This is a genomic window from Jatrophihabitans sp., from assembly GCA_036399055.1.
GTDB lineage: Bacteria > Actinomycetota > Actinomycetes > Mycobacteriales > Jatrophihabitantaceae > Jatrophihabitans_A.
The window spans coordinates 115,344-230,686 of record DASWNX010000029.1 but is presented as its reverse complement, the minus strand read 5'-3'; the positions used below and the strand labels follow the sequence as shown (position 1 = coordinate 230,686).

Sequence of the window (115,343 nt, the reverse complement as noted above, 5' to 3'; positions counted from 1 at the left end):
ATCCCGCCGCGGGCGAGGACCTCGCGGGTTACGTAGAAAACGCTGTTCAGGTTGGTGTTGATGACCTGATGCCACAGCTCATCGGTCAACTGAGCCGTCACGCCGCCGCCGTTGCGGCCGGCGTTGTTCACGAGCACCCCGATGGGCCCGTGGGCCTCGGTGGCGGCTTGGACAAGGTGACGCACGCTGCTTGTGTCGGTCACGTCCGCGGTGACCGTGGTGACGGCCAGTCCCTCATCGGCCAGTTGCTTGGCAGCCTGGCGGAGGGAGTCTTCGTTGCGGCCGCAGATGACCGTCGGATAGCCTGCGCCGGCGAGCGCTCGGGCCGTGGCCAGACCGATGCCGCTGGAGCCGCCGGTCACCAGAGCCGTGAGCTTGGTCTCCTCCGGGGTCGTCATCGCAGTCACACCATTGCCAGGGCTCGGTTGATGGCACTGACCAACTCCTGGGGACGCTCCACGTCGGCGAGGTCGTCGTCGGCGATCTCGACGCCATGTTCGCGGCCTAGCCGCAGACCGGTCTCGAGTATGGCGAGTGAGTCGTAGCCGAGTTCCTCAAAGGTCATCGTCTCGACTTTGAGGTCGAGGTCGATGGACTCATCGACGCCCGAACCCTCCCGCAGCGCTCGTTTCAGGTCTTCCATACTGATCTGCGTGGGCATGCTGATGCTCCTAACCGTGGGGGATTCACTCGGATGTGTTGGGTGAGCGGGTGACGACGAGCGCCGCGTTGAACCCGCCGTAGCCGCGGGCGAGGATCAGGGCGCTACGGACCGTCGCCTCCCTGGGTTCTGTGACGAGGTCGATGCGCAGGCTCTCGTCGGGGGAACTGTTGATCGTCGGGGGGATCACCCCGTCACGCATGGCGAGCAGCGCGGTGGCGACGTCGAGCGCGCCGGCGGCGCTGTACAACCGGCCGGTCGCCGCTTTGGGCACCGTGACCGGCACGCCCGCGGGGCCGAAGACCGACTCGATGGCGGCTGCCTCGGCTTGGTCGGCCGCGCGGGTTCCGGCTCCGTCAGCGAAAACGACGTCGACCTCGCCGCCGGCGATCCCGGCGTCCTGCAGCGCTAGGCCGATGGCCCGCCCCATGCCGCCACCCGGCGTCTCGCCGGCGCCGTCCATCGTGGACGCGTGGCCGGCCAGATAGCCGTACACGTCCTTTCCTGGGCGGGGCTCGGCCTCCAGCACGAGGATCGCTCCGCCTTCGCCACCGACGTGGCCCCCGGCACGGGCGTCAAAGGGCAGGTAGGCCTGGGCCGGATCGTCCTCAGTGGACATCCATCCCGGGGCCATCTGCGCCACCCAGCCCCACGGGCACAGCGAGCTGTCCACCGCACCGGTGAGCATGAGCGTGTTCCCCCGAGCGATGCGCCGCCGCGCTGCCCCCAGACTGTCCAACCCGCCGGCGCCGTCGCTGACGACGACCCCGCTGTGTCCCTTGAGGCCATGGCGGATGGACAGCTGCCCGGTGTTGACCGCGTAGAACCAGGCGTAGGACTGATAGGCGCTGACATACTTGCTGCCCCGCGACCACAGGTTCTGCAGCTCGCGCTGACCGAACTCATAGCCCCCGGCTGATGCCGCAGTCAGTGTTCCTCGGCGCTCCTCGGGCACCGTCTCGAGGTCGATGCCAGCGTCCTCGAGGGCGCGGTCGGAGGCCACCATGGCCAGCTGTGTCATGCGATCGGTACTGGGCAGCAGCCGCATGGACAGGTGATCGGCTGGGTTGAATCCCTTGATCTCTCCGCTCAGCCTGGAGGGGTAGGAATCGGCGTCGAAGAGCGTCGCGACTCCGATGCCGTTCTCTCCGGCCAAGGTCGCCGTCCAATAAGCCTCTGTCGTTGTGCCGGTCGGCGCCACCACTCCAAGGCCGGTGATGGCGGGCCTCGTCGCGGTCACCCCCGACCTCCCAGGGCCTGCAGGACCATGGCGCTCTGAAAGCCACCGAACCCGCTCCCGGTCGTGAGCACCGTGTCGACGCGTTGACTTCGCGCCGTCAGCGGCACGTAGTCCAGGTCCAACTCCGGGTCGTTGTTGTGCAGATTCGCTGTCGGTGGGACCACGTTGTCGCGGATCGCCAGCGCGCAAGCTGCGATCTCCAGAGATCCGATGGCGCCCAGGGAATGCCCGATCATCGACTTGATGGAGCTGATAGGCACGCGGTACGCGTGCTCGCCCAGGCTGCGCTTGAGCGCTGCGGTCTCGTGCCGGTCGTTCTGCTTGGTCCCCGAGCCGTGCGCGTTCACATAATCGATGTCGACGGCGTTGACCCTGCCTTCGTCGAGCGCGGTCGTCACCGCACTCGCGAGCTCGGCGCCATCCGGTCGCAGCCCCGTCATGTGGTAGCCGTTGCAGCGACTGCCGTAGCCCTTGATCTCGGCGTAGATCGGGGCGTGTCGACGGCGGGCAGACTCCAGCTCCTCGAGGATGAGGACCGCCGCGCCCTCTCCTAGGACGAACCCGCCACGCGTGGCGTCGAACGGGCGGGAGGCGCTCTCTGGTGTGTCGTTGTAGGTCGAGGTGGCTTTGATGGTGTCGAAGCAGGCCACCGTGATCGGAGAGATCGGCGCGTCCGAGGCTCCGGTGATCATGATGTCGGCCCTGCCGTCGTGGATGAGCTCCGCGGCGTTGCCCACGGAGTCGATGCCGGAGGTGCAACCCGTGGAGATGAGCGCCCCGGGTCCCTGCGCATTGGCGAGCGCCGCGATCTCGGCTACGAAGGAGCTGGGCACAAAGTAGTCATAGAGTGCCGGCGGCGCGTCGGACTTCACGGTCCACAGCTGCCCCTCGTTGCTCATCTGTCGGTAGACCCGCTCCAGGGCAGTGGTGGCTCCGACCGCGGATCCTAAAGAGACACCCATGCGTCGAGGGTCGTATGAATCCCCGAGCTGTGCGTCATCCAGGGCTTCCCGGGCGGCGGTCAAGGCGAACTGTGAGGCGCGGTCGAGGTTATGGGCCTGCTCCTCGCTGAGTCCGGCCGCCAGGGGATCGAAATCGACTTCGGCCGCGACCTTCGAGCGGAACGGCGCCGGGTCGCACAGGGTCAGCCCGCGCGTCGACGTACGGCCGGCCGTGAGGTTCCCCCAGTACTTCTCGCGGCCGACTGCGCCCGGGGCGACGACGCCGATGCCGGTCACGACGACACGCCGGGTCACAACGGCCCTCCCTGCCACGAGTAGAAGCGGGTGGCCATGGCGTCCTTGGGCGACTTCCACCCCGGGTCATAGGGGTCTATGAACGGGCGCAGATCCTGGCTGATCTTCGCGAAGGCCGGATCCTCTTTCACCGCTTCTATGCGCTCCCCGCCGTTCGGGGCGGCGAAGTCCTGAATGTGGAAGTACAACCCGTGAAAATGGAAGAGCTGACGGCGTACTGTGCCCATCCGGTGCGGCATGTCCGTCGCGTCGAATTCCGCGAAGAGTGCCTCTACGTGGCAGATATCACGTGGTGACAACCGAGCGACGATCAGGGTGCTGTCCATCAGATTGCTCCTTACGCATAGGGGTGTTCGGGTCACCGAACCATCGGCGAAGTGCTGATTCGAGGGTGCCTGCGCCCGGGGACGCCCAGGCGACATAGCCGTCCGGTCGCACGAGCAGGGCGTCGACCCCGGAGAGGTCCGGGTCGTCGGTCGGTTCCGGTACGACCGGCAGGACGCTTACGCGGTCACTCCAGGCAACGACGGCCTCCTGAGCGTGGGCCACAGTCGCCGCGGACGCGAGGAGTACGCCGTGCGCCTTCTGCAGAGACGACAGGACACCGGACGTCTGGCCTTTCAACTGCATCCCCGCCGGCGGCAATCGACGCCCGACTATGGAGGGTGCGTCAGGGATGCCCATGTCATATCGGACGTCCAGTCCGCTCACCGAACGCCCGAGTATGCGAGCGACCTCTGGGATTTGGATCAGCCCCGCGAGAATCTTGCGGAGTGGGTCTACCTCCGGTCCGCGGAGGAACAGTTGTCCCTGAGCCTGGGTGTTCTCCAGGAGGGCTTGACCGACGCGCCGGCGCTCACGGTCGTATGTGTCAAGCAGCTCGGTGGGCGCGTGGCCGTGGACGGCTGCAGCCAGCTTCCACCCGAGGTTGACCGCATCCTGGATGGCCACATTCATGCCCTGGCCGCCTGCCGGCAGATGTGTCCGCGCGCTGTCGCCGACCAGGAAGACCCGGCCGTGTCGATAGCTATCGACGATCGAGCCTGCATCGGTGAAGGAGCTGGCCCAAAGGCATTCGCCATCTCCTAACGGCGTGCCCACTACGGCTTGGTAGGCGCGCTGGACATCGGCGAACTCAACCTGTCGACCGCTCTCGAGCAATGGCGCGCCACGCTCGCAGACGATGATCCGGTCGACGCCGTTGCCCAGTGGAGCAGACATCACCATCCCGGCTTCGTGTTTGACGCCGAACGGGTTATCCGGGAGCCCGCAGTCGCGCACGTCGGCCAGCAACATCTGAACCGAGGGCGGGGTTGTCGCGGTCTGCGCACCGACACAGGAGCGCACGGTGCTGCGGGCGCCGTCGCACCCCACGACATAGCGGGCCCGCACGGACTCCGACCTGCCGTCTGCCGACTGCACTTGCACCGTCGCCGCGTCGTGGTCCTGGACCAGAGTTGTGGCCGTCCTGCCACGCAGAATCTCGACCCCCAGCGACAGCGCCCAGTCGGTGAGCACCGCTTCGGTCTTGGACTGAGGAAACTGGCTGACCGGCGTATGGGTGCTGCCCAAGACACTGGCGGGGATGGTCAGGCCGGCGAAGTGGACCGCCTCCTGGGTCCGCAGGTCTCCAAAGCGGTCGAGGATCCCCCGCTGCTCGAAGACCTCTAGCGTGCGGACGGTGAATCCCAGAGCCCGCGACTGGCCTGTCGGCTGCAAACGAGAGTCGATCAGCGTCGGAACAACGCCGGCGAGGGCGAGTTCGCAAGCGAGCATCAGGCCGGTGGGTCCGGCGCCGATAATGAGTACCGGGGTTTCCCTCGGCAGCGAATCAGGCATGCGTGTCCGCCTTCTGTAGAGGGAGCGGAAGAGCCGATGTGACTATCACTCTGGTGATGAGCCGGCCCTTTGTGTAGTGGATGTCTTGGCGATGCATCCGGGACAAATGCAGGAACGTGTTGGGAAGCCCGGGGAAGAGGTGGCCTTTCAACCAAGAGGCCTCGTATATTCATCACATGCAGAAGGGCTTCGCATGAAGATTTGTGTTCTGGGCGCCACCGGACGCACCGGGAAGTTGGTGGTCGGCCAGGCGCACGAGCGCGGCATCGATGTCACCGCCCTGGTGCGTGACCCGGCTCGACTCGGCCCGACCCGTGAACTGGTCAACGACGTCACGCCCATCGACGCTGACGACGCCGTGCTCACGGCCGCTCTGGCAGGCAGCGTCGCGCTCGTCTCAGCGCTCGGCCCGCTGCGCGAGACACCTAGGGGCGAGCTCGCCGGTCTCCTCACTCGGATCCTCGAGTCGGCCGACCGCGCTGGGGTATCGCGGGTGGTCTCAATCAGCGCGGCGCCGATCAGCCCGCCGCCCGCCGGCGAGTCCGCCGCGTATAGGCGCGTAGTGCTTCCGGCGATTCGGCGGGTGTTTCGACTTCAGTACCAGGAACTAGCGCTTATGGACGCAGCCCTTATGGCGCGTCCTGGATTGGATTGGACGATCCTGCGGCCCCCGCGGCTCACCAACAGCGCTGCAGCGCAGTCATACCGCGCCGAGATCGGCGGGCCTGCCGTCGGCGGCCGCACTGTGACCAGAGCGGGTCTGGCCAAGGCTGTGCTCGACAGCCTTGCAAGACCGGACTGGAGTCGACAGATCGTCGGCCTCGCCGCCGGATAGACGGTGCTGATATCCCCATTCGGCTTTGGGTTTGCCCCCGTCGACGTCTACCTGGCGCAGCACTGAGTCAGGCATCGGCAGCGGCTGGCCTGCACTTCTCCGAGGGCGCCGACCCCGTCGCGATGGGCGCGAGGATCGAGGGCGCCGCATCGCATTCACCCACCGGCCCGCACGGTCGCAGTCCGAGGAACTGAGTGACGCCTTCGATCAAGTAGCCCAGCATCCTCGGCCCGGCGAACTGGGGTCGAAGGGGTGGACGAGTCCTTGGGCCATCGTTACACGCCGCCAACCTTTCCCGGAACAGGTGGAGGACGCCTTCTCCTTGGCTGCGAGCAGCATTCTGGCCGGCCTCTTCGTCAATGGCAACGTCTGTACACTTTTGCCTACTTGTGGTTATATACCAACCGTGGCTTTTATACAACTTGTCGCTTATTACCATTTGGCTGGTCACCTGCCGGCTGCCTACTCGGTGTGAGCCTCGTGCCGGTCGCACCAGGCGAACAAGCCACGCCGTCGACGCAGGCGCGCCGGTCACGATGACCAGCTCGGGAGGGCCATGACACAGGTTCGCTTCAATGTGCTGGGGCCTATCGAGCTGCGCATTGACGGCAAGATCGCTCGGCTCCGGGGAGTCAAGAACAGGGTGGTCCTTTCCTGCCTGGCGCTGCGCCCCGAGACGGTGGTCTCGATGGACGACCTGGTGCGTGCCGCCTGGCCGGACGAGAGGCCGCCCAGCGCTGAGCATCAGGTGCGCAAGATCATTTCGCAGCTCCGTTTGTCCATTCCGCGACGGTGGGACGTCCTTGCCACCGTCGGGGGCGGCTACCTGCTGTGCGCGGGCCCTGAACGGTCCGACGTTCAGGAGTTCCGCGCCCTGCTCACTCGTGTTCACGACCCCCACGGGGTCGAGGAAGCCGAGTTGCCCAAGCTGCTGGGGGGCCTGCAGCTGTGGAGGGGGGCTCCCGCCAAGGGACTGACGCCCAGCGGGTTCGAGAAAGATGTCCAGGTGCTTGAAGAGGAGTACCGGGTCTTCCTGCAGCGATGCGTCGACATCTTTGCCCGCTATGGCCGCGCGGCCGAGTTGGCGCCCCACCTGAGGTCGATGGCTTATGAGTTCCCCGGAGATAGGACCATCGCCGACCACCTCGCCGTCGCTCTGGGCGGCCATCACGAACGGACGAGCGCAAGCGAGCAGACCACTCGTCAGGAGATCCTCGGGAGGTTGCCCGAGCCTCGAGGTCATGCCAATGCCAACGGGCATAAGGCGATCATCTCGATGCTCCCGCGCGACCTGCCTGAGTACCAGGGACGGGAGGCTGAGGTGGAGGCGGTGACGCGAGCCCTGCGCGTAGCCGAGCCCGACCACCTCCGGCTGGTCACGATCACCGGCATGGCGGGGATCGGAAAGACCGAGCTTGCGCTTCATGTCGCACACGCCTTGAAACACCAGTTCTCCCACGGGGCTTTCTTCGTAGACCTTCATGGCTTCACCCCCGGTCGCGCCCCACTGCAGGCACACGACGCAGTCGCAGCGCTCCTGCATCAAGTCGGAATCGCTGAGCATGAGATGCCGTCCACCTTCGACGGCCGCGTAGCGCTTTGGCGGTTGCTCACCCATGACCAGCGAGTCCTCCTCGTCGCCGATAACGTCGCCACTCTCGATCAGGTCCGACCGCTGCTTCCGAACTCCTCCCACAGTTGCGTGATCGTCACCGGGCGACTCACCTTGACCGGTATCGACGGGGCCTCGCACATCCATCTGGAACTCCCCTCCGAGCGCGAATGCGTGAGGCTTCTTGGCTCATTCATCGGCGATCACCGAGTGGCGGAGGAACCCGACAGCGCGGCCGAACTGGTGCGTCAGTGCGGCCGCCTGCCGCTGGCGATACGCCTAGCGGCCGCGCGTGTGGTGGCTGAAAGCTCTTCGGGGCTTGGTGAGATAGTTCAGCGCTTCAGGGAAGCCGACAGTCCGTTGGCTGAGCTGGAAGTGCCCGGGCGCAGCCTCCGGGGATATCTGAACGTATCGATCGACGCCCTCTCAGACAGCGACGCGGAGGTGTTTGTGTTGTTGGCCCGGCACCCCGTCGGCGATTTCAACGCGCATTCGGTGGCTACTCTCGCCGAGATCGAATTGGCTTCCGCGCAGGCGAGCTGCCGACGCCTCGCGGATGCGAACCTGCTAATCCCGCAGCGCCCAGGATGGTTTGGGATTCACGATCTGTTGAGGGAGGCCGGCCGCTCGCGAGCCACCGCGGAGATGGCCGCCGAGCGAGGCAAGGGTGCGACTAGTCGACTTGAGCTACTGGGCGCCGGTAAACGGCAGTGGGTCCGCAACCCGGGGTCGGCTTAGCGACCCAACCGATCCGGTCCCTCCCGGTCAGAGCGGCTTGGCAGAACAGTCCGGCGAGCTCGGTGCTGGTGTGCGTGCCGGCGCGCCAGAGCTCGACGAGGTGCGCCTCCTGCGCGGTTCGAGCTTGGGCTGCTTGCCTCCCGGCCGACCCTTGGCCGGAGGCGGGCTTCATGCCTTTCTCGTCCGCGCCCGGTTCATCCACATGTCGGGGAGCGGTCCACCGCCGGCGGGCCGCGTGAGGCAAACTGACCGTATGAGGTTATTGCCCGACTTGCTGGACCTGGTGCTGCCGGCCAAGTGCGTGTGCTGCGGGCGTGCCGGGCTGGTGTGGTGTCCCGGTTGCCAGCCGACGTCCACGCCTGAGCCGGTCGCGCTGGCGTGCCCGGCGCCGGTCTTCGCCGCCGGTGAGTACGGCGGCGCCCTTCGCAGCGCGCTGCTGGCCTTCAAGGAACGCGGCCAACGGGCGCTGGCCGGGCCTCTGGCGGCCTACCTCAGCGACGCCGTCGATGTGGGCTGTCGCAGGCTGAGCGGGCCGGCGGACCGCCTCGTGCTGGTGCCGATCCCCTCCAGCAGGGCCGCGGCCCGCCAGCGCGGCGGTGATCATCTGCTGCGGCTGGTCGCCGAGGTCGCCCCGCAGAACGGCCTGGAGGTGTCGCCGGCCTTACGGCTGCACGGCCGGGGCCGTGACTCGGCCGGCCTGTCGCCGGCCCAACGAGCGGCGAACCTGGCCAACCGGATGCGCGCGGTTCCGGTCGCCGGCCGACCGTCGGCGCTGATCGTCGATGACATCGTCACCACCGGAGCGACGCTTGCCGAGGCGTGCCGGGCATTGCAGGCGGCGGGCTGGCAGGTGCGCGGCGCTGCGGTGATCGCGGCCACCAAGCTGCGCCAGCCCGAGCAACGCCTCCTGGACTCGGCTGCCTGGGGTGTCTCCGGTGACGCGCCGGCCCCTTGCGTGTCATCTCGCCGGGCGGCCAAGGTGGTCGCAGAGGATGGCACGCCGGGTGGCCGGCCATCGGCACGCCGCCGATCTGGCCGGCAGGCCGCCAGCGACACGATTCAACTGGGCAGATCCACTACGAAGGTCTAGCGTTCACAGGACCTACCGAAATAGGCGCCAGCGAGCAGGAGCTTGGCGGGCCAGTCCGGGGGAAGCCGGCCCACTGGGCACTGCTCGCGCCGTCTCGAGCAGCCAGGAGGTCGCGTGGATATTGTCGTGAGGGGCCGTAACGTTGAGGTTCCCGATCATTACCGACAGCATGTCGCAGAGAAGCTGGCCAGAGTTGAGCGGTATGACAACCGGATAATCCGGGCTGACGTCGAACTCCTCCACGAGAAGAACCCCAGGCAGTCAGAGATCTGCCAGCGGGTAGAGATAACCTGCCGGGTCCGCGGACCGGTGGTCCGCGTCGAGGCCGCCGCGGCAGACTTTTACAAGGCTCTTGACCTCGCCGTCGAGCGGCTGGCTCGAAAGTTCCGGCAGGCCGCCGATCGTCGCCGGGTGCACCACGGCCGGCACACGCCCACCTCGGTCGCCGCCGCGACCGGCGCGCTCATCGAGCCCGAGCCCGCCCAGGCCGCGCCTGATGAGTCCGCAGCCGACGACGAGCCGCTTGACGGTCCCGGGCGGGTGGTCCGCGAGAAGGAGCACCCGGCCAAGCCGATGACCATCGACCAGGCGCTGTTCGAGATGGAGCTCGTGGGCCACGACTTCTACCTTTTCGCCGATGCTGACGGCGGGCATCCCAGCGTCGTCTACCGGCGAAAGGGCTATGACTACGGGGTAATCAGGCTCGTCGAGTGAGCCGGCTTGAGCCGGCGTCGGGCCAAGCGGTAAGCGAGGTCACGATGGCCCGGTATTCTGGGCCATCGTGACCGCTACCGACACCGCCATTGAGCTTGCCCGCATCGCCGGGCACGCTGCCGCGGACAAGCTCGCCACCGACATCGTGCTGATCGACGTCAGCGACCGACTGGCCATCACGGACGTCTTCGTGATCGTCACCGGAAGCAACGAGCGCCAAGTCGAGGCGATCGTCGACGAGGTCGAGGACAAGCTCCGCCTGGCCGGCACCAAGCCGCTGCGCCGCGAGGGCAAGCGGGACGGCCGGTGGGTGCTGCTGGACTACGCCGAGATCGTGGTGCACGTCCAGCATGCCGAGGAGCGGGTCTTCTACTCACTCGAACGGCTCTGGAAGGACTGCCCGCAGATCGAGTTCGACGAGGGCCGGCCCCAGGCCGCTGGCGCCGGGCAGGCCGCCGGCGTCGGACAGGCCGCCGGCGTCGGACAGGCCGCTGGGGCGGGGCAGGCCGCTGGGGCGGCACAGGCGGACGAGGCCTAGTGCTGCGCCGGCTGGTCATCCTGAGGCACGGCCGGACCGCCTGGAACGCCGAGCGCCGGTACCAGGGCCAAGAGGACCCACCGCTGGACAAGGTCGGCCAGGCGCAGGCACTGGAGTCCGCGGCCCTGGTCGCGGCGATGAGCCCGGACCTGGTGATCTCCTCGGACCTGCAGCGGGCCGAGCAGACCGCCCGCAAGATCGTCGCGCTGACCGGCCAGCAGCTGGTGATTGACACGCGGTTGCGCGAGCGTCACCTCGGCCACTGGCAGGGGCTGACCCGGGACGAGGTGCAGGCCCGCTATCCCGAGGAGTTCGCCGACTGGCTGGCCGGGCGCGACGTGACCCGCCGGGGTGGTGAGAGCCGGCAAGAGGTCGCCACCCGGGCGCTGAAGGCGCTCGATGAGTTGCCAGAGGTCGAGCTCACGGTGCTTGTCAGCCACGGCGCGACCTCGATGTGCCTGGCCGCGGCGCTGCTCGGGCTGCCCCAGACCCCGTCCATCCTCGGCCCGCTGGCCAACTGCCACTGGACCGAGCTGCGCGACAGCGGTGACGGCTGGACGTTGCGAGCTCACAACGCCGGCCCGCCCGGGCCGGTCATCCCGTCGCTGGCGCCGGAGGACGACCACTCCGACGCCGACGCCTAAGCGCTGGGCACGGGTGGGCCGAACATGGCTGAGCAGCCGACCGCGCCTGCGCCGAGCACCGGCGAGCCCGGTGAGCGAGCCGGACGCGCCGTGACCGAGATCCTGCTGCTCACCGACTCGCTGGCCTTTCACGGCCCTGGGATGGGGGAGCTGACCACCGAGCCGAGGTTGTGGCCGAACGTGCTGGCCGCGGCCCTGAGCACCCCGGAGCAGCCGTGCCGGGCGACCATCTTCGGCCGCCGGGGCTGGACCGCCCGCGACGCCTGGTTCGCCCTCACCCGCGATCCGCACGTGTACTCGGTGCTGCTGCCCCGAGCCGATGTCGTGGTGCTCGCGGTCGGCGGAATGGACTACCTGCCCACGATCCTGCCCACTCACCTGCGGGAGGGGATTCGGCTGCTGCGGCCCCGACCGCTGCGCGTGGCCGCGACGACGCTGTTCCGGCGCGCCCAGCCGCTGGGCTCGCGGCTGCTGGCGGGGAAGTGGCGGACCCTGCCGCAGTCGCTCACCGACCACTACCTGAGCCGATGCGTGGCGGGCATCCGTCACTTCCACCCCGGCACCCCGGTGCTGGGCGTGGTTCCGCCGCCGCACGACGCGCTGGGTTACGGCCGGGTCCGGGCCGGTCATCCACCGGCCGTCCAAGCCGCCCTGGACTGGGGCCGGCAGGCCGAGGTCGAGCTGCTGCGCCTGGACGAGTGGGTGCAGCCGTTCCTCGGCACGCCCGGCATGAACGTCGACGGCATCCACTGGGGCTGGGACTGCCACCGGGCAGTCGGGGAGCAGGCGGCCGAGCAGGTGCGCGCGATCCTCACCGTGCCCGCCGGTGAGCCGGCCGGGTAGTATCGCCCTTATGGGCATGCACCTGCTTCTTACCGAGCCGCGCTGAGTCTCCGACGACCCAGTGCGGCTTGAGCCTCTGCAATTTCGGCAGGGGCTCTTCGTCTGTCCGGGGCCCCGTTGAGGCCGGCCCAGCACACCAATGACGCACCTGATCGGGAGAGTCCCACCATGACCGCGAGCACCGCGCAGCCCAGCGACACCGCGCAGCCCAGCGACACCGCGCAGCCTGGCGACACCGCCGGCGATTCCCCGCCGTTTCGCTACACCGCCGCGCTGGCCAACCAGATCGAGACGCGCTGGCAGCAGGAATGGGCCGACCGCGGCACCTTCAACGCCCCCAACCCCAGCGGTGAGTTGAGCGAGGGCTTCCAGCGGCTGGCCGGCAAGCCGCACACCTACATCCTGGACATGTTTCCCTACCCTTCCGGCGCCGGGCTGCACGTCGGGCACCCGCTGGGTTACCTCGGCACCGACGTCTACGCCCGCTACCGGCGGATGTGCGGTGAGAACGTCCTGCACACCATGGGGTTCGACGCCTTCGGCCTGCCGGCCGAGCAGTACGCGCTGCAGACGGGTCAGCATCCGGCGAGGACCACCGACGACAACATCGTCACCTTCCGCCGCCAGTTGCGGGCGCTGGGCCTGGGCCACGACCAGCGCCGCGTGGTCGCCACCACCGACCCCGAGTTCTACCGCTGGACGCAGTGGATCTTCCTGCAGATCTTCAACTCTTTCTACGACCACGAGGCCGACGGCGGCGTGGGCCGGGCGCGCCCGATCTCCGAGCTGATCACCGAGTTCGACGCCGGCGCCCGGGAGCCCGAAGCCGGCAGCAACGACTTCGGCAAGCCCTGGTCCGAGCTGGACGACGTCCAGCGCCGCAGCGTCATCGACCGGCACCGGCTGGCCTATGTCGCCAACCTGCCGGTCAACTGGTGCCCCGGCCTGGGCACCGTGCTGGCGAATGAGGAGGTGACCGCGGACGGGCGCTCCGAGCGCGGCAACTTTCCGGTGTTCCGCAAGCCGCTGGCGCAGTGGATGCTGCGGATCACCGCCTACGCCGACCGCCTGCTGGCCGACCTGGACCACATCGACTGGCCTGAGAAGGTCCGCACGATGCAGAAGAACTGGATCGGCCGGTCGGTCGGCGCGCACATCTCGTTTCCCACGCCGGCAGCCGAGCTGACGGTGTTCACCACGCGTCCGGACACGCTGTTCGGCGCCACCTACCTGGTGCTGGCGCCGGAGCACCCGCTGGTCGCAGAGCTGATCCCGCCGGCCTGGCCCGAGGGCGTCTCGCCGCAGTGGACCGGCGGCTACGCCACACCGGCCGAGGCGGTCACCGCCTACCAGGCGCAAGCCGCGGCCAAGACCGACATCGACCGGCAGGGCGCTGACGCCAAGGTCAAGTCAGGCGTGTTCACCGGGGCGTTCTCGACCAACCCGGTGACGGGCGCCGATCTGCCGGTCTTCATAGCCGACTACGTCCTGATGGGCTACGGCACCGGGGCGATCATGGCGGTGCCCGGCCAGGACGAGCGGGACTGGGACTTCGCGGAGTCCTTCGGCCTGCCGATCGTGCGCACCGTCCAGCCCAGCGAGGGCTTCGACGGCAAAGCCTTCACCGGCGACGGCCCGGCGATCAACTCGGCCAACGCCGAGCTGGACCTCAACGGCCTGGGCGTCACCGAGGCCAAGGCGGCCACCATCGCCTACCTGGAGCGCACCGGCGCCGGACGCGGCGCCACCACCTACCGGTTGCGTGACTGGCTGTTCAGCCGGCAGCGCTACTGGGGCGAGCCGTTCCCGATCGTCTACGACTCCAACGACCAGCCGGTCGCCCTGCCGGCCGAGATGCTGCCGTTGCTGCTGCCCGAGACCAACGACTTCACCCCGAAGTCCTATCCGGCCGATGACGCCGCCTCAGACCCCGAGCCGCCGCTGGGCAGGCTGAGCGACTGGGTCACCGTCGAGCTGGACCTGGGCGAGGGCCTGAAGACCTACCGCCGTGAGACCAACACCATGCCCAACTGGGCGGGGTCGTGCTGGTACGAGCTGCGCTACCTGGACCCGGCCAACTCCTCGGCGCCGGTGGACCGGGAGGTGGAGGAGTACTGGATGGGCCCCTCGCCGCAGCGCCCGCTCGGCGGTGTGGACCTCTACGTCGGCGGTGTCGAGCACGCCGTGCTGCACCTGCTGTACGCGCGGTTCTGGCACAAGGTGCTCTTCGACCTGGGCCACGTCTCCAGCCGCGAGCCCTTCCACCGGCTGGTCAACCAGGGGATGCTGCAGCTGCCGGCCTACACCAACGCCGACGGCTTCTACGTCGAGGCGGCCGAGGTGACCGAGCGCGACGGCGGCTTCTACTACCAAGGCGAGCCGGTCAACCGGGAGTTCGGCAAGATCGGCAAGAGCCTGAAGAACGTGATCACCCCGGACGAGTTCGTGGCCGCCTTCGGCACCGACACCTTCCGGCTGTTCGAGATGTTCTCAGGCCCGCTGGACCAGTCACGGCCCTGGGACGCCAAGGCCATCGTCGGGCCGTACCGGCTGCTGCAGCGAATCTGGCGGGTGGTGCTGGACGAGCAGACCGGCCAGCCGCACGTGGCCGACGTCGAGGTGCCGCTGGAGCTCAACCGGCTGCTGCACCGGACCATCGCCGCCGTGCGAGAGGGCTATGAGACGCTGCGGTTCAACACCTCGATCGCCCGGATCACCGAGCTGAACAACGCCGTCACGCAGGCCTACCCCGACGGCGGCGCCCCGCGGGCGGTGGCCGAGGCGCTGGCGCTGATGCTGGCGCCGCTGGCGCCGCACGCCGCCGAGGAGCTGTGGGCCAAGCTCGGCCACCAGCAGTCACTGGCCTGGGCGGAGTTCCCGCCGGTCGACGAGGCGATGCTGGTGGATGACGCCATCGAGGTGCCGGTGCAGGTCAACGGCAAGGTCCGCTCGGTCATCTCCGTCGCCGCCGCCGCCGATCCGGCCGCCATGGAGGCCGCCGCCCGGGCCGATGAGAAGGTCCTCGCGGCCCTGCAGGGCAAGCCCACCAGGCGAGTCATCACGGTCCCGGGCAGGTTGATCAACTTCGTCGTCTAACGTTCGGCAGATGGCGGCTCAGCAGCAGGTCACGGTGGTCACCGACTCGACCTCCTACCTGCCCGCCGGGTTGGCCGACGAGCTGAACGTAAAGGTCGTGCCGCTGCAGGTGCAGCTGGGCGGGCGGACCGGGCTGGAGGGCCAGGACGTCACCCCGGCCGACGTGACCGCTGCGTTGCGGGTCCGGACGGCGGTGACCACCTCACGCCCGACGCCGGCGGAGTTCGTCGAGGTCTACCGCTCGGCGCTGGACGCCGGCGCCAGCACGGTGGTCTCGCTGCACCTGTCCGCGGAGCTGTCGGGCACCTGTGACTCGGCCCGGCTGGCCGCGGGCGAGTTCGAGCCGGACGTGATCCGGGTGATCGACTCGCGCTCGACGGCGATGGCGCTGGGGTTCGCGGTGCTGGCCGCCGCCCGGGCCGCTGCCACCGGCGCCGGGCCGCAGGACGTGGAGCAGGCCGCCCGCACCACCCTGGGCCGGACGTCGGCGCTGTTCTACGTCGACTCGCTGGAGTGGCTGCACCGCGGCGGCCGGATCGGCTCGGCGGCGGCGAGGTTCGGCACCGCGCTGGCGGTCAAGCCGCTGCTGCACCTGTCCGACGGGCGGATCATGCCGCTGGAGAAGGTGCGCACCGCGTCCAAGGCGATCGCCCGGCTGGTCCAGCTGACCGTGCAGAGAGCAGGCTCAGACCCGGTGGACGTCGCGGTGCAGCACCTGGCAGCCCCCGGCCGGGCCGCCGAGGTCGCCGGCCTGCTCAAGCAGGGGCTGCCCAACCTGGGCCAGCTGTACGAGTCCGAGGTGGGGGCGGTGGTCGGCGCGCACGTCGGGCCGGGGCTGCTCGGGGTCGTCGTCAGCAGGCGCTGATCATGGGACTCGCGGAGGTCCCGGGTCTAGTCAGCGCACCCGGCTGCAGTTCAATGAACGCCGGTGATGCTCGACTCGTCCCCGGCGCCGACCTGGTCAGTGACCACAGGCCGGCTGTCAGGCCCGCTGGCGGCATTAGCGATCTTGCTGATGGCAGGCGGCACCGGTTTGCCGTTAGCGGTATTGCGCTCGACGATCATCTTGGCGGCAGCCTGCTGGGCCTTGGTGACATACACGCGCTTAGCCATGGTCGCCGGTCCCCTCGTCGGTGTCGTCCTCTGATGGTAATGACGACTCGTCGTCTAGGGGGTGCGCGGCACTTCGGGCTGGGCCGGCAGCTCGGACCACTGCCACTGGCTCGTCGGTCCCCTCGGCTTCCTTGATCTCATCGACCACGTTCTTCACCACAGCGTCCAGGGCAGCGTCAACGAAGGCTTGCACGTCCTTGTCGTTGAGGTTGGATGCTGCCAGCGCTTGAAGTTGGCTCAGTCCGAGCCGGAATGCGGCCTCGTCCTCGCTGATTGCCATCTCAGCAGCCCACTCAAGGGTCCTCATGACCTGCTCACGTCGAGAACGCTTCTCCAACTCCTTGGCATCACGACGAGTCAGAAGCTGGCCGAGGAGAACACCTGCTAGGGCGGTGCCCGGCGTGCCAAAGCTGATGGCATAGACCGCCCAGGTCGGTAGCTCGGTAGTAGCACTCACGACGAGCGAGCCTATGGACCGTGGTCGCACCCGTAGCGATGGCTTACTGATCTGTGCACAGTCGGCGAATTGATCCACACCGATGGTTGAGGCGGTGCGGGTCATCATCTGACCGGCGAGGGCGACTTCCTCCGTCAGCCCTTCGGACTGATTTTCTCGTCAGCCCTTCGGGCAGTGCCCGGTGCCGATGGGGAACCGCGAGTTGAACGTGTAGTTGCCGCCGCGTCCGGTGTTCAGCGTGACGTACAGGCCTTCTTGAGAGATGCAGGCCCGCTTGTCCTGGCTCTCCATGCCCAGCCAGCGGTACCAGCGCAGCCGCACCCTGATCGAGCTGTTCGCCGGCACCGCCACCACGATCGCGTCCGGTTGCTGGCTGATCACCCGGGCCGGCGGGTCGACCAGCGGTGAGAAGCCCAGCACCTCATACAGCGTCCAGTGCTCGTTGCGCCAGACCGGGTCGAGGTAGGGCAGGTCCGTCGAGATCAGCGCCAACTCGTTCTTGCCGAACCGGGTCAGCTCGGCGTCAGGCACGGCGACGTACTGCACCGCGTTGTCGGTGAGGAACGTGCGGTAGGACTCCTCGGTCGGCTTCTGCTTGTAGAACACCGCGTCGTTGAGCCGGACGTCGGTCTGGCGCAGCCAGCCCCGGGCCAGCGGCACGCCGCGGGCCAGGTAGACCGAGTCCCAGTGGCCGGCGAGCTCGGGCACCTCCACCCGTCCGGTGAGCGGGCCGCGGGACCTGATGCCCTCGATCAGGGCGTTGTAGTAGGCGCTGTAGCCGCTGACCCGGCCGGTGCTGGCGATCGCGCCCGGGTTGACCGGCAGCTGCACCGCCAGGATGACCGCCAGCGCCAGCGCGGTCAGCGTCCGGTTTCGCCAGTGCACGAATGACGCCGCGATCGGCAGCGCGAACAGCAGGCTGAGCCTGGTCGAGTTCGAGCCGACCGGGGTGGGCAGCGCGAAGGCCGCGATGAGCATGACGATCCCGATCCCGGCGCCGAGCCGGATCGGGTGGCAGCGGCGGGGCACGGTGGCCAGCACGATCGCCAGCGCGGTCAGCGACTTCAGGAAGTCCAGGAAGCTGAACGGCTGATGGCCGCCGTCGCCGAAGATCACCGAGATGACCGTCATGGACAGCCCGGCCGGCACGATCAGCACCGCCGCCGCGACCGGCCGCCGCAGTAGCAACGCCACCCCGCCGGCCACGCAGAGCAGCAGGCCCGCCACCGGGCTGGCGCCACCGCACAGCAGGCTGAACAGCGCCGCCAACGGAACCGCCAGCCAGCGGGGCATCCGGTTGGTGGTGAACAGGGTGACCGCGATCAACCCGCAGGTCAGGCCGCAGGCGAAGGTGATCCGGCCCTCGACCACGTTGGCCACCTGGGTCACCGCCGCGGCCAGGCCGCCCAGGATCGGGCGGGCCGGGCGCAGCCGGTGCAGCAGCCGGGTCGTGTACCAGGTGCCGATCACCGCGGCCAGCGCGCCGGTGACCTTGGTGCCTATGTAGGCCATCAGCGTCGAGGCCCACAGCGTGTAGCCGTACTCGACGGTGCCGCCGAACCACCGGAAGTCGATGATCGAGACGGGGTACTCGGCGGCGAAGTCGGCCCGGGCAAGCTGGGCGGCCAGGTCGGTGTTCATCGGCGGCAGCAGCAGAAAGCCCCAGGCCAGCAGAGCAGCGAACGCGGTGGCGATCAGGGCCGGTCGGTAGCCGGAGTTCCACAGACGCCTGAGGAAGGGGACCGGACGCCACGACGTGCCGGCCGCCGCGGCGGCCGAAGCGGTGGGCACGGACACAGGCACACTGGGCAGTCTCCCATCCATGACTAGGTGCTTTTCCCGGCGCGGTGCTTTCCCGGCGCGCCCACCAGAGCGAGGAGGGCTCTGTCGGGTGGGGTGGCGGTTCGCTCGCTTGGCATCGAATAATGGTGTGAGCGCGTCGTCCACAGAGTTCGACGTCCTCCACAGTCGGCCTGCGAGCCGGCATCTCGGAGAGCCGGCTCCCTAACGTCGTCCAGGTGCAACGGGGCTACGAGCGGCGCGGAGTGACGGCCGGGCTGGCTGGCGCGGTCAGCCTGGTCAGCGGATTGATCGGCCGGCTGCTGGGCAGCCCGGTCGCGGCCCGGCTGGGCGCGCTGGAACCCGGCGGCCCGTCGCTGAGCGACGCCCGGTGCAACCCCGGCGGCCGGGGAGTGCTGGCGATGGCCGTGGTCACCGCGGTGACGGTGCTGGTGGCCGGCGGCTGGGTGCTGGCGGCGCGCCCGCGCCCGATGCTGGCCGCCGACTCGGCGCCGGTGGGCTCGTTGGCCAGCAGCGCCGCCTCGTCGGCGCCGGCGCCGGGCGGCTCGTTGACGTCCCCGCGGGCCGGCCGGAGCGGCCCGGCGGCGCCCGTGACCGGCTCGCCGCAGGTCGTGGTGGACGTGGCAGGCAAGGTGCGCAAGCCCGGCGTCTACCGGTTGCCGGCCGGCTCTCGGGTGAATGACGCGGTGCGAGCGGCGGGCGGGCTGCTGAGCGGGGTGGACCCGGCACTGGTGAACCAGGCCCGCAAGCTGGCCGACGGCGAGCAACTGCTGATCGGACTGGCCACGCCGGCAGACGGCGACACCGGCGCCGCGTCGGCCGGTGGCGGCGCGCCGGCCGGTGGCGGTCCGGGCATCGGCGGTCCGGCAGCGGGTGGGCCGGCAGCGGGTGACGGCCCGCTCGACCTCAACTCGGCCACCCTCGCCCAGCTCGACAGCCTGCCCGGCGTCGGGCCGGTGCTGGCTCAGCGCATCGTGGACTGGCGCACCGAGCACGGCCGGTTCGACTCCGTCGAGCAGTTGAACAGCGTCTCCGGGATCGGCGACAGCAAGTTCGCCGACCTCAAGCCGCTGGTGGTCCTCAGATGAGCGAGCCGATCGACCTGCGGCTGGGGCTCGGCGCCCTGGCCGGCTGGGCGGCGGTGCTCTGGGCGCTGGGGCACGGCGCCGGCGCGGTCGCCCTGGCGGCCCTGGCAGCGGCGCTGGCCGCGGCGCTGCTGGCCTTCGCCGCCCGTTGGCGGCCGGTGCTGCTCATCGGGGCGTTCGCCGCCTGCTGCTCCAGCGCGCTGCTCGCACCGCTGGCCGCCCGGCTGCATGCCGCCCATGACGGTGAGCTGGCCAGGCTGGCCCGTGCCGCAGTGGAGGTCAGCGCCGAGCTCGAGGTGCGCGGCGATCCACGGCCGTTGGGTTCCGTCGGCGCCGCCGGCTCGCCGCGGATGGCCGTCGACGCCCGGCTGCGGGCGATCACGGTCGACGGCCGGCGCGCCACGCTGTCGGGCTCGGTGCTGGTGCTGGGGCCCTCCGACGCCTGGCGGGGAGTGCTGCCCGGTCAACGGGTCCGGTTGAGCGGCCGGTTGAGCCCGCCGTTGTCGGACAACCTGCTGACGGCCACCGTCCTGGCGCGTTCGGAGCCTGAGCTGCTCGGCCGCCCGCCCTGGTGGCAACGCGGCGCCGGTGAAGTGCGCTCGGGCCTGCGACAGGCGGCGGCCGGGCTGCCGCCGCTGCCCCGTGGGCTGCTGCCCGGCCTAGTCGAGGGTGACACCAGCGAACTCGATCCGGTGCTGGAAGAGCGGTTCCGGGTGGCCGGGCTCTCGCACCTGACCGCGGTCAGCGGAACCAACCTGTCGCTGACGATCGGCGCGGTGGCGTTGCTGCTGAGGCGGCTGCGGGCCTCGCCGACGATGATCGCGCTGGTCAGCATGGTGGTGCTCATCGGCTTCGTGGTGCTCGCGCGGCCCTCGCCGAGCGTGCTCCGGGCGGCGGTGATGGCGGGCATCGCCCTTCTCGCGCTGGCCACCGGGCGCCAGCGCGCGGCCTTGCCGGTGCTGGGCGCGACAGTCTTCGGGCTGCTGCTGTGGCAGCCGGGCCTGGCGGTCGACTTCGGCTTCGCGCTCTCGGTCGTCGCGACGGCGGCGTTGCTGCTGCTGGCACCGGGCTGGACCCAGGCGTTGCGCCGTCGGCGGGTGCCGGCCGGGCTGGCTGAAGCGCTGGCGGTCGCCGCCGCGGCCCACCTGGCCACGGTGCCGATCGTCGCCGGCATCAGCGGCCGGGTAAGCCTGGTGGCCATCCCGGCGAACGTGCTCGCCGAGCCGGTGGTCGCGGCCGCGACCCTCCTCGGATTGCTGGCGGCGCTCAGCTCGGTGGTGTGGATGCCGCTGGCGGCGCTGCTCGCGCAGCTGGCCGGCTGGCCGTGCCGGTGGCTGGTCTGGGTGGCGGAGTGCTTCGGGTCGCTGTCGGGCGCCTCGCTGCCCTGGCCGGCCGGCGTCCGCGGCGGGTTGCTGCTCGCCGCGCTGAGCGCCGTGGTGGTGCTGCTCTGCCGCCGGCCGGCCGCCAGGGTGCTGGTGGGAATCGCGACCGTGCTCGGGGTGCTGATCCAGATCCCGGGCCGGGCGGTGCTGGTGGGCTGGCCACCGCCCGGCTGGGTCGTGGTCGCCTGCGACGTGGGTCAGGGCGACGCGCTGGTGCTCAACGCGGGACCGGGCAGCGGGGTGGTCATCGACGCCGGTCCCGACCCGGTGGCGGTGGACCGCTGCCTGCGCGAGTTGGGGGTGAACCGGATTCCGGTGCTGGTGCTCAGCCATGACCATCTCGACCACGTCGGCGGCCTGTCAGGGGTGCTGCACCAGCGTCAGGTCGGCCGGGTGCTCAGCTCACCGCTGCCCGAGCCGGACGGCGGTCACCGGCTGGTGCTGTCGGCGCTGGCCGGCCACCGGTTACGGCTCGAGCCCGCCGTCGCCGGCCAGCGCGTCGACGCCGGTCAGAGCCGCCTCGACGTGCTCGGCCCGAGCCACGTGTTCCTCGGCTCGCGCTCGGACCCGAACAACTCCTCGGTGGTGCTGCGGGCGACGGTGGCGGGCGTGCGGATCCTGCTGCCCGGCGACGCCGAGATCGAGGCTCAGGACGAACTGCTCAGCGCCGGCGTGGACCTGCGCGCCGACATCCTCAAAGCGCCGCACCACGGCAGCGCGTACTCCGACCCGGCGTTCCTGCAGGCGGCCCACGCCCGCCTGGCGTTGATCTCGGCCGGGGTCGACAACGGCTACGGTCACCCGTCCCCGCTGCTGCTGGCCGAGCTGGCCCGCCTCGGGGTGCCGGTGGCCCGCACCGACCAGCAGGGCGACATCGCGGTGGTCAATCAGGATGGCCGGCTGGTTCCGGTCGTCCGTGCCGCCAGGTCGGCCGGTTGAACAGCGCTTGACCTTGCCGCGACGTCAACCTCTACCGTCGCTGGTGAGCTGCTCGTCAGCGGGCTCATGATCAGCCCACGAGCAGCTGACGGCACGAGTGCGATGAGAAGAGGGGGCGGCGGCGTGTCCTGGTCGATCGTCGAGGTGGCCCGGATGTCGGGGGTCAGCTCGCGGGCGCTGCGGCATTACGACGAGATCGGCCTGCTGCCGCCGTCGCATATCGGCGCCAACGGCTACCGCCACTACGAGCAGGCCGAGCTGCTGCGGCTGCAGCAGATCCTGCTGCTGCGCGAGCTGGGCCTGGGGCTGGCCGAGATCGCCGGCATTCTCGACAGCCAGCTCGACCAGGTGCAGGCGCTCCGCGAGCACCACCAGCGGTTGCTGCGCGAGCGGGACCGGCTCGGGGTGCTCGCCCGCACCGTCGCCCGGACCATTGACCAACTGGATGCGCAGGCAAGTGCCGATGCGCAGGCAAGAACCGATGCGCACGCAAGTGCCGATGCCCAAGCGAGAACCGATGTGGAGGCAAGAACCGCGATGACCGAGATCAACCGGCCGGAGAACCTGTTCGAGGGATTCGACCCGTCGGCTTATGAGCAGGAGGCACGCCAGCGCTGGCCACAGGAATGGGAGCAGTCGGCCAGGTTCACCGCGACCCTGACACCGCAGGACATCGAGCGGATGCAGCGTGAGATGACGGCGGCCATGATCCGGATGGCGGAGCTGATGGCCGCCGGCACGCCGGTCGAGGACGCCGACGTGCAGGCCGAGGTCGACGCCGCCTACCAGGCTGTCTGCCGGTTCTGGACTCCGGACGCCGCCGCGTTCACGAACCTGGGCCGGATGTACGTCGAGGACGAGCGCTTCAAAGCCACCTACGACCGGATCGCCGACGGGCTGGCCGAGTTCTACCGTGACGCGATGGCCTGCTACGCCGACACCACGCTCAGTTGACCGGCCCACGAGTCCCTCGCGAGCCGAGGACGCGGCAGCAGGGGCGCACCACGAACCTCAGGCAAGACGAGCCTCAGCGCGACGCGACCCGTCGGCGAGATGAGCCTCAGCGCGACGCGGCCCGCAGGGCGAGTTGTTCAATCCGGCCCACTCGGACATCGAGCGTGACCGACCAACCGGCCCGGTTCAGCGCCCGCACCTGGCCGGCGCCGTTGGTCACGAACAGCCAGCGGCTGTCCGGTGACCAGACGAAGGCGCGGCCTCCCAGGGTCTGATTCGAGTTGGTCGTCACGCCGGTCACCCGGTCGGCGTCGTTGGCCAGGTCGATCAGATGAACGTTGCTGCCGCCCACGCCGTTGGGTTGCAGCAACGCGGCCATCCTGCCGTCCGGTGAGACGGCGCCGGCGGTCTGCTCGTAAGAGTCCAGCGGGGTCCTCAGAGCGCGTCGCGTGCCGCTGGCGCGGTCGATCACCACGCCGGCGCAGTGGTAGCGCTCATCGCATTCCCGCGCGAGCCAGTGGGTGGGGCCGACCGCCAGCAGCGTTCCGCTGGTGATCCGGTGCATGCCGTCCGGCCGGGCGTCGTACATGCCGCCGATCCCGAACATCAGGACGTTGCCCGCCCGGTCTGAGGCCTGGACGGTCGCGTCCTGAGGTATGGGAATCTGGACGCCGGCCGGGCGGCCGTCCAGGGTGAGCAGCGTCAACGCCGATCCGGTGCCGGCCCGGGTCTCTGCCCACAGGTGCCGCTGATCCGGCCCGGGCAGCATTGCGACGGCCTGGTTGAGAGCCGGAGGCGGTCGAGTGGCCGGCTTTCCGTCGTGCACGACATAACCGGGGACCCAGTCCATCGGATGGACGATCGCCCGGTCCTGCCCGACCACGAAGAAGATCGGGCTGGCACTGCCCAACAGCGGAACCTTGGTGCGGGTGATCCGGCCGGCCGCAAGCTCCATCCGCACCACGACGCCCGGACCTTGCCCGAACAGCTCCCAGTCAGCGGGGACGGCGAGCAACGGCCGGCCCAGTTCGGTGACCGCCACCGTGCTCGCATCCACGGTTGCCGGCCCCGCCGTGGAATCGGCCGTTGCCGCGCCCGGCTGCGGCGCCCCCAGTGGACCTGTGCTTCCGGAGGGCGACGCCGGCGACGGCCCGGCGGGCGAGGCGGAATGCGAGATGGCCGGAGCGACGATGGCCGCCCCGGCCGACGGCCGGTCGGCGCCGGTCAGCAGCTGGGCGCCATCCTGGGTCCGGATCAGCAGCAGCGCCGCCACCATCGCGACGGCCAGCGCGCCCCACCACCGCCAGCGTCGAGGGCGACGACGGCCGCTGTTCGGGTCTAGATCGCTCCCCAGGTCGAGCCAATGCACCGTGTCCGACTCGGCGTCGCGTTCGTCCACCCTTGCATCATCCTCCGGCCACCCCGGTTCTCCCACCTGCCTGCCGGATTCCAGGCAGCGGGCCAAGCCCAGCGGCGGCACTTCACTTCTACTCCATGACAAGGTAATTCGGATAGATTCGGCCAGCTCCTTGCCACTCACCCTCCGGGGCGTGCCCCCAAACCGACCGACCCGCGCGCAAACCCACCCCAATGTGCAACAGTTCCGTTTCAGCGCACGTTAGAAGGGCATGACGACACAGATCGCCGCTTCTCCGGCGATGCGGTTGCGGCGCGGCCGGCTCTCAGCCGCCCGCTCGACGTCCAGGGCGGAGGCGGCGGTGCCCGACATCGGCTTCGAGACCGCAAGAGGTCAGAGCCTGGGCGACTTCGCGCGCCGGCATGGCTTGGGCCTGACCCGGTTCGCCTACCTCGTCAGCGGCGACCGCGACCGGGCCGATGACCTCGTCCAGGACGTGATGCTGGCCATGCATCGGCGCTTCGGCGACCGGCTGGAGATCGAGCAGCCCGTGGCCTACGCCCGGCGGGCGATCGTCAACGCCAACATCAGCTGGTCGCGGCGCCGGTCCAGCACCGAACTGCTCACCGCCACCGATGTGGACCGTCCGGTCCACGACCTGGACCCGGGGTCCGGCGACGAGCTGTGGCAGCTGCTGGCCGGGTTGCCGCACCGACAACGGGTGGTGCTGGTGATGCGCTACTACCTCGGTTACGACGACGCTGAGATCGCCGGGACGCTCGGCTGCCGGCGGGGGACCGTCCGCAGCCTGGCCTCGCGGGCGCTGGCCGACCTGCGGACCTCGGGCACCGTCTTCCTGCTGAGCCCCTCCGACGACGGGACGAGCCGATGAACGCCCCTCACGGCGATGACCTGGAGCGCCGGCTGACCGAGCTCTTTCAGCAACGGGCGGCCACCGTCACCCATGCCCGGCGGGTCGACCTGGACTCCCATCACAGCGACCGGACCGCGGTAGCTCCGAAGTCGGCCAGGTTCGGCACGCTACGTGAGAACCTCGGACTGCTGGCGGCGGCAGTGGTGGTGTTCGCCGCGATCGTCGGCACTGTCGTGGGAATTCAAGCAGGCCTGTCCGGCGGGGGACAAGGCTCAAACAGCGGGGCTGGGATTAGCAGCGGGGCTGGGATTAGCAGCGGAGATAGCGCCGCGGGAAATAGGGCGAACCCGTCGTGCGTGGTCGCGGCGCCGCCCAGCTGGCGGCAGGCGATCGACGCCGGGGCGTATCCGGTGGACAAGAGCCTCAACGCGGTGGTCAGCGCCAATGGCGGCACCGGCGACTACCTCGCCATCCAGGGCAATGAGCCGGCGGACCGGACCTCGCAGATCTACTCCGACCTCGTGCTCGCGCTGTTCCACGGCAGCACCGGTAAAGACATCTACACCCCGGCGAGCAGCAGCGACTTCCCCCAGGCGGATCCGACCGGTGCGATCACGGCCGACTGGGTCGCCTTCGCCGTCGCGCGTCCGCAGAACCTCAGCTACAGCTACAAGGTGATGCTCTACGAACGCGGCACCGGCGTCACCCGCACCCTGGCCGAGAACGCAGAACAGCAGGGCAAGGTCGTCATGGGAGCGCCGGTCATCGCGGCAGGCAAGGTGTACTGGCTGGCCACGGTCTCCAACAAGCCCAAGATCACCACGCTGGAGTCCTGGGATCTCGCTCGGCGCTCGGCTGCCGGTTCGGTTCGAGCCGTGGACGCCACCGGACTGATCTCCTACGGCAGTGGTGTGGCGCTGATTTACGAACAGAGCACAGACGCCACTCGCACCCTCGGCAACGGCGCCGGCGCGCCGCTGACCAAGGCTCAGTTGGACGCCGCCAGAGGCGGTGGCAACTTCGGCTTCGACGGCGTCAGCAAACTGTCGTGGTTGCGCTATGAGGACAGATCGATCGGCTATTCCAACCTGGTCGTGGGCGGCGCCGGAGTGAACCACGAGCCGTTGATCCGACAGACCGGTGATTTCACTGCTCCAGCGATCTACACAGCCGGCATCCGTCCCGCGGTCTACCCGTTCACCGACGCCGTGGTGAACGGTGCGGCGGGCCTGCTGGACCTGCGTACCGGCACGCCTGTCGCACTGCCCGCGGGCCAGGTGTTGCAGGCGGTGGTGGGGGACCAGGTCGTCTTCGGAACCGGCTCTCATGAGGCGGGCGCGGCGTCGGGCGCGAGCGGGCTGAGCATCGTCTCGGTGAGCGATCTGCCTCCGGTGAGCTGCTGAATCTCTCAACCGGCCGGTTTGAAGGCCTGAACCAGCACCCGCTGGGAGTGCGAGACGAACGGCCCGGTTCGCTGGATCTGCTCGTGCAGCTCGGCGAGCCGGTCACGGTAACGCGACACCGAGAAGTCCGGGACGGTCCAGATCACCTTGCGCAGGAACACCACCACGGCGGCGATGTCGTCGAAGCGGACCTCCAGCGACTCGTGCCGGACGTTCTCGGCGTCCAGCCCGGCCGCGGTCAGCTCCCGAAGAGCGCGCTCGCTTCCATCGCCCTCCGGATGCGGCTGCGGCCCCATCAGGTACTCATACAGCTCCCGGTTGGAGCCGATGCCGATCTGCTGGGACAGGTAGCGGCCACCGGGGCGCAGCACCCTGGCGATCTCGTGCCACAGCACCACGGTCGGGTGCCGGCTCACCACCAGGTCGAAGGTCTCAGACCGAAACGGCAGCGGCTGGCCGTCCTCGGCCTGGACGACCGAGGCGCCCAGCGGGGCCAGGTTGCGGCGGGCGATCTGGACGTTCGGCGGCCACGACTCGGTCGCGCACAACAGGGCCGGTGGCGCGGGGACGCCGGCCAGCACCTCGCCGCCACCGGTCTGCAGGTCCAGCGCCGAGCCGGCCGCCGCCATCTGGCGCCTCATCAGCTCGGCGTAGCCCCAGGACGGGCGCTGCTCGCTGGCCCGCCCGTCGAACCAGGAGAAGTCCCAGCCCTGCACCGGCGCCGCCTCCGCCTCGGCGAGCAATCGGTCGAACAGCGAATCGGCGGGCATGGGCGCCAGAGTGCCAGACGCGCTGACACCGAGCGTCGGACCGGGCGCTGACGCCGAGCCGTCCCAGCGTTCGGCGCGGCCCTCGGCCATAGTGGTGCGGTGCCGACCTCGCCGCAGCCCCGAGCAACCGTCGTCCGGACCGGTGAGGGTGAGCTGATCGACGCCGCCGGCGTGGAGCACCTGTTCAAGCTCACCGGCCGGCACACCGACGGCCGGTTCGGCATCGAGCGGTTCACGGTGCCGCCGGCCACTCTGGGCGCCCGCCCGCACATCCACCGGGCCCACGACGAGCACTTCTACGTGCTGTCCGGTCGACTGACCGTGGCGACCGGTGACGGGGAGGCAGTGCTCGAACCGGGTGACCTGGCCTCGGCGTTGCGCGGCGCGGTGCACGGCTTTCGCAACGCCAGCGACGAGGTCGCGGCCGTGGCGCTGTGCATGTACACCCCGCCCGGCTACGAGCAGTACTTCCGCGACGTGCACACCGCCGTCGAGGCCGGGACGGAGTTGACGGTGGACCTGCTGCGCGACCTGCGCGCCCAGCACCACACCGAGAGCGTCTGAACGCGACCGGTGCGAGTGCCGGCGCCGGCGCGCGCGGACAAGCGCGCCGCTAGCGCACCACCCGGTACTTCAGGTGGGTGACAGCCGGTGAGGCGATCACCTGCGTCGGCTGCAGCATCGGGTTTCCGACGTCGACCAGCAACCGCTCGCCGGCGCCCAGGACGACCGGGACCAGGTGCAGGTGCAGCTCGTCGAGCAGGCCGGCCGCCAGGTACTGCTGGACGGTGTTGGCGCCACCGGCGATCGCGACGTTCTGGTCGCCGGCAGCTGCTCGGGCCAGTTCGAGCGCGGCCTCGATGCCGTCGTTGACGAAGGTGAAGGTGGTGCCGCCCTGCATCACCAGCGGCTGGCGCGGATGGTGGCTCAGCACGAAGACCGGCGCGTGGTAGGGCGGTTCGTCCCCCCACCAACCTGTCCAGCTCTCCTGCCAGGCCCCCTCGCCACCGCCGAACATCTTGCGTCCCATGATGTAGGCGCCCACTCCTTGGGTGGATTCGGCGACGACCTCGGAGTCAGTGTTGTGCTCACCGCCGTCCAGGCCGTGCTGCGCGCGCCAGCTGGCGGTCGAGAACACCCACTCATGCAGGCGCATCCCGCCCTCGCCGAGCGGATTCTCCAGGCTCTGGTTCGGCCCGGCGATGAAACCGTCGAGTGACACCGCGAGCTGGCAGGTGACCGATCGCACGAGAACCTCCATAGAGCGGCGATGCCCGAAAGCGGCGACCGCGTCTGTCGACTGTGACACGGAGGCTACCGTCCACATAGTTAGCTTGACAGCTAAATAACCGTCTGGTGAAATAGGTGCAGCCGAGGAGACAGACATGACCGTGACAGACGACCAGCTCGACGCCACCTTCACCGCGCTGGCCGATCCGACCCGCCGCGCGATGGTGGCCCGGCTGGCCCGAGCGGACGCCACGGTCAACGAGCTGGCCGAGCCGTTCGACCTGAGCCTGCCCGCGATCTCCAAGCACCTCAAGGTGCTCGAACGCTGCGGGCTCATCTCACGCACCCGGCAGGCCCAGTTCCGGCCCTGCCACCTCGAGCGAGAGGCGCTGGACTCGGCCCTGGACTGGATCGAGCAGAACCGGCGGGTCTGGACGCAGCGCTTCGACAAGCTCGACGAGCACCTGCGCCACCTCCAGCACCCCACCACAACCCACGAACGCCCCACTGACGAAAAGGGAATGGCCCCATGAGCGACGTCCAATCCGAACCTGGCGAACTCGTCTACACCCGGGTCTTCGAGGCGCCCCGAGAGCTGGTGTTCCGCTGCATGATCGAACCGGAGCACCTGACCCATTTCTGGGGGCCCGTCGGGATGAGCACGCCCCTGCAGAGCATCACCGTCGACGCGCGCCCGGGCGGGGTGTTCGAGACCGTCATGGTCAACGACGGCGACGGCAGCCAGTACCCGACCCGGGCGGTCTACGTCGAGGTCGTGGAGCCCGAGAGGCTGGTGTGGAACGAGCCGGGCAGCGGGATGAGGACCACCTCGAGCTTCTCCGACCTCGGCGGCTCCCGCACCGAGGTGCGGATCCACCAGGCCAACGTGCCGGAGGCGTACCGCAGCCCGCAGGCTCAAGCCGGCTTCGCCTCGTCGCTGGATCGCTTCGCCGGCTACCTGCAGTCCCTCACCGCCGACGCCCGACCCGCCTCAGATGGCTGAGGCCGGTTCCTCTGCGATGGCAGCGTCGCCGGCGGACACCCAGCTGAAGGAACTGATCACGGCCGAGCGCCGGGAGTTGGCCGCGGTGCTCAGCGGCCTGCCGGAGGAGTCCTGGAACGCCCCGACGCTGTGCTCGCAATGGCGGGTGCGTGAGGTGGTCGCGCACATGGAGATGCTCTACGGCTACTCCGCGGCGCGGTTTCTGTCCGAGCTGGCCAGGTCGGGCGGGCGCTTCCACCGGATGGTCGACCGTTGCGCTCGGCGAGACGGCTCGGCGCCGCCGGGTCAGCTGGTGTCGGTGATGGCTGACTCCGCGGAGTCGGCGCGCAAGGCGGCGGGTGTCGGGTACGAGGGGACGTTGACGCATGACGTGATCCACGGCCTGGACGTCACTGTGGGGCTGGGCCTGGACCGGCGGGTGCCCGAGGATCGGCTGCGGGTCGTCCTGGACGCCGTCACCAAACCCAAGTCGCTCAAGCACTTCGGCGCCGCGCTGGACGGCGTCGAGCTGCGCGCTGAGGACCTCGACTGGTCTTTTGGAACGGGGGAGCCGGTGTTCGGCGCGGCTCAGGACCTGGCTCTGGTGATCTGCGGACGCAGGTTGCCGGCCGGGCGGCTGCGCGGCGGGCCGAGCCTGCGGTTCACCGACTCCTGAGCGGTCCGGGTGAGGGGCCGGCCCGGGCTGGAAGCCGACTCGGCCCCGCTTGACGCGGGTGCGGCGGGGACGCGGGGGCGCCTCGTCGCACCCGCGTGACACGATGGCGGTGTGCCACCCGCCGCCGGAAGTGCCGCTGACCCTGCGATTGCCCCGCTGACCCTGGTCGTGGGGGATGAGGAGTTCCTGATCAGCCGCGCGCTGGAGGACCTGCGCAACGCCGTTCTCGCCGAGGACCCCGACGCCGAGGTGCACGAGGCCGAAGCCGGCGTGGTCGAGCCGGCCGAGTTGCTGCAGCTGCTGAGCCCGTCGCTGTTCGGCGGCCGCCGGCTGGTGGTGCTGCGCTCGGCTCAGGACCTGCCGGCAGCCCGGGTGCAGACGATCGTGCCGCTGCTGCTGGACACCGACCCCGACTCGACGGTCGTCGTCCAGCACCTGGGCGGCGCGAAGGGCAAGGCGGTGCTCGACGCCGTCCGCAAGGCCAAGCCGGCCGAGATCGCCTGCGCCAAGATGAGCCGGGCCGAGGACCGGCGCGCGTTTCTGCGCAGCGAGGTGCGCCGGTTCCGCGGCCGGATCACCCCCGAGGCCGCGGCGGCGCTGATGGAGGCGGTCGGCAGCGACCTGCGCGAGATCTCGGCGACGGCGGCCCAGTTGGTCGGCGACAGCGGCGGCTCCATCGACGTCGACGCGGTCGCGGCCTACCACCGGGGCAAGGCCGAGGTCAGCGGGTTCGCGGTCGCCGACCAGGCGGTGGTCGGCAACGTCGCCGGCGCGGTGACCAACCTGCGCTGGGCGCTGAACGTCGGGGTTCCGGCGGTGGTGATCGCCGACGCGCTCGCCGACGGGGTGCGGACGGTGGCCCGGGTGCTCGGCGCGGGGCCGGGCGATCCGTTCCGGCTGGCCCCGGCGCTGGGCATGCCGCCCTGGAAGGTCAAGCGGGCCCGGACCCAGGCCGGTGGCTGGACCGAGCCGGGGCTGCGGCATGCGTTAGGCGTGGTCGCTGCTTTGAACGCCGACGTCAAGGGAGCGGCCGCCGACCCGGCCTACGCGCTGGAGTCGGCGGTGCGCCGGATCGCCGCCGCCCGCAGCGAGCGCTGAGGCGGATCGCCGCCGCCGTCCTTTAGAAGTTGCGGACCACGCTGCCGAACAGCGGGTCGTGGTCTGAGGTCACCGAGGACGTGGCGTCTCCGTCTGAGATGGTGAAGTGGTTGTTGGTCGTGAAGATGTAGTCGATCTTGGGATCGGTCGTGAACGGCGCGTCGTGGGTGCCCTCGTTGCAGGTGCTGGTCTGGCTGGTGCGGCTGGCGCAGGCGTCGACCTCCCGGAAGCGCCCGGTCCCGTTGGCGCCGGTGTAGTACGGGCCGTAGATGTGGTCGAGCACGTAGCTGCCGGGGGTGGTGTTGAAGTCGCCGGCCAGCACGACCGGCGTTGTGTAGCTGTTGACCTTGTTGGCCACCGCGATCGCCTGGGTGTTGCGGTTCTGCTCGTTCGCGCTGGAGCTGCCGGGGCTCAGGTGGGTCACGCAGTACCGGAAGGAGGGCGCGACGATGTGGGCGCACAGCAGCATCCGGTCCTCTCCGAAGTCCGGCAGCAGGATCCGCTCGGCGCTGTCAGCCGGTGCGGTGCTGGTGGTGTGGCGGATGAGCAGGCCGTTGCCGTAGCCCTGGCAGGCGCTGTTGAGCGCTGAGTTGCCGGCGGCGATCGTCTGCCCGAAGACAGCCTGGTAGGTCAGGCCCTTGGCCGCCAGGGCGTTCTTGGCGGCGGTCAGCTGGTTTGCGCAGACCTCGTTGATCGAGACGACATGGGCGCCGTGGCTGTAGGCGCTGTTGGCGATGTCCTGGCCGGCGGTGTTGGCGCCGGCGTAGCAGACGTTGCCGCAGATGTTGATCTGCATGTACTGCTGGGCGACGCCCGCGTGCGCGGCGGTGACGGGCGCCATCAGCCAGCTGAGCAGCGTCAGCGAGGCGACCAGCACCGCGGTGGGCAGCGACTTGGCTCGGGCGCCAGTCATCACTCTTGCGCCAGTCATGGAGGTCTCCGTCTCGCCGGTGCGCGGCCGCCGGAAGGCCTCGCTCGCTAGGCGAACATAGCGGACAAACACTTCATGATGGGTGATCGCCGGTGGGGGAACGCCGGAGCGGAGCCCAGACGCGAGGCGAGGGAAGGCGCGCCGCTCGTCCCGGACGCAGGCAGCACACAGCCCGCGTCCCGGCCGGAGCCGGTACGCGGGCTGTTGAAGTGTGCGAACCGACCTAGAGCGAGCTGGTGTGCTTCGCCATCGCCGACTTCTTGTTGGCGGCCTGGTTGGCGTGGATGACGCCCTTGCTGACGGCCTTGTCCAGCTGCCGCGAGGCGTGCGCCAGAGCAGTGGTGGCCTTGTCCTTGTCACCGGACTCGGCGGCGGTGCGGAAGGACCGGATCGCGGTCTTCAGCGCGCTCTTGGTGCTCTTGTTGCGCAGCCGAGCGGCCTCGTTGGTGCGGATCCGCTTGATCTGGGACTTGATGTTCGCCACGAAGTTGCCTCAAATGCCGATCGTTGAGCCGAATGAAGGTAGTGATGGTTCCGGCGCAGAGTGCCGGACAACCTCGCCAGATTACCAGTGCGCGCGGCCGGCCCCCAAATCAGTGGCCAAGGAGGCCTGCCGCGACTTGAGCAGTCGGGTCAGCCGAGCGGCGGGACTGCTAGATCGTGGGACGCGAGCGGACGGTCACCAGCTCGAAGCGGGTGTAGAGGAAGGTCCGGACCGCGTCGGGCTCGGACAGCACGTCGGTGACCGGGCCGTCGTCGGCGCCGTCGAGGCCGTAGGCCAGGGCCGTGCCCTCCTCGAAGTACACCGGGCTGTCCACCGGGGCCACGTCGGTCAGCCGGACCATCACGTACCGGTCACCGATCTCGGCGATCAGCGCGGCCGCGTCGGCGTCGTCGCCGGGCGTCTTGGCGGTGTGCACCGACAGCACCTGCTGCCAGTCGTCCTCACCGCCCGGCGCGGTGTTCACCAGGTCACCGGCCAGCAGGGCGGGAGCGGGAATGCGGTACTCAGCGACGGCGCGCGGGTCGGCGACGGCACGCGGGTCAGCAACGGGATGGGTCATGTGCACATCCTCGCATCCAGCCATCCGCGCTTACCGGTGAGGCGAACTCTGGCAGAGCTGGGTACCAGCGAACCGATCGACAAGGCGATTGCTGTCTGTGCACCTCCCTGGTGCACAGATGCCGAGGAGCGCCAGGGTATCCGGCCGGAACTGGCGTGGGTGGCGATCCGTACTTAGTGGCGATGTCGCCGATCATTCGGAGCTGGTCCGAGGTCAACCGGGCCGCCGTCGATCCGGACCCGGAGCATGAAGTACTCGTCCTCGAGCTCCTCAGGCTCCAAGATGGCGGTCCGGCCGCCGGGGATGCCCTGGGCTCGCTGGGTGTAGAGGCCGTACCAGCGGAACCGGCCGCGCAGGTCACCGGGATCAATGCCGTCGAACCCGGTGTGCTGGTAGATGTCGATGATCCGCTGCTTGACCAGCAGACCGTCGGTGTCGCGCTTGCTGCGCTCTTGGGGTTCAGGGGTTCGCGATAGCCCAGCGCCCACTGACCTTGCCCCTTGCCCCTTGCCTGCTGCCATGCCGGCCGCATTCCCTTCACAATTGCCCCGTTTCGGGGTGGTACATCAGGACGAAGGATTCTCAACAGGTTGAGCACTGGTATCAGGGATGCCCGCATGACGACGTGCTGGACCCGATCGACCGGGTGCTGCTGCCGCGGGCCGACATCGCCACCGAGACACTGGCCGAGGGGCTGCGCCAGCGCGGCTGGGAGATCGACGACGTGACCGCCTACCGGACCGTTCGAGCGGCGCCGCCGGCGGCCGAGATCCGCGACGCCATCAAGTCCGGCGGCTTCCAGCGGTCTGCTTCACCTCGTCCTCGACGGTGCGCAACCTGGTCGGCATCGCCGGCAAGCCGCACAACAAGACGGTGGTGGCCTGCATCGGGCCGCAGACCGCGGCTACGGCGCGCGAGTTCGGGCTGCGGGTGGACGTGCAGCCCGAGACCGCGAATGTGGCGTCGCTGATCGACATGCTGGGTGCTCGCCGGCCGTCGCGGTGGACAGGAGCCCCTGAGGAGGACCGTCGCGCCGACTCGCAGGCCGTTTCAGTCTTGCCGAGTCGTACGGTTATACGGCCGGTCAAGCGATCTGCATCTCCTCGCCGAGCAACGTCGAACTGAGGCTGCGATCGTGAGATCGTCCGGATCTCTTCTGCGCCTCCATCCTTTCAATGGCCGTGGACGGGGCACGCTAGTCATGTCTGTTGGAACTCGGCTCATGCGGCTTTAAGGCAGCATAGGCCTGTGCGATCTTGAGGTCATGCTCGATGGCGCGTCTGAGGGAACTGAACGTCCCCCAGACGCGGAGTTGTCCGAGCAGCAGGGCAAAGATTTGGTGACGGTAGCCTGAAGGCTCGACTATCCAGGGTTCCCAGATTCTGTCGTCTGCAGTATGGACCATGCACCAATTACCTTCAACGCGATGCCGTACCAACTCACCGACGTAGGCTAGGAGGCGCAGGAACTGCTCGCGTTCCAGATACACATCGGCCCCGCGACGCCGCACCAGGCCGTCGACGGCATCCAATCCTTCACTGGTGCCGCCGAGCTCCTCTTCGAGCTGACCGGCCAACTCACCAGCGAGGCGCATAACGTCGGTGACAAACTCCGGCCCCCGAGGAAGCCACTCCGCCATGACATGGGTCGGATGTCTACGCTCTCCCGTCCACTCCTTCGCCAGGTGGAGTACCTCTGTTCGTGACTGGAAGAGCCGGCCATTGCCATCCGGGATTACAAGCAGAAGCTTGTCTTCCGGCAAGCGGTAAGCATCGCAACGCCCGCTCTCGGCCAGCTCGGGGTCGAGCTGGCCGATGCCGCTGGCCAGCATTTCACGTACCCGCTCGGGAGGGATCGGTTGAAAGGGGGGGATGTCCGTGGCCATTCGCACTCACCTGTTCCGCTGTGCTCACTCGATACTCCGTGTTCGCGTGGGCGAGGTCAAGGGGGCCTTGTCAACCCGCTCCGCCATCGCACCTAGTCCTCTACAATAGGGGGATTGGGGTCGGGGAAGTAATCAGGTGTGTCGTTAAGTATAAACGGGATCAACGGGCTCCTTGCGATCGGCAGGTTATAAACGACTGCACCCATGGCCTTGGGATAGTTCAGCGCCATCATAGGGGTGAAACCGAGTAAGGCGCTATTTGGGTTTTCACGCGTTCCGGCTGGCACGGTATAGGCCAAGGCCTGGGCAAGCAGCACCCCACGCTTCTCGGCGTATGTGACGATATCCGAACCGATTATTGTGTTGGAGGTCGTAGGAAAAGCGAGCAGGGGTACGTATCCCGCCGTAGCGGCTTCACTATTAGCAAGCTCGTCGATCATGGATCGAATCTGGTAGTTATTAGAGCTGAGATGCAGAGTTCCATTAACAGCCTTCACCTCGAAGAACACACTATTAGAATATTTGTTGATCGTAGGTGCACCCGTCCCTGTGTCAGTTGTGACAATGTGAAGGGGGCCGACGGCATCAGGCCTGATTGAGGGCGGCACAGTGCCCATGGCCATTTCCCACCACGTCTGGGGAGGAGTAAATAGCGCGCGGTTTTCCGTCCTGCCCCAATACTGCATTGCTGCTCGTTGGAACCCTAAGCCAATATCTTGGTTGTATTGGACTCCCTCGTGGTTCCATCCGACCCCTTGGTAATACGAGTAACGGTGGAGTTCGGCTGTGGTAAGCGCCTGCCGTCCGTCTGGATCGGCCTTCGACATAGGGTTGGCGTCAGCATAGTTGTAGGGATTAAGGAAACTTGGCGCAGTAACGTTCGACGGCTGGGCCAAGTTCTTATGAAGCGCTGGGTCGGGGCTCTGCCAGACCGAGGTACGCGGGTCGTGGTAGCGAGCGCCGAAGTAGTAGAGCCCGGTCTCTTCGTCTAGTTCCTTGCCGGCGAACCGGTACGGCGTCCGCTGGCTGTTGCTCTTCTCCTCGATCCAGGCTTCGCCGGATGGGAAGTACTCGAGGTGTTCGTAGAGCTTGCCGCCAGAGTCGGTGACGTAGTTGGTGCTGGAGAGCTGGTCGGCGTGGAAGTAGTAGGTGTCCTTCTCGTAGGCGTTGGCCTTGACCAGCTTCGACGCGACCCGGGTGGTGTCAATGAAGACGTGCTTGGTGCCGATCTGCCCGTTGCGCATGGTGAAGTACTGGTTGACGTAGGCGGTCTCACCCTGCGGCCCGCGCTTGATGACGCGTTGGCCGGCGTCGTCGTACTTGTACCTCTGTTCCTGGCCGTTGTCGAAGATGCTCTGGATGCGGTTTTCCTCGTCCCAGATGATGGTGCGTTGCTGGCCGTTGTTGTCATCGGACCAGCCGAGCTGGTTGCCGTTGGCGTCGTAGGCGTAGGTCTGGGTGCCGATGTGGGACGGGGCGTGCGGCTGGGTGGCCGCGTAGGCGTAGGCGTAGCTGTACGTGGTCTCGCCCTGCGTCACGGGGGTGCCGGAGCCCTGCGCGATGGTGTTGGTCTGGTTCTTGACGGTGATGTTGTGCAGGTTGTCGTAGCCGAGTGCGTAGCTGTAGTTGTTGGACTTGCCGGGCGCGAACTGGTAGGAGCCGCTGGCGTCGGTGAGCCGGTCCAAGTCGTCATAGGTGAACGTTTGCGTGGACGGGCCACCGAAGTTTGGCGGGGCCGGCATCGCGATGTTGTTGGCGACCGACTTGACGTTGCCGACCTTGTTGTAGGTGTAGCTGGCGTTCTGGAAGTTGCCCAGGTCGGCGCCGTTGGGCGACAGCAGCGGTCCGGCCTGCTGGTTACTGAGCCGGCGCATCACCGGGTCGAAGGCATAAGTGGTCTTGACGCCGTTGCCGTCCTGGACGAAGGCCTTCTGGCCGAACTTGTCGTACTCCAGCCGGGTGACGTAGGAGTAGTTGTCGTTGCCCTTGACACCGCTCGCGGCGCGGACCATGCCGCCGGAGTCATACCGGTAGGTCAGCGTCTCGCCGTCGGGGTAGATCATCGACTGCTGCCGGCCGAAGGTGTCATAGACGTAGGAGGTTGTGTACGTCTTGGGCGAGCTGCCGGTGTCGCCGACGACCGTCCGGACTTCCTTGGTGGTCTCGCCGAGTTTGCCGTAGAACCGGTCCTCGCTGCCGGCCTGATCAGTGACCCGGGTGATCCGGCCGGCCCGGTTGTCACTGGCCCCCGACGCGCCATAGGCATAGGTCACGTTGTTGGCCGGGAACCGCGGGTAGTTGATCCACACCAGCCGGTCCACGTCATAGCCGTAGCTGACCTGCTGACTGGTCGCGGCCAGGTTCGCCGTCACCTTCGCGGTCAGGTTGGACGCCAGGTCGTAGGACATGGTGGTCTTGCCTGTGTCGGGGTTGTCGATCACCGTGCGCCGGCCGAGGTTGTCAAAGCTCTGCCGGGTGATGTTGTTGCTGTTGTCCTTGACGGTGACCAGTTCACCCAACGGGTTGTAGACGTAACTGGTCCAAATTCGCTCATAAGTCGGCGCACCCGTGGGGGTGTGGTACTCCTTCAGGGCCACCAACTGCTCGCGGACATTGCGGTAGTACTTTTTCTCGTGCCCGTTGGCGTCGGTCACGATCTGCTGGAACTGAGCGATGCCACCGAGGTCGCCGCCAAATTCGTACCTATAGCCGGTCTTGGTGCCGTCCGGATAAATCACCTGTGTCAGGCGGTCCAGCGAGTCGTAGTCGTAGTTCGTGTACATCACGGTGTCGACGCTGGCGTTGAACGTGCCTGGTGTGCCTAACGGCTCGGTCACCGGGTAGCTCACGTGGTTCTGTCGGCCTAGTGAATCGAGGGTGACCTGCCCGCTGACCACCATCACGTCCTTTACCGCGCTGGTGGCGCCGGTGTAGATGGTGGCGTCCTTCTTGGTCTGGATGGTGCGGCCCAGCCCGTCGATGAACACCACCGTGTCGATGGTGTCGGTGGCGCTGCGGTACTTGTCCAGGTGCCGGGTGATCGCCCACGGCGTCGTCGCCTCGGGGTGGTACTCGAACCGGATCGTCGGGGTGATCGTGCCCTGCTCGTACGGGCCGGTGAAACTGGTGGGCCGGCCGAATTCGTCGTAGACATACGTGGTGGAGTTGTTGTTGGCGTCGACCTGGGTCAACACGCTGCCGAACCGCAGATCGTGCGTCGCGGTGGAGGACAACCCGAAGTTGTCGGTGATCTTCGTGACCTGGGTGCCGGTGGGCGTGTCGTATTCGTAGCTCAACCAGCCCCGCTGCCCGCCAGCGTTCGCCGGATCGGTGACCTTGAGGATGTTTCCCTCGGCGGTGTAGGTCAGGTCGGTGACCGCGGCGCTGCCGTCGGCCAGGTACTGCCGCACCTGGGTGACGTCGCCGGTGGCGCAGTTGACCGTGGATTCGCGCCGGCGCATCAAGGTGGCGCCGCCGGTGACGGTGATCGAGTTCGCCGTCCGCACCTGTGTCGTCGGGCAGGAGGTGTAGCCGATCCGGGCGATCACATCGTCGGCGCTGATGGTCTCGCCGTAGTCGGTGGTGGTATCGATGTGGCCCAGAACGTCATAGTGGTTGACCGTTGCGGTGGTCTTGTTCGGCGTCGCCAAACCCTCGTGGAACCGCTTGTCGGTGCGGGTGAGCATCGGGAAAATTGTCGCCGAGGTGCTGGCGCCATCGGCCGGCTCTGCTCCCGTGCTGACGTCGCGCAGGACGTAGGTGTGCTCCGTGTCCGTCATCGGGGCTCCGCCACTGCGGTAGAGCCGTTCCCGGGCCAGCAGCCCGCGGGTGTAGAAGCTGTCGACGCGGAAGTCCTGCACGGTGCTGCGGTAGACGGCGTTGCCGTGTGCGGTGTCGAGTTGCTGCTGGGTGACCTGGGCGTAGCCGTAGAACTCGCGCTCCAGCCGGCTGTAGACACCGCCGGAGTAGGAGTACGCCGTCGCCTGGGTGTCCACGCCGTCGCCGACGTGCCCGTCAGTCAGGGTGACCTTGGTTAGCGTCCACCGCGAGGTGGGGTTGGCGGTGGTGTTGCCGTCCCGGGTGTACTCCATCGTGAACGTGGCGTCCAGCGGCCGGGACACCGACTTGAGCAGGTTGGTGCGGCCGGTCCGGTTGCGGGCGACCTTGAGCTGGCCGTCGTCGGAGCTGGCGAGGTGGTCGGCGTTACCGTCGCCGTCGAGGTCACGCAGGCTGGCCTCGTCCCGGGCCATCGACTGGTCGGTGTCGGCGCCGGGGTTGAGGATCAGGAAGCACTGTGCCCCGCACAGCGGGATCCCGACGGTGAAGTAGGCGCCGGCGCCGAGGCCGGTGCTGCCCGAGCAGAGCCGGGCGTGTTCCCAGTCCAGGTCGGCCTGCCCGACGCTGGTGTCGTCCTTGCAGGCCCCGTTGAGAGCGCCGGACCAGGCGATGGGAGCGGCGAAGCCGTTGCCGGTGTTCAAGCCCACCTGCATACCGCTGCTGCCGCCGGGCAGTACCCGGTCGGCCAGGCCGTCGCCGTTGACGTCCTCGAGGGTCTCGCGGGTGAGTGACTTGTTCTTGGTCAGCGACAGCCCGCCGGCGAAGTCGTACAGGCCGGCGTTGAAGCCGAGGGTCGCCCCGATAGTGCCGTTCTCACTCGCCCCGTCGTTGATGACCGCCGTGCCCCATGGCTCGGCCGCGGCGAAGCCGTAGCCGAGGTTGAGCGCGACCATCAGCTGCGCGCCGTTGCGGCTGACCACGTCGGGCAGCCCGTCGCCGTTGACATCGAGCAGGTCATGCTTGGGCTTGGAGGTGCCCTTACCGAGCCCGGCCTGCACCTGAAGGCCTAGTTGAGCCATCTGGCTGCCGGTCTTGTTGCCCCGCACCGGCCCCGAGTTGGAGGTGTCGACCTCGCCGCGGCCGTTCGCCGCGAAATGGGCCGGGCTGCCCCCGACGCCACCATTGACCGCCGAGGCGTCGCTGTCGCGCGGGGCGCCCAGACCGGACACCGCCTTGCTGGCAGACTCCAGGCCACCGTTCGGCGAGCTGTACTGCACCTTGCCATTGCTGACGATGTCGGGGAACCGGTCACCGTTCAGATCGAGGAAGTCCACGTCGCTGGCGGTGCCGCCGGTCGAGGTGGAGCCGGACAGGAACGACACCTCACCGCCCACGGCGTCCTGGGTGGTGTGGCTGAGCCGGGCAACCGCCCGCGCGCCGGCAACATCGGCCGCCGTGGGCACCCCGATGCTGTCCATCCCCTCCCGGGAGGCGCTCATCGTCGACGCCTTCACCCACGCCGAGCCGTCAGCCCCCCGCCAGGAACCGTCCTCCGCAGAGGGGTAGAACGGGTGCGCATTCGCGGTTCGGGGGTCATAGGTCGAACTGGAGCTGAACGCCTGGTCCAAATCGGCCTCGACGATCGGGCCGGTCCCGCGAGCCCCGGCGCCGTTGTAGCCGACATAGCTCCAACCGCGGTAGGGCGCTGCCAGCATGCCCGAGGTGGCCGCGGAATACCACGATAGCGACGGGGCGACCGCCGCCATCCCCGGTCGGGTGACCTCCACCCACCTCGACGTGATCTTTGCTCGGAGGGTGGGGTCGGCCGAGGCTACGTTGAAGAACACGAACTCGTTGACTGTGACGTCCACCGGAAACGCGCCGGTACCGCTCACTACGCCATTGGAGATGGTGATGGTCCTTTTCGCCATGAGGCCACCACGGCGCTTGACAGTGAAGGTTGCCGTGCCGTTGGCGCCCGAAGCCGCGGTGATGACCGGCTTCACGGAGACGGTCTCAGTGGCGGGCGCTGTCCACTGCTGCCCATCCACTGAGGTGCTGGTGTTGGCCGGGTAGGTGTCGATGTCGAACGGCGGGTGCAGCTGGATCAGCGGGTTGCCGGCGTCGTCGGTGACGGTGGCCACGTCGGGCGAGCTGAGGTAGTGCAGGGTCGGCGTCCAGGCCAGCTTGCTCACGTCGATCGGCGTGTCCACTTTCACGTGCAAGGCGATGGTGTCGCCCTTGGCGACGGTCATGTCCGTCTGGACCGGGATGTCACCGATCGCTGTTCCGGCCATGGGCTGGCTGGTGATGACCTGGCCGTTCTTGATGACCTCCAGGGTGATGTCGTCGCTGGTGGCGCCGAGTTTGTGCAGGTTGCCGGTGAGCCGCACGCTGCCGTTCAGCGGCGCCTGCACCTTGGCGCCGCTACGCCCGGCCATGGCGAAGTCCTGCGAGGCCTGATAGCGATAGCCATTCAGCCGGTTGGCGTCGAGGATCGCCGGCTTGGCGACGCCCGACGACACGTACTGGATGACCGGGTCCCAGGTCACCTGGTCATAGGCGCCGTCAGAGCGGGATCCGACCCGGAAGTAGAGACGGTCACCCTTGGTGACGGTGACCGAAGACACGCCGGTCGGGGTCTTGGCGGTGTAGTCGGTGGCGCCGATGACGGCGGACCAGAGTTCGGCGCCGTTGTTCTGGATCGCCACCCGGACGCCGTCGGCGCCGGTGTAGGCGGCGCGCTCGGGGCTGGTGTCCTGGACGAGTGCGGCGGCGCCGGTGATCTGCACAGTGCCGGCGAGAGGCGCGGTCCACCGTCGGAGTACGTCGACCGGTGGGTTGTTGGCGTCCTGCTGGTTCTTGCTGGCGGTGTAGTCGGCCACCAGCCCGGCGGAATCCAGGATGCCGGAGCCGATCGGGACCGAGGTGTCGCTGCTGTCAGCGGTGAAGGTCGGGACGCCGTTGGCGTCGAGGTGGTTGAACAGCACCGCGCCGTCGTGGACCAGGTCAGTGAGCCCGTCGCCGTTGACGTCGCTGAAGTAGGTGGTGTCCTTGGTGAAGGTTTCGGCGTGGTTGGCGAAGGCGTTGACGGTGAGGTAGACCTCGGCGCCGAATGAGGTCGTCTCAGCGGACTCCTTGGCCAGGCCTGGCAGGGTCGGGGTCGCGACGGGTGAGCCGAAGTCGGTCGAGCCGTCCGGGCCGGAGGTGTTGAACCTGACCGAGATTCCGCTGCCGGTCTTGAACACCTTGTCGGGCAGGTCATCGCCGTTGAGGTCGACCAGGGCCAGCTTGCCGTCGGTGCTGCTGTGGCTGAAGCCGACCTTGCCGCCGGCGCTGCCCTGCTTGGTCGGCTTGGTCTGGTTGTAGCCGGCGTAGAGGTGGCCGCCGGTGCTGGTGCTCAGCGATCCGGAGATGGCGCTGGCCTGCCCGCGGCCCAGCAGCCCGCCGGTGACCCCGTCGGCGCCGACCGTCCAGTTCACCGGAGTCGCGTACGCGTCGTAGCCGCCGGCCGTGTTGCGGATGTCGTCGTAATAGCTGAACGTGTGGGTGCCGAGCGAGGTGTTGTTCGCGCCGCGCTGGGTGACCGAGGCGAGCAGCTTCTTACCGAACGCCCCGTTCTGATAGGCCAAATCGTAACTGCGCACCGGGGCGTCCTGGAAGGCGACCTCGATCCGGGCCAGCAGCTCGGCGGTGACCATCTTGAACCCGCCCCGGGCGTCGATCACCACATCGGAGCGGCGGGTGTAGTTCGCGAGTTCGCTGTCGCGGACGAACTTGACGGTGTACGGCCCAGCAGTCGAGCCCTTCCGCGTGTAATCGATCGTCCGCAGGTACAGCTGCCGCCCGAGCACGGTGCCGCCGGCCACCCCGGCGTCGGTCACCGTCTGGTAGTCATAGCGCACCGCGTTGCCGTGCAGCTCCCGGGTCTCGCGCAGCGCCCACCGGAAGATGTTGCCGGCATCGTCGGCCAGCCGGGCCGCGGCTACCGGGCCGGACTCCGGGTCACCGCCGAAGAACGAGCGCGTGCCGTCGGAGTCGGTGACCTCCCACCAGTAGTTGGCGGGCGTGCTGCCGTGCCGGACGATCTTGTTGAACTCGCCCTCGACGCGGGAGCGGAAGACCTTCTCCGCGGTGCGCGGCACCTCCGGGCCGCGGTTGGCGACCGGGGTCAGCTGACCGCCGCCGACCACATAGGTCTCGGTCTCGTTGGCCGCGTCGTAGCGCGGCACGCCCCACCGGGTATCAATGCCGATGCTGGGGACCGACAGGTCCCAGCCCACGCCGAGCCAGCCGTTGCCGGCGGCGGACGAGTAGCCCAGGCCCAACTCGGGCGCCATGCCCTGCCGGCCATCGGGCAGGTCGATCGGATAGGAGATCCGCGCGTCACCCTCGCTGTTGCCCGACGGCGGCTGCACCAGGCCGACACCGCTCGACGGGTCGCCGGCCTTGAGGTCCTTGATGCTGGTCGGGTTCAAAGACACGTTCTCCGGGTGGTCGGGCACCGTCACCGTCGCCGCGATCATGTCGGTGAAGTGGTTGGACAGGCTCTCCACCTGGTCGGCAGTCTGATCCAGGCTGTCCCGCTGCAGCGGCACCCACTGCAGCTGGGCCGTGTCGTAGTAGAAGATCTGCACGTCCTGCTCGGCCAACCCGGCCGGGATCAACGCGTCGTCATAGGGCACCGTGATGTGCAGATCGGCGTCGAAGGTCATGTGCGGGGTGAAGCGGTAACCATCGCGAAGGCCCTCGGTCACATTCGTCATGCCCGAGTCCAGCGGCGGCAGCTGCGAGGCGCACAACGAGTCGGCCTCGATCGCCGTCGGCGCGTCCACCGCCGTCGGCGGCACCTCCACCGTGCTGCCGTCCTGGGTGATCACGGTCGTCGCACCCGGAGCGGCCGTGGTGGTGCTCGGCGGCGGCAGCGAACTGTCAACGCACGCCGGATCCACCGCCATCGCCGCCGTCGGGGCGCCGGGCACCCCGATCGGCGCCACCACCGTGAACAGCGAGACGACCATGACCAGGGCGGTAGATCCGCTGATCCATCGCGTCCGAGGCGAAATCCGACGAGAAACAGGCACGCGCGAAACGCCCATGACGCCCCCTCAGGCAGCCGGACCGGGCAGCCCAGCCCGAGCCGACTGACCTACGCCGAAAGGCGAGTTCAAGGGCATAAGACAGGAGGTGCCGGGGGTGGACTTATTCGCCACCAAGCACCTATATGACCGATGTGAGTAAGGACCGTAACAGTGAGTCAAGTCACACTGCAAGGCATAAGACGCAATCTCTCCTGATCAGCCCAGCGGCCTAACCAGCGAGATCGTGGAACGCGAGCGACGTTCACCGGCTCAAGCGGTGTAGGAATGGTCCACACCACATCGGGCTCGGACAGCACGTCGGTGACAGGGCCGTCGTCCTCGCCGGCGGCGCCATAGGCCAGCGCGGTACCGGCGGAGAACTACACCGGGCTGTCCATGAGTGCGACGTTGGCCAGCCGGACTACCACCCTTCGCCCAGCAGGCGCCGGCGGATCCTTCTAGGGCGGCTCATGGGACTCCACCCGGGAAGTAGCCGATTGAGCTTCTTAGTGCCAGAACGCGCACTGGCTTACCGTCCGCTGGGATGCCTAAGTGAGCGGCTGCGTGTCGCAGGCTTCCTGCTGTGGGCAGGCGGCAGCCCCACGCTCCCTTAGTGAGCCGGCACGCTTAGTTCGCGGCGACGATGGGGTCGTAGGGCCGCCCTGCATGGTTCAACCGACAACACGAGTGCATGGCTACTACTGAGGATGCTCTGAATCGCTCGGGCGCGGGTACATCCGACGCGTGGCTTCTCCTGCGAGATCCCATGCGCCCTGCTTAACCACATTAATGCCATGCGTCACGGATTTAAGGTCCGCTTTCCCATCAATCTTGAGCTGCTCCCATTTGCGTAAATAGTCCTTTCGCGCTTCGCGATCTACCTGGGTGGGCACAACGGTTTGATCTAACAGATCCGAGCCAAATTTAAGAAGGGATTGCTTCCGATATGCAGGTTCTTTAGCGGCAGCGACTCCTTGCTTAACTCCACGCCGAACACGATTAGTGCCAGTTGCCATGTAATGAAGCCCTATAAGTCTTGTCGGTGCTCCAATACGCTTGCCGACGAACCTGCCGAGGCGAGGCACTGCCTTCATTTGCTTGGGGGTAAGTGTGTCACCTCCCACAAACGCTATAATGCCGCCCGTTGCTTGCGCGAACCCCCAGAGCATGTTCACTGGGGCGCTAATAACTTTGGGATTGACTAACTGGCGGGGTTTATTCAGTTCCTTTTTGGCCCACCCGAGCAGTTTTGATTCCCTCCCGTCTTGATCCACCCGTGAAGCAGGGTTGGCGTCGGCGTAGTTGTAGAGGTTGAGGAAGGTCGGGGCGGCGACGTTCGGGGTCGGCGAGTCATCGCCGGCCTCCGACAGCTTGGTTAGGTTCTCCCCGAGAGCTGGGTCGGTGCTCGGCCACAGTCCGGTGCGCGGGTCGTAGTAGCGGGCGCCGAAGTAGTAGAGGCCGGTTTCCTCGTCGAGTTCCTTGCCGGCGAACCGGTACGGCGTGCGTTGGGTGTTGCTCTTCTCCTCGACCCACGCCTCGCCCGACGGGAAGTACTCCAGGTGCTCATAAAGCTTGCCGCCTGAGTCGGTGACCGCGTTGGTGCTGGACAGCTGATCGGGGTGGAAGTAGTAGGTGTCCTTTTCGTAGGCCTTGTCCTTGACCAGCTTCGACGCCACCCGGGTGGTGTCGATGAAGACGTGCTTGGTGCCGATCTGGCCGTTGCGCATGGTGAACCACTGGTTCACGTAGGCGGTTTCGCCCTGCGGCCCCCGCTTGATGACGCGCTGGCCGGCGTCGTCGTACTTGTAAGCCTGCTCTTGGCCGTTGTCGAAGATGGACTGGATGCGGTTCTCCTCATCCCAGATGATCGTCCGTTGCTGGCCGTTGGTGTCGTCGGACCAGCCGACCTGGTTGCCGTTGGCGTCATAGCTGTAGGTCTTGTCGCCGATGTGGGACGGGGCGTGCGGCTGGCTGGCGGCGTAGTCGTAGTCGTAGTCGTACGTCGTCTTGCCCTGGGTCACCGGGGTGCCGGATGCCTGCACCACCGTGTTGGTCTGGTTCTTGGCCGTGGTGTTGTGCAGGTTGTCATAGCCCAGCGCGTAGCTGTAGCGGTTGACCTTGTCCGGCGCGAACTGGTATTTACCGGCAGCGTCGGTGAGCCGGTCAAGATCGTCGTAGGTGAATGTCTGGGTGCTGGGCCCGCCGAAGTTCGGCGGTGCCGGCACCGCGATGTCGTTAGCCGTAGAGGTGACGTTGCCAACCTTGTCGTAGGTGTAGGAGATGTTCTGGAAGTTACCCAGGTTGGTTCCGTTAGGCGCAAGGAGCGGTCCGGCCTGCTGGTTGCTGAGCCGGCGCATGACCGGGTCGAAGGCATAGCTGGTCTGGACGCCGTTGCCGTCTTTGACGAACGCCTTCTGGCCGAACTTGTCGTACTCCAGCCGGTTGACGTAGGAGTAGCTGCCGTTGCCCTTGACGCCGCTCGCGGCCTGCACCATGCCGCCGGAGTCGTAGCGGTAGGTCAGCGTCTCCCCGTCGGGGTAGGCCATCGACTGCTGCCGTCCGAACGTGTCGTACACATAGGAGGTGGTGTAGGTCTTGGGGGAGCTGCCGGTGAACCCGACAACAGTCCGGACCTCCTTGGTGGTCTCACCCAGCTTGCCGTAGTAGCGGTCCTCGCTGCCGGCCTGATCGGTCACGTGGGTGATCCGCCCAGCCCGGTTGTCGCTCGCTCCGGGTGCGCCGTAGCTGTAGGTGACGTTGTTGGCCGGGAACCGCGGATAGCTGATCGAGACCAGCCGGTCCACGTCATAGCCGTACGTGACCTGCTGACTGGTCGCGGCCAGGTTCGCCGTCACCTTCGCGACCGGGTTGGACGCCAGGTCATAGGAAGTGGTGGTCTTGCCGGCGTCCGGGTTGTCGATCACCGTGCGCCGACCGAGCATGTCGAAGCTCTGCCGGGTCACGTTGTCCTTGTCATCGGCAACCGTGACCAGCTGACCCAGCGGGTCATAGCCGTAACTGGTCCAGATGGTCTGCTGGGCGCCGTTGGTGGGAGTGTGGAACTCCTTCAGGCTGACTAGCTCCTGGCGGACGTCGCGGTAGTAGACCTTCTTGTTCCCGTTGGGGTCGGTGACGATTTGTTGGAACTGGATGGCGCCGGCGCGATCGGACCCGAAGCTGTAGTCGGTGGTCGTCTTGGTGCGGTCCGGGTACACAACCGCGACGACGCGATCCAGCACGTCGTAGGCGGACAGGGTTGCCGTCACGGTGTCGTAGTGCGTGTTGAGAACCCCTGCCGTGCCGAGCGGCTCGGTCACCGGGTACCGCTGCGTCACCTGTCGGCCGAAAGCGTCGTAGGTGATGCGCCCGCTGACCGTCATCACGTCCTGCGCGGCGCTGGCCACGCCGGTGTGGACGGTGGCGTCCTTCTTGGTCTGAAGCGTGCGGCCCAGGCCGTCGATGAACACGACGGTGTCGATGGTGTCGGTGGCGCTGCGGAACTTGTCCAGGTGCCGGGTGATCGCCCACGGCGTCGCCGCCTCGGGGTGGTACTCGAACCGGATGGTGGGAGTGCCGCTGCCCTGCTCGTACGGGCCGGTGAAACTGGTGGCCCGGCCGAACTCGTCGTAGGCGTAGGTGGTGGCGTTGTTGTTGGTGTCGGTCTGGGTCAGCACGCTGCCGAACCGCAGGTCGTGGGTGGCGGTGGAAGTCAGGCCGAAGTTGTCGGTGATCTTCGCGACCTGGGTTCCGGTGGCCGCGTCGTAGTCGTAGCTCAGCCAGCCGCGTTGCCCGCCAGCATTGCCCGGATCGGTGACCTTGAGAATGTTTCCATCACCGGTGTAAGAGATATCGGTGACCGCGGCGCTGCCGTCGGCCAGGTACTGGCGCACTTGGGTGACATTTCCGGTGGCGCAGTCGACCGTAGACTCCCGCCGCCGCATGGGCGTGCCGCCGCCGTTGACGGTGATGGAGTTCGCCGTCCGGACACCGGTCGCCGGGCACGACGTGTAGCTGATCCGGGCGATGACATCGTCGGCCGAGCCGGTGTCACCCGATTCGGTACGCACGTCGATGTCGCCGAAGTCGGTGTAGTGGTTGACGGTCGCGGTGGTCTTGAGCGCCGTCGCCCGCGCCTCGTGGAACCGCTCATCGGTGCGGGTCAGCATCGGGAAGATCGGCGCCGAGGTGCTCGCGCCGTCAGCCGGCTCGACTCCGGTGGTGACGTCGCGCAGGACGTAGGTGTTCTGCGTGTCGGTCATCGGCGCTCCGTCACTGCGGTAGAGCCGTTCCCGGGCCAGCAGCCCGTGGGTGTAGAAGCTGTCGACTCGGAAGTCCTGCACGGTGCTGCGATAGACGTCATCGTTGTGCGCGGTGTCCAGCTGCGCCTCGGTGACCTGGGCGTAGCCGTAGAACTCCCGCTCCAGGCGGCTGTAGACACCACCCGAGTAGGTGTAGGCGGTCACAGAGTCCGTGCCGTCGCTCGCGTGCCCGTCGTCGACGCTGACCTTGGTCAGCACCCAGCGTGAATTGGGGTTGGCGGAGGTGTTGCCGTCGCGGGTGTACTCCAGGGCGAACGAGGCGCCCAGCGGGCGGGACACCGACTTGAGCAGGTTCGTGCGGCCCGTCCGGTTGCGAGCCACCGTGAGCGAGCCGTCGTCGGAGCTGGCCAGGTGGTCGGCGTAGCCGTCGCCGTCGAGGTCGCGCAGGCTGGCCTCGTCCCGAGCCATCGACTGGTCGCCGTCGGCGCCCGGGTTGAGGATCACGTAGCAGCCCGGGCCGCACAGCGGGCCGATCCCGATGGTGAAGTAGGCGCCGGCGCCGAGGCTGGTGCTGCCGGAGCAGAGCCGGGCGTTGTCCCAGTCCAGGTCGGCCAGCCCGACGCTGGTGTCGTCCTTGCACGCCCCGTTAAGAGCACCAGCCCAGTCGACCGGGGCGGCGAAGCCGTTGCCGGTGTTGAGGCCGACCCGCATCCCGCCGCTGCCGCCGGGCAGCACCCGGTCGGCCAGGCCGTCGCCGTTGACGTCGTCCAAGTTCTCGCGGGTGAGCGACTTGTTCTTCGTCAGCGACAGGCCGCCGCCGAATCCGTAGATACCGTCGTTGAACCCAAGGTTCGCGCCGATCGTGCCGTTCTCGCTCGCGCCGTCGTTGATGACCGCGGTTCCCCACGGCTCGGCCGCAGCGAAGCCGTAGCCCAGGTTGAGCGCCACCATCAACTGCGCGCCGTTACGGGTGACGCGGTCAGGCAAACCGTCGCCGTTGACGTCGAGCAGGTCCGACTTCGGCTTGGAGGTGCCCTCGCCGAGGCCGGCCTGCACCTGAAGGCCGAGCGGCGTCAGCTGGCTGCCGGTCTTGTTGCCGCGCACCGGCGCCTGGTCGGCGGTGTCGATCTCGCCGCGGCCATTCGCGGCGAAGTGCGCCGGGCTGCCACCCACCCCGAAATTGGTCGCCGAGGCGTCGCTGTCGCGCGGGCTGCCCAAGCCGGGCACTGCCTTGCTGCTGGACTCCAAGCCACCGTTCTGGGTGCTGTACTGCACCTTTCCGTTGCTGACGATGTCAGGGAACCGGTCGCCGTTGAGGTCGAGGTAGTCCACCTCGCTCTCGGTGCCGCCCTTGGACGTGGAGCCGGACAGGAACGACAGCTCGCCGCCCACGGCGTCCTGGGTGGTGTGGCTGAGCCGCGCCACTGCCCGCGCGCCGGCGACGTCGCCGGCCACCGGAACGTCGATCTGGTCCAGGCCCTGCCGGGATGCGCTCACCGTGGAGGCCTTGACCCAGGCCGAGTCATCGGCACCCCGCCAGGACTTCTCCTCCGGGAACGGCAGGAAGGGGTGGGCCTTGGCGGTGCTGGGGTCATAGGCCGAGTCCTGGTCGAAGGTCTGGCTCAGATCGGCCTCGGCGATCGGCTGGCTTGCCCGGGCGCCTGCGCCGTTGTAACCGAAGTAGCTCCACCCGCGGTACGAGGCGGCGAGCAGGCCGGGGGTCACCGCGCTGTGGATGGTGCTGGGCGCGCCGGACGGAGTGAGCCCGGGACGGGTGACCTGGACGGAACCGCCGCTGATTTTGGCCTTCAGGGCCGGGTCGGCCACCCAGAAGTCGAAGAACAGCTCGTCGCCGGCGTGCACGTCGAGGGAGAACGCGGGGGTGCTGGCGGCGCCGTCGGTGATCTCGATGGCGCGCTTGGCCAGCAGGCCGCCGGAGCGCTTGACGGTGAAGGTCACCTGGCCGTTCACGCCTGCGGCCGCAGTGAGGTTGGGGTTCACCGTGACGGTCTCGTCGGCCGGCGCCGTCCAGGTCTGCTGTGGGGCGGTGAGGCCGTCGGCCGGGTAGCTGTCGACGTCATAGGGCGGGTGCAGCTCGATCAGCGGCTTGCCGGCCTCGTCGGTGACGGTGCTGACGTCCGGTGAGCTGACGTAGGACAGGCTCGGCGTCCAGTCCAGCTGGGTCAGGTCGATCTGGGAGTCGACCTTGACGCGCAGGGCGATGGCATCGCCCTTGGCGACCGGGATGTCCAGCTGGACCGGGACGTCACCGGTCGCGGCCGCGGCCATCGACTTGGTGATGATCGGCTGGCCGTTCTTGGTCACCAGCACGGTGATGTCGTCGCTGGTGGCGGCAAGCTTGCGCAGGTCACCGGTCAGCCGCAGGGTGCCGTCCAGCGGGGCCTGCACCTGCATGCCATTCCGGCCGGCCAGGGTGAAGTCCTGCGACGCCTGGAATCGGTGAGCTTGCAGTCCGTTGGCGTCGGTGGCCGCCGGCACGCCCTGGTAGTCGATCACCGGATCCCACGACACCTGGTCGTAAGCGCCGTCTGACCGGGAGCCGACGCGGAAGTAGAGCCGGTCGCCCTTGGTCACGGCGATCGAGTCGACTCCCGCCGGCGCCTTGGCGGTGTAGTCGCTCGCGCCGATCGCGGTGGACCACAGCTCGTCATCGTTGCGCTGGATCGAGACCCGCACGCCGTCGGCGCCGGTGTAGGAGGCGCGCTCCGAACTGGTGTCCTGGACGAGCTTGGCGGCGCCGGTGACCGCCACCGTGCCGGTGAAGGGCGCCACCCAGCGGCGCACCACGTCGACCGGCGGGTTCTTGGCATTCAGCTGATCACGGGTGGCGGTGTGATCCTGCACCAGGCCGTCGGAGTCGAGGATGCCGGAGCCGATCGGCACCGCGGTGTCGTTGCTGTTCGCGGTGAAGGTCGGCACGCCGTTGGCGTCGAGGTGGTTGAACAGCACCTTGCCCTCGTTCACGAGGTCGGTCAGGCCGTCGCCGTTGACGTCGCTGAAGTAGGTGGTGTCCTTGGTGAACGTCTCCGCGTGGTTGACGATCCCGTTGGCGGTGAGGTAGACCTCGGCCCCGAACGACGTCGTGTTCGCCGACTCCTTGGCGATGCCCGGCAGGGACGGGGTCGCGACGGGCGAGCCGAAGTCGGTGGTGCCGTCCGGGCCGGAGGTGTTGAACCGGACCGAGATGCCGTTGCTGGTCTTGAAGACCTTGTCGGGCAGGTCATCGCCATTGAGGTCGACCAGGGCCAGCTTGCCGTCGGTGCTGCTGTGGCTGAAGCCGACCTTGGCGCCGAAGCTGCCGTACTTGCTCGGCTTCGTCGCGTTGAAGCCGGCGTAGAGGTGGCCGCCGACGCTCTTGCTGAGCGACCCCGAGATCGCGCTCGCCTTGCCGTGGCCGAGCAGTCCGGCGGTGACACCGTCGTCGCCGACCTGCCAGTCCACGGCGGCGGCGAAGGCGTCATAGCCGCCGTCGGCGTTCCGGATGTCGTCGTAGTAGTTGAACGTGTGGGTGCCCAGCGACGCGCCGGCCGCGCCGCGCTGGGTGACCGAGGTCAGCAGCTTCTTGTGGAAGGCGCCCTCGGTGTAGGCCAGGTCATAGCTGCGCACCGGGTTGCCCTGGAACGCCACCTCGATGCGGGACAGCAGCTCAGCGGTGACCATCTTGAACCCGCCGCGCGCGTCGATCACCACATCGGAGCGGCGGCTGTAGCCGGGCAGCTCGCTGTCGCGAATGAACTTCACCGTGTACGGCCCGGCGGTGGCGCCCTTGCGGGTGTAGTCGATGCTGCGCAGGTAGAGCTGCCGGCCAGCCACAGTGCCGCCGGCAACCCCGGCGTCAGACACCGTCTGGTAGTCGTAGTGGACGGCGTTGCCATGCAGGTCACGGGTCTCGCGCAGCGCCCACCGGAACACGTTGCCCTTGTCGTCGGCCAGCCGGGCGGCGGCCACCGCACCGTTCTCCGGATCGCCGCCGTAGAACGAGCGGACGCCATCGGAGTCGGTGACCTCCCACCAGTAGTCGGTGGGAGTGTCGCCGTGCCGGACGATCGTGTTGAAGTCACCCTCGACGCGGGAGTGGAAGAACTTCTTCCCAGCGCCTGACTGCGCCGGGTCCTGCTTCACGGCCGGGGTGAGCTGATTCTGTCCGACCACATACCTCTCGTTGCCGTCCGCGCCGTAGCGCGGCACCCCCCATCGGGTGTCGATCGAGACACTCGGCACCGACAGGTCCCAGCCCACCCCGAGCCAGCCGTCACCCGCGGCGGAGGAGTAACCCAGGTTGAGCTCCGGCGCCATGTCCTGCCGGCCCTCGGGAAGGTCGATCGGGTAGGAGATCCGCGCGTCACCCTCGTTGTTGCCCGTGGGCGGGTCGATCAGGCCGACCCCGCTCGACGGGTCGCCGGCCTTGAGGTCCTTGACGCTGGTCGGGTTCAGAGACACATTCTCCGGGTGGTCCGGCACCGTCACGGTGGCCGCGATCATGTCGGTGAAGTGGTTGGACACGCTCTCCACCTCGTCGGCAGGCTTGTCCAGGCTGTCCCGCTGCAGCGGGACCCATTCCTTCTTGGCCGTGTCGTAGTAGTAGATCTGCACGTCCTGCTCGGTGAGTCCGGCCGGGATCAGCCCGTCGTCGTAGGGCACGGTGATGTGCAGGTTGGCGTCGAACGTCTCGTGCGGGAGGAACCGGTAGCCGTCCCGGGGTCCTTCGGTCACGTTCGTCATGCCCGCGTCCAGCGGCGGCAGCTCAGCGGCGCACAGCGACTCGGCGATGATGGTGATCGGCTGGTCGACCGCGGTCGGTGGCACCTCCACCGTGCCCGCGTCCTGCTCGATCACGGTCGTCTCGCCCGGCTCGGCGACGGTGTACGTCGTAGGAGGCAACGCGCTGTCCACGCATGCTGGTTCCGCTGCCGCAGCTGCCGTGATGGCGCCTGGCACCGCCACTGGGCCGACCACTGTGAACAGTGAGACCGCCAGGGTAAAGGCGGTGAAACCACTGATCCAGCGCGTACGACGAGAAACAGGCATGCGTGAAACGCCCATGACGCCCCCATGTATCGAAGCCGAGCCGAGCTATGGAAGCGGGTGAGGCAGCTTCCGAGGGCGCGACAAGGGACAGCGCTACGCGGGGCTGATTCGCCGCTAAGCGCCGTATGACCGATTTGATTGACGTGGACATTAACAGCGGATTCATCTCGTGGGCAAGAGGGAGAAGCACATTCTTTTCTCACCTCCCGGCGCAGGAGCGAAGGGGAGAGGAGGACAACCGTGACCGGGGGGTTTCTGCCCGATCAGGTGACAGTGCCGGCCCCCGGCGAGGCCATGGGAGAATACGGCTGTCAGCGTCGATCCGGCACCGCCGCGGAGCGCGCGGCACACCGCCCGAGAAGCAGTCCACCCGAACCGCGAAGAAAGCAGCCCGTGCCCGCTATCCCGAGCCCAGCCGGCGACACCCCGCCCGCGCGCATCCGCAACTTCTCGATCATCGCCCACATCGACCACGGCAAGTCGACGCTGGCTGATCAGATGCTGCGGCTGACCGGCGTGCTCGACCCCCGGCAGGCCAAGGCCCAGTACCTGGACCGCATGGACATCGAGCGCGAGCGCGGCATCACCATCAAGGCCCAGAACGTCCGGATGCCCTGGCAGTCGCGCCTCGACGGGGTCGACTACACCCTGCACATGATCGACACCCCCGGCCACGTCGACTTCACCTACGAGGTGAGCCGCAGCCTGGCCGCCTGCGAGGGCGCGGTGCTGCTGGTCGACGCCGCCCAGGGCATCGAGGCCCAGACGCTGGCCAACCTGTACCTGGCGCTGGAGAACGACCTGCAGATCATCCCGGTGCTGAACAAGATCGACCTGCCGGCCGCCCAGCCCGACCTCTATGCCGCCGAGATCGCCCACATCATCGGCTGCGACCCCGACGACGTGCTGCGGGTCTCGGCCAAGACCGGCCAGGGCGTGGAGGACCTGCTCGACGTGATCTGCCGCCAGGTGCCGGCGCCGGTGGGCGACGCAGACGCCCAGGCCCGGGCGATGATCTTCGACTCGGTCTATGACATCTACCGGGGCGTGATCACCTACGTCCGGGTGATCGACGGCCGCATCCACCCGCGCCAGAAGATCAAGATGATGTCCACCGGCGCCACCCACGAGCTGCTCGAGGTCGGCGTCATCTCACCGGAGCCGGTGGTGTCCAAGGGCCTGGGCGTCGGCGAGGTCGGCTACCTGATCACCGGCGTGAAGGACGTCCGGCAGTCCAAGGTCGGCGACACCGTGACCGACGCGGCCAAGCCGGCCCGCGAGGCCCTCGGCGGCTACCGCGACCCGGTCCCGATGGTGTACTCGGGGCTGTTCCCGATCGACGGCTCGGACTTTCCGCTGCTGCGCGACGCCCTGGACCGGCTGCAGCTCAACGACGCCGCGCTGGTCTACGAGCCCGAGTCCTCCGGGGCGCTCGGCTTCGGCTTCCGGTGCGGCTTCCTCGGACTGCTGCACCTGGAGATCACCAGAGATCGCCTGGAAAGAGAGTTCAACCTGGAGCTGATCTCGACCGCGCCGAACGTGGTGAACCGGGTGCTGCTGGAGGACGGCCGCGAGTTCGTGGTCACCAACCCCTCGGACTGGCCGTCCGGGCAGAAGATCGCCGACGTCTACGAGCCGATCGTCAAGTCGATGATCATCGCCCCGAGCGAGTACATCGGCGCGATCATGGAACTGTGCCAGGGCCGGCGAGGCACCCTGCAGGGCCTGGACTACCTGTCCGAGACCCGGGTCGAGCTGCGCTACACGCTGCCGCTGGGTGAGATCATCTTCGACTTCTTCGACGCGCTGAAGTCACGCACCCGCGGCTACGCCAGCCTGGACTACGAGGCGGCCGGCGAGCAGAAAGCCGACCTGGTCAAGGTCGACATCCTGCTGCAGGGCGAGCCGGTGGACGCGTTCTCCTCGATCGTGCACAAGGACAAGGCCTACGCCTACGGCGTGATGATGACGACCAAGCTGCGCGAGCTGATCCCGCGCCAGCAGTTCGAGGTGCCGATCCAGGCCGCGATCGGCGCCCGGGTGATCGCCCGCGAGAGCATCCGCGCGATCCGCAAGGACGTGCTGGCCAAGTGCTACGGCGGTGACATCACCCGCAAGCGCAAGCTGCTGGAGAAGCAGAAGGAAGGCAAGAAGCGGATGAAGATGGTCGGCCGGGTCGAGGTGCCCCAGGAGGCCTTCATCGCCGCGCTGTCCACCACCGAGTCGCCGGACTCCGGCAAGCGGTAAGCCCCGTCATGACCGCGCGAGAAGAGGCCTACACCGCCGCGCTGCAGGCCGCGATGACCCACGCCCGGAGCTGGCTGGCCTCGGCGCCGGACCGGCCGGTGCCGCCGCGGCGGACCGCCGACGAGCTGGCCAAGGCCTTCGGCCAGATGATCCCGGCCGGCCCCACCGACCCCGCGGCCGTCATCGACCTGCTGAGCGGGGCTGCCGACGACGGCCTGATGGCCATGGGCTCCGGCCGCTTCTTCGGGTGGGTGACCGGCGGCGTGCTGCCGGCCGCGCTGGCCGCCGACTGGCTGGTCAGCGCGTGGGATCAGAACGCCTCGACCCGCTTCGCCACGCCAGGCGTGGTCGCAGCCGAGGAGGCGGCGGCCCGCTGGCTGCTCGACCTGCTCGGCCTGCCGGCCGGCTGCGACGTCGGCTTCGTGACCGGCGCGACCATGGCCAACTTCAGCTGCCTGGCGGCCGCGCGAGAGCAGGTGCTGACCGACGTCGGGTGGGACGTGGGCCGGCGCGGCCTCACCGGCGCGCCGGCGGTCACGGTGCTGGTGGGCGCCGAGCGGCACGAGACGGTCGACCTGGCGCTGCGCTACCTGGGGCTGGGCGCGCCGAGCGTGGTGCCGGCCGATGACCAGGGACGGATCCGCGTGGACGCGCTGGTCGAGCGGCTCGGGAACAGGCCGACGATCCTCTGCCTGCAGGCCGGCAACCTGCACTCCGGCGCCTTCGACCCGTTCGTTGAGGCCATCGCCGCTGCGCACGAGCACGGCGCATGGGTGCACATCGACGGCGCGTTCGGCCTGTGGGCCGGCGCCAGCCCCGCCTACCGGCGCCTGGTCGAGGGCTATCAGCACGCCGACTCGTGGGCGACTGACGCGCACAAGACGCTCAACGTGCCCTACGACAGCGGCATCGCCATCGTGAGCCGGCCGGCCGCGCTGCGCGGGGCGCTCGGCGTGCATGGCGCTTACCTGGTGCCCGACGCGGCTGGTGACCCGCTGGAGAAGACGCCGGAGATGTCGCGGCGAGCTCGGGGCGTGCCAGTGTGGGCAGCCCTGCAGTCGCTGGGCCGGTCCGGTGTCGCCGCCCTGGTCGACGGGCTGGCCGGGCATGCGCAGGCCCTCGCGGCCGGTGTCGCGGCGATCGAGGGCGTAGAGGTGCTCAACGAGGTGGTGTTCACCCAGGTCTGCTTCGCCGTGGGCGAGGACGAGCGCACGCGCGCCGTCATGGACTGCCTGCTCGCCGAGGGGGTCGTCTGGATGTCGGGCTCGCGCTGGGCCGGCCGTCGGGTCATCCGGATCTCGGTCAGCAACTGGTCCACCGACTCCCAGGATGTGGAGATGTCGGTCGCGGCCGTCCGCCGAGCGGTCATGGCGACCGCCTGACAGAGTCGCGACCGGACCGTCATGCTGAGAGGTCGTCAGGGCGACGCGGCAACATGACGGGCGGCTAGCGCCGGCCGCAGGCCGGCTAGCGCAGGGCGGCTAGCGGCGGGCGAGCGAGTCAGCGCAGGCCGGCGAACAGGTCGTCCTCGGGCAGCGGCGCGCCGGTGGTGTCGTGGACCCGGACGAAGGTCTCGACGCCCATCAGCTCGGTGAACTTGTCCTTGCCCATCTGCAGGAAGAAGATGCTCTCCTCCTGGCTGGCGTGCGCGGCGAGCGAGTCGTACTTCTGCTCGCTGAACGCTGAGGTGTCCACCCAGGTGGTGATCTGCTCGTCGGGCAGGCCGATCTCGGGCGTCTCGTCGTCCGGCTCGTCCCAGTCCGCGCCGAGCTCGAGCATGATCCGGCGCATCTCGCGCATCCCCGACTGGGGGGCGGTGGTCCAGTAGACCTTCGCCGGCAGCCCGGTCTCGGCGACCGCGGCCATGGTGATCCGGTGCGCCTGGATGTGGTCGGGGTGGCCGTAGAAGCCGTTGTCGTCATAGCTGACCACCACGTCGGGCTCGTAGCGGCGCATCAGCTCCGCGAGCCGGGCGGCGGCCTCGCTCACCGGCGTGTTCCAGAACGAGCCGGGTTCGTCGTTCTGCGGCCAGCCCATCATTCCCGAGTCGGCGTACTCGAGCAGCTCCAGGTGGTCCACGCCCAGCACGGCGCAGCTCTTCTCCAGCTCTCCGCGGCGCAGCTCGACGACGGCTTCGGGGTCATGGCCCGGCTCGCCGGGCTTCACCCCGCCCGGGCCGTCGCCGCACCGGCCGTCGGTGCAGGTGACCAGCACGGTTCGGATGCCCTCGGCCGCAGCCTTGGCCAGGACGCCTCCGGTGCTGCTCGCCTCGTCGTCAGGGTGGGCGTGCACTGCCATGAGCGTCAGGCGTCGATCAGTCATGCGGCCACCCTAACGTCGCCCCGTCAGCGCGGCAGCGGGGACCGGGGCCGCCGCGGGCTGATAACCGCTCGACGCCACTGCCACAATCGGCTGCGTGGACGACTACCGCGAGCTGAACCTGGCCAACTGGAACGAGCGGGCGCCGGCGCACGCGGCATCGCCCGGCTACGCGCTGCAGCGCTTCCGCGACGATCCGAGCTTCCTGTCCAAGGTGGTGCGCTTCGACCAGCCGCGCCTGGGTGACATCAGCGGAGCGCGCGGGCTGCACCTGCAATGCCATATCGGAACCGACACCCTGTCGCTGCACCGGTTGGGCGCCCGGATGAGCGGGCTGGACTTCTCCGGCCCGGCGCTGGACGAGGCCCGCCGGCTCGCCGAGTCGGTCGGCGCCGACATCGACTACCAGCAGGCCGACGCCTACGAGGCGGTGGAGCGGTTCGGCGCGCAGCAGTTCGACCTGCTCTACACCGGGGTGGGCGCGCTGTGCTGGCTGCCCGACATCGCTCGCTGGGGCCGGTTGGTCGCCGACCTGCTCGCGCCGGGCGGCCGGCTGTTCATCCGGGAGGGGCATCCGGTGCTGTGGGCGATGGACGATCGGCGCGCCGATCACCTGCTGGCAGTGGAGTACCCCTACTTCGAGACCGAGAAGCCGGTGGTGTTCGAGGAGGAGGGCACCTACGTGCCGACCGAGGTCGACTTCACCCACAACAGCAGCGCCAGCTGGAACCACGGCGTCGGCGAGGTCATCACCGCGGTGCTGGACGCCGGGCTTCGGCTCACCCAGTTCGTCGAGCACCGCTCGGTGCCGTGGGAGGCGCTGCCCGGCGAGATGGTCCGTGACGAGGACGAGGAGTGGCGGCTGACCGACCGGCCGGAGCGGATCCCGTTGACCTACACGCTGCAGGCGGTCAAGGACTGAGGCGAGTGCTCGGCTCCACGGTGCTCAGCTGACTGGTGATGCTCAGCTGAGCAGTGGCCGAACCTCCTGTCCGGCCAAGCGTGCGAACTCGACCAGGGGTGGGGCGTTATCGCCGACCGAGTGCAGCGCGACCGTGGTGGCGCCCGCTTCGACGAACCGGCTGACCCGGTCGGCGATGTCGCGGGCCGGCGGCCGGTCGGTCACCGGCACGAAGACGACCACCTCGGGCGCGCCATCCCGGCCCGAGTCCGAACGGCCGGCACGCACCTGGCGCGCCGCCTCGGACAGCTGGTCGACGGTGGTCTCACCGGTCAGGATGACCCCGTCGCCGACCGCGCCGGCCAGCGTCAGGGTGCGCGGCCCGACCGCGCCCACCAGCACCGGCGGCACGGCCCGCGGCGGCCAGGCCAGGCCGACGGCGTCGAGTGTCACGTACCGTCCGGCCGTCGAGACCGTCTGGCCGTGCAGCAGTTCCCGCAACGCTGTGGCGTACTCGGCCAGCAGGGTCATCGGCGAGGACGCCCGCGCCCCGACCTGGCCCATCCAGTCCAGCACGCCGTGCCCGACGCCGGGAACCAGCCGGTCGGGAAACAGCCGGGCCAGCGTCGCCAACTCCATAGCGGTCAGGGCCACGTTGCGCAGCGGGACCGGCAACAACCCGATGCCGACCCGCACGCGCTCGGTCCAGGCCAGCACAGCCGCCGCGGTGGCGATGCCGCTCTCGGCGAAGCAGTCCTCCCACAGCCACAGCTCATCGAGCCCGGACTCCTCAGCGGCCATCGCCACTGGCCGCAGCTGTTCCGGCGCGAGGTCGGGTGGGAATATGACGCCCAGGCTCACCATGGACGGCAGTATCCCGCAGCTTCCCGCAACGTCGGCGGGGACCGCAGTGCCGTCGCTCAGCCGAGCGCGCCTCGGATCGAGGAGTGGCCCTTGAGCAGGTTGCGGGCGATCGTGCGGCGCTGGATCTCGTCGGTTCCCTCATAGATCCGCAGCAGCCGCAGCTCGCGGTACCAGCGCTCGACCGGCAGCTCGCGGGTGTAGCCCATCCCGCCGTGGATCTGCAGCACCCGGTCGACGATCTCGTTGGCCTTGACGCCGCCGTACAGCTTGGCGATCGACTGGGCCTGCCGGGAGTCCAGGCCCGAGTCGACCTGGAACGCCGCCGACAGCACCAGCCAGCGCAGCGCCTCGATCTCCACCGCCGAGTCCGCGATCATCCACTGGATCGCCTGCCGCTCGGCGATCGGCTTGCCGAAGGTCTCCCGGGTGCGGGCATGCTCCATGGCCATCTCGACCAGCCGCTCGCAGGCGCCGATCGCGCGGGCCGGCAGCAGGTAGCGGCCGCGGCCGATCCACTGCATGGCCAGCGCGAAACCCTGCCCGACCTCGCCCAGGACGTTGCGCGCCGGCACCCGCACCTCGTCGAAGACCAGCGCCGCCGGGCCCCACTCGCCCATGGTGTCGATCGGCTCGGACTTCCAGCCCATCTCGCGGTCGGCCAAGAAGCAGGTCACCCCGCCGTTGACGCCTTTCTCGGCGTCGGTGACCGCGAACACCATGGCGAAGTCGGCGTCCGCGCCCCCGGTGATGAACGTCTTCTCGCCGTTGATCACCCAGTCATCGCCGTCCTGGCGCGCCGTGGTGCGGATCGCCTGCAAGTCTGATCCCGCGCCCGGCTCGGTGATCGCGAAGCAGGACCGCCGCTGGCCCTCGATGGTCGGCAGCAGGTACTCCTGCTTCTGCGACTCATTGGCGTGGAACAGGATGTTGTCGGCGGCGCCGCCGAAAGAGAACTGCACGAACGTCCGGCCCAGCTCTGCCTCGATCAGCGCGGTCATGATCGCGGACAGGCCCATGCCGCCGTACTCGGGCGGGGTCTGGATGCCCCAGAAGCCGAACTTGCGGGCCTTGACCCGGAGCTCGAGGATCTCGTCGTAGCTGATGCCCGGCTGGCCGGCCCGCTCCCTGCGCAGCACCGTCGGCTCCAGCGGCGTGATCTCGCGCTGGACGAAGTTGCGCACCCAGTCCCGGGTATGACGCTCTTCATCAGTCAGGGAGAAGTCCATCGCGGGGTGTCCTCATTCCTAGGCAGGCAGACGTCTGTTGAATCTAGCCCGCCCGGCGCTCAGGGCTCGATCACGATCTTTCCGACCATCTCGCCGGCCTGCATAGCGGCCAGCCCGTCGGCCACCTGCTCCAACGCCAGCGTCCGGTCGATCCGCGGTCGCAGGCCGCTCACCCGAAGGAAGGAGATCAGCTCGCCGAGCTCGGCGCGGGTTCCCATCGTGGAGCCGATGACCTGCAGCTGCAGGAAGAAGATCCGGTTCAGCTCGGCCGGCGGCATGGCGCCGGAGGTGGCGCCGGAGATCACGATCCGCCCGCCCGGGCGCAGCGACTTCACCGAATGCGACCAGGTGGCCGCGCCGACCGTCTCCAGCACCACGTCGACCCGCTCGGGCAGCCGGTCGCCGGAGGCGAAGGCCTGGTGCGCGCCCAGCTCGAGCGCGGTGGCCTGCTTGGCCTCGGTGCGGGCGGTTGCCCAGACCCGCAGGCCGGCGGCTCGGGCCAGGCTGATGCACGCCGAGGCGACCCCGCCGGTGGCGCCCTGCACCAGCACGGTTTGCCCGGGCCGCAGCCCGGAGTTGACGAACAGCATCCGGTAGGCGGTCAGCCAGGCCGTCGGCAGGCAGGCCGCCTCGGCGAAAGACAGCTCGGGCGGCTTGGGCAGCAGGTTGCGGGTGGGCACCGTCACCAACTCGGCCAGCGCGCCCTGGTGCTTCTCGCTCAGCAGCGAGCGGCCCGGGTCCTGGGTCTCGTCGCCGAACCAGTCCTCGGCGCTGATCACCGAGTGCACCACCACCTCCTGGCCGGTCGCGGTGTCCACGCCGGCCGCGTCGCCGCCCAGGATCATCGGCAGCTGGCTCTCCTTGATGCCGACCCCGCGCAACGTCCACAGGTCGTGGTGGTTGAGGCTGGCCGCCTTGACTCGCACCGTGGTCCAACCCGGCCGCGGCTCGGGCTCGGGGCGCTCGCCGACCACCAGCCCGTCCAGCGGGGAGTCGGGGTTCAGGGCACTGGCGTAGGCAGCTCGCATAGCCAGACCCTAAACGCTGCGGGTCACCTCACCCACGCCAGGACGGGTGCTGACCGCGTCACGGTCGAGCAGCTCGGGCGGCACGTTGCCCAGGGCGCGCTCGATGGCGGCCACCAGCTCGCGCGCCGACTCCGCGGTCAGCTCGACCGCGATCCGGTTGCCGGCCGCGTCGTCGCCGGTCAGGTCGATGTTGAGGGTGTGCTCGGCCTGGGCGTGCACCGGGTGGTCGTAGTACACCGTCGCCCGGCTCAGGGCGACCCAGCCGGCACGGCCCTTGCCGCTGCCGGTGATCTGGGCGTGCTCGGTGTTGTAGGTGCACATCAGCTTCCTCCGATCGTCCGGGCGAAGAAGTCCGCGATCTTGGCATAGCCGTCAATGGCCTGCTCCTGCCGGTAGGAGGGCCGGTCAGCGCAGAAGAAGGCATGCCCGGCGCCGTCGTAGGAGTGCAGCTCGTGCTCCTTGCCGTGCTCGGTGAGCAGCCGGCCCAGCTCGGCCACGTGCTCGGGGGAGGGGTGGGAGTCATCGTTGCCGAACATCCCGAGCAACGGGCAGCTCAGGTTGGCCAGCTGGTCCTCCAGGCCCGGCATCTGGAAGGGAAAACCCGGGGGCGGGCTGCCGGTCACGAACGCGCCGTAGCAGTCGACCGCCCCGTCGAGCTCGAGGTTGCAGGCGGCCAGCACGGCCTGCCGGCCGCCGGAGCAGTGCCCGATCACGGCCACCTTGCCGTTGCTGCCCGGCAATCCGCGCAGGTAGGCCGCCGCGCCGCCGACGTCGCCGACGAGCCGTTCGTCGGGCACCCCGCCGCGGGAGCGGGCGACCGCGGCCGCGTCGTCGGGGTCAGCGCCCGGCGCCTCCCGCGAATACAGGTTGGGCATCACCACCCGGTAACCGTCCACGGCGAACCTGCGGGCCACCTCCTTGCTCCACCGGTCATATCCGGGCAGGTGGTGGATCAGGACGACCGAGCCTCGCGGGCCCTCGCCCGTAGGCCTGGCGTAGTAGGCCTCGATGTCCTCACCACCGGCGCCTGAGATCCTGATGGCGCCCGCGCTGATCTCCTCGTCCACGTCTGCTCCCTCTGTCGCCGGCCTCTAGGCTGTGCCGGTGGCACTTCCCCGGACGTCCTGGCATCGGCGTCCGCTGCTGGTGCTGATCATCCTCATCCTGCTGCTGGTGATCGGCTACGCGGCCCGCGCGTGGGACGGCGACTCGCGAACCGGCTCGCAGCCGGCCAGCACGCTCGTCACCAGCACGCACGTCACCCCCGCGCCGCTCACCAGCGCGTAGCTCACCAGCGTGTGGCTCACCAGCGTGTGGCTCACCAGCGCGTAGCTCACCAGCGCGCCGCTGACCAAGGCGTAGCTCAGCCGGCCCAGGACGGCGGCCGCTTGGCGGCGAAGGCCGCGATTCCCTCCTGAGCCTGCGGGCTGGCGAAGTAACCGGCCGACAGCCGGCTCATCTGCTCGAGCTCCTCGGCCATCGACAGCGAGCCCCGGTCCCGGCGCAGCAGCTGCTTGACGCCGGCCAGCGCCACCGGCTCGCACAGCCGCAGCATCGCGGTGTAGCGCGACACCTCGGCCTCGACGTCCTCGGCGACGCTGTTGAGCAGCCCGATCTCACGAGCCCGGGCCGCGCCGAAAGTCTCGCCGGTCAGGAACAGCTCCAGCGCCGGCCGGGGGAGCAGCCGGGGCAGCACCGGCACCGAGATCACCGCCGGCACCAGGCCCAGGCGCACCTCGGTGAAGGCGAAATCGGCGTGCTCGGCGCCCACCGCGATGTCACAGGCGGCGATCAGGCCGATGCCGCCGGCCCGGGCCTTGCCCTGCACCTGCGCGATCACCGGCTTGTCGAACTCCCAGAGCCGCTGCAGCAACGCCGGAAACGCCACGATCGGCTGATCCTCGGCGGGCACCCCGGCCACCGTGGTCAGGTCCATTCCGGAGGAGAACACCGGGCCGGTGTGGCCCAGCACCACCGAGCGCACCCGCGGGTCGGCAGCGGCCTCGTCCAGGCGCCGGCGCAGCTGGCCGAGCAGGTCCGCCGACAGCGCGTTGCGCCGCTGCGGCGCGTCCAGGGTGATCCGGGCGACGGAGTCCGACACCTGGTAGCCGACCGTGCTCCCAGCCTCAGAACTCGTGCCCACAGCTTCAGAACTCGTGCTCACAGCGCTTCAGGACTCCTCGGGCAGACAGCCGCCGGACAGCTCACCACAAGCGGCTTTTCGCACCCGTCGGCGGGTCGGGTGCAGCCACGCGCTGTAGGCATTCAACACTGGACCCATGCCATCCGCACTGCCGCTCGGCGATCCGGCGCCTCCGAGCGGCCGCCTGACCGAGACCGCGCTGCTGAGCCTGCCCACCCGGCCACTCGGCTTCTACGTGCACGTGCCGTTCTGCGCGAGCCGGTGCGGCTACTGCGACTTCAACACCTACACCGCCCAGGAGCTGGGCGCCGGGGTCAGCCAGGGCTCCTACGCCGACACGGTGCTGGCCGAGGTCCGGCTGGCCCGCAACGTGCTGCCGGCCAGCGCGCCGCCGGTCTCGACGGTGTTCTTCGGAGGCGGCACGCCGACCCTGCTGCCGGCCGAGCACCTGGGGCTGGTGCTGGGCGAGATCGGCGCGGAGTTCGGGCTGGCGCCCGACGCCGAGGTCACCACCGAGGCCAACCCCGAGTCGGTGACGCCGGCCTACCTGGCCAAGCTGCGAGCGGCCGGCTTCACCCGTATCTCGCTCGGAATGCAGTCGGCCGTCGGGCACGTGCTGGCGGTGCTGGAGCGCCAGCACCGGCCGCAGCGAGCGGTCCAGGCGGTCGCCGAGGCCCGAGCGGCCGGCTTCTCACACGTCAACCTCGACCTGATCTACGGCACGCCGGGCGAGACCGACGCAGACTGGCAGGCCTCGCTGGAGGCCGCGATCGGCTCGGGCGCCGACCACGTCAGCGCCTACGCCCTGATCGTCGAGGACGGCACCGCGCTGGCCCGCAAGGTGGCCTCGGGGGCGGTGCCGGCGCCCGACGACGACGTGCTGGCCGACCGCTACCTGCAGGCCGACGACACGCTGCGAGCCGGCGGCTTCAGTTGGTACGAGGTGTCGAACTGGGCTCGGACGCCCGAGGCCCGCTCACGCCACAACCGGCTGTACTGGGCCGGGGCGAACTGGTGGGGCGCCGGCCCGGGCGCGCACAGCCACGTCGGCGGCACCCGGTGGTGGAACGTCAAGCACCCCACCCGCTACACCGCGGCCCTGGACGCCGGCCGCAGCCCGGCGGCCGGCCGGGAGACCCTGGACGAGCGGGCCCAGCTGACGGAGCGGTTGATGCTGCAAGTGCGGATGATCGAGGGCCTGGACCTCAACGCCCTGCCCGAGCCGGCCACCCGGCACGCCCGCCAGTGCCTGAGCTGGGGGCTGGCCGAGCGCGAGCCGCTGGCTTCCGGCCGGCTGGTGCTGACCCAGCGCGGCCGGCTGCTGGCCGACGCCGTGGTGCGGGACCTGCTCGACGTGCTGTAGCGGTGCTTGCGACCTGAGGTGGCCTCAGGGGCGTTTCTTGGGCCGGAGCTCGTCCAGGTCGAGCACCCGGACATGCAGGGTGTGCCGCTGCTGCAACGCCGCCCGGACCGCCCGGTGCAGGCCGTCCTCGAGATAGAGCTCGCCGTCCCACTGCACGGCGTGGGGGAACAGGTCGCCGTAGAAGGTGGAGTCCTCATCGAGCAGCTTGTCCAGCGCCAGCTCGCGTTTGGTGGTGGTCAGCTCGTCCAGGCGCACCGGCCTCGGCGCGACGTTGGCCCAGTCGCGGGTGGAGAATTTGTGGTCGGGGTAGGGCCGGCTGTCCCGTACCGCTTTAAAAATCACCGCAGATCACCGCGCACCTTCCGCTTCGAGCGTGCTCTACACGAACACGCCCAGAACCCTAACCGGTGTCGCCGAGCTGCAGGTGTGGCGCCGACCGGTCAGCTGCCCGGCTGTCGCACTCTGGCGGGGTTTGTAGAACTAAGCTAGACATCGGGCCGAGCGTGAGGAGGCGATGAGGTGAACGTAGAGGAGCGCAAGCTCGAGGTGCTGCGCGCGATCGTCGAGGACTTCATCGCCACCAACGAGCCGGTCGGCAGCAAGGCCATCGTCGACCGGCACAACCTGGGCGTCTCGCCGGCGACGATCCGCAACGACATGGCGGCACTGGAGGACGAGGGCCTGATCCACCAGCCGCACACCTCGGCCGGCCGGGTGCCGACCGACGCCGGCTACCGGATGTTCGTCGACCGGCTCACCTCGCTGAAGCCGCTGACAGCGGCCGAGCGGCGGGCGATCGAGAAGTTCCTGGACACCGCGGTGGACCTCGACGGGGTGCTGCAGAACGCTGTCAGGGCGCTGGCCCAGTTGACCCGCAACGTCGCCGTGGTGCAGTACCCGTCGCTGTCGCGGTCCCGGGTCCGGCACATGGAGACGGTGCTGCTGAGCCCGTCCCGGCTGATGCTGGTGCTGATCACCGACACCGGACGGGTGGAGCAGCGGGTCATCGAGCTGCCGGACCCGGTCGAGCCAGACGACGTCGCCGAGCTGCGCACCACCCTCAACGCCAAGCTGCGGGACCAGCGGCTGGCCGACGCGCCGGCGATCGTGGCCGAGCTGCCCGCGACGGTGCCCGGGCACCTGAGCGGCCTGGTGAACATCCTGAGCGCGGTGCTGCTCGAGGCCCTGGTCGAGCACCCCTCCGAGCGGGTGGTGCTGGCCGGCTCGGCCAACCTGACCGAGCGCTCGCTGGACTTTCCGGCGATCCGGCCGGTGCTCGAAGCCCTCGAGGAGCAGGTGGTGCTGCTGCGGCTGCTGGACCAGCAGTCCAGCACCTCCGGGCAGGTGCTGGTGCGGATCGGCGGCGAGAACAGCTACGAGGGGCTGCAGACCACCTCGGTGGTGTCGGCGGGCTACGGCCCCAGCGGCATGTCCCTCGGCGGGGTGGGGGTGCTCGGGCCGCGCCGGATGGACTACGCGCACACCATGGCTCGGGTGGCAGCGGTGGCCCGGTATGTCGGAGATCTGCTGGCCGAGGGCTGATCGGCCTCCGGCACCCGAACCGGTTCGCCCTTTCCGTACACTCGACCTCAGCGGTTGGCACTCAGGGTTGCTGAGTGCCAGTAGAGACTTGAGGTGAATGCACCGGTGGCAGGTACCGTCCGGAACTACTACGGGCTGCTCAACGTCAGCAGTGACGCCACGGCAGAAGAGATCAAGCGCGCGTACCGCAAGCTGGCCCGTGAGTTGCATCCTGACGTCAACCCCGACCCCGAGGCGCAGAACCGGTTCAAAGAGGTCACCACCGCCTACGAGGTGCTGTCGGACCCGGAGAAGCGGCGGATCGTCGACCTCGGCGGCGATCCGCTCGCCACCGCCGGCGGGGGTAACGGCAACCCGTTCGGGGCCGGCTTCGGCGGCTTCGGCGACATCTTCGAGACGTTCTTCGGTGGCGCGACCGGAGGCGCCCGCGGCCCGCGCAGCCGGGTGCGCCAGGGCGCCGACGCGTTGCTGCGGATCGAGCTGAGCATGGCCGAGATGGCCTTCGGCGTGCAGAAGGACATCGCCGTCGAGACGGCGGTCACCTGCCAGACCTGCCAGGGCGACGGGTGCGCGCCGGGCACCCGGCCGCGAACCTGTGACACCTGCGGGGGCCGGGGCGAGGTCCAGTCGATGCAGCGCTCGCTGCTCGGACCGGTGATGACCAGCCGGCCGTGCCCGACCTGCGGCGGCACCGGTCAGCAGATCCCCTCGCCCTGCCTCAACTGCACCGGCGAGGGCCGGGTGCGGGCCCGCCGGACCATCTCGGTCGACGTTCCGGGCGGCATCGAGGACGGCATGCGGATCCGGATGACCGGCCAGGGCGAGGTCGGCCCGGGCGGCGGCCCCGCCGGCGACCTCTACATCGAGGTCACCGAGCAGCCCCATGAGACTTTCACCCGCGAGGGCTCTGACCTGCACTGCACGCTGGCGGTGCCGATGACGGCCGCGGCGCTGGGCACTGAGCTCACCCTGACCACCCTGGACGCCGAGGAGCGGGTCGAGATCAAGCCGGGCACGCAGTCCGGAGCGGTGATCACCCTGCGCGGCAAGGGCGTGCCGCGGTTGCGCAGCGCCAATCGGGGCGACTTGCACGTCCACGTCGAGGTGCGCACGCCGACCCGGCTGGACGAGGCGCAGGAGAAGCTGCTGCGTGAGCTCGCCGAGTTGCGCAACGAGGACATCGGCGTGGGCGGCAGCCGCGGCGGGCTGTTCTCCAAGGTGCGCGACGCTTTCGGCACCCGCTGAGCCGACCCTGCTCGCCGCTGTGACGCCGCCGCTGTTCCTGGTGCCCGACCTCGGCGACGGCGACACCATCGTGCTGACCGGCCCCGAGGCCCATCACGCCGCCACGGTGAAGCGGTTGGCGGTGGGCGAGCCGGCGTTGCTGGCAGACGGCCACGGTGGCCTGGCCGAGGCCCGGGTGAGCCAGGTAAGCCCTGACCGAGTGGTGTTCGAAGTGCTGTCGCGAAGCGTCTCAGCCACCCCCGAGCCGCGGCTGGTGGTGGTGCAGGCGCTGCCCAAGGGCGAGCGGGCCGAGCTGGCGGTGGAGTTGCTCACCGAGCTGGGCGTGGACGAGATCATTCCGTGGTCGGCGGCCCGCTCGATCAGCCAGTGGAAGGGCGACCGGGCGGCCAAGGGGGTCGCGAAGTGGCGGCGAGCGGCGCAGGAGGCGGCCAAGCAAAGCCGCCGGGCCCGGGTTCCGGCGGTGTCGGAGCTGGCCGGCAGCGGCCAGGTGGCCGACCGGGTCGCCGCCGCCGGGCTGGCGTTGCTGCTGCACGCCGAGGCCGACGAGCCGCTGAGCCGGGTTTCGGCTCCGGCCGCCGGCGAGGTGCTGCTGGTGGTCGGGCCCGAGGGCGGCCTGTCGCCGGCCGAGCTGGAGCTGTTCACCGGCCGCGGGGCTCGGCCGGTCCGCTTGGGGGCCGAGGTGCTACGGACCTCGACCGCCGGCGCCGCCGCGTTGGCGGTGCTGTCGGTGTCGTCGGGGCGGTGGAGCTGAACCCGGGGGTGGGGCGCAGCTGGGCGCCGTCAGGGACTCGCGCTAGCGTCTGCCCATGGTCCAAGACTGCCTGTTCTGCAAGATCGTCGCCGGTGAGGTCCCGGCCACCGTGGTGCTCGAAGACGCCGACTGGCTGGCTTTCGAGGACATCGCCCCCAAGGCGCCGGTGCACGTCCTGGTGATCCCGAAGCGGCATCTGGTCGACATCGGGGAGCTGGGCGCTGACCCGGCGCTCGCGGCCGCGGTGGTCGCCGGCATCGGCGCGACCGCCCGTCACCTGGGCCTGCCGGCCTTTCGGACCGTGTTCAACACCGGCGCCGAGGCCGGCCAGGCCGTCTTTCACCTGCACGCCCATGTGCTCGGCGGGCGCAGCATGAACTGGCCGCCGGGCTGAGCCGCAGGGTCTGACCGTGCTAAGGCGGAACACTCCCGGCATAAACTGCAGTTTGGTTATCGCGACCTACGGGTAAAGTGGGAGTCTCAGCGTCGTCCAGAGAAAGAAAGCAGCGCAGAAGCACTTGTCGGAACCGACACCAGCACGGCCACGTCAACGCGTCCAGACTCCGTTCGTGGTCCCTGGGAAGCTGTCGATGGTGGGCCTGCTCGGGCCGAGCGACGAGCTTCTGAAGCTCATGGAGGCGCGCCTCAGCTCGGAGATCCACGTGCGCGGCAACGAGATCACGGTGACCGGTGAACCCGGTGAGAACGCTCTGGCCATCAGGCTCTTCGAGGAGTTGGTTCAGCTTATGCAGTCCGGACACGACCTGACCGCGGACTCGGTGGGCCGCACGCTCGGCATCTTGCAAGCCGACACCGAGCAGCGCCCGGCTGAAGTGCTCAGCCTGAACATCCTGTCCCGGCGTGGCAAGAACATCAGGCCCAAGACGGTGAACCAGAAGCGCTACGTCGACGCGATCGACGAGCACACCATCGTCTTCGGCATCGGCCCGGCAGGCACCGGCAAGACCTACCTGGCGGTGGCCAAGGCGGTGCAGGCGCTGCAGGCCAAGCGGGTCAACCGGATCATCCTGACCCGCCCGGCGGTCGAGGCCGGTGAGCGGCTGGGCTTCTTGCCTGGCACCCTCAACGACAAGATCGACCCCTACCTGCGCCCGCTGATGGACGCCCTGCACGACATGCTCGACCCGGAGTCGGTGCCCCGCCTGCTGCAGGCCGGCACCATCGAGGTCGCGCCGCTGGCCTACATGCGCGGGCGCACGCTCAACGACGCGTTCGTGATCCTGGACGAGGCCCAGAACACCACGCCGGAGCAGATGAAGATGTTCCTGACCCGGCTCGGTTTCGGGTCCAAGATCGTGGTCACCGGTGACATCACCCAGGTGGACCTGCCCAACGGCGCCAAGTCCGGTCTTCGAGTGGTCCGCGACATCCTCAGCGACGTCGAGGACATCGAGTTCGCCTACCTCGACTCCAAGGACGTCGTGCGCCATCAGCTCGTGGGCGACATCGTCGAGGCGTATTCCAAGTACGACGACGCGATCTAGGGCGGCTGACCAGATGAGTGGCTTAGGCACGCCTGATCGGTGGGCGCACGAGCGTTGCCAAGCCTGGCGAATGGGCGTTCATGAGCATTGAGGTGAACAACGAGTCCGGCGCCAGCGTCGATGAGCGGGCGATCAGCCTGGTCGCGCGGCACGTGCTGGACTCACTCGGCATCAACCCGCTGGCAGAGCTGTCCATCCTGGTGGTCGACGAGGCAGCCATGGCGACGCTGCACAAGCAGTGGCTGGACCTGGACGGCCCCACCGACGTGATGGCCTTTCCGATGGACACCCTCGACGACAAGCCGGGTCTGGAGACCGACCCCGGGCCGTCGTTGCTGGGCGATGTGATCCTGTGCCCGTCGGTCGCGGCCAGGCAGGCGGAGGAGGCCGGTCACAGCACCGACGCCGAGCTGTTCCTGCTGACCACCCACGGCGTGCTGCACCTGCTCGGCTATGACCACGGCGAGCCCGAGGACGAGCGCGAGATGTTCGACCTGCAGGCCAAGTTGGTCACCGGTTGGGCCGAGACCACCGGACGGGGCCCGATCCGGACCCCGTTGCCCGGCACCGCCGGCCAGAAACGCGGCTAGGGCGGGACATGACGATGAGCGCTCGCGATAGGAGCGAGCCGGCATGAGTGGGCTCTATCTGTGGCTGCTCGTGGTGGCGCTCCTGCTGGTGCCGGCTGCCGGGGCGCTGGCCGCGGTCGACGCCGCGCTGGCCCGGGTGTCGGTCGCCCGGGTCGAGGAGGAGTACGTCCGCGAGGGCCGGCGCGGCGCGGCGTCGCTGTCGAAGGTGCTCGCCGACCGCGCCCGGCACACCAACCTGATCCTGCTGCTGCGGGTCGCTGCCGAGCTGACCGCCACCGTGTTCGCCACCGTGGTGGCCACCTCGGAGTGGGGGACCAACTGGCCGGTGGTGCTGCTGACCGTCGCGGTGATGGTGGTCATCTCCTACGTCGTGATCGGCGTCGGCCCGCGCACCCTGGGCCGCCAGCACGCCTACCCGGTGGCCCTGGCCGGCGCCGGGCCGGTGCTGTGGCTGGGGCGGGTCTTCGGACCGCTGGCCTCGCTGCTGATCCTGCTCGGCAACTCGATCACCCCCGGCAAGGGCCTGCGCGACGGCCCGTTCTCCTCCGAGGTCGAGATCCGCGAGCTGGTCGACCTGGCGGAGTCACGCGGGGTCGTCGAGCGCGGCGAGCGGGAGATGATCCAGTCGGTCTTCGACCTCGGTGACACGATCGCCCGCGAGGTGATGGTGCCGCGCACCGAGGTGGTGTGGATCGAGAGCACCAAGACCGTGCCGCAGGCGCTGGCGCTGGCGCTGCGGTCAGGGTTCAGCCGGATCCCGGTGGTGGCCGACAACGTCGATGACATCGTCGGGTTGGTCTACCTCAAGGACCTGGTGCGCCGCGCCCAGGACCAGGAACGGGCCCGGCAGACCAAGCTCGACGAGGTGATGCGCCCGGCGCCTTTCGTGCCGGAGTCCAAGCCGGTCGACGAGCTGCTGCGTGAGATGCAGGCCCATTACTCGCACATGGCCATCGTCATCGACGAGTACGGCGGCACCGCCGGCCTGGTGACCATCGAGGACATCCTGGAAGAGATCGTCGGTGAGATCCGCGACGAGTACGACGTCGAGCGGGTGCCGGTGGAGAAGCTGGACGACGGCTCGCTGCGGCTGACCGCCCGGCTGCCGGTCGAGGACCTCGGCGAGCTGTTCGGGGTCGAGCTGCCCCGCGGCGATGACGTGGAGACCGTCGGCGGGCTGCTGGCGCAGCTGCTGGGCCGGGTGCCGATCGCCGGCTCGTCGGCCACCGCCTACGGCTTGGAGCTCACCGCCGAGAGCGTGGGCGGGCGGCGCAACCGCATCGACACGGTGCTGGCCCGCAGGGTCGAGGAGCCCGAGGGCGGCGAGGACGACGATGCTTGAGGCCCCGGTCGGTGAGGACGGCTCGCTGCGGGGCGAGGACGCCAAGCTGGTGACCCTGGCCCGTGCCACCCGGGCCCGCACCGGCGCGGCCCAGGGCGCGGCCGTGCGCGACACCGACGGGCGCACCTACGCCGCGGCCAGCGTGGCGCTGCCCTCGCTGCGGCTGTCGGCGCTGCAGGTGGCGGTGGCGATGGCGATCTCGTCCGGCGCGCCCGGCCTGGAGGCCGCGGTGGTGCTGTCTGCCGGCGCCGAAGCCGATCCGGCCGGCGCGGCGGCGGTTGCCGATCTGACGCCGTCGGCGCCGGTGTACGCCGTCGACGAGCGCGGCCGGGTGTCCGGCTAAGCCGTCACCAGACCCAGGCCTTCACCCCGGACATCGTTCCGACGTAGACGGCGTTGCTGTAGATGGCCGGGGTGGCGAACCGGTTGACCGCCCCCACGCTCATCCGCCAGATGCTCTGGCCGGTGTCGGGGTTCAGCACGTGCAGCACGCCGCCCCGGTAGTCCAGGACGAACACCCGGCCGCCGCCGACAGTGGGGGTGCCGTTGATGTTGGAGGCCGCGTGCCACAGCACGGTCATGGTGCCGTCGCTGTTGATCCGGACCCTGCGCACACCGTCGTCGCAGGGCACGTACACCGAGGTTCCGACCACGGCGGTGCCGCCGAATGACTTGCACAGCGCCCTCGTCGACACCTGGCCGCCGATGCCGCCCAGCTTGTCCTTGTTCAACACGTAGGCGTTGCCGCTCTTGCCGGCGATGAACACGTAGTTCCCGACGATCGTCGGTGACTGCGAGCCCAGGTCCAGGTCGGCGGCGTTGTCGGACTGCCAGGTGCTGGGCGAGAACGAGTCGGTGATCCGCTGGCCGGCCAGCTCGAGCACCGAGTCGGTGTAGTCGTAGTTGCTGCCCTGGTTGACGTCGCCGTTGCCGACGGCCACCAGCAGCCCGGAGCCGGGCGCCTCGACCGGTCCCGGCGGCGCCCAGATGCCGCCCTCGCGTGAGGTGGGCACCGTGAAGTTCCACAGCGGGGCGGTGGTGGGGGCGGCCAGGTCCAGTCCGACGACGCTGCCGCGGTAGGTGCTGCAGTCCCCGGCCAGCCCGCCGTAGGGGATGTAGACCCGGCCGCTGGCCACCAACAGCGCGCCCCGCTGCTGCATCGCGGCCGGCGTGATGCCGGGCACATTGGAAGGCACATCGACGTTGCGCGACCACTTCAACGCGCCGGTCACCGGGTCCAGGCCGAACGCCACATGCCGGATCGGGTTGTTCAGGATCGACACCACGATCACGGTGTTGCGGGCCGCGTCATAGGCGGGGGTGCTGGTGATGCCGTTGGGGTCGATGTTGCCGCAGGGCAGGGCCGAACGGGGCACCGGCGCTCCCAGATGGCGCCGCCAGACCACTGAGTTGCCCTGCAGCCGGTACACCGAGTTGTTCTCGGTGGCCGCGATCCGGATGCCGCGGTTGACGATGATCGGCTGGCCGTAGACGGCGCCGTCCAGCGGTATCGACCAGGCCTGGGTGGGCTGGACGTTGGTCCGCTTGGCGGTGATCGCATAGCCGGAGCGGGCGCCGTTGCCGTGGTAGGTGGGCCAGTCGGCGTACGCCGTGGTGGCAGTAGTGGCCGTGGTGGCAGTGGTGGTGGGCGCCGAGGCGGCGGCCGTCGCGGCCGTGGCCGGCGAGGCAGCCGTGGCCAGGCCGGTCGTCGGCGCGTTCGCCTGAGCAGAGCCGGCCACTAGCGACAGCGCGGTGGCTGCCACCAGCGCGGCGGTGGCCTTGCTCAGGACGGCCAGGTGGGGGCGAGGACGAGTCATGCAGGCAAGTGTGAAGTCCCGCGCCGCTCAGCGCATGTCGGCAGGTGCGAGACGGGTCGGCGGATGCGAGAGAATGGCCTGGTGAATCACGATGAGCACGATGATTACCGGTCCGGCTTCTGCGCGTTCGTGGGGCGTCCCAACGCCGGCAAGTCGACGCTGACCAACGCGCTGGTCGGTTCCAAGATCGTGATCACCAGCGACAAGCCGCAGACCACCCGACGGGCCGTGCGCGGCGTGCTGAGCCGGCCCGACGGCCAGCTCGTGATCGTCGACACGCCGGGCCTGCACCGGCCCCGCACGCTGCTGGGCCAGCGGCTCAACGACGTGGTGCGCGAGGCGCTGTCCGAGGTCGACGTGGTGGGCTTCTGCATCCCGGCCAATGACAAGATCGGCCCCGGCGACCGGTTCATCGCCGCCGAGTTGCAGGCGTTGAAGGCGCCGGCGGTGGCGATCGTCACCAAGACCGACACGGTCAACAAGCAGCGGGTCGCCGAGCAGCTGATGGCGATCAGCAAGCTCGGCGAGTTCATCGAGATCGTTCCGGTGTCGGCCCGCGCCGGTGACCAGGTCACGCTGCTGGCCGACCTGCTGATGTCGCGGCTGCCCGCCGGCCCCCAGCTGTACCCGGTGGAGATGACCACCGACGAGAGCGAGCAGAGCCGGATCGCCGAGCTGATCCGCGAGGCGGCGCTGGCCGACGTCCGCGACGAGCTGCCGCACTCGATCGCGGTCACCGTGGAGGAGATGAACCCGCGTGAGGCCGGCGCGGGCGACGGCCGGCCGCCGCTGATCGACATCTTCGCGACCCTGCATCTGGAGCGCTCCAGCCAGAAGCCGATCATCCTGGGCAGCGGCGGCGCCAGGCTCAAGCGGATCGGCACCGACGCCCGGCGCGGCATCGAGGCGCTGCTGGGCCGGCGCGTGAACCTCAACCTGCACGTGGCGGTGATGGGTGAGTGGCAGCGCGATCCCAAGAAGCTCGATCGGCTCGGCTTCTAGACCGTGCTGAACCGCTATCGAGCAGCCTTCGCCGTGCCGGGGACGGTGGAGTTCTCCGCCGCCGGCTTCCTGGCCCGGGTCTCCCTGGCCGTCTACCCGATCGCGATCGTCCTGATCATCTCTGGGCGCACTCACTCCTACGGCTTCGCCGGGGTGGTCAGCGGTTGCTACGTCGTGGGCGGCGCGATCGGCAACCCGATCGCGGCGGTGCTGGTCGACAAGCTGGGCCAGCACCGGGTGCTGCCCTGGTTCCTGATCGCCCACCTGGTCTCGACCGGGGTGTTCGGCGCGCTGGTGACCGTGCACGCGCCGCTGTGGACGCTGGTCGCGCCGGCGGTGCTGATGGGCGTCACGATGCTCAACATCGGCGCGCTGGTGAGGGCCCGCTGGTCCCACATCTGGCCAGGTGACGGCCCGCAGCGCTCGACCGGCTACTCGGTCGAATCAACCCTGGACGAGGTGATCTTCGTCGTGGGGCCGCTGATCGCCACCTTGCTGGCCATCCACACCCACGCCCTGGTGACCCTCGGGTTGACGCTGGCTCTGCTCACAGCGGGCACCCTGTGGCTGGCGACGTTGCGGTCCACCGAGCCTCCGGTCCGCTCCCGAGCCGTCGGCGAGCGGCACGATTTCGCCCTGCGCTACCCAGGGATGGCCATGATCACCTGGTGCATGGTGTTCATGGGCGCGGTCTTCGGCAGCCTTGAGGTGACGATGATCGCCTTCTGCGGCCAACACGGCCAGCGAGCCAGCGCCGGCTGGGTGGTGGCCAGTTTCGCCGCCGGCAGCGCGGTGTCGGCGGTGGTCTACGGCGGCCGGCACTGGCAGTCTTCGTTGCTGCGCAGGTTCGTGATCAGCGCCGTGCTGGTCGGGGTGATGCCCTTCCTGCTCTTCGCCGCGACCAGCGTCGGCGTGCTGGCGCTGTGCGCCGCGGTGATCGGGCTCGGCATCTCACCCACCCTGATCAGCGCGTTCAGCCTGGTGGACTCGATCGTGCCCGCAAACTCGCTGACCGAGGGCCTGACCTGGATCGGCACCGGCCTGTCGGTCGGCTACGGCCTGGGCGCCGCGGTGGTCGGCGGCATCGCCGATGAGCACGGCGCCCGGATGGCGTTCTGGGTCCCGGTCGGCTGCGCGCTGGCTTCGGCGGCGTTCGCGCTGTTGCTCGCGGCCCGATTGCGCGCCGCCGTGGCCGACGCGCCGGCGGTTCCGGTCAGCTGACACCGGTCGGTCGGGCGCCTGTCTGCTGACACCGATCGGTCGGGCGTCTGCCTGCTGACACCGGTCGGTCGGGCGGCCTGTCTGCTGACACCGATCGGTCGGGCCTGCCCGCCGAACTCCGCGCACGTTCTGAGCAATCGCTTACATCGTTGGCGACAGGGTCTTGAGCGAATGCTCAAAACCTGCTTTACTTGAGCAGTCGCTCAAAAGGGTCATCAAGCAACCGTGAACCTGGCCAGTGCGTCTGACATGTGCAGTGTCCACCGAAACCCCTCAAGGAGCGATCGCATGAGCGAGCCAGTCAACCCCGATCCCATCGGCGACAGCGGCCAACCGTTGCCACTGCCGCCGGTCAAGCAGCCCGACGACAACCCGCCGATGGACCCGAATCCTTATATGGGCGGCGGCTCCGTTCCGACCTGACGAGGGGACCGAACACCGGGGCTGAGGAAGAACAGAAACGACATGAACCAGACGGACGCGCGGTGGGATCCAGCTCCGCTGGTCAGCCGCGGACTGGGCTGGGGCGCCATCGCGGGCGGGGCGCTCGGCGCCCTCTACTGGACGGTCGCGAGCATCGGCAGTCGCGCCGCGGCGGCCGTGCCGTGGGCGGTCATGTCCTCCCTCGGCCGGAATCGGAGGCGGACGGGCAACGGGAACGGCGCCGGTGTCACCGCATGAGCGGTGACACCCGTGACCGGCTGCTGGCCGGCGCCATCGCGACGCTGCGCGACAAGGGCATCGCCGGCGCCTCGGCCCGGTCCATCGCCGCGACCGCGGGCGTCAACCAGGCCCTGGTCTTCTACCACTTCGGATCGGTGGAAGAGCTGATCATCACCGCGTGCCAGAGCGCGACCCGGGCTCGGGTGGCCCTGTACTCCGACCAGTTCGCCGAGGTCACCTCGCTGCGCGAGCTGCTCACGGTCGGGCGGTCCCTGCACGAGGCCGAGCGGGCCGCCGGCAACACCCAGGTGCTGGCCCAGGTGCTGGCCGCCGCGCAGCAGAGCGCCACCCTCGCCGAGGCGGCCAGGGTGGCGCTGAACCTGTGGATCAACGAGATCGAGCAGACCCTGCAGCGCATCCTCGCCGACAGCCCGATCAAGGCGGCGCTCGACATCCCAGGCCTGGCCCGCGCACTAGCGGCCGCGTTCATCGGACTCGAGCTGTACGAGGCAGCCGACCCAGAGTCCTCCGAGCACGCCCTGGACGCCCTGGCCCAGGTCGCGGTGCTTACCGAAGTGCTCGATGACCTCGGCCCCGTCGCCCGCCGGGCGCTGCGCAACCGGTTGCGCCGCACCCAGGCGACCCGCGCCGGCCACTAGCGCCCGCCCCTGGACGCCGAGAGCGTCGTAGCCGGCTCCCAGCTGGTGTCAGCCCGATCTGCGACGATGGACAGGTGCCGCTCTACCGTGACGAAGCCGTGGTGCTGCGCGTCCACAAGCTGGGCGAGGCAGACCGGATCGTCACCCTGCTGACCCGCCGGCACGGCCGGATCAGGGCGGTCGGCAAGGGCGTGCGGCGCACCACCTCCCGTTACGGCGCCCGGCTCGAGCCCGGCAGCCACATCGACGTGCAGCTGCACACCCGGACGGCGGTGCCCGACGCCGAGCACGGGCACCCGCGACACCACGGGCTGGACCTGGTCACCCAGGTCGAGTCGGTCGACAACTACGGCGCGCGGCTGGCCTCGGACTACCCCGGCTGGACGGCGGCGGTGGCGATCTGCGAGACCGCCGAGCGGTTGACCGCCGAAGAGGGCGAGCCGGCGCTGCGGCAGTACCTGCTGGTGGTGGGCGCGCTGCGCTCCCTGGCCGACCGCGACCACGAGGCCACCCTGATCCTGGACGCGTTCCTGATCAGGTCGATGTCGCTGGCCGGTTGGGAGCCGGCGCTGGCCGAGTGCGCGGTGTGCTCGACGCCCGGGCCGCACGCCGCCTTCAACGTGCCGGCCGGCGGCGCGGTCTGCCCGAGCTGCCGGCCGGCGGGCTCGGTGCGGCCGCAGGCCGGCTCGCTGAGCCTGATGACGGCGCTGCTCTCAGGCGACTGGGCCGGCGCCGAGGCTGCCACGCTGGACCTGCGCCGCGAGGCCAGCGGCCTGATCGCCGCCCACCTGCAGTGGCACCTCGAGCGCGGCATCCGGTCGCTGCCGCTGGTGGACCGCTGAGCGGCTGAGCGCCCGGCCCGTCATCGCCGCCGCGCCTGTCCGGAGCGCTGCCGTTGCCCGGCGCCGCGGTGGCCCGGTACTACGGTTGCCCCATGCCTGCCCGCCGCCAGCCCTGGCCGGACCCGCCGCCGCACCCGAGCGGCGCCCGGCCGCCGGCGATCGCGACCAACCTGCTGCCCCGGCACGTCGCGATCGTGATGGACGGCAACGGCCGGTGGGCCAACAGCCGCGGCCTGCCCCGCACCGAGGGCCACCGGGCCGGCGAGGCGGCGCTGATGGACGTGCTGTTCGGGGCGATGGAGATCGGCGTGCCGGTGGTGTCGGCCTACGCGTTCTCGACCGAGAACTGGCGGCGCTCGCCTGACGAGGTCCGGTTCCTGATGGGCTTCAACAAAGAGGTGATCCGGCGACGGCGCGACGAGCTCAACAGCTACGGCGTCCGGATCCGCTGGGCCGGCCGCCGTCCCCGGCTGTGGCGAAGCGTGATCAGCCAGCTGGAGGACGCCGAGCAGTTCACCGAGGGCAACGACCGGCTGACCCTGCAGTTCTGCGTGAACTACGGCGGCCGGGCCGAGGTGGCCGACGCCGCCCGCCGGCTGGCCGAGCTGGCCGCGGCCGGAAAGCTCGATCCGGCCAAGATCGACGAGAAGATGTTCGCCCGCTACCTGGACGAGCCCGACCTGCCCGACGTCGACCTGTTCCTGCGGACCTCCGGCGAGCAGCGCACCTCGAACTTCCTGCTGTGGCAGTCGGCCTACGCTGAGCTGATGTTCCTCGACACCCCGTGGCCGGACTTCGACCGCCGGCACTTCTGGGCGGCCTGCGCCAGCTACGCCTCCCGGGACCGCCGGTTCGGCGCCGCTGTCGACGCCAGCGCCCTCGACGCCAGCGCCGTCACCGGTCCGAGCGCCGCAGTCACCGACGCCGGCGGCGCCTCGTGATCGCGCTGCTGCAGTTCCGTCCCGAGGACGCGGGCGAGGGGCCGCAAGCCGAGCGTTTCCAGGCAGAGGCCGAGCAGGCGCTGCGGCTGCTGGCCGAGCGCCCGGGCTTCGTGCGGGGCTCGGTGGGACGGGCCACCGACGACGCGGGCAGCTGGCTGCTGCTGACCGAGTGGGAGTCGGTCGGCGCCTATCGCCGCGGTCTGGGCGGTTACCAGGTCAAGCTGATCGCGACGCCGTTGCTGTCCCAGGCGCTGGATCGGCCCAGCGCGTTCGAGGAGTTGCTGCGGATCTCCCAGGACGGCCAGGAGACGGCCCGACCCAGCGACCGGGCCGCCGACGCCGACTGGGGCAACCGGCTGGCAGGTAGCTGAGAGGCGCTGGCGCGTCGGCTTGCCTCGCGCGCCGGCTCGGTAGATTGGTTGCCTAGGGAACAGGTCAGACGTGAAACGGCCCGGCAGGGCATCCGACGACGTGCGGTGAGGTGAGCATCCTGGCGGCGACCGAGTCCGAGCTGGCGACGGCCGGCGAGGAGTCCGAGGCAGCCGTCAGCGCGAAAGCTGACACCGGTCGAGGCAGGCTGAACCCCGGCACAGCGCGGAGGATCCTGCGCTGGTCGGCGATCCTGGCCTGGGCCCTCGGCATCGGCTACTGGATCCGCCGGGACGGGGTGTCCTTCGACCGCAACACCGTCCTGATCTACATCTGCACCGGCCTGCTCGCCGCCAGTGTCGGCCGCCGGCAGGGGTGGACGGTGCTGCGTGACTGGCTGCCGTTCGCCGCCGTCCTGCTGGTCTATGACCTGAGCCGGGGCGCTGCCGAGGCGCTGGGACGCCCGACCGAGTGGTATTTCCAGATGGATTTCGACCGGGTCCTGTTCCGGGTCGAGCCGACGGTCTGGCTGCAGTCCAAGCTCAAGGAGCCGTTCGCCCCATGGTGGGAGGTCGGCGTCAGCATCGTCTACGTCTCGTTCTTCTTCGCGCCCTACCTGGTCGCCGGCCTGCTCTGGTTGCGTGACCGGCCGGCCTGGCGTCAGTTCGTGTTCCAGTTCGTGGCGGTGTCCTTCATCGGGTTGGCCGGCTTCATCGCGGTGCCGGCCGCGCCGCCGTGGGCCGCCTCGCTGTGCAGCGCCGAGCAGGTGGCCGGCGGGCCGTCGGACCCGGCGTGCATGTACGCCGACCCCGACAAGGTGGGCTCGGCCGGCATCCTGGGCCAGGTCAGGCCCGAGAACCCCGGCGCCGCGGCCTATGTGGAGCGGATCTCCGGCCGGGGCTGGGACCGGCTGGGGCTTGAGCGCGCCAAGGCGCTGCTGGACCAGGGCCAGGCCGGGGTCAACCAGGTGGCCGCGGTGCCGTCCCTGCACGCGGCGGTCACCGGCCTGATCACGGTGTTCTTCTGGCGCCGGGTCCGCCGCCGCTGGCGGCCGCTGCTGGCCGGCTACTCACTGGCGATGGCGTTCGCGCTGGTGTACTCCAGCGAGCACTACGTCTTCGACATCCTGCTGGGCTGGGTGGTCACCGCGGTCGTGACGATCGGCTTCGGCCGCTGGCAGCGCTCGCGCTCGCGGGCCGGCGTCGAGGCGCGGCAGGCGGGCGCGGACCGGGAGCAGGCGGGCGCGGACCGGGAGCAGGCGGGCCCCGACCGCGAGCGGGCCTGCGATGGCAAGGAGCCGGTGCGCGCTACCGATACCCTGGACGGATCGTCGCCGACCCGTTCCTGATGGAGTTCCGCTGTGCCCGTTGATCGCAATGACGCCGTCGTCAGCCTGGCGAAGCGCCGTGGCTTCGTCTTTCCCGCTGCCGAGATCTACGGCGGAACCCGGTCGGCATGGGACTACGGGCCGATGGGCGTGGAGCTGAAAGAGAACCTGCGCCGGCAGTGGTGGAAGTCGATGGTCACCGGCCGCGACGACGTGGTGGGCCTGGACTCCTCGGTGCTGCTGCCGCCGGCGGTCTGGGACGCCTCCGGCCACCTGGCCACCTTCTCAGACCCGCTGACCGAGTGCACCAGCTGCCACAAGCGCTACCGGGCCGACCACCTGGAAGAGGCCTACGAGGCGAAGAAGGGCCGCCCGCCCGAGCACGGCCTGGCCGACATCAGCTGCCCCAACTGCGGCAACCGCGACATCTGGACCGAGCCCAAGCAGTTCTCCGGCATGCTCAAGACCCACCTGGGCCCGGTCGAGGACGAGTCCGGCCTGGTGTACCTGCGGCCCGAGACCGCGCAGGGCATCTTCCTCAACTTCCTCAACGTGATGACCACCGCGCGCAAGAAGCCGCCGTTCGGGATCGCCCAGACCGGCAAGTCCTTCCGCAACGAGATCACCCCGGGCAACTTCATCTTCCGCACCCGGGAGTTCGAGCAGATGGAGATGGAGTTCTTCGTCGAGCCCGGCACCGACGAGCAGTGGCACGAGTACTGGCTGCAGGCGCGCTGGGACTTCTACGTGGGCCTCGGGCTGAACCCCGACAACATGCGCTTCTTCGAGCACCCGAAGGAGAAGCTGTCGCACTACGCCAAGCGCACCGTCGACATCGAGTACCGCTTCGGCTTCGGCGGCAAGGAGTTCGACGAGCTGGAGGGCATCGCCAACCGCACCGACTTCGACCTGCGCACGCACTCCGAGCACTCCGGGGTCGACCTGAGCTACTTCGACGCCAGCCGCGGCGAGAAGGGCGAGCGCTACCTGCCCTACGTCATCGAGCCGGCCGCCGGCCTGACCCGGGCGACGCTTGCCTTCCTGCTGGACGCCTACGTCGAGGACGAGGCGCCGAACACCAAGGGCGGCATGGACAAGCGCACAGTGCTCCGGCTGGACCCGCGGCTGGCCCCGGTCAAGGTCGCGGTGCTGCCGCTGTCACGCCACGCCGACCTCTCGCCGAAGGGCCGTGACCTGGCCAGCGCGCTGCGCCGGCACTGGAACGTCGAGTACGACGAGACCCAGGCGATCGGCAAGCGCTACCGCCGCCAGGACGAGATCGGCACGCCGTTCTGCGTCACCGTCGACTTCGACACCCTGGACGACCAGGCGGTGACCATCCGCGAACGCGACGCGATGACCCAGGAGCGGGTCGCGCTGGACAAGGTCGAGGACTATCTGGCGACCCGGCTGATCGGCTGCTGAGATGGCGGGCGTGCTGACGCCGGTTACCGCGCCGTTACGGCTCGGCCAGCGCATCGTGGTCGACCCGCCGGTGGTGCTCGCGCCGCTGGCCGGCATCACCAACGTGGCGTTTCGCAGGCTGTGCCGCGAGTACGGCGCCGGCCTCTACATCTCGGAGATGATCACCTCCCGGGCGCTGGTCGAGCGCAATCCCAAGACGCTGCGGATGATTCGCTTCGCCGCCGACGAGACGCCCCGCTCGATCCAGCTCTACGGGGTGGACCCGGAGATCGTGGCCCGGGCGGTGCGGATGATCGTGGCCGAGGACCTGGCCGATCACGTCGACCTGAACTTCGGCTGCCCGGTGCCCAAGGTGACCCGGCGCGGCGGCGGCTCGGCCCTGCCGTGGCGGATCAACCTCTTCTCCGATCTCGTGGGCGCGGCGGTGAAGGCCGCGGACGGGCAGTTGCCGGTGACGGTCAAGATGCGCCTGGGGGTGGACGCCGACCACCTGACCTACCGCGAGGCCGCGCTGCGGGCCCAGGACGCGGGGGTGGCCTACGTCGCCCTGCACGGCCGGACGGCGGCCGAGTTCTACGGCGGCCAGGCCGACTGGGCGCCGATCGCTGAGCTGGCCGCGCTGCTCGACATCCCGGTGCTGGGCAACGGCGACATCTGGGAGGCCGCCGACGCGGTCCGGATGGTGGAGCAGACCGGTTGCGCCGGCGTGGTGGTGGGCCGGGGCTGCCTGGGCCGGCCCTGGCTGTTCGGCGACCTGGCCGCGGCGTTCGCCGGCCAGCGCCACGTGAACCTGCCGGGCCTGGACCAGGTGGCCGCGGCGATGCTCCGGCACGCCGAGCTGCTGGCCGAGTGGCTCGGTGAGGAGCACGGCGTCACCGACTTCCGCAAGCACGTCGCCTGGTACCTCAAGGGCTTCTCGGTCGGCAGCGAGCTGCGCCGCGCCCTGGCGCTGGCGTCCGGGCTCGCCGAGCTCGCCGACCTGCTCGGCCAGCTCGACCAGAGCCAGCCGTTTCCGGCCGCGGTGCTCGGCCAGCCGCGCGGGCGCACCTCCGGCGCCCGCAAGGTGGCGCTGCCCGAGGGCTGGCTGGCTGACCGGGAGTCGCGCGCCGTGCCGTTCGGCGCGGAGCTGGCCGACTCCGGCGGCTGAGCGTGAGGTCCCGCGCGTCGCGGCGGTGATCAGGCCAGCCGGCTCGCGCCTTGGTCGTCGATCAGTCAGCGGCAGCGGGGGTGGCGGTCACGGCCCGGCGCCTGGCACGCTGCAGCGCATGGATCTTGAGAACGGAGCGGGGCTGCTGCACCGGCTGACGTCATACACCCCTGATCAGGACTGGGACGCGCCGGTCGATGACCCCCGGGTGCGGCACGACCTGGTTCCCAACGACCTGGCCACCCTCCCGCCGCAGGTCAAGCAGTACGACGCCGGCCTGCCGGTGACGCCGTTGCCCCGCGAGCTGCCGAATCCGGGCGTCAGCGCCACCGCCGCGCTGGCGGGCAGCCCGGCGCCGAGCAGGCCGCTCGACGCCGCACAGCTCGGCCGCATCCTCTACCTCGGCGCGGGGGTCGTCCGGACGGGCGAGCGCCCGGGACGGAAGATCCTGTTCCGGGCCGCGGGCTCGGCCGGCGCCCGGTTCCCGCTGGAGGTCTATGCCAGCGTCAGAGGCGTGTCCGGGGTGCCGGACGGGGTGCACTGGTATGACCCCGTCAACCACGCCCTGGTGCAGGTCGGGCCCGCGCCGGGTGGCGCGGCCAGCACGCTGATCGTCACCGGGGTTCCGTGGCGAACCGGGTGGCGCTACGCCGAGCGGGGTTGGCGCCATCTCTACTGGGACGCCGGCACCGCGCTGTCCCAGCTGATCGCCGCGGCCGACAGCGCCGGCGCCCGGCCTCGGCTGCAGACGCGGTTCGCCGACACCGCGATCGCCCGCCTGGTGGGCGCCGACGGCGTGCACGAGTACCCGCTCGCGCTGGTCTGCCTCGGCGACGCGACGCCGGTGACCGACGCCAGCGGTCCGGCCACGCCAGGTTTCCTGCCCGAGGTCGAGTTTCCGCTGTGCACCCAAGCCCAGCGCGCCGGCGACAGCGACGAGCCGGGTCCGGCATGGCCGGTCGGCCCGGCGCTGGCCGACGTGCCCGAATCACCTGCGCTGGACGAGGTGATCCTGCGGCGCGGCTCGCAGCGGCTGATGGACCGCGGCGTCCAGCTGCCGCGACAGTTGCTGGACTGGCCGATGCGTGCGGCGATGCGGGGGATCGAGGTGCCGCACTGGGTGGTGGTGCACGGGGTGGAAGGGATGGCCCCGGGCGTCTACCGGTGGCCCGATCTGGACACCCCGCAGCGGCAGGCCGAGCTGCGCGACGAGCTGCTGCGGATCGCCCTGGACCAGTACCTGGCCGCCGACGCCGGCTACGTGGTGATCGGCGCGATCGACGGCGCCGAACTCGACGACCGGGGCTACCGGGACGCCCAGCTGGCAGCCGGCCTGGTCGAGGGACGGTTGCATCTGGCCGCGTACGCCCTCGGAGCGACCGCGTCCGGCATGACCTTCCTGGACACCGAGGTGCCGGCCCTGCTCGGCCAGTCCAGCGACCTGGTGACGTTGCTGTTCACCTGCGTCGGGGTCGGCGAGTACGTGTCCCGGCCCGGCGGGGTTCCGGGCGCGCCGGTCTCCGTCCGTCAGGTCAAGGAGAGGATCAAGGACTGAGCCGGCGTGGCGTCGGCCTCCAGGCTCGCGCAACGCCGAGAGCTAGGCGATATGCACCACAAGACGCTTACCGGCGGTTTAGGGTGATGGCCTGACCGGTCGCCGACAGGTCGTCGCGTTGACCCCAGGAGCACCCATGACCGAGGACGCCACCTCTCCGCCCAGGCTCGTCTCGCGCCGTTCGGCGCTCAAGGCCGGTGGGATGACGGCGGCGCTCGGGCTGGGCGGGCTGGCCTTTCCGTCGGCGGCCTCGGCGGCGCTGCCGGCGTCGAGTTACTTCGACCTCAGCCAGCCGTCCTATGACTTCTTCGCGCGCAACCGGCCCCTGCACGAGTCCCACCACGCCATGCAGGGCATCGCCTTCGACAACGTCAACCGCCGGATGTTCGTCATCCAGATCCGTAACGGCTCCGACGGTGACGACCTGTGCGTGAACCAGCTCGACTTCAACGGCAACCTGCTCGGCTACATGCACCTGGCCAATGCCGGGCACGGCGTCTCCTTCGGCGCCGAGCCGGTCGGCACCAGCACCTACCTGTGGACCGAGGCCGACTCCAGCAGCCACGATGACTCGGGCCGGGGGACCGCGCTGCAGCGGTTCAAGTTCGTCAGCGGGACGACTCCGGCGAACGTGCGCAAGTTCTTCACCGGCAGCACGAACGTCACCTGCGCCACCGACCCGGTGAACAAGCGCATCCTGATCCGCCGGTCGGTCTCAGGGCGCATGGAGTTCAGCGCCTACAGCCTGGCCGCCGCGTCGGCCGGTGACTTCTCCACCGTGCTGGCTCGCATTCCGATGCCCTCGGTCAGCGGCACCTTTCAGGGTTACACCTTCTACGGCAAGTACCTCTACGTCCTCACCGGCGACGGCCATGCCAGCGCCGACGACATCGACTCCGCGATCACCTGCATCGACCTCAACACCGGGGCCATCGTGCAGAACAAGGTGATCACCCGGGCGGGCAGCACGCTGGTGTACCGCGAGCCCGAGGGCATGGCGGTCTACAAGACCAGCGCGGGCAAGGTCGAGCTGGTCTTCGGCTTCGCCTCCCGGGACGGGCTGGACGGCGTCAACCGCTATGCCAATGTCTTTTACAAGGACGTCCTGATCGGCTGACGCCGGCCGGCAGCGCTCGGCGCCTGACGATCCCCGGACCTCACTGCCGTGCTTGCTCACCGGACGCGATCGCCGACACCAGTGTGTCCTTTGCCTCCAGATCGGCGGACCTGCTGACCGCAATCGCTTACGCCCCCTATGGTCGGCAGGACCTATGTCCGTCTCACAGTGTGGTGGTGCGCGATGACGAAGTTCGTCTACGACTTTGCCGAAGGCAGCAAGGACCTCAAAGACCTGCTCGGCGGCAAGGGCGCCAACCTCGCCGAGATGACCAACATGGGACTGCCGGTCCCGCCGGGGTTCACGATCACCACCGAGGCCTGCCAGGCCTACCTCAGCAACGGCCGCGAGCCGGCCGAGCTGTCGGCCGAGGTCAGCGAGCACCTGGCCGACCTCGAGGCCAAGATGGGCAAGAAGCTGGGCCAGTCCGATGACCCGCTGCTGGTCTCGGTGCGCTCGGGGGCGAAGTTCTCGATGCCCGGCATGATGGAGACGGTCCTCAACGTCGGCCTCAACGACCAGTCGGTGCGCGGGCTGGCCGCCCAGTCCGGCAATGAGCGCTTTGCCTTCGACTCCTACCGGCGGCTGATCCAGATGTTCGGCAAGACCGTGCTCGACATCGACGGCGAGCACTTCGAGTCCGCGCTGGACGAGGCCAAGACCGCCAAGGGCACGACCAACGACCTCGACCTCGACGCCGAGGACCTGCGCAAGCTGGTCGAGACCTACAAGCGGGTGGTCGTCGAGCACGCCGGCCGGGAGTTCCCGCAGGACCCCCGCGAGCAGATGGACCTGGCCGTCCGGGCGGTGTTCGAGTCCTGGAACGCGCCGCGCGCGATCCTCTACCGCCGCCAGGAGCGGATTCCGGCCGACCTGGGCACCGCGGTCAACATCTGCTCGATGGTCTTCGGCAACCTCTCCGACGACTCCGGCACCGGGGTGGCCTTCACCCGCGACCCTGCCTCGGGCGCCAAGGGCGAGTACGGCGACTACCTGCAGAACGCCCAGGGCGAGGACGTGGTGGCCGGCATCCGCAACACCCTGCCGCTGTCTGACCTGGCCAAGCTGGACAAGAAGAGCCATGACGAGCTGATGGGCATCATGGCCCAGCTCGAGGAGCACTACCGCGACCTGTGCGACATCGAGTTCACCATCGAGCGGGGCAAGCTGTGGATGCTGCAGACCCGGGTCGGCAAGCGCACGGCCGGGGCCGCCTTCCGGATCGCCACCCAGCTGATCGACGAGGGCCTGATCGATGAGATGGAGGCCCTGCAGCGGGTCACCGGGGCGCAGCTGGCGCAGCTGATGTTCCCGCACTTCGACGACACCACGCCGCACCGCAAGATCGCCCAGGGCATGAACGCCTCGCCCGGCGCCGCGGTCGGCAAGGTGGTCTTCGACTCCTACACGGCGGTGAAGTGGAGCCGCAGCGGTGAGAAGGTCATCCTGGTCCGGCGCGAGACCAACCCCGACGACCTCAACGGCATGATCGCCGCCGAGGGCATCCTCACCAGCCGGGGCGGCAAGACCAGCCACGCCGCGGTGGTGGCCCGGGGGATGGGCAAGACCTGCGTGTGCGGCGCCGAGCAGCTCAAGGTCGACACCAAGGCCCGGCACTTCAGCACTCCGGACGGCCAGGTCTATGAAGAGGGCACCGTCATCTCGATCGACGGCACCTCCGGCGAGGTCTTCATCGGCGAGGTGCCGGTGGTCGCCTCGCCGGTGGTCCGCTACTTCGAGGGCGAGATCGACCCCGAGTCCGACGAGGCCGACGATCTGGTCCGGGCGGTGCACCGGATCATGCGCATCGCCGACGGCGGCCGGTCGATGGCGGTGCGGGCCAACGCCGACACCGACGCCGACGCCGCCCGGGCCCGCCGTTTCGGCGCGCAGGGCATCGGCCTGTGCCGCACCGAGCACATGTTCCTGGGCGACCGCCGGTCCCTGGTCGAGGCGCTCATCCTGGCCGACACCGACACCGAGCGCGAGCGGCAACTGGCCGAGCTGCTGCCGCTGCAGCGCGAGGACTTCAAGGGCATCTTCGAGGCGATGGACGGGCTGCCGGTGACCATCCGGCTGCTGGACCCGCCGCTGCACGAGTTCCTGCCCGACATCACCGAGCTGTCAGTGCGGGTGGCGGTGGCCGAGGCCCGCGGCGAGCCGCGCGAGGGCGACCTGCGGATGCTGCAGGCGGTGCACAAGCTGCACGAGCAGAACCCGATGCTGGGACTGCGCGGCGTCCGGCTCGGCCTGGTCATCCCCGGCCTGTTCGCCATGCAGGCCCGGGCGATCCTGGAGGCGGCCGCCGCGCGGGTGAAGGCCGGCGGGGTGCCCCGGGTCGAGATCATGGTGCCGCTGGTCGGGGCGGTGCAGGAGTTCGAGTCGGTCAAGGACGACATCATCAAGGTCGCTCGCGACGTGCGCACCGAGACCGGGGCGCACCTGGAGTTCCTGGTCGGGACCATGATCGAGCTGCCGCGGGCGGCGCTGACCGCCGGTCAGATCGCCGAGTCGGCCGAGTTCTTCTCCTTCGGCACCAACGACCTGACCCAGACCACCTGGGGCTTCTCCCGCGACGACGTGGAGGCCGCCTTCTTCTCGCACTACCTGGAGAAGGGCATCTTCGGGGTGTCGCCGTTCGAGTCGCTGGACCGTGAGGGGGTCGGCGCGCTGGTGCGGATCGCCGTCGAGCAGGGCCGGGCCAAGCGTCCCGGGCTCAAGCTGGGCGTCTGCGGCGAGCACGGCGGTGACCCTGAGTCGGTGCACTTCTTCAACGAGGTGGGCCTGGACTACGTCTCCTGCTCGCCGTTCCGGGTTCCGGTGGCGCGGCTGGAAGCCGGCCGGGCCAACCGGACGCCCAGCGATGAGTCGCGCTGACCGGTACGGGGAGTCCGGGTAATCTCACAGGCGTGCCTGGTCGTCTGCGTAGCATCGCCGCCTCGGCCGCCTCGGCCGTGGCGGCGGCCAAAGCGGGCGTGGAGCAGCGCCGGTCGGGTGAGCCGCCGATCGGACGGCGCGAGGGTCCCACTGTGCTGCCCAGCAACAAGGTGTTGCAGGGCATCCTGAAGGAGTACTCGCTGCGCTCGATGATCGACGACGACGGCGACCTCGCGGTGCGCTGGGACAACTTCAGCATCTACTTCTTCCACTACGGCCCGGACGAAGAGGTGCTGCAGGCCCGTCTTTACCTCAACCGCAGGTTCGAGGTCGAGTTGCGACCGACGCTGGCCCTGGTGCTCGACGACTGGAATCGCAGCAAGCTGTTTCCCAAGGCCTACACGGTGCTTCCCGACGACGGCCTGGTCGGCATCTGCGCCGAGCAGGCCTTCGACTTCGAGGGCGGGATCACCCGGCAGCAGCTGAAGTTCACCGTCGGCATGTGGTTGCAGAACCTGCAGCAGTTCGCCGACTGGACCGAGGAGCACGTCTGAGCGCCGGCAGTCGCGACCAGCGCTGCTACTCCTACGGCAGCGATGACCAGGCCCGCTGGTTGCCCGAGAGCGGCAAGCGCGCGCAGGCGCCGGGTGACCCGCAGCTGGGCCGGGGCGCCTTTCAGCGCGACCGCGCCCGGGTGCTGCACTCCTACTCGTTCCGGCGGCTGGCCGACAAGACCCAGGTCGTCTCGCCCGGGCAGGACGACTTTCCCCGCACCCGGCTGACCCACTCGCTGGAGGTCGCCCAGATCAGCCGCGAGATGGGCGCCGCGCTGGGTTGCGACCCCGACCTCACCGACGCCGCCGGCCTGGCGCACGACCTGGGCCATCCTCCGTTCGGCCACAACGGCGAGGACGCGTTGAACCAGGTGGCGACCGACGGCGGCTGCGGCGGGTTTGAGGGCAACGCCCAGACCCTGCGCATCCTGACCAGGCTGGAGGCCAAGGCGGTCACCTCCGACGGCAGCTCAGCCGGGCTGAACCTGACCCGGGCGACGCTGGACGCGGTGTGCAAGTACCCCTGGCCCGCAGGCGCCGGCAGGGCCAAGTTCGGTTTCTACGCCAGTGACCGGGCGGCCTATGACTGGCTGCGCGCCGGCCGTCCCGACGGTGAGCGGTGCCTGGAAGCACAGGTGATGGACTGGGCCGACGACGTCGCGTACTCGGTGCACGACGTCGAGGACGGGGTGCACTCCGGCCACATCCGGCTGCCGGCGCTGGCCTCGGACGCCGAGCGGCAGGCCCTGTGCGAGCAGGCCGGCCGGTTCTACTCGCCGCTGACCAGCTCGCAGCTGCAACCGCTGCTCGATGAGCTGCTGGCGCTGCCGGCGCTGGCCGACCTGGCCGGCTATGACGGCTCCTACGCAGCCCAGGCGATGGCCAAGCGCGCCACCAGCGAGCTGACCGGCCGGTTCGTCACGGCCGCCGTCCGGGCGACCCGGGAACGGTTCCCCGACGGCCCGCTGGGCCGCTACCGGGCGGAGCTGATCGTGCCGAGCCGGGTGCGGGCCGAGTGCGCGCTGCTCAAGGCGCTGGCGTTTCGCTACGTGATGCGCCGCGAGGGCATCGAGCAGTCGCAGTCTGACCAGCGGCGGGTGCTGACCGAGCTGGTCGAGGCGCTGCTCAAGCGCGGCGAGGCGGCGCTGTCGCAGACGCTGCGGGAGAGCTGGCGCCACGCCGAGGGGGAGTCCGAGCGGCTGCGAGTGGTGATCGACCAGGTCGCCCAGCTGACCGACTCGTCGGCGCTGGCCTGGCACCGGCGGCTGACGGCCGGCGGCTGAGTCTCGCCGGGGAAGGGGGCGCACTCACCCACGCTGGCAGAGGTCAAACTTACACATAGACTCGCGGGCATGGCAGGCCGGATTCGCGACGAGGACATCGCCGCCGTCCGGGACCGCTCCGACATCGCCGCGGTGATCGGCGAGCACGTCGAGCTGCGCAACGCCGGTGGCGGCAACCTCAAGGGGATCTGCCCCTTTCACGACGAGAAGTCACCGTCGCTGTCGGTCTCGCCCTCCCGCGGGCTGTTCCACTGCTTCGGGTGCGCAGCCGGCGGCGACGTGATCCGGTTCGTCGAGCGGATCGAGCACCTGTCCTTCAGCGAGGCGGTGGAGAGCCTGGCCGCCAAGGCCGGCGTCCAGCTGCGCTACGCCGACGGCGCCCCGAGCTCGAATCGCCCGTCCGGGCAGCGGGCCAGGCTGGTCGAGGCGCACACTCTGGCGGCGGCCTTCTACCAAGAGCAGCTGGCCACCGCCGAGGCCCAGGCCGCCCGGGACTTTCTGACCGGTCGTGGCTTCGACGCGGCGGCCAGCGCCCAGTTCGGCTGCGGCTACGCCCCGGCGGGCTGGGACTCGCTCACCAAGCACCTGCTCGGCCGCGGCTTCAGCTCGGCTGAGCTGAACCTGGCGGGGCTGTCGCGGGAATCCGGCCGGGGCTCGCTGATCGACCGGTTCCACCGGCGACTGCTGTGGCCGATCAAGGACCTCGGGGGCGAGGTGGTCGGCTTCGGCGCCCGCCGGATCCACGACGACGACAAGATCGACGCCAAGTACCTCAACACCCCCGAGACCCCGATCTACAAGAAGAGCCAGCTTCTCTACGGCATGGACGTGGCCAAGCGCGAGATCGCCAAGCAGCGCCAGGCGGTGATCGTCGAGGGCTACACCGACGTGATGGCCTGCCACCTGGCCGGCGTCACGACCGCGGTGGCCACCTGCGGCACGGCCTTCGGCGGCGAGCACGTCAACGTGATCAGACGGCTGTGGTCGACCAACAGCGCCGAGGAGGCACAGGCCACCACCAAGGTGATCTTCACCTTCGACGGCGACGCCGCCGGCATGAAGGCGGCCGAGCGGGCCTTCAAGGACGAGCAGAAGTTCCTCGCCCAGACCTTCGTCGCGATCGACCCGGCAGGCAAGGACCCGTGCGACCTGCGGCAGTCCGGCGGTGACCAGGCGGTGCGGGCGCTGATCGAGGCCAACGTGCCGATGCTGCGGTTCATGCTCGGCACCATCATCAAGCGCTTCGACGTCGACACCGTCGAGGGCCGGGTGGCGGCGCTGAACCTGACGGTGCCGCTGGTGGCCCAGATCAAGGACCCCTCGCACCGTTTCGAGTACGCCCGCGAGCTCGCCAGGCTGAGCGGGGTGGCCAACCCGGACGAGATCCTCAGCCGGGTGCGCGGCATGGCCCGGTCGGCCGAAGGCCAGCAGCGAACCCAACCTGCCGGCCCGTCCAGCCAGCCCGGGTCGGTGCCCGGAGTGCCGCCGAAGGTGGGCCAGGCCGAACGCGAGGTGATCAAGGCGGCGTTGCAGCTGCCCGAGGTGGTGGCCGAGCAGTTCGACCAGCTGGGGCCGCTGGCGTTCCTGACCGCCGTGCACCAGCAGCTGCAGGCCGCCATCGCCGCCGCCGGTGGGGCGGCGGCCGGCAAGACCGGGCCTGCCTGGGTGGAACGGGTGTCTGAGCACCTGCCGCCGGGCTCCGAGGCGCGTGCCGCGGTCAACGCGCTCGCGGTCGAGCCGCTGCGCTCGGGAACCGACGCCCAGCCCCGCTACGCCGAGGCCATGGTGGTCAACCTGGCCGAGCAGGTGGTCGCCCGAGAAGTGGCACAGTTGAAGTCGAAGGTGCAGCGGCTCGACGCTGCCGGCGACGCGGAGGAGCAGGGCAGGTTGTTCGGGCAACTCATGCAGTTGGAGCAGCGCCGGCGGGCGTTGCGCTCCAGGGCGATCGGGGGCGAGTCCTGATGGCGCTGTTCGCGCGGCGGCCGCGGCCGCCGGCCGGGTTGCGCGGCCTGCTCGCTGCGGACGAGCGGGTGCTGGCGATCGCCGAGGACGGTCCCGCCGCCGTGGCGGCCACCCAGTTCGGGCTGTGGCTGCCGGCCGTGCCAGGCGAGCCCGCTGCCTCAGGTGAGCCCGCTGTCTCAGGTGAGCCCGCTGCCTCCTCGGGCGGGGCTGGGGACTCCGCGCCCGGTTGGCGCCGGATCGGCTGGGAGCACGTGGTCAAGGCGACCTGGGGCGAGGACGGCCTGCAGGTCATCGAGGGAGCGCTCGATGACACCGGAGTGGTCACCGACCTGCCGGCGCTGACCCTGCGGCTGGCCGAGCCGCGCAACCTGCCGACGGTGGTCAAGACCCGGGTGGAGGCCAGCATCGCCCGCTGGGAGCAGGTCCGGGTGCCCGGTGGCACCGCACGGGTGGTGGCCCGGCGCAGGACCGGAAAGGACGGCCTGCTCTGGACCGCCCGGCTGGATTCCGGCACGCCGGACTCGCCGGCCGCCCGAGCCGCCCTGGCCGGCTACCTGGAGCGAGTCACTCAGCTGACGCCGGAGCAGCTGTTCCCCGCTTGAGCGCGTCTGTCAACTTTGATCGGATTTCATCACCGCAGTGAGGCACACTCGTCTGATGGATCCTTCGGACCCCTCGGACGGCTTCGTCTTCATGAGCACCGCTATTCCGTGGTTTGTCGGAGCGGTGTTCGTTCTCGCCCTCGGTGGCTGGGTTTTGACCGCGGTCATCATCGCCCGCAACCGGCGGGTGCTGCGCCAGGCCGGCATCGATCCGACCACGGCCGGTGCTCAACTCGCGGTCCGTTATCTCAGGGGCGGGTCAACGGCCCTGCCCACCGGCCCGGGATTGGCGTCGACGTCGGACAGGCTGGCCGAGCTGACTGACCTGCGCGACCGCGGGCTCATCACGGCGGAGGAGTACCAAGCGCGGCGTGCGCAGATCATCGCCGGCATCTGATTCCCCGCCGAGCGGGCGAGCCGGCCGGCTTAGCGAGCGGTCGGCCGCGCGAGTCGGCCGGGGCTAGCGAGCCGTGCCGGCTGACTTAGCGTCGGCCGATGTGGCTCAGCGCCGGTGGCCGTTGACGCCGCTGCCGACGCTGGAGCGCTGACTGGTCAGCACCCGGCCGCCGATCCGGCTCTTGGCCCGCTCGGCAGCCCCGGCGGCCTGCGCCTGCAAGACGCCCGCAGTCGCTTGGACGGTCTGGCTGCCGGCGACCCGGCGCGCGACTGCCACGATGTCTTCATAGCGCTCACGTCCGGCTCGTGAGCCGAGCACGTAGCCGACAGCCATGCCGAGCAGGAACTTCATCCTCATGCGCCTTTCGCCTGTGGTGGTCTCCGGCTTCCAGTGTGCCTGCCTCGGGGGGCGCGCCGACGGCCGGGGCCGATGGGTTATTCTTCTACCCGCTGCCTGTTCGCCTGTCAGCTCACGCTGCCAGACGGCCGGACGGCTTGCCAATCCCCCGTAGCTCAATTGGCAGAGCATTCGACTGTTAATCGAAGGGTTACTGGTTCGAGTCCAGTCGGGGGAGCAGGTATTTCAGGGCCTCCAGCGTTCGCGCGGGGGCCCTGAGCCGTTGACAGCCTGTAGCGATCCCTCACACGCTGAGCCAGTCGTACTCCCCATGGAAATGCGCGTAGCGGAGATCGAACATATCTCTCCGGGGGCGGAGGCCTGGCCTTGTCGGAACGGCGAGGGACTGGTAGGTGCCGTCGATCAAGCTCCGGACTGCAGGGCTAAGGGCACGCTGGCTAAGAAGCTTGTCGTGATAGTGGATCGAGCCGTCATACGGCAGGACGCCGACGAGGTGCCGGTCGAAAGCCACATGGTGGGTCGGGCACAGAGCCAGGCCGTTCCATGTCTCGTCGGGAGAGTTAGGAGCGGACGCTGGATAAATGTGCGCGCCTTGAACAAGCCCGACATCGAGGCCACACATCGCGCATAGACCGGCGTATGCGGCGATAACGTTTCTTCCGAATCTCGCGTCGCGAACGATCGATGATGACGCGCGTCTGACTCGCTCAAGCGCGGCCAGATCCTTTCCGTCACCTTCTGCAAGACCCGAACCGAGAACGACTGCTTGAACAATATCGTCCAAAATTACGACTTCGTCTATGCGTGTTTCAACCGCTAGGGGGAGTAACGCGGGATGCAAGTAGTGAAGCATCTCTCCCGAGCCGGACCCATGCGTCAGCCAGCCCACGTCAACCGCACTGATGAGAGCCGTCAAGTTCTGAAAGATCGAGAAGCGGGTCGTGCTGCCAGCGCGACGGTACGCGTCGGCAAGGACGATGACCGGACGAGGGACCGCCAGGATTGGGTCGTGATCCCACACACCCACGAGTAAAGGCGTCCGACCCGCCGTTATCACCAGCGGCCTGCCTGGACCAGGGTTCTGAGCTGGGTTTTGGAAGCGGCGCTCCACCGGATCGCGGTTTCGTTGGCTTGAACCGATTGGACCGACGAAGAGATCAACTTCAACTACACGGTCAGCTAGGCGCAATTGTCCTCTCGCAGGCCAGCCCCGCGCGGCGTCCGTGATCCGTAAGGCCTCGGTTCCGACGAGCGAAGCAAGTCGATGTGCAAGATCCGCCCGTCCAGCCACACGAGGATTTGATCAGCGACCGTAGGGGAGTGCAAGCTCCTCGCGCGTGTCGAGTCGTACGGGTGCCTAGCCGAACTTGTCGTCATCGCCCTGCATACTCCTTTCATGGCTCGCGGTGTCGGTGATCAGGGAGTAGCTATCTCGTTGTTCTCCGGAGCGGGAGGACTCGATTTGGGGGCCGAAGCGGCTGGCTATCGGGTTGCCGCTGCTGTCGAACGAGACCGTGATGCGGCCCTCACCATGGAGAAGAACTTCGAGCACTTAGAGTCACCGGTCATCCAGGCGGATATTCTGGACGTTTCGACGGAGGCCATCCTTGCTGCTGCCGGCCTCCGGCGCGGTCAGCGCCCAGACTTGCTGATCGGAGGACCTCCATGTACGCCGTTCAGCAAAAGCGGTTTCTGGCTGGAGTGGAAACGATCGGGTTTGGATCCGGATGCATCCCTGCTCCAGGCGTACACACGAGTGCTGGCTGAAGCGAAACCCCGACGTTTCGTTCTGGAGAACGTGTACGCGCTGACCTACAACAACAAGGCCAGTAAGCCGGCCTATGACCGACTGTTGCGCGAGATCGATGATGCGGGCTACGAGTTCCGCGCTCAGGTGCTCAATGCAGCCGACTACGGTGTCCCTCAATCCCGCCCGCGCCTCTTCGTGATTGGCGTACGCAAGGGAGAAATCGTGCCAGAACACCCAAAGCCGACACATGGAGGCACATGGGAGCGGCGTTCCACTGGCCACGCTGAGCGGCCCCACGTATCGACGGGTGACGCACTTGCCGGACTCGTTACCGAACCAGAACCGGAGGAGGTCACGCGTGGGCAATACCTGGACCTGCTGCCTGGAGTACCCCCCGGGGAAAACTACCTTCACTACACCGAAGAACGAGGGCACCCAACCCCGTTGTTCAAGTGGCGCAGTCGATATTGGTCCTTCCTGCTGAAGCTTGATCCCCAAAAGCCAAGTCCCACAATCCAGGCGCAGCCGGGGCCCAACGTGGGCCCTTTCCACTGGGAGAACCGTCGACTTCGAGTCGGTGAGGTCAAACGCCTTTTCACCTTCCCGGATGGTTTCGAGTTAGTGGGCACACGGCGGAGTGTGCAAGCGCAACTCGGCAACGCGGTGCCCCCGTTGCTGGCTCAAAAAGTCATTGAATCCTTCGCTGCCCGCTCTTGACACCCATTGCCACCGCCCCCAGGGTCAGCACCGGCGAGAGCAGCGTCGCAAACGCGGGGTGCGGCGCGGAATGAGCGGATGAACCTGCGGGCGTCTCTGACGGCAACTGCCACGCGCCTATCGAGGCTGCCGCCACGAAGCATCAGTCCCTGAGCGCCTATCGTCGGTCGGTGGGCTGCGCTTTCGACCTGCTCTCGTGACGAGGGACGCGGCCCCAGCCGTCAGGGCTGGCCGGGAAAGCCGTCGTCGATGCAGAGGATGTTGCCCTCGCTGTCCTTGAACCAGGCTGCCTTGCCCATGCCTTCCATCGAGGCGACGCCGTCATGCCATTGCATTCCAGGCATGTCGTACTGCTCGAAGGCGACCCCCTTCTGCTTGAGATCGCGGACCTCTGCCTCCACATCCTCGACATGCCACTGGGCGATGGTGTGCCCGGCCTGACCGGCGTACTCGGTCTGGTAGACGCTGAACACCGTGCCGCCGTCCGTCTGGTAGACCATCATCACGTCCGCCATCTCGAAGGACGGGATGAGCCCGAGCTTGTCGGCGTAGAAGTCCCGAGCCCTCTTCAGGTCGCCGGCCGGGATGTTCGCCGTGACCGTCGCGCTGTTGAGCATGACGCCTCCCCGTAGTCAGATGCCCTTGCACGCACCGCGCTGGACTACGCGTCACCCGTGCCGAGGAATTCCTGCCGACGGTGGGTCGGAAGTCCCGCAGTGTGATCCAGTTCACAGTACGGAGACTGCCGGGTGCTGGCAAGAGCGGGGCTCACCACTGGTTCACCGCGTGAGGCTGCAGGTGCGCGCGTGGGGCAGGCTCACTGCCAGGGCGGCGTCTCATCCAGCTTCGCGTAGTACTTGGCGAGGTGGCTCTTGACCCGGTCAATGTCCTTGTCGGGAAGGTTGATTCCGCCACGCGAACCCTGCAGCACCGCCGCGGCCGCGTGCACCGCGCGGGGGACGGCGACCAGCTTGCCGTCCAGCACATCGGCGATCAGCAGCTTGTAGGCGGTGAAGTTCTCTTTCTTCTCCGCGTCGTACCAGACATGGGCGTCGCGGTAGCGCGGGTTGGGCTCGTCCTCGGCGCCCGCCCAGGCGCGCACCCGCTTCTCGGCGGCGGCGCCGTCCCAGGAACGGTCAGAAGCGGCGAGCGGCAGATCCTGAAAAGCGGTCACAGCCATGATGGCCTCCCTGTCGTCGTCCAAGGTCAGAGCTAGGCGCGCCGTCGCTGAACCTACGCCGTCCCCACGTGCCGCTTGACGGTTGTGGGCGACGCTTCGCACTCGACGGGCGTCACAACGGGCCTTATCGGCGTAGGGCTGTTATTTTCTAGACGGCTCAGCAAGGAAGCCGTCATGTCCGGGCTCGGCGCCTGGCCGCTTGAAGCGCCTGCCGAACCGGCTGAGCCCGTTGAGGCGCCTTGATGATGATCAGCCCGAACGACCTCGAGCACCCGAACAGCCTTGAGCATCTGAACAGCCTGTACGGCCAGAGCGAGGACCCCTGGCACATGCGCAGCGGCTGGCAGGCCGAGCGCCGCCGCGACCTGCTGCTGACCGCGCTGAGCCATCCCCGCTACGGCAACACCTTCGAGCCCGGCTGCGCCTCCGGCGAGCTGACGGCGGGCCTGGCCCGGCGCAGTGACCGGGTGCTGGCCGCCGACGACAACCGGCCTGCGCTGTCGCAGGCGCGCGCCCGCACCGCGCACCTGTCCAACGTCGACATCCGGTGGATGCAACTGCCCGAGCAGTGGCCGACCGAGGAGAAGTTCGACCTGATCGTGCTGCACCAGGTCGGCTACCGGCTCGATCTGGCCTCATGGGCGGCGCTGGCCACCGCGGCGCGTGACAGCCTGGGACGTGACGCCACCGTGCTGGCCTGTCACTACCAGCATGAGTTCCCCGAGCGGATCCTGGACACCCAGACGCTGCACGGTGTCCTGGACAGCATCCTGGGCCTCACCCGCCAGACCCAGGTCACCGACTCCGAGTTCACCATCGACGTCTGGACGAACCGGGCGGCGCCGCCGCGCGGCTGAGAGCGGCCGTGGCTGGGAGCTGACGCGGGCTGTAGCCGGCTGAAGCTGGGAGTGGCTCAGTCGCCGCTCGGCTGCTCGCTGTCCTCGAGGTCCCAACCGCCGCCGTGCGCCCGCTGGATCAGCTCGTTGAGCACCGGCCCGATCACCTGGGGAAAGCCGCCCAGCTGGATGGCCATGCTGAACCGCTCGGACGTGACTCCGACCGAGGGGTCGGCGGGGTCGAGCATCATGTGCTCGCTCTGGGTCAGCACCTGGGACATGATCCCGCGCGAGCTGAGGAAGGCGTTGATCTGCTCGACCTCACCCTGGTCGACGGTCTGAAAGAACACCTGTCCGCTGATCCACCCGGTCATCTCCATGCCGCCATCCTCCCAGGGTGGGCCAACCCACATCGACAGCGCCTTGCCTGCCAGCAGCGCCTAGGGCAGCGTCGGCTCACGTGAGCGATCAACACGCCTTCGATGTGGACACGGCCGTGGCCGGCGCCGGACCGAACTTCAGCGCCACCATCACCGACCGGTGGTCCATCGGGCCGCACGCCAACGGTGGCTACGTGCTGAGCGTGTGCCTGCAGGCCCTGGGGCGAGTGCTCGACAAGCCCGACCCGCTGGCGGTGTCGGCGTTCTACCAGCGCCCGGTGGTCCCGGGTCCCGCCGAGGTCTGCGTGGAGACCGCGCGCTCGGGGCGGCGGCTGGCGACCGGCGAGGCCCGGTTGCTGCAGGGCGGCCAAGAGCTGGTGCGGGTGGTGGCCAGCTTCGCCGACCTGTCACAAGCCGCCGGGCCGACCGCCGTGTCCGGCAGCGCGCCGGTGCTGCCCCCGCCGCAGGACTGCCTGGACCTGTTCAGCGGCGAGCAGTCCCGGGACTCAGGCCTGGAGACGCCCGGCATCGCCGGCCGGCTGGAGTACCGGACGCCGCGGTTGCCCGGCTGGCGTCAGGGCTCCCCGAGCGGGCAGGCGCGGGCCGAGTTCTGGCTGCGGCTGGCCGGTGGGCGGCAGGCCGACACCATGGCGTTGCCCGGGCTGGTCGACATGGCTGTGCCCGCGGTCTTCGAGCTGGGCCACTACCACTCGACGACGATCGAGCTGAGCGTGCACGTGCGGGCCCGGCCGGCGCCGGGCTGGCTGGCCTGCCGGGTCAGCACCAGCTACCTGATCGAGGGTTACCACGAGGAAGACTTCGAGATCTGGGACTCGACCGGGCAACTGGTGGCGCAGTCCCGGCAGCTGGCGCTGCTCAGCTGACCTGACGCCTGCTGACCTGAGGCTCGGCTGACCTGACGATCTGGTGACCCGAGGCTCGGCTGACCTAGTCCGGCTGACTTGACGCCCTGCTGACCTAGTCCGACTCCCGGTCTGATCCCAGGTCCGCTTCCAGCTTCGCCAGCTGACGGCGGGCCGCCTGCGCGGCGGCCTCGGCCCGGTCCGCCTCCTCCTCGGCGGTGAGCCGGGCGCGCTCGGCGGACCTGCGGGCCTGCCCTGCCTCCCAGGCCTGCTCCTGGGCCTGCTCCAGTTGCGCGCGCAACTGCTCCACCTGTGCTGTGGCCTCCTGATGACGCTGCCCTGCCGCAGCTGCCTCCTCCTGCGCCTGTTCCAGCACCCGGACAGCGTCGGCGTGCTCAGCCTCGGCCCGTCGCACCTGGTCCTGCTGGCGCTGCAGACGCCGCTGGTGGGCCTGCTCGGCTGAGCTGCTGGGCCCGGCGGCCGTCGACTTCTCGGCGGCTGCCGCGGCGGGGCCGGTGCTGCGCTTTCCGGCCGTCACGGCGCGTCCCCGGCCCGCCTTTCGGCTGGCAGGCGCCGCGTCGTCCTCCTCGCCGGTCGCGGCCTCCGGGTCGGCCTCGCCCGACGCGGCCTTCAGGTCGGCCTTGCCGGACGCAGCCGCGCCGGCCGGCACCGATCTGAGGTGCCGCTTGCGAACCGGCGCCGCGACCGCGTCGGTGACGTCCACCTCGCCGAAGCCGGTGTAGGACAGCACCGTCGTCAGCCGCCCGGACAGCACCGCGGCCTCGGCGCCCTCGTCGGCGATGGCCGCCTCGAAGGTGCCTCGGATCTGGGTCAGCACCGACTCGGTGACGGTGCGTCCGCTCTGCTCGGCGGTCTCACGCACCAGATCGGCCAGCCGCTGCAGCAGCTGCTGACGTTGCTCGGACAAGGCCCGCAGCTCGGTCCCGCGCAGGTTGCGGTGCGCGTTGCGCATTTGATCGCCGAGCTCGGTCAGCTCGTGCAGCTCGGCCGGCTCGCCGCGGACCAGCTCGTTCACCAGCGCCGCCGCCAGCACCGGTTTGCGCAACTTGGCGATGCTCGCTGCCAGCGCCTTGTCACCGGTCGCCTTGGCCTGCGCCGCCAGCCGGGTGCGGTGCTCGGCGAACTCGTCGACGGGCACGCCGTAGAGCTCCTCAGCGGCGGATTCGAGGTCCACGGCTCAACTCTCTCGCGAGTCGTCCTTCAATCGGCTGCACACCGACGTTTCTACCTTGCCGGGGCTCGCGGCGCGCTGCCGGACTCCGCAGCCGCTCGGGAGCGTCGCCGCTGGATGTCAGAGCGAGGCGCCACCATCGAAGGCGCCGGCCAGCGCGCCGGTGTGGTGTGGCAGAACCGGTGTGGTGTGGCAGAAGGGGTGAGCGACGTGGTTTCACAGGTCGAGGCCGAGCTGGCCATCGAGGTGCGCGGGCTGGTCAAGCGCTACCGCGGCGGTCGCGGCCAGGACGACATCGAGGCGGTCCGCGGCATCGACCTGGCCGTCCGGCGGGGCGAGGTGTTCGGGTTCCTGGGCCCGAACGGCGCCGGTAAGACGACCACCGTGCGGATGCTGTGCACGCTGCTGCCGATCAGCGACGGTTACGCCACGGTGGCGGGGGTGGACGTCCGCAAGGACCCGGCCGAGGTGCGCCGCCACATCGGGGTGGCCCTGCAAGAGGTCGGGCTGGACCCGACCCAGACTGGCCGCGAGCTGCTGGAACTGCAGTGCGCGCTCTACCGGGTGCCTGATCCGGCTGGCCGCTGCGCTGAGCTGCTCGGGCTGGTCGGGCTGTCCGAGGCGGCCAACCGCACCGTCAAGACCTACTCCGGCGGCATGAGGCGCCGGCTCGACCTGGCGACGGCGCTGGTGCACGAGCCGGAGGTGCTGTTCCTCGACGAGCCGACCACTGGCCTGGACCCGGCCAGCAGGGCCACGGTGTGGGACGAGGTCCGCCGGATCAACGACGCCGGCACCACCATCTTCCTGACCACCCAGTACCTGGAAGAGGCCGACCAGTTGTGTCAGCGGCTGGCCATCATCGACGACGGCCGGTTGGTGGCGGCCGGCACCCCGGACACCTTAAAGGCAGAGCTGGGCAGTGACGTGATCACCGTCGGCCTGCGACCGGCTGAGCACCAGGCGGCCCGCGAGGCACTGGCGCCGCTGCGGGGGCTGGACCACATCACCGACGCCAGTGAGGGACTGGCCGTCTACGTGCAGGACGGGGCGGCGGCGGTGGCCGACGTGGTGCGGCTGCTGGTGGACGTGGGCATCCGGCCCGGCACGATCGCGCTAGCCCGACCGACCCTCGACGACGTGTTCCTGGCCTCCACCGGCCGGCGCATCGAGGGCGGCGCTCCGGAGGCGGCGGCATGAGAGAGACCGCGCTGCTGGCGCGCCGGGCGGTTCGAGAGGTCTGGCGGCTACCTGCCGCGACCCTGCCCGCGGTGTTCATCCCGGTGTTCTTCATGGTGGTCAACATCGGGCAGGTGAACCGGATCTTTCCCTCCAGCACGCCTTTCCTCGAAGGCCAGCACTACGTGGCCTTTCAGGTGCCGGTGTCGCTGGTGTTCGCGGTGAGCTCGGCCACGTCGGGTCTGGCGATGGTCACCGATATCGACATTGGCTACCTCGACAAGCTGCTCGCGGCGCCGATCCGGCGCACCGCGATCTTCTGGGGCCGGCTGGCGGCTGACCTGGTGCGCGGGGTCACGGTCTCGGTCCTGGTGCTGATCATCGGCTTCGCGTTCGGCGCCCGGGTGCGCTCGGGCGTGGTCGGCGTGGTGCTGCTGATCCTGCTCACCGCGCTGTGGGGAGTGGCTTACGCCGGCATCGCGATCGCGATCGCCCTGAAGACCAAGAACGTCCAGACCACCAACGCCTCGTTCATCATCTTCTTCCCACTGCTGTTCCTGACACCGAACTTCGTGCCCCTGGAACTGCTGGCCGGACCGCTCAGGACGCTGGCCCAGCTCAACCCGGTCACCTACGTCATCGTCGGACTGCGCGACCTGGTGCTATATCCCGACATCCACTGGGGCTCGCTCGGGGCCTGCGTGCTTACCATCGCGCTGACCGGGCTGGCTCTCAGCGCGCTGTCGCTGCGGGCGCTCAACCGCTTCGCCGAGTGAGGCGCTGACAGCGCGTTCGCAGGCCACCTCGGCGCGGGGCCCGGTGGGCCAACGTGTGACAATCGGTGCTCCTGCCGGCTCGGGGGGGCGGTCCACGCGGCCGCTCGCCTCGTGCGTTGGTCGCGGTTGGGTAGGAGCGCAAGGGGCGGTAGCTCAGCTGGTTAGAGCAGGGGACTCATAATCCCTGGGTCGTGGGTTCGAGCCCCACCCGCCCCACTTTTATCCGATGTGGAAAGCATAATCTCGATCGCGCAACGATGGTGCGACGGTGTTTCGTGGGGTTATGGCGGTTGAAGCGCAGGTGAGCGGGTGCGGAGTGGGCGCACAGCGGTCCAACAGCGGAGTATTCGATGTTCCACGATGGCGGACTCGCCGGCTCACGCAGCCGAACGCACGCGTGTCCGGCCGCGATTGTGCGCAGAGGTTCTGCTCGCTGATCGCCAGCGCTGGCGCCGGGTCCGTGAGATCGTCGCGGTCATCGCCGGGCCGAGGGCGACGTGATCGAGACCTCGGAGATCTTCGATTACCGGCGAGGCCACCTGCGTCGTGGCGACGGCTACCCGCCGCATCGCGAGCGTTACGAGCAGGCCGGTCACGACCTCGCCGAGCTGCTCGGGCAGGACGGCCTCGCAGCCGGCCACTGGGCCTCGCCGCGATGGCTGCCGGTGCCGTCCGGCCGGGAGCCTGACATTGGCGGCGGATGTGAGTGTCAACTGCGCCCTCGCATCCGGAGCGGTCGTGGCGAGACGCCGCCCAGGGACGAGGGGTTCGACTATGACCGCATCAGCGACGCGTCTTGTCTCCTAGGGAGCCGGCAGCCTGCACCCGGCTGCGCGGTTCGGGGAAGCCCGTTGGTGGGGGGAATCAGCTGTAGTCACCGTGGTAGAAGACGAAGTGCCTACCGGGTGTGTCCAGCCGATTGGTCCGAACTGTCGGCAGAGTTTCTGCAACGGTGTTAAGTTGCCGTTCTAACATTTGATGTCCATAAGCGCTGGCTGCCTGCGTGGTGGGACTGTCTGACTGCGGGGATCAGGGCTTGAAGCGTGGGTTCGGTGTGGTGCGAGCGGTCGTGGTTCTGAGCTTGGTGGCTGGTGTGGTGTCGACGGCGCAGCTGGCGGTATCGCCGGTGATCGGTCCGGCGCGGGCGGATGCCTCGACCGGGTCGGCTGGGCTGTTCGTGCCGGCGGTCGGGCGGCTACTCGACACTCGGAACGGCACCGGGGGGTACTCGACACCGATGCCGGCCGGGGGCGTGCGCGCGGTCACCGCGGCCGGCCGGGCTGGGATTCCGGCCAGCGGGGTCAGCGCGGTGGCGCTGACCTTGACCGCGGTGGGTGCGGGCAGCATTGGGGCGGTCAGCGTCGCGCCGGGTGACGTGACCACCCCGACCGGAGCGGCGCTGGTGTTCAACCCGGGTGACTCGGTGTCCAACACCGCCCTGGTGGCGCTGCACGCCGACGGCGCGCTGAGGGTGCTGGCCGATCACGCGGTGAACTTGATCATCGACGTGCAGGGCTACTTCACCGCAGGGACTGCGACGGCGCCCGGCGGCTTCGTCGCGGTGAGCCAGGCCCGGATCGCTGACACCCGCAGCGGCGCCGGGGTGCCGCTGGCCAAGGTCGGCACCGGCTCCTCGGTGATGGTGCAAGCCGGCGGCAGTGCCGGAGTGCCGGCCGGCGCCAGCGCCGTCTATGCCAACATCACGGTCCTCAACCCCACCGCCATCGGCTACCTGCGCGCCTACGCCGCCGACACAGCAGCGCCGACCACCGGCGCGCTCGACTTCGACGACTCGGCCACCGCCCAATCAGTGGCGATCCCGCTGTCGGGCGATGGGCGGTTCACGGTGCTGGTCGGGGCCGGCGGACCGGTCGACCTGACCATCGACATTCAGGGTTACTTCACCCCGGCCGCGGCGACCGGGGCGTTCACCCCAGCGGCGGTGCGCCTGCTCGACACCCGAGCCGTCCCGGTGCGCACCCTGGCCGGTAACTCGGTGACCAAGGTAAGCGTGGCCGGGGTGGCCGGCATCCCGGCCGTGGCAGACGGGCTGGGCGCGGTGGCGCTGAACCTGCGCACCGTCCAACCCGCGACCGGAGCGGCCAGCGGCTACCTGCGGCTGTGGCCGGCCGACCAACCCGAACCGGCCACCTCGAATATCAACTACACCACCCAGAACGTCTACCGCACCGACTTGGCCATCATCGCCCCCGCCGCTGACGGCACTGTCAACATCCGCAACGGCGGGCCAGGCCCGGTCGACCTCGTTCTCGACGTCGAAGGCTGGTTTTCCTACTCTCCCGGTCCGAAGCCGAACGCCGCGGATGCACTGGAATCCGACCATGGCCCGATTCTGACGCCGACCGAGCCGGACGCCGTCCCCGGCACCGAGTTGAGCCAGCTCGCCAGCGGCGTGTTCACCAACCCGTCCGGTCAGCCGGTGGCGAACATACCGGTGACGATCAGCGTGCCGGAGACGTCAACTACCGCCGATGGCAGCGAGTCGGAGCGAACTGTCCTTGCGACCGTCAGGACCGACGCCGAAGGAGCCTGGTCCTACACGCCACCGGCGACGCTGCCAAGCGCTGTGCAGGCCGTGGCCGACGCTAACAGCGGTGTCCTCAATCTGGAGGCGGTCGCTATGGGGACTGCCCCAGACGGCACGATGTTGAGCGCCACGGCTGGCGCGCCAGTCGATGTGTCCACCAGCGAGGGCAGCACACCAGAGGCGGTCGACGCGAGTGGCGTCAGCGCGCCGCAACCGGTGGCCATGCACGTCATGCCGAACTCTGACACCACCGCCGCCGCGCCGACGGAGGCTGAAGCGGCCGAGTCCGACGCCTCCGTCGCCCAAGCCAGCGGCGTCTCCTACCGCCCGCCGACCTGGCAGACCAACAACGCGCCCAGCGACGCGGCGTACAACCCGGACCTGGTCGCTGGGGTCGACTACAGCACTGCCTCGGTCACGGCGGTGTCCTCCTATTACCCCTACCCTCCGTGCCGAATCTATGACAGCGTCAGCAAGACGACCGTCGCCTACACCACCGTCGGTGAGGCGCACGCCTACTGGGACACCAAAGCCAGCTTCCGGTTCAACTCAACCCTGTCGAACAACTTCAAGATCGAAGTCAGCGTCGACGGCGTGCACTGGAAAGCCTCAAGCTATGTGAGGCTTGAGACGACGACTGGCCGGTCAACTGGTTTCAGCAACCAGGGCCCGTACTTCGGCCGGCAGTTCCAGGTGCCGATCAAATACCGCTGGATGAAGACCCGGTACTACTGCGACTACAACCCTTACGGCTTCACCACCTCGTATTCCATTCGGCCGGTGGGCTACTACATCCCGGCAGGCGGCTACGCTGGCCGGATGGGTAACAACGTCGCCAACAACGATGGCTTTGGCGGGTGGTACAGGTCCAATCCCGCTTACCGGGGACGCCTGCAGCCCAACACCTTCTTTGCCATCACCCGCGGCAAATCCATCACCTACGGCAGCGCGGCCACCGTCTGGGGAGTCGGCATCACAGCCGAAACCATCTACAACTCCAACCACGAGCAGCGGATTGACGCGGGCCGATCTCTTGCGGCCTCGCACGATATCTGGGGAGCGAAAGGCAGCTTGAACGGTGACCCGGGCACCATCTACTCCTGGTAGGAGCCCGCTGCTGGTGGCGTGCGTCCTCTTACTCGTCACCGCGGTGGTTGCCGCCGCGCTGGCCTACGCCTGGCGGCGGCCATCCGGCGAAGTGCAGCAAGGTCATGACTTGGCGGTCTACGGGCCGCAAAGCTCCGGCGTCATCGGCTTCAACGAGGTCAACGTCGGAACGACGTATCGGTTCGCCTTCCCAGTGCCACGCAACAAGTCCCACCAGGTGGTCAAGCTGGTAGGGGCGGCGATCCAGACGACGCCGCCAGGTGTACAGGTCGTTGGATACCCCATGTATTCGCTGCAAGAGGTTGGCAACTATCTGCTGAACTATGATGATTCAGTCACCGAAACCCGGACTCCGTTGCTTGATAAAAAAGATTATTCTCCAGACGGCATCACTATCGCGCCGCGCAGCGACAGCGATTACTTCGTGATGGTCGCCGTCAAGGTCGTCGGACCAGTCACGGAGGTGCTGAGCGGCTGTACCTTCGACTACACGGTCGGCTCTCGTAAGTACCATCAATCGTTCCCATGCGAGTTCCAGCTTGGGGATAGCCGGTAAGTAGCCCGGCTATCTATGGTCCATCTGGGGTTTTGGTTAGCAGCGTTCTCGGCATAGCGCGCCGGTAAAGCAGCCGGCCGTCAAGAATCAGCCTCTCGGCTTGGTGCCGGATTTTGGCTTGATCCCAGAGTATTGAGCCGGATCTCTACATCCAGTAGCGCTGTGAACTGATGAGCGACGAGCAGGACGCGACCGATCCGCAGACCGCCTACGACGACACGCTTGAGCGTTATGAGCTGGCCTTCGGCGAGCCGACGTCGGAGGCTTGAGCCGGGATGGCCGCCAAGTGCCGTACCAAGTGCAAGCCTATGAAGTGTAAGTGAGCCTGGCCTCTGTCCAGCTGTAAATAAGCGAACCGGGGGCACGCTGGCCGAATGTCGATAGGCCTAAGATCACGCCTTGATCGACTTTCCCTGCCCGCGCGGCGGTTACCAGGTTGAGATCCAGCTAGTTAACGCACGCACACAAGTGTGGCGATGGTGTCCAGGCTGCCGTGCTCAGATCCGGTTGTTGGACAACAGTGGAAGCGACGTTATGTCGTGTGGACGGCCGCGTGTTGAGCGGGGAGGGCAGTTAAAGCGCGCCGGGAAGGATACAGGGATGAATGCGGCTGCCCGGGTCGCTGCCTTACAGACGAGGATTCGGCGAGTAAAGGACGGACGGCTCTCCCGGAATCGCTGCTATCTGGCGGGTGCGCACAAGGGTGAGCCCGTAAGACCTCATAATCCCTGGGTCGTGGGTTCGAGCCCCACCCGCCCCACTTTTATCAAGTCACATGAGGAAAGTCTCGATCGGCTAATAGCGGCGAGGCGATGCTCCGGTCGGCTAGAGCCGGGTGAACAGGTGCACTTCATGCGCACAACGGTCCAACAGCGAAGTATTCGATGTCTCACGATGCGGGACTCACCGGTACTTGCGTTCCTCCCAGACATTCGCGCAGCAGGGCGTGGAACTGTCCGGCGTCGGCTAGCCCGGTGGACTGCGAGACGCGTGCGGCCATCCCTGCGCGGACAGGGGGCGGGGCGGCTCGAACCGCGAACCCAGCGCGGGTATGGCAGCAGCAGGCGGGATCAGCGCTCTGTCGACAAGGTGGGCGCATGCCAGGCCGCTTGCAAACCACCTTCTAAGGTCAAGCGTCATCAATGACCGATGGGATGGTGATCTTCATTTGAGCCGCGAGGGTGGCGACTGCAGTAGCGAGCCCGGCGGCCAGGTTTGCCTCATGGACTCGAGGTTCGGGAAATGAGCGGATCACCTCGAGTGTGCTTGCCTGTCTTCGGAGGTCGACTCGGCCCGACATGCGGCCGTCTGTGTCCCGGCGCCGCAGTGCCTGCCAGACCGGTTCCGACGCCTCTCCCATCCGTTCGGCCGAGCGGCTACGAACTCCGAGTAGACCAGCGAGATCGTCTCCTGGCCCACAACTCAGGAGCTTCAGATGCAGCGAAACACGGCGACTCTCCTCGGCACTTCGGTTCTCGCGATGGTCGCGGCGGCCTCCCTCGGGGCCGGTGCAGCCTCAGCTCACCCACAACCGGCCGGCGAAGGCGCCGGCAGGACTGTGACGCTTGAAGCGCAGCTGGACCAGCTCAACGGCTCCGGCGCGTCCGGCACCGCCACCGCCACGGTCCGCAACCAGAAGATCCAGCACGTGGCCGTGCACGCCAAAGGCCTGACTCCCGACGCCCCGCACGCCCAACACATCCACTACGGCGAGCAGGCTCTCAACGAGTGCCCGACACTGGCACAGGACAGCAACGACGACGGGCGCGTGAACACCGTCGAAGGCGTGCCGGCATACGGACCGGTCGTCGTGTCCCTCACCACCAGCGGTGACACCACCCCCGCAAGCTTCCTGGACGTCACCCGCTTCCCAGTCTCTGCCAACGGCTCGTACGACTACAGCCGCGCCAACCTCACGTTCACCCGCGTCGCGGGCACCGGCTACTCCGGTGGCGGCGGCACCGCCAAGCAGATCGCCGACGCCGTCCGCGACGGTGAGGGTGTCCTCGTCATCCACGGGGTGGACTACAACGGCAACGGCATCTACGACTTCGGCGCGGGTGCCAGCGAGCTCGACTCCAGCCTGCCCGCCGAGGCGACCGACCCGGCCGCCTGTGGCGTGCTCGCGGTCGTCAAGTGATCCCCGCTTTCTGCGAAGCCTGACGATAAAGGGGAGCACTCGCACGCACTGGCCACGGTCCCGGCCTGCGTTCTTCGTCGTGGGTCGTGGCGTGCGGCACTGTCGCCACCGGGTGGACAGCAGCTTCGTGGACACCAGGCCGCAGGCGAGCCGAGTGCCCGGCCGGCCGGATTGGCGTCACCCGGATTGGGCTGGCGAGCGTGTCCGGACCGGGCTTGCTCGTCACGTGACTGGTGGAGCTGTTAGGGCCCGCCCGCTCAAAGACGTTATGTCGTGTGGATGGCTTCGTGTTGTTGAGCCGGCCGGGCAGCTGAAGTGCATCTGGCAGATACGGAGAGCAGGGGCTTCGGCATCGCCGACTTACAGACGAGGATTCGGCGAGTAAAGGACGAACGGCTCTCCCGGAACCTCTGCTCTCTGGCGGGTGCGCACAAGGGTGAGGCTGTTAAACCTCATAATCCCTGGGTCGTGGGTTCGAGCCCCACCCGCCCCACTTAGGCAAGTTGAATAAGGCGAATCCCGATCGGCCATTAGCGGCGAGACAGTGCTCCGGCCGACAGGAGCCGGTAAACCGGTGCGCCCTGTGCGCACAGCGATTCAACAGCGGAGTATTCGACTCTCATGGTGCGCCGAGTCTTGCCTCTAGTCCGGGCCTCCTCCTGAGAGCACTTCAGGTCGGGGCTGAGTGCCAGACGGGGCGGTGAAGGCGCCTGGGTTGGGCCTGCCCCTCCTAAAGAGACGCCTTTCATCAGCGTGACGATCCGAGGGACACTGACGACGAAATGTGTACGGTTCGCTTTCTGGCAGGGGAGTGCGACAACTTCAAAAGTGTTCGGTACATTTAGTTGGCCGATTACCGAACACTTTGGGAGTCCTTGTGCCACGTGGCCGCCCCTCCCGCCAGTCCGTCTACGCCCGGCTGGACGAAGCCATCGCTGATCTGAACCGCCGGCTCGGTGGCCTGCCGTCACCGGTCGAGGCCGAGGACATTTGGTCGGACCTTTGGCATCAGGAGGCTCACCACTCCACCGCCATCGAGGGCAACACGCTCGTGCTCAGCCAGGTGCGCAAGCTGCTCGACGAGGGTCGCGCAGTCGGTGACAAGGAGCTGCGCGAGTACATGGAGGTCATCGGATATGCCGACGCCGCTCAGTGGGTGTACGGACAAGGCGTGGCGCCAGGCGACTGGACGACCGGGCGGCTGTTGTCGCTGCAGGAGGTCAGGTCGGTGCACTACCGGGTCATGACCCCGGTGTGGAACGTCGCCCCGCACCCGCACGCCCACCCGTCCGAGAGTCCGGGCAACTGGCGCGAGCACGAGATCAAGCCGTTCCCGGAGGGGATGCAGCCGCCGCCGTTCACCGACATCGACGCACTCATGCGGGACTGGGTCAACTCCGTTGACGACCTCCGCAGCCCTCAGGAAGACGAGCCGTTTGCTGAACGACTCGCACGGGTGCATAACGCGTTCGAATGCATCCATCCCTTCCTGGACGGCAACGGCCGCACCGGCCGGTTGCTGCTCAACCTCGTCCTCGCCCGTCTGGGGTATCCGCCTGCGATCATCTTTAAGAACGAACGCACCAAGTACCTCACCGCGATGCGCAAGGCCGACAACGGACACTGCGGTCCGCTCGGCGAACATATCGCCCGCGCGGTGACGAGCAACCTGTACCGCTTCGTCGTGCCCGCTGTCCCCGGGCCTGCCCGGCTCGTGCCGCTAGCCAGCCTGGCCGACGAAAAGGCAGGGCTCAGCGCAGCCGCGCTGCGCGTCGCGGCTCACCGAGGCCGGTTGCGCGCGCAGAAGCAGCCTGATGGCACCTGGATGTCCTCGCGCAAGTGGGTGGCTGAGTACCAGGCGAACCGGTACCGGCGGTAAGCGCACCGGGGCCGCAGATCACCTGGCCCTACCCGCCTCACCTTTGCAGTGCCTATGGCGCCTCCCGGCCGGTCCACAACATGGGGCAGTCTCGTATAAAGGTCGAACCGCAACGTCGTCGGTCGGACTGGGATCGGGTTAACGTAATCGACGACCTTCTCATCGTGAAACCGGTTCATCGTGGCCGCGAATCGTGGCAATCCTTTGTCGGCTTCTCCACGGCGACGTCCTCAGGTCGGGCCCGGTTTCTGGACCAGGCACTCCACGACCCGCCCACCGCCGTGCTGCTGCGCGACCGCAGGGGCCGTGTTCGCCGGTCATCATCTTTTTAGGCGTTCTGGCATATTACTTGCTAACGATCCGAAACGTGATTTCGACTTGGCAATGGGGGAGTAAATGTGAGCTAGCACAATGCTCCGGGGTTTGTCGCTCAGTCGAACGTTCGCTGGGGACGGAAGCAGGCGCGGAAGCCCGTGTTGGCCTTTTTGCCATTATATGCGCGGCCCTTGGCTCGCTGGTCACGACGGCGACAGGAGCGATCCTAGGGAACTGGTTCGACGTTAACCAACTCGCTGACAGTCTGTCATCGAGTCCGTGAGCCGCCATTACCGCATAGGGCCTTGAGAGCTGCCAGGGTGTAGCGTGAAATGCCTCAACAGTTTCTTGGCAGAGATTTGTTATCGGTCGCTCTGAAGCCCGACGGTGTGCGTTTGCATAGTTTTTGCGTAGTTGCGGAGAACGATAATGGTTATTCGCGGTTTGGCGAATCGTATGACGACTAGTGCGCCCTTTGAGTTCGGTGGGCTCGCATCAATCGCCGGGTTAAAGATCATCACGGTCCAGCCGGTTCCACACGCGCTTGTATCAGGTTTGGTTTTGTCCCTCCTTCCAATCAAGCCATATCTTGATCGGTCCGATCTAAACCCTCTACTTTGGAAAATTGCCTTGTTACGGTCTGAGTGGTCTCGGAATGACGCAAAAGTGTGGAATAGAGCTGATCATGGGAAAGCCACTTTTTAGTCGGAGCGTCGCTGCATCGCTGCGGTTCGCGGCGACCGGAACTGAGAAAGATCTTGAGCGGGCCCGCAATCGCCTCAGGACAGCCTTGGCGGGGTCGGTCATGGACTCGTCGCTACGTTCTTCGCTGGTCATCACACTGGCTCTCGCGTTGCGGGACCGCGGGTTGAGCACGGGCAGCCGAGCAGACCTGAACGAGGCCGCCGCATTACTCGAGAGTGTGCAGGACACGGGTGCGCCTGCGTTCTTGAACCTGGCACTGGTGCTCCTCGATCTTCATGAACATCACATGGAGTCAACCCTGGATCGGGCAGTCGAGATTGCAGAGCAGGCGGTAGCGACAGCAGTCGATAAGGCGACGCGGGCAGTCTCGGAGGGGGTTCTGGGAAAGGCGCTCGCGGCGAGGTGCCGGCAGGCGCACAGTCCCGGTGCTCTCGACCGGGCCGTTGCAATGTTGACGAGCGCGTGCGGGACTCTCACCGACGACGAGTACGCAATCCCGCTCCGCATCGAGCTGGCCAACGCCCTTGTCTTGCGCTTCCGAGCGGATCCACGGCGGACGGGCGACCTCGACCTCGCCATCGAGCTGGACGACGCGACGATGCGACGACTGCCGGAAGACGCCGAGCCCTTGCCCGTCGTGTTGCAGAATCTCGGTGTAGGGCTCTGCGAGCGATGGCTGGTGACGAAGAACCCGGACGACCTCCGAGACGCCGCATTCCTGTTCAGGCGTGGGCTCGCAGCAGTGAAGACTGAGAGCCAACGTTGCGGCTTCATTGGCGGTCTCGGTCGTGTGCTACGGCTCCGTTACGACGCGGAAGGCAATGATGCGGACCTTACGGCGGCTCTCGAGCACCTCGAGGTGGCAGCCGCGGTTGAAGCGACTGAACAGTCCGAGCATCGGTTGGACTTGGCGCTGGCGCTGCATGATCGTTTCGCCAGAAGTGGCGATCAAGCAGATGTGGACCGTGCCTTCGCAATGATGGACGACGAGGTCCGTCATCTGGACCAGCTAGACCCTCGCCGCCCAGCTGTCCTTGTCGACTGGGCGGGCGTGCGGCTCACCCGTTATCGCCACGGAGGCGAACGCGCCGAACTCGACACTGCGATCGATGCGCTGGAGCAAGCACTCGCCGCTGTCCCTCCCGGTTCCCCAAGAGCGGTACCGGCTCTCTCCAACCTGGGTCTAGCCCTGCTTCTGCGCTATTCGACCGACGGGCAGTATCCCGACCTGGACCGCGCTACAAAGCTGCTCGGCGAGGTCGTGGCGTGTACACCGCCTGGGACCTACGAGAGTCGGCAGCAGAGAGGAAATTTGGCGAGCGCCTTCTCGCTGAATTTCCTGCAATGCGGTGCCCTGCGTTATCTGGACGACGCCATCACGATCTGGCGGAGCGCCGTGAAGGAGGCGCCAACGGGATCTGCGGAGTCCGCCGGCTGGCAGGTGAATCTTGCGGCCGGCCTGAGTGGCCGCTACGCCGCTACCGGTGACGTCAGTGACCTCGAAGCCGCCGTCGAGATGGCGCGGCACGCCGTCGCCGCCAGCGGCGACATCCCGACGAAACTTGGCGGGTCGCTTTCACAGCTTTCTGTCGTGTTGGCTGACCGTTTTGAGCGGACAGGTAGCCCGCGCGACCTTAAGGATGCGCTGTCGGCTGCGGAGCGGGCAGTTGAGATCACCCCCCACACCTCTCTCAACCGTGCTGTCACTCTGCACAATCTCGGTCGAACGCTCGGTTTGCGGTACAGAGCGACGAGTGAGCCGGAGGTGCTTGAGCGAGCTCTGACCTTGGCTCGGGGAGCAGTCGCCGCGACTCGTCCAGGCGGCCACGGCCGGACGACCTACTTGTCAAGCCTTGGGCTTAGGCACCTTCACCGTTATGGGCTCTTAAGCGACCCCGATGACCTCAGGCAGGCCATCGGACTTTTCGGACAGGCGCTCGAGGAGCCTCCGGCGACGCCGCTCGACCCTGGGATGCTGCTTTTCAACCTCGGCGTGGCACAGGAGGAGGGCTACAGATCCAGCCAACTGCTGGCGGACCTTGACCAGGCCGTTTCGACGTATACGCGATGCCTGGCAGCGATGCATGCCTCTTCACCCCTCCGCACCGATGTGCTGCTGGCGTTGGCGAAGGCTCTAAAGACCCGCTTCGCCCGGACGCAGATGTTGGGCGATTTGAAAGGGGCAATTGCCGCGCTTGAAGAGTTATGGCGGCTGCTCGACGAGGTGTTCGTCGCGACACCCGTCACTTACAAGATCGCACACGAGGCGGAGTGGGCTGGAACCGACGGATTGCTCGTCGACAGCTATCTGGAGTTGGCTGTCTTAGACCCTGCCGAAGCTGCAACTGCACGGCAGCGCGCGTTTGTCGTCGCGGAGGGACGTAAGTCCCGACTCCTGGCTGAGTCGGTGTCGCGAGGTGAAATCCCGCCTCCTAGCGGTGTTAGCCCGGAACTTCTGCAGCGCGAAGGGGTTCTGCTCAAGGAGCTGGCGACGATTGATGCCCTAGCCCTCACCGAGATCGGGCAAACGCTTACCTCCGAACGCGAAGGAAGTCGGGCGGCGCGCGCGAAGCACCGCGCTACTGTTCTGCAGGGCCTAAAGGAGATTCTGACCACGATCGCCTCACAAAGTCCGCGCGGCGCCGAGTATGCGGCGTTGCGGCGCGGCAACCGGTTGGCGTGGAACGACCTCACCGAACTATCTGAGCGGCTTTCCGTCAACACGGTCATACTGTCGCTCCATTTAGGCATCGACAAGACAGTCA

Annotated in this window: 96 protein-coding genes, 2 tRNA genes and 1 pseudogene (2 of these 99 cut by a window edge); 65 read left to right on the top strand and 34 right to left on the bottom strand. The window is 68.8% G+C overall.

Going from position 1 to position 115,343, the window contains the following annotated elements:
* The 6 genes in view from VGB75_12200 to VGB75_12175 are tightly spaced (at most 25 nt apart) and all read right to left on the bottom strand, a layout consistent with a single transcriptional unit that may run on beyond the window.
* Positions 1 to 398, bottom strand: partial view of an SDR family NAD(P)-dependent oxidoreductase gene (locus VGB75_12200; GenBank protein HEY0167792.1) — the 5' portion only. 388 nt of this gene lie to the left of the window's left edge; 398 of the gene's 786 nt are visible here — the first part of the coding sequence; it begins with the start codon at positions 396 to 398; the stop codon falls past the left edge of the window.
* A gap of 5 nt (positions 399 to 403) precedes the next feature.
* A complete protein-coding gene (locus VGB75_12195) occupies positions 404 to 661 on the bottom strand; it encodes an acyl carrier protein (GenBank protein ID HEY0167791.1) in 258 nt (85 codons plus the stop codon).
* Between the two features lie 25 nt (positions 662 to 686).
* Positions 687 to 1,901, bottom strand: a complete 1,215-nt coding sequence (locus VGB75_12190; protein ID HEY0167790.1) for a ketosynthase chain-length factor — start codon at positions 1,899 to 1,901, stop codon at positions 687 to 689.
* Complete coding sequence (locus VGB75_12185) at positions 1,898 to 3,157, bottom strand: beta-ketoacyl-[acyl-carrier-protein] synthase family protein (protein HEY0167789.1); 1,260 nt, start codon at positions 3,155 to 3,157, stop codon at positions 1,898 to 1,900. The genes VGB75_12190 and VGB75_12185 overlap by 4 nt, the downstream gene beginning before the upstream one ends.
* A complete protein-coding gene (locus VGB75_12180) occupies positions 3,154 to 3,483 on the bottom strand; it encodes a TcmI family type II polyketide cyclase (protein ID HEY0167788.1) in 330 nt (109 codons plus the stop codon). The genes VGB75_12185 and VGB75_12180 overlap by 4 nt, the downstream gene beginning before the upstream one ends.
* Positions 3,443 to 4,996: an FAD-dependent monooxygenase gene (locus VGB75_12175; protein HEY0167787.1), complete on the bottom strand. Its 1,554-nt coding sequence runs from the start codon at positions 4,994 to 4,996 to the stop codon at positions 3,443 to 3,445. Before VGB75_12175 ends, VGB75_12180 begins: the two co-directional genes overlap by 41 nt.
* 193 nt (positions 4,997 to 5,189) lie before the next feature.
* Here VGB75_12175 and VGB75_12170 point away from each other — a divergent pair, with 193 nt between their 5' ends.
* From VGB75_12170 to VGB75_12130, 9 genes are all read left to right on the top strand, one after another.
* Positions 5,190 to 5,831 (top strand): NAD(P)-binding oxidoreductase, encoded by a 642-nt coding sequence (locus VGB75_12170; GenBank protein ID HEY0167786.1) that lies wholly within the window; start codon positions 5,190 to 5,192, stop codon positions 5,829 to 5,831.
* Between the two features lie 556 nt (positions 5,832 to 6,387).
* Positions 6,388 to 8,181, top strand: a complete 1,794-nt coding sequence (locus VGB75_12165) for an NB-ARC domain-containing protein (protein HEY0167785.1) — start codon at positions 6,388 to 6,390, stop codon at positions 8,179 to 8,181.
* Between the two features lie 253 nt (positions 8,182 to 8,434).
* A complete protein-coding gene (locus tag VGB75_12160) occupies positions 8,435 to 9,271 on the top strand; it encodes a phosphoribosyltransferase family protein (protein ID HEY0167784.1) in 837 nt (278 codons plus the stop codon).
* A gap of 114 nt (positions 9,272 to 9,385) precedes the next feature.
* Positions 9,386 to 9,985, top strand: a complete 600-nt coding sequence (gene raiA, locus VGB75_12155; protein HEY0167783.1) for a ribosome-associated translation inhibitor RaiA — start codon at positions 9,386 to 9,388, stop codon at positions 9,983 to 9,985.
* A 67-nt stretch (positions 9,986 to 10,052) separates the two neighbouring features.
* A complete protein-coding gene (gene rsfS, locus VGB75_12150) occupies positions 10,053 to 10,523 on the top strand; it encodes a ribosome silencing factor (GenBank protein HEY0167782.1) in 471 nt (156 codons plus the stop codon).
* Positions 10,523 to 11,167, top strand: a complete 645-nt coding sequence (locus tag VGB75_12145) for a histidine phosphatase family protein (GenBank protein ID HEY0167781.1) — start codon at positions 10,523 to 10,525, stop codon at positions 11,165 to 11,167. Before rsfS ends, VGB75_12145 begins: the two co-directional genes overlap by 1 nt.
* Positions 11,168 to 11,191: 24 nt before the next feature.
* Positions 11,192 to 12,010 carry an SGNH/GDSL hydrolase family protein gene (locus VGB75_12140; protein HEY0167780.1) on the top strand — a complete coding sequence of 273 codons (819 nt, stop codon included), beginning with the start codon at positions 11,192 to 11,194 and terminating at the stop codon, positions 12,008 to 12,010.
* Positions 12,011 to 12,178: 168 nt separating this feature from the next.
* Complete coding sequence (gene leuS / locus VGB75_12135) at positions 12,179 to 15,106, top strand: leucine--tRNA ligase (GenBank protein ID HEY0167779.1); 2,928 nt, start codon at positions 12,179 to 12,181, stop codon at positions 15,104 to 15,106.
* Positions 15,107 to 15,116: 10 nt separating this feature from the next.
* The gene (locus VGB75_12130) at positions 15,117 to 15,971 is read left to right on the top strand and encodes a DegV family protein (GenBank protein ID HEY0167778.1); all 855 of its coding nucleotides are present in this window, start codon (positions 15,117 to 15,119) and stop codon (positions 15,969 to 15,971) included.
* Between the two features lie 50 nt (positions 15,972 to 16,021).
* Here VGB75_12130 and VGB75_12125 read toward each other — a convergent pair whose 3' ends face one another.
* The 3 genes from VGB75_12125 to VGB75_12115 form a co-directional block, all read right to left on the bottom strand.
* The gene (locus VGB75_12125; GenBank protein HEY0167777.1) at positions 16,022 to 16,219 is read right to left on the bottom strand and encodes a hypothetical protein; all 198 of its coding nucleotides are present in this window, start codon (positions 16,217 to 16,219) and stop codon (positions 16,022 to 16,024) included.
* Complete coding sequence (locus VGB75_12120) at positions 16,212 to 16,676, bottom strand: hypothetical protein (GenBank protein HEY0167776.1); 465 nt, start codon at positions 16,674 to 16,676, stop codon at positions 16,212 to 16,214. Before VGB75_12120 ends, VGB75_12125 begins: the two co-directional genes overlap by 8 nt.
* 159 nt (positions 16,677 to 16,835) lie before the next feature.
* Positions 16,836 to 18,479, bottom strand: coding sequence for a hypothetical protein (locus VGB75_12115; protein ID HEY0167775.1), 1,644 nt, complete (start codon positions 18,477 to 18,479; stop codon positions 16,836 to 16,838).
* Positions 18,480 to 18,694: 215 nt separating this feature from the next.
* On the opposite strand from VGB75_12115, the gene VGB75_12110 reads away from it, so the two are divergent.
* From VGB75_12110 to VGB75_12100, 3 genes are all read left to right on the top strand, one after another.
* The gene (locus VGB75_12110) at positions 18,695 to 19,564 is read left to right on the top strand and encodes a ComEA family DNA-binding protein (GenBank protein HEY0167774.1); all 870 of its coding nucleotides are present in this window, start codon (positions 18,695 to 18,697) and stop codon (positions 19,562 to 19,564) included.
* A complete protein-coding gene (locus tag VGB75_12105; GenBank protein ID HEY0167773.1) occupies positions 19,561 to 21,882 on the top strand; it encodes a ComEC/Rec2 family competence protein in 2,322 nt (773 codons plus the stop codon). Before VGB75_12110 ends, VGB75_12105 begins: the two co-directional genes overlap by 4 nt.
* Positions 21,883 to 21,984: 102 nt before the next feature.
* Positions 21,985 to 22,836 carry a MerR family transcriptional regulator gene (locus VGB75_12100; GenBank protein ID HEY0167772.1) on the top strand — a complete coding sequence of 284 codons (852 nt, stop codon included), beginning with the start codon at positions 21,985 to 21,987 and terminating at the stop codon, positions 22,834 to 22,836.
* Between the two features lie 106 nt (positions 22,837 to 22,942).
* Here VGB75_12100 and VGB75_12095 read toward each other — a convergent pair whose 3' ends face one another.
* Complete coding sequence (locus VGB75_12095; protein ID HEY0167771.1) at positions 22,943 to 24,235, bottom strand: hypothetical protein; 1,293 nt, start codon at positions 24,233 to 24,235, stop codon at positions 22,943 to 22,945.
* Between the two features lie 229 nt (positions 24,236 to 24,464).
* Here VGB75_12095 and VGB75_12090 point away from each other — a divergent pair, with 229 nt between their 5' ends.
* Positions 24,465 to 25,085, top strand: coding sequence for a SigE family RNA polymerase sigma factor (locus tag VGB75_12090; protein HEY0167770.1), 621 nt, complete (start codon positions 24,465 to 24,467; stop codon positions 25,083 to 25,085).
* Positions 25,082 to 26,470: a hypothetical protein gene (locus VGB75_12085; GenBank protein ID HEY0167769.1), complete on the top strand. Its 1,389-nt coding sequence runs from the start codon at positions 25,082 to 25,084 to the stop codon at positions 26,468 to 26,470. Before VGB75_12090 ends, VGB75_12085 begins: the two co-directional genes overlap by 4 nt.
* A 5-nt stretch (positions 26,471 to 26,475) precedes the next feature.
* On the opposite strand, the gene VGB75_12080 is transcribed toward VGB75_12085, so the two are convergent.
* Positions 26,476 to 27,240 carry a class I SAM-dependent methyltransferase gene (locus tag VGB75_12080; GenBank protein ID HEY0167768.1) on the bottom strand — a complete coding sequence of 255 codons (765 nt, stop codon included), beginning with the start codon at positions 27,238 to 27,240 and terminating at the stop codon, positions 26,476 to 26,478.
* Between the two features lie 99 nt (positions 27,241 to 27,339).
* On the opposite strand from VGB75_12080, the gene VGB75_12075 reads away from it, so the two are divergent.
* Positions 27,340 to 27,804, top strand: coding sequence for a cupin domain-containing protein (locus VGB75_12075; protein HEY0167767.1), 465 nt, complete (start codon positions 27,340 to 27,342; stop codon positions 27,802 to 27,804).
* A gap of 49 nt (positions 27,805 to 27,853) precedes the next feature.
* On the opposite strand, the gene VGB75_12070 is transcribed toward VGB75_12075, so the two are convergent.
* On the bottom strand, positions 27,854 to 28,489 hold the full coding sequence (locus VGB75_12070; GenBank protein ID HEY0167766.1) for a dihydrofolate reductase family protein: 636 nt from the start codon (positions 28,487 to 28,489) through the stop codon (positions 27,854 to 27,856).
* A 136-nt stretch (positions 28,490 to 28,625) separates the two neighbouring features.
* On the opposite strand from VGB75_12070, the gene VGB75_12065 reads away from it, so the two are divergent.
* The 4 genes from VGB75_12065 (at position 28,626) to VGB75_12050 (ending at position 31,226) form a co-directional block, all read left to right on the top strand.
* Entirely contained in the window at positions 28,626 to 29,003 is a 378-nt protein-coding gene (locus VGB75_12065) for a metalloregulator ArsR/SmtB family transcription factor (GenBank protein HEY0167765.1), read from the top strand.
* Positions 29,000 to 29,473 (top strand): SRPBCC domain-containing protein, encoded by a 474-nt coding sequence (locus tag VGB75_12060; protein ID HEY0167764.1) that lies wholly within the window; start codon positions 29,000 to 29,002, stop codon positions 29,471 to 29,473. Before VGB75_12065 ends, VGB75_12060 begins: the two co-directional genes overlap by 4 nt.
* 16 nt (positions 29,474 to 29,489) lie before the next feature.
* Positions 29,490 to 30,128: a maleylpyruvate isomerase family mycothiol-dependent enzyme gene (locus VGB75_12055; protein ID HEY0167763.1), complete on the top strand. Its 639-nt coding sequence runs from the start codon at positions 29,490 to 29,492 to the stop codon at positions 30,126 to 30,128.
* 111 nt (positions 30,129 to 30,239) lie between these two features.
* The gene (locus VGB75_12050) at positions 30,240 to 31,226 is read left to right on the top strand and encodes a DNA polymerase III subunit delta (protein ID HEY0167762.1); all 987 of its coding nucleotides are present in this window, start codon (positions 30,240 to 30,242) and stop codon (positions 31,224 to 31,226) included.
* A gap of 22 nt (positions 31,227 to 31,248) precedes the next feature.
* On the opposite strand, the gene VGB75_12045 is transcribed toward VGB75_12050, so the two are convergent.
* The 4 genes from VGB75_12045 to VGB75_12030 all read right to left on the bottom strand — a co-directional run bounded on the left by VGB75_12045 (position 31,249) and on the right by VGB75_12030 (position 33,709).
* Positions 31,249 to 32,157: an endonuclease/exonuclease/phosphatase family protein gene (locus VGB75_12045; GenBank protein ID HEY0167761.1), complete on the bottom strand. Its 909-nt coding sequence runs from the start codon at positions 32,155 to 32,157 to the stop codon at positions 31,249 to 31,251.
* A 223-nt stretch (positions 32,158 to 32,380) separates the two neighbouring features.
* Positions 32,381 to 32,641: a 30S ribosomal protein S20 gene (gene rpsT, locus VGB75_12040; GenBank protein HEY0167760.1), complete on the bottom strand. Its 261-nt coding sequence runs from the start codon at positions 32,639 to 32,641 to the stop codon at positions 32,381 to 32,383.
* Positions 32,642 to 32,810: 169 nt separating this feature from the next.
* Positions 32,811 to 33,221: a hypothetical protein gene (locus VGB75_12035; protein HEY0167759.1), complete on the bottom strand. Its 411-nt coding sequence runs from the start codon at positions 33,219 to 33,221 to the stop codon at positions 32,811 to 32,813.
* Positions 33,222 to 33,394: 173 nt separating this feature from the next.
* Positions 33,395 to 33,709 (bottom strand): hypothetical protein, encoded by a 315-nt coding sequence (locus VGB75_12030; GenBank protein ID HEY0167758.1) that lies wholly within the window; start codon positions 33,707 to 33,709, stop codon positions 33,395 to 33,397.
* 137 nt (positions 33,710 to 33,846) lie between these two features.
* On the opposite strand from VGB75_12030, the pseudogene VGB75_12025 reads away from it, so the two are divergent.
* A pseudogene (locus VGB75_12025) lies at positions 33,847 to 33,960 on the top strand (uroporphyrinogen-III synthase).
* An 89-nt stretch (positions 33,961 to 34,049) separates the two neighbouring features.
* The gene (locus tag VGB75_12020; protein HEY0167757.1) at positions 34,050 to 34,346 is read left to right on the top strand and encodes a uroporphyrinogen-III synthase; all 297 of its coding nucleotides are present in this window, start codon (positions 34,050 to 34,052) and stop codon (positions 34,344 to 34,346) included.
* 70 nt (positions 34,347 to 34,416) lie between these two features.
* Here VGB75_12020 and VGB75_12015 read toward each other — a convergent pair whose 3' ends face one another.
* The 3 genes from VGB75_12015 to VGB75_12005 all read right to left on the bottom strand — a co-directional run bounded on the left by VGB75_12015 (position 34,417) and on the right by VGB75_12005 (position 53,125).
* Positions 34,417 to 35,106 (bottom strand): hypothetical protein, encoded by a 690-nt coding sequence (locus tag VGB75_12015; GenBank protein HEY0167756.1) that lies wholly within the window; start codon positions 35,104 to 35,106, stop codon positions 34,417 to 34,419.
* A gap of 92 nt (positions 35,107 to 35,198) precedes the next feature.
* Positions 35,199 to 43,904 (bottom strand): SpvB/TcaC N-terminal domain-containing protein, encoded by an 8,706-nt coding sequence (locus tag VGB75_12010; GenBank protein HEY0167755.1) that lies wholly within the window; start codon positions 43,902 to 43,904, stop codon positions 35,199 to 35,201.
* Between the two features lie 758 nt (positions 43,905 to 44,662).
* On the bottom strand, positions 44,663 to 53,125 hold the full coding sequence (locus VGB75_12005; GenBank protein ID HEY0167754.1) for a SpvB/TcaC N-terminal domain-containing protein: 8,463 nt from the start codon (positions 53,123 to 53,125) through the stop codon (positions 44,663 to 44,665).
* A 549-nt stretch (positions 53,126 to 53,674) separates the two neighbouring features.
* Here VGB75_12005 and lepA point away from each other — a divergent pair.
* A complete protein-coding gene (lepA, locus tag VGB75_12000) occupies positions 53,675 to 55,519 on the top strand; it encodes a translation elongation factor 4 (protein HEY0167753.1) in 1,845 nt (614 codons plus the stop codon).
* 8 nt (positions 55,520 to 55,527) lie between these two features.
* The gene (locus VGB75_11995; GenBank protein ID HEY0167752.1) at positions 55,528 to 56,901 is read left to right on the top strand and encodes an aminotransferase class V-fold PLP-dependent enzyme; all 1,374 of its coding nucleotides are present in this window, start codon (positions 55,528 to 55,530) and stop codon (positions 56,899 to 56,901) included.
* A 118-nt stretch (positions 56,902 to 57,019) separates the two neighbouring features.
* Here the strand turns inward: VGB75_11995 and VGB75_11990 are convergent, their stop codons facing one another.
* Positions 57,020 to 57,841 carry a PIG-L family deacetylase gene (locus tag VGB75_11990; protein ID HEY0167751.1) on the bottom strand — a complete coding sequence of 274 codons (822 nt, stop codon included), beginning with the start codon at positions 57,839 to 57,841 and terminating at the stop codon, positions 57,020 to 57,022.
* A gap of 94 nt (positions 57,842 to 57,935) precedes the next feature.
* On the opposite strand from VGB75_11990, the gene VGB75_11985 reads away from it, so the two are divergent.
* Positions 57,936 to 58,760 carry a class I SAM-dependent methyltransferase gene (locus tag VGB75_11985; GenBank protein HEY0167750.1) on the top strand — a complete coding sequence of 275 codons (825 nt, stop codon included), beginning with the start codon at positions 57,936 to 57,938 and terminating at the stop codon, positions 58,758 to 58,760.
* 42 nt (positions 58,761 to 58,802) lie between these two features.
* On the opposite strand, the gene VGB75_11980 is transcribed toward VGB75_11985, so the two are convergent.
* Genes VGB75_11980 through VGB75_11960 form a run of 5 tightly spaced genes read right to left on the bottom strand, consistent with a single transcriptional unit; the run spans position 58,803 to position 62,924 of the window.
* Positions 58,803 to 59,603: an LLM class flavin-dependent oxidoreductase gene (locus tag VGB75_11980; GenBank protein ID HEY0167749.1), complete on the bottom strand. Its 801-nt coding sequence runs from the start codon at positions 59,601 to 59,603 to the stop codon at positions 58,803 to 58,805.
* A 56-nt stretch (positions 59,604 to 59,659) separates the two neighbouring features.
* Complete coding sequence (locus tag VGB75_11975; protein ID HEY0167748.1) at positions 59,660 to 60,829, bottom strand: acyl-CoA dehydrogenase family protein; 1,170 nt, start codon at positions 60,827 to 60,829, stop codon at positions 59,660 to 59,662.
* A 59-nt stretch (positions 60,830 to 60,888) separates the two neighbouring features.
* A complete protein-coding gene (locus VGB75_11970) occupies positions 60,889 to 61,857 on the bottom strand; it encodes a zinc-binding dehydrogenase (protein HEY0167747.1) in 969 nt (322 codons plus the stop codon).
* Between the two features lie 9 nt (positions 61,858 to 61,866).
* A complete protein-coding gene (locus VGB75_11965; GenBank protein HEY0167746.1) occupies positions 61,867 to 62,178 on the bottom strand; it encodes a DUF6295 family protein in 312 nt (103 codons plus the stop codon).
* A complete protein-coding gene (locus tag VGB75_11960) occupies positions 62,178 to 62,924 on the bottom strand; it encodes a dienelactone hydrolase family protein (GenBank protein HEY0167745.1) in 747 nt (248 codons plus the stop codon). Before VGB75_11960 ends, VGB75_11965 begins: the two co-directional genes overlap by 1 nt.
* Positions 62,925 to 62,961: 37 nt before the next feature.
* Between VGB75_11960 and VGB75_11955 the strand changes: the two genes are divergently transcribed.
* Entirely contained in the window at positions 62,962 to 63,144 is a 183-nt protein-coding gene (locus VGB75_11955; GenBank protein ID HEY0167744.1) for a hypothetical protein, read from the top strand.
* Between the two features lie 76 nt (positions 63,145 to 63,220).
* On the opposite strand, the gene VGB75_11950 is transcribed toward VGB75_11955, so the two are convergent.
* Entirely contained in the window at positions 63,221 to 64,021 is an 801-nt protein-coding gene (locus VGB75_11950; GenBank protein ID HEY0167743.1) for an enoyl-CoA hydratase-related protein, read from the bottom strand.
* 115 nt (positions 64,022 to 64,136) lie between these two features.
* Between VGB75_11950 and hemW the strand changes: the two genes are divergently transcribed.
* Positions 64,137 to 65,363 carry a radical SAM family heme chaperone HemW gene (gene hemW, locus VGB75_11945; protein ID HEY0167742.1) on the top strand — a complete coding sequence of 409 codons (1,227 nt, stop codon included), beginning with the start codon at positions 64,137 to 64,139 and terminating at the stop codon, positions 65,361 to 65,363.
* 24 nt (positions 65,364 to 65,387) lie between these two features.
* Here hemW and VGB75_11940 read toward each other — a convergent pair whose 3' ends face one another.
* A complete protein-coding gene (locus VGB75_11940) occupies positions 65,388 to 65,705 on the bottom strand; it encodes a type II toxin-antitoxin system VapB family antitoxin (protein ID HEY0167741.1) in 318 nt (105 codons plus the stop codon).
* 177 nt (positions 65,706 to 65,882) lie between these two features.
* Between VGB75_11940 and hrcA the strand changes: the two genes are divergently transcribed.
* The 8 genes from hrcA (at position 65,883) to VGB75_11900 (ending at position 72,681) form a co-directional block, all read left to right on the top strand.
* A complete protein-coding gene (gene hrcA, locus VGB75_11935) occupies positions 65,883 to 66,905 on the top strand; it encodes a heat-inducible transcriptional repressor HrcA (GenBank protein ID HEY0167740.1) in 1,023 nt (340 codons plus the stop codon).
* Positions 66,906 to 67,010: 105 nt separating this feature from the next.
* Positions 67,011 to 68,150 (top strand): molecular chaperone DnaJ, encoded by a 1,140-nt coding sequence (gene dnaJ / locus VGB75_11930; GenBank protein HEY0167739.1) that lies wholly within the window; start codon positions 67,011 to 67,013, stop codon positions 68,148 to 68,150.
* Between the two features lie 19 nt (positions 68,151 to 68,169).
* Entirely contained in the window at positions 68,170 to 68,901 is a 732-nt protein-coding gene (locus VGB75_11925; GenBank protein HEY0167738.1) for a 16S rRNA (uracil(1498)-N(3))-methyltransferase, read from the top strand.
* Between the two features lie 55 nt (positions 68,902 to 68,956).
* Complete coding sequence (locus VGB75_11920; protein ID HEY0167737.1) at positions 68,957 to 69,295, top strand: histidine triad nucleotide-binding protein; 339 nt, start codon at positions 68,957 to 68,959, stop codon at positions 69,293 to 69,295.
* Positions 69,296 to 69,470: 175 nt separating this feature from the next.
* Positions 69,471 to 70,406, top strand: coding sequence for a PhoH family protein (locus tag VGB75_11915; GenBank protein HEY0167736.1), 936 nt, complete (start codon positions 69,471 to 69,473; stop codon positions 70,404 to 70,406).
* An 80-nt stretch (positions 70,407 to 70,486) separates the two neighbouring features.
* Entirely contained in the window at positions 70,487 to 70,996 is a 510-nt protein-coding gene (ybeY, locus tag VGB75_11910) for an rRNA maturation RNase YbeY (protein ID HEY0167735.1), read from the top strand.
* 43 nt (positions 70,997 to 71,039) lie between these two features.
* A complete protein-coding gene (locus tag VGB75_11905) occupies positions 71,040 to 72,338 on the top strand; it encodes a hemolysin family protein (GenBank protein ID HEY0167734.1) in 1,299 nt (432 codons plus the stop codon).
* Positions 72,331 to 72,681: a cytidine deaminase gene (locus VGB75_11900; GenBank protein HEY0167733.1), complete on the top strand. Its 351-nt coding sequence runs from the start codon at positions 72,331 to 72,333 to the stop codon at positions 72,679 to 72,681. Before VGB75_11905 ends, VGB75_11900 begins: the two co-directional genes overlap by 8 nt.
* A 4-nt stretch (positions 72,682 to 72,685) precedes the next feature.
* Here the strand turns inward: VGB75_11900 and VGB75_11895 are convergent, their stop codons facing one another.
* The gene (locus VGB75_11895) at positions 72,686 to 74,155 is read right to left on the bottom strand and encodes a PQQ-binding-like beta-propeller repeat protein (protein ID HEY0167732.1); all 1,470 of its coding nucleotides are present in this window, start codon (positions 74,153 to 74,155) and stop codon (positions 72,686 to 72,688) included.
* 81 nt (positions 74,156 to 74,236) lie between these two features.
* Here VGB75_11895 and era point away from each other — a divergent pair, with 81 nt between their 5' ends.
* From era to VGB75_11800, 19 genes are all read left to right on the top strand, one after another.
* Complete coding sequence (gene era, locus VGB75_11890) at positions 74,237 to 75,157, top strand: GTPase Era (protein ID HEY0167731.1); 921 nt, start codon at positions 74,237 to 74,239, stop codon at positions 75,155 to 75,157.
* Between the two features lie 3 nt (positions 75,158 to 75,160).
* Positions 75,161 to 76,378, top strand: coding sequence for an MFS transporter (locus tag VGB75_11885; GenBank protein HEY0167730.1), 1,218 nt, complete (start codon positions 75,161 to 75,163; stop codon positions 76,376 to 76,378).
* Between the two features lie 288 nt (positions 76,379 to 76,666).
* Positions 76,667 to 76,801 (top strand): hypothetical protein, encoded by a 135-nt coding sequence (locus tag VGB75_11880; GenBank protein ID HEY0167729.1) that lies wholly within the window; start codon positions 76,667 to 76,669, stop codon positions 76,799 to 76,801.
* A 42-nt stretch (positions 76,802 to 76,843) separates the two neighbouring features.
* A complete protein-coding gene (locus VGB75_11875; GenBank protein ID HEY0167728.1) occupies positions 76,844 to 77,059 on the top strand; it encodes a hypothetical protein in 216 nt (71 codons plus the stop codon).
* Complete coding sequence (locus tag VGB75_11870) at positions 77,056 to 77,700, top strand: TetR/AcrR family transcriptional regulator (GenBank protein HEY0167727.1); 645 nt, start codon at positions 77,056 to 77,058, stop codon at positions 77,698 to 77,700. Before VGB75_11875 ends, VGB75_11870 begins: the two co-directional genes overlap by 4 nt.
* Positions 77,701 to 77,774: 74 nt before the next feature.
* On the top strand, positions 77,775 to 78,542 hold the full coding sequence (recO, locus tag VGB75_11865; protein HEY0167726.1) for a DNA repair protein RecO: 768 nt from the start codon (positions 77,775 to 77,777) through the stop codon (positions 78,540 to 78,542).
* 92 nt (positions 78,543 to 78,634) lie between these two features.
* Positions 78,635 to 79,483 carry an isoprenyl transferase gene (locus VGB75_11860; GenBank protein HEY0167725.1) on the top strand — a complete coding sequence of 283 codons (849 nt, stop codon included), beginning with the start codon at positions 78,635 to 78,637 and terminating at the stop codon, positions 79,481 to 79,483.
* Positions 79,480 to 79,854 (top strand): antibiotic biosynthesis monooxygenase family protein, encoded by a 375-nt coding sequence (locus tag VGB75_11855; protein HEY0167724.1) that lies wholly within the window; start codon positions 79,480 to 79,482, stop codon positions 79,852 to 79,854. Before VGB75_11860 ends, VGB75_11855 begins: the two co-directional genes overlap by 4 nt.
* Before the next feature lie 110 nt (positions 79,855 to 79,964).
* Complete coding sequence (locus VGB75_11850) at positions 79,965 to 81,200, top strand: phosphatase PAP2 family protein (GenBank protein HEY0167723.1); 1,236 nt, start codon at positions 79,965 to 79,967, stop codon at positions 81,198 to 81,200.
* Positions 81,201 to 81,212: 12 nt separating this feature from the next.
* The gene (locus VGB75_11845; protein HEY0167722.1) at positions 81,213 to 82,604 is read left to right on the top strand and encodes a glycine--tRNA ligase; all 1,392 of its coding nucleotides are present in this window, start codon (positions 81,213 to 81,215) and stop codon (positions 82,602 to 82,604) included.
* Positions 82,605 to 82,614: 10 nt separating this feature from the next.
* On the top strand, positions 82,615 to 83,751 hold the full coding sequence (dusB, locus tag VGB75_11840) for a tRNA dihydrouridine synthase DusB (protein ID HEY0167721.1): 1,137 nt from the start codon (positions 82,615 to 82,617) through the stop codon (positions 83,749 to 83,751).
* Positions 83,752 to 83,869: 118 nt separating this feature from the next.
* Complete coding sequence (locus VGB75_11835; GenBank protein HEY0167720.1) at positions 83,870 to 85,306, top strand: hypothetical protein; 1,437 nt, start codon at positions 83,870 to 83,872, stop codon at positions 85,304 to 85,306.
* 136 nt (positions 85,307 to 85,442) lie between these two features.
* Positions 85,443 to 86,423 carry a hypothetical protein gene (locus tag VGB75_11830; protein HEY0167719.1) on the top strand — a complete coding sequence of 327 codons (981 nt, stop codon included), beginning with the start codon at positions 85,443 to 85,445 and terminating at the stop codon, positions 86,421 to 86,423.
* 183 nt (positions 86,424 to 86,606) lie between these two features.
* Positions 86,607 to 89,300 carry a pyruvate, phosphate dikinase gene (ppdK, locus tag VGB75_11825; GenBank protein HEY0167718.1) on the top strand — a complete coding sequence of 898 codons (2,694 nt, stop codon included), beginning with the start codon at positions 86,607 to 86,609 and terminating at the stop codon, positions 89,298 to 89,300.
* Positions 89,301 to 89,332: 32 nt separating this feature from the next.
* Positions 89,333 to 89,854 (top strand): YbjN domain-containing protein, encoded by a 522-nt coding sequence (locus VGB75_11820; protein HEY0167717.1) that lies wholly within the window; start codon positions 89,333 to 89,335, stop codon positions 89,852 to 89,854.
* Entirely contained in the window at positions 89,803 to 91,137 is a 1,335-nt protein-coding gene (locus VGB75_11815; protein ID HEY0167716.1) for a deoxyguanosinetriphosphate triphosphohydrolase, read from the top strand. The genes VGB75_11820 and VGB75_11815 overlap by 52 nt, the downstream gene beginning before the upstream one ends.
* Positions 91,138 to 91,206: 69 nt before the next feature.
* Positions 91,207 to 93,099, top strand: a complete 1,893-nt coding sequence (gene dnaG, locus VGB75_11810) for a DNA primase (protein HEY0167715.1) — start codon at positions 91,207 to 91,209, stop codon at positions 93,097 to 93,099.
* Positions 93,099 to 93,701 carry a hypothetical protein gene (locus tag VGB75_11805; protein HEY0167714.1) on the top strand — a complete coding sequence of 201 codons (603 nt, stop codon included), beginning with the start codon at positions 93,099 to 93,101 and terminating at the stop codon, positions 93,699 to 93,701. The genes dnaG and VGB75_11805 overlap by 1 nt, the downstream gene beginning before the upstream one ends.
* A 55-nt stretch (positions 93,702 to 93,756) precedes the next feature.
* The gene (locus VGB75_11800; GenBank protein ID HEY0167713.1) at positions 93,757 to 94,098 is read left to right on the top strand and encodes an SHOCT domain-containing protein; all 342 of its coding nucleotides are present in this window, start codon (positions 93,757 to 93,759) and stop codon (positions 94,096 to 94,098) included.
* A gap of 105 nt (positions 94,099 to 94,203) precedes the next feature.
* On the opposite strand, the gene VGB75_11795 is transcribed toward VGB75_11800, so the two are convergent.
* Complete coding sequence (locus VGB75_11795) at positions 94,204 to 94,449, bottom strand: hypothetical protein (protein HEY0167712.1); 246 nt, start codon at positions 94,447 to 94,449, stop codon at positions 94,204 to 94,206.
* Positions 94,450 to 94,599: 150 nt separating this feature from the next.
* Between VGB75_11795 and VGB75_11790 the strand changes: the two genes are divergently transcribed.
* Positions 94,600 to 94,672 (top strand) — tRNA-Asn (locus VGB75_11790).
* Positions 94,673 to 94,738: 66 nt separating this feature from the next.
* Here VGB75_11790 and VGB75_11785 read toward each other — a convergent pair.
* Positions 94,739 to 95,746 carry an HNH endonuclease gene (locus tag VGB75_11785; GenBank protein HEY0167711.1) on the bottom strand — a complete coding sequence of 336 codons (1,008 nt, stop codon included), beginning with the start codon at positions 95,744 to 95,746 and terminating at the stop codon, positions 94,739 to 94,741.
* 105 nt (positions 95,747 to 95,851) lie between these two features.
* On the opposite strand from VGB75_11785, the gene VGB75_11780 reads away from it, so the two are divergent.
* Positions 95,852 to 96,922 carry a DNA cytosine methyltransferase gene (locus tag VGB75_11780; protein ID HEY0167710.1) on the top strand — a complete coding sequence of 357 codons (1,071 nt, stop codon included), beginning with the start codon at positions 95,852 to 95,854 and terminating at the stop codon, positions 96,920 to 96,922.
* Between the two features lie 221 nt (positions 96,923 to 97,143).
* Here VGB75_11780 and VGB75_11775 read toward each other — a convergent pair whose 3' ends face one another.
* Positions 97,144 to 97,539 carry a VOC family protein gene (locus VGB75_11775; protein HEY0167709.1) on the bottom strand — a complete coding sequence of 132 codons (396 nt, stop codon included), beginning with the start codon at positions 97,537 to 97,539 and terminating at the stop codon, positions 97,144 to 97,146.
* Between the two features lie 200 nt (positions 97,540 to 97,739).
* Positions 97,740 to 98,102, bottom strand: coding sequence for a hypothetical protein (locus tag VGB75_11770; protein HEY0167708.1), 363 nt, complete (start codon positions 98,100 to 98,102; stop codon positions 97,740 to 97,742).
* 242 nt (positions 98,103 to 98,344) lie between these two features.
* On the opposite strand from VGB75_11770, the gene VGB75_11765 reads away from it, so the two are divergent.
* Positions 98,345 to 98,959 carry an SAM-dependent methyltransferase gene (locus tag VGB75_11765; protein ID HEY0167707.1) on the top strand — a complete coding sequence of 205 codons (615 nt, stop codon included), beginning with the start codon at positions 98,345 to 98,347 and terminating at the stop codon, positions 98,957 to 98,959.
* A gap of 56 nt (positions 98,960 to 99,015) precedes the next feature.
* Here VGB75_11765 and VGB75_11760 read toward each other — a convergent pair whose 3' ends face one another.
* Positions 99,016 to 99,318, bottom strand: coding sequence for a hypothetical protein (locus tag VGB75_11760; protein HEY0167706.1), 303 nt, complete (start codon positions 99,316 to 99,318; stop codon positions 99,016 to 99,018).
* An 80-nt stretch (positions 99,319 to 99,398) separates the two neighbouring features.
* Between VGB75_11760 and VGB75_11755 the strand changes: the two genes are divergently transcribed.
* Positions 99,399 to 100,202, top strand: a complete 804-nt coding sequence (locus VGB75_11755) for a thioesterase family protein (protein HEY0167705.1) — start codon at positions 99,399 to 99,401, stop codon at positions 100,200 to 100,202.
* A 94-nt stretch (positions 100,203 to 100,296) separates the two neighbouring features.
* Here VGB75_11755 and VGB75_11750 read toward each other — a convergent pair whose 3' ends face one another.
* Positions 100,297 to 101,376 carry a hypothetical protein gene (locus VGB75_11750; GenBank protein ID HEY0167704.1) on the bottom strand — a complete coding sequence of 360 codons (1,080 nt, stop codon included), beginning with the start codon at positions 101,374 to 101,376 and terminating at the stop codon, positions 100,297 to 100,299.
* A 114-nt stretch (positions 101,377 to 101,490) separates the two neighbouring features.
* Here VGB75_11750 and VGB75_11745 point away from each other — a divergent pair, with 114 nt between their 5' ends.
* From VGB75_11745 to VGB75_11710, 8 genes are all read left to right on the top strand, one after another.
* Positions 101,491 to 102,573, top strand: a complete 1,083-nt coding sequence (locus VGB75_11745; GenBank protein ID HEY0167703.1) for an ATP-binding cassette domain-containing protein — start codon at positions 101,491 to 101,493, stop codon at positions 102,571 to 102,573.
* Entirely contained in the window at positions 102,570 to 103,328 is a 759-nt protein-coding gene (locus tag VGB75_11740; protein HEY0167702.1) for an ABC transporter permease, read from the top strand. Before VGB75_11745 ends, VGB75_11740 begins: the two co-directional genes overlap by 4 nt.
* 142 nt (positions 103,329 to 103,470) lie before the next feature.
* A tRNA-Ile gene (locus tag VGB75_11735) sits at positions 103,471 to 103,544 on the top strand.
* Between the two features lie 820 nt (positions 103,545 to 104,364).
* A complete protein-coding gene (locus VGB75_11730; protein ID HEY0167701.1) occupies positions 104,365 to 106,983 on the top strand; it encodes a hypothetical protein in 2,619 nt (872 codons plus the stop codon).
* A gap of 13 nt (positions 106,984 to 106,996) precedes the next feature.
* Positions 106,997 to 107,539 (top strand): hypothetical protein, encoded by a 543-nt coding sequence (locus VGB75_11725; protein HEY0167700.1) that lies wholly within the window; start codon positions 106,997 to 106,999, stop codon positions 107,537 to 107,539.
* A 1,558-nt stretch (positions 107,540 to 109,097) separates the two neighbouring features.
* Positions 109,098 to 109,679 carry a hypothetical protein gene (locus VGB75_11720; protein ID HEY0167699.1) on the top strand — a complete coding sequence of 194 codons (582 nt, stop codon included), beginning with the start codon at positions 109,098 to 109,100 and terminating at the stop codon, positions 109,677 to 109,679.
* Between the two features lie 877 nt (positions 109,680 to 110,556).
* Positions 110,557 to 111,558: a Fic family protein gene (locus VGB75_11715; protein HEY0167698.1), complete on the top strand. Its 1,002-nt coding sequence runs from the start codon at positions 110,557 to 110,559 to the stop codon at positions 111,556 to 111,558.
* Positions 111,559 to 112,558: 1,000 nt separating this feature from the next.
* Positions 112,559 to 115,343: the 5' portion of a CHAT domain-containing protein gene (locus tag VGB75_11710; GenBank protein HEY0167697.1), read on the top strand. 917 nt of this gene lie beyond the right edge of the window; 2,785 of the gene's 3,702 nt are visible here — the first part of the coding sequence; the start codon lies at positions 112,559 to 112,561; its stop codon lies off the right edge, out of view.

Coding starts and splice junctions, on each gene's coding strand:
- VGB75_12195 (HEY0167791.1), bottom strand. CDS start 661: ATGCCCACGCAGATCAGTATGGAAGACCTGAAACGAGCGCTGCGGGAG.
- VGB75_12180 (HEY0167788.1), bottom strand. CDS start 3,483: ATGGACAGCACCCTGATCGTCGCTCGGTTGTCACCACGTGATATCTGC.
- VGB75_12175 (HEY0167787.1), bottom strand. CDS start 4,996: ATGCCTGATTCGCTGCCGAGGGAAACCCCGGTACTCATTATCGGCGCC.
- VGB75_12170 (HEY0167786.1), top strand. CDS start 5,190: ATGAAGATTTGTGTTCTGGGCGCCACCGGACGCACCGGGAAGTTGGTG.
- VGB75_12165 (HEY0167785.1), top strand. CDS start 6,388: ATGACACAGGTTCGCTTCAATGTGCTGGGGCCTATCGAGCTGCGCATT.
- VGB75_12160 (HEY0167784.1), top strand. CDS start 8,435: ATGAGGTTATTGCCCGACTTGCTGGACCTGGTGCTGCCGGCCAAGTGC.
- VGB75_12140 (HEY0167780.1), top strand. CDS start 11,192: ATGGCTGAGCAGCCGACCGCGCCTGCGCCGAGCACCGGCGAGCCCGGT.
- leuS (HEY0167779.1), top strand. CDS start 12,179: ATGACCGCGAGCACCGCGCAGCCCAGCGACACCGCGCAGCCCAGCGAC.
- VGB75_12130 (HEY0167778.1), top strand. CDS start 15,117: ATGGCGGCTCAGCAGCAGGTCACGGTGGTCACCGACTCGACCTCCTAC.
- VGB75_12125 (HEY0167777.1), bottom strand. CDS start 16,219: ATGGCTAAGCGCGTGTATGTCACCAAGGCCCAGCAGGCTGCCGCCAAG.
- VGB75_12105 (HEY0167773.1), top strand. CDS start 19,561: ATGAGCGAGCCGATCGACCTGCGGCTGGGGCTCGGCGCCCTGGCCGGC.
- VGB75_12100 (HEY0167772.1), top strand. CDS start 21,985: ATGAGAAGAGGGGGCGGCGGCGTGTCCTGGTCGATCGTCGAGGTGGCC.
- VGB75_12090 (HEY0167770.1), top strand. CDS start 24,465: ATGACGACACAGATCGCCGCTTCTCCGGCGATGCGGTTGCGGCGCGGC.
- VGB75_12085 (HEY0167769.1), top strand. CDS start 25,082: ATGAACGCCCCTCACGGCGATGACCTGGAGCGCCGGCTGACCGAGCTC.
- VGB75_12080 (HEY0167768.1), bottom strand. CDS start 27,240: ATGCCCGCCGATTCGCTGTTCGACCGATTGCTCGCCGAGGCGGAGGCG.
- VGB75_12065 (HEY0167765.1), top strand. CDS start 28,626: ATGACCGTGACAGACGACCAGCTCGACGCCACCTTCACCGCGCTGGCC.
- VGB75_12060 (HEY0167764.1), top strand. CDS start 29,000: ATGAGCGACGTCCAATCCGAACCTGGCGAACTCGTCTACACCCGGGTC.
- VGB75_12055 (HEY0167763.1), top strand. CDS start 29,490: ATGGCAGCGTCGCCGGCGGACACCCAGCTGAAGGAACTGATCACGGCC.
- VGB75_12045 (HEY0167761.1), bottom strand. CDS start 32,157: ATGACTGGCGCAAGAGTGATGACTGGCGCCCGAGCCAAGTCGCTGCCC.
- VGB75_12035 (HEY0167759.1), bottom strand. CDS start 33,221: ATGACCCATCCCGTTGCTGACCCGCGTGCCGTCGCCGACCCGCGCGCC.
- VGB75_12015 (HEY0167756.1), bottom strand. CDS start 35,106: ATGGCCACGGACATCCCCCCCTTTCAACCGATCCCTCCCGAGCGGGTA.
- VGB75_12010 (HEY0167755.1), bottom strand. CDS start 43,904: ATGGTCGTCTCGCTGTTCACGGTGGTGGCGCCGATCGGGGTGCCCGGC.
- VGB75_11995 (HEY0167752.1), top strand. CDS start 55,528: ATGACCGCGCGAGAAGAGGCCTACACCGCCGCGCTGCAGGCCGCGATG.
- VGB75_11990 (HEY0167751.1), bottom strand. CDS start 57,841: ATGACTGATCGACGCCTGACGCTCATGGCAGTGCACGCCCACCCTGAC.
- VGB75_11980 (HEY0167749.1), bottom strand. CDS start 59,603: ATGGTGAGCCTGGGCGTCATATTCCCACCCGACCTCGCGCCGGAACAG.
- VGB75_11975 (HEY0167748.1), bottom strand. CDS start 60,829: ATGGACTTCTCCCTGACTGATGAAGAGCGTCATACCCGGGACTGGGTG.
- VGB75_11970 (HEY0167747.1), bottom strand. CDS start 61,857: ATGCGAGCTGCCTACGCCAGTGCCCTGAACCCCGACTCCCCGCTGGAC.
- VGB75_11965 (HEY0167746.1), bottom strand. CDS start 62,178: ATGTGCACCTACAACACCGAGCACGCCCAGATCACCGGCAGCGGCAAG.
- hemW (HEY0167742.1), top strand. CDS start 64,137: ATGCCATCCGCACTGCCGCTCGGCGATCCGGCGCCTCCGAGCGGCCGC.
- VGB75_11920 (HEY0167737.1), top strand. CDS start 68,957: ATGGTCCAAGACTGCCTGTTCTGCAAGATCGTCGCCGGTGAGGTCCCG.
- ybeY (HEY0167735.1), top strand. CDS start 70,487: ATGAGCATTGAGGTGAACAACGAGTCCGGCGCCAGCGTCGATGAGCGG.
- VGB75_11905 (HEY0167734.1), top strand. CDS start 71,040: ATGAGTGGGCTCTATCTGTGGCTGCTCGTGGTGGCGCTCCTGCTGGTG.
- VGB75_11900 (HEY0167733.1), top strand. CDS start 72,331: ATGCTTGAGGCCCCGGTCGGTGAGGACGGCTCGCTGCGGGGCGAGGAC.
- VGB75_11895 (HEY0167732.1), bottom strand. CDS start 74,155: ATGACTCGTCCTCGCCCCCACCTGGCCGTCCTGAGCAAGGCCACCGCC.
- VGB75_11880 (HEY0167729.1), top strand. CDS start 76,667: ATGAGCGAGCCAGTCAACCCCGATCCCATCGGCGACAGCGGCCAACCG.
- VGB75_11875 (HEY0167728.1), top strand. CDS start 76,844: ATGAACCAGACGGACGCGCGGTGGGATCCAGCTCCGCTGGTCAGCCGC.
- VGB75_11870 (HEY0167727.1), top strand. CDS start 77,056: ATGAGCGGTGACACCCGTGACCGGCTGCTGGCCGGCGCCATCGCGACG.
- VGB75_11860 (HEY0167725.1), top strand. CDS start 78,635: ATGCCTGCCCGCCGCCAGCCCTGGCCGGACCCGCCGCCGCACCCGAGC.
- VGB75_11835 (HEY0167720.1), top strand. CDS start 83,870: ATGGATCTTGAGAACGGAGCGGGGCTGCTGCACCGGCTGACGTCATAC.
- VGB75_11830 (HEY0167719.1), top strand. CDS start 85,443: ATGACCGAGGACGCCACCTCTCCGCCCAGGCTCGTCTCGCGCCGTTCG.
- ppdK (HEY0167718.1), top strand. CDS start 86,607: ATGACGAAGTTCGTCTACGACTTTGCCGAAGGCAGCAAGGACCTCAAA.
- dnaG (HEY0167715.1), top strand. CDS start 91,207: ATGGCAGGCCGGATTCGCGACGAGGACATCGCCGCCGTCCGGGACCGC.
- VGB75_11805 (HEY0167714.1), top strand. CDS start 93,099: ATGGCGCTGTTCGCGCGGCGGCCGCGGCCGCCGGCCGGGTTGCGCGGC.
- VGB75_11800 (HEY0167713.1), top strand. CDS start 93,757: ATGGATCCTTCGGACCCCTCGGACGGCTTCGTCTTCATGAGCACCGCT.
- VGB75_11795 (HEY0167712.1), bottom strand. CDS start 94,449: ATGAAGTTCCTGCTCGGCATGGCTGTCGGCTACGTGCTCGGCTCACGA.
- VGB75_11780 (HEY0167710.1), top strand. CDS start 95,852: ATGGCTCGCGGTGTCGGTGATCAGGGAGTAGCTATCTCGTTGTTCTCC.
- VGB75_11775 (HEY0167709.1), bottom strand. CDS start 97,539: ATGCTCAACAGCGCGACGGTCACGGCGAACATCCCGGCCGGCGACCTG.
- VGB75_11770 (HEY0167708.1), bottom strand. CDS start 98,102: ATGGCTGTGACCGCTTTTCAGGATCTGCCGCTCGCCGCTTCTGACCGT.
- VGB75_11765 (HEY0167707.1), top strand. CDS start 98,345: ATGATGATCAGCCCGAACGACCTCGAGCACCCGAACAGCCTTGAGCAT.
- VGB75_11760 (HEY0167706.1), bottom strand. CDS start 99,318: ATGGAGATGACCGGGTGGATCAGCGGACAGGTGTTCTTTCAGACCGTC.
- VGB75_11745 (HEY0167703.1), top strand. CDS start 101,491: ATGTCAGAGCGAGGCGCCACCATCGAAGGCGCCGGCCAGCGCGCCGGT.
- VGB75_11740 (HEY0167702.1), top strand. CDS start 102,570: ATGAGAGAGACCGCGCTGCTGGCGCGCCGGGCGGTTCGAGAGGTCTGG.